We start from the raw sequence: 115,343 nt of genomic DNA, 5'->3' as shown, positions 1-115,343 counted from the left end.
TGTTCGACAGCTTCTTCATACTCCATTTCATACTGCTCTTCTAATTGTGTATGTAATCGATTAATTTCAAACTCAAAACGACTTCGTTTTACTTCGATAGCTCGTAGCGCATCTAAAAATCCTTTATGAATACGTTGCATTTCTTTTAATTGTTCTTCAAGTTCAGTCAATTTTTGATTTAACTCTAAACGCATTTGTCGATTTTTATAGATTTCATTCGTTAACTGTTCTTTTTTCTCAGTCCATGAACGTAGAGTTTCATCGATTTCTGAATCAGACGGTCCATTTGCACCATCATTTTGAAGCCACTGTATTTCTTGGGAAATAGTGTCGACTTGTTGCTTTGCTTTTGTGCGTTTTAATGCAAGGTCTGCTGTAGCAATTTGTAGTTGGCCTACTTGCTCTTGTAAAACAGCTAGTTCAGAACGTTTTTGTGCAGATTGTTCACGTAAAACGTCTTTTTCTGTCTCTCCTTGCAACTTTGCTTGTGATAGTTGTTCGACAGTCTCATTGATTTCTTGAAGTTCAACTTTTAACTGTTCCAAACGACTTAACGCTTCCTCTTTTTGAGTTTGTAAAGATACTTTACGAGATGAAGCTGTTGATTGCTCAGAAGTTGTTGCATTTACTGTATTTTTCAAACTTTTTTCTTGTACTTCAAGTTCAAGGAATTTAGAACGATATTCCATTTCGACTTTTCGCAAGTGTTCACCTTGAATTTTAGAATCTTCAAGTTGTTCACGGAGCTGTACAACCGTATTCTTCTCTGAATTTACAGATTTTTCCGCTTGCCCAATAGAAGCTTCCATTTGTTCTAATTTAATCGTTAACTGATCAAGCTCTGCTTTACGAGTAAATAGAGAGGATTGTTGCTTCGAAGCACCACCTGTTAGAGAACCTCCCGCGTTTACGATGTCTCCTTCAAGTGTTACAACACGATATCGGTACCCACAGCTTCTCGCTATTTCACTAGCCCCTTGCAAATTCTCAGCAACCAAAACATTTCCTAGTAAATTTTCTACAATTGTGCGATTAGATTCATCAAATTTTACTAGTTCATGAGCGAGACTAACAAAGGCAGGATGGTTTACCGCTGTCATAAATTGTGACTCTTGTAGCCTACGAGACTTCATGACAGTTTTAGGTAAAAATGTTGCTCGTCCAGCCCGTTTCAGTTTTAACCAACCGATAGCTTTTTGGGCATCCTGTTCTGTATTCGTTACAATATGTTGAGACGCAGCACCCAAAGCTGTTTCAATGGCTTGTGAGAATTTACCCTCTACCTGAATTAGTTCTGCAACTGCACCAACGATTCCATGAACTTCACCGCGATCACGTGCTAGGAGTACTTCTTTAACACCTTGGAAGAATCCGGAGAAATCTGATTCTAATTCAGCTAGTGTCTCTTTTCTCGCTTTTAATTGTTGATGGTGTTGATAAGCTTGGTATAAAAGCTTTTGTTTTTCATCAAACGAAGCAGTTGCAGCGGTTAATTTTTTTTGTACTTCATTAAATTGTTCAAGTTTTTCATTGACTTCGTTTTGAATGTTTTCTAATTGAATTTCTATTTCTGACTTTGCTGTTGAAACTTCTTCAAGTCTTTTCACCATTTCTGATGATCGATCTGACATACGTTCAGCAGTTTCTTCATGTTGCGTAAGCTGCTGTTCAATATGTTTCAATTCATTTTTAACTGTCGCTTCTTCATTTAGTAAATCTATATATTGATCTTTAAATTGATCAATTTCTTTTTCAATTTGAGAAACAGTTACATTTAAAGACAATTCTAATTGCTTAATGTCTGACTTTAATTTTTGAACTTCTTTTTGTTTTTCAGCAAATTGCAGTTTTTTCTCTTCTTCATCTTGCAACAGGTCTTTTTCTTCAGCTTTTGCATTTTGTAGAGAGAGCTTTAATTGCGCTAATTGATTTTCAGCATTTTGACGCTTCTCTTGCATTAACAATTTGCGGCCTTCCCAGCGCTCAGACTCAGAACTTGCCTCAACTAATTGTTCTTGAGCGGTATCAATCACCGCATCTAAAGATTTTAGTTTATGACGGATTTCATCAACTTGTGCTTCAAAACTTGAAATTTCATTTGCATGCTGTTGTTCAGATTGCTGTAGTTCTTGGTGTTCTTTGTTAATGGTTTGCAAATCCTGTCCGAAATTGATTAAATCCGATACGATTAACGAAATATCGGATTCTTTTAATTCAGCCGTCATCCGAACATAATCTTTTGCTGCTGAAGCTTGCATTTGTAGAGGTTCAAGACGACTATCCAGCTCATGTAAAATATCTAATACACGATGGAGGTTTTCATCAGTTTCTACTAATTTATGCTCTGCTTTTTTCTTTCTTAGTTTGTACTTAAGTACGCCAGCAGCTTCTTCGAAAATTGTTCGTCTGTCGTCAGGACGACTGTTTAAAATCTCATCAACACGACCTTGAGAGATGATGGAGAATGCTTCTTTTCCTAATCCAGAATCCATAAACAAGTCCGTAATATCCTTCAGGCGGCATTGCTTATTATTAAGCAAATATTCACTGTCACCTGAACGATACACACGTCTTGTCACACTAATTTCTGTAAAAGGTATTCCGATTTGTTCATCTTCATTATTTAAAATTAACGAAACTTCTGCAAAGTTTAAAGGTTTTCGGGAGTCACTCCCTGCAAAAATGACATCTTCCATTTTTGCTCCACGGAGTGACTTCGCTGATTGCTCCCCTAAAACCCAACGAATTGCATCGGTTACATTACTTTTCCCACTTCCATTTGGGCCAACTACAGCTGTTACACCCGGAACGAAATCAATACCAATTCGATCTGCAAACGATTTAAAGCCAATCACTTCAAGTCGTTTCAGGAACATGTTATTCCTCCTCTTGCATAGACTGATTTAACGTAACCATCGCATTTTGCGCAGCTTGTTGCTCAGCCTCTTTCTTCGATTTCCCCCTGCCGACACCTAATTCTTGATCATTTAATAGAACGCGTGAAACGAATGTACGATTATGTGCAGGACCTTTTTCATCAACAATTTCATAATGTAATAGCCCATTATTTGATTGTTGAATCATTTCTTGTAATTGACTCTTGAAATCCATCACATGCGAAAAAGCACCAACTTCTACTTTCGGGTAAACAACACGGTTTAAAAACGCAACAACTGTATCTAATCCTTGATCTAAATATAGTGCACCTACAAATGATTCAAAAACGTCTGCTAATAATGCTGGACGTTCTCTACCGCCAGTAAGTTCTTCACCTTTTCCTAAAAGAACAAACTTGCCAAAGCTTAATTCATTTGCAAATATCACTAGAGAAGGTTCACATACAATGGCTGCACGCAATTTCGTTAATTCGCCTTCACTCATATTTGGATATTTTTCAAATAAATATTTTGATACAGATAGTTCTAATACTGCATCACCTAAAAATTCTAAGCGTTCGTTATCCGTAAATAGTTTTCGACGATGCTCATTCACATACGATGAATGAGTAAATGCTTGGTATAAAAGATGTTTGTTTTGGAAGAAAATATTTAATTCCTTTTGTAAAACCTCAAATTGACTTTTTACTTTATCAGGCAATACACCTGAACGCTCTTTATTTCCTTTTTTTCTAATTGTCATGAACAATCTGCCTTCCTCATAGTTTCTAACGATAGTTTACAATGTAACATAATTCTTGTATAGATAATCAAGCAAATTTTGGTTATTTTTACATGATAAAAAAGCATTACAAAAAGCAAAATTGGTAAGTTCCATCGTTATATCTTTGGTCAATTGTATAAAAACCTATATCCCCTATCATTTCCAATTATTATAGGTACTAAGCGGAATAACGCAAAAAGATAAAGAGGCACTGATTTTGCAAAAATACAAAATGTGCCTCCAATTAAATTATGCGTTAACTTTGGCTTCGATATAGCTGATTGCATCACCAACAGTTGCAATTTTTTCTGCATCTTCGTCAGAGATTTCCATATCAAACTCATCTTCAAGTTCCATTACTAATTCAACAACGTCTAATGAATCAGCACCTAAATCTTCACGGAATGAAGCTTCTGGTTTTACTTCGCTTTCGTCAACACCTAAACGGTCAACGACAACTTTTGTTACGCGTTCTAATACTGCAGACATACAGTCACCTCCCCTCAAGTGGATTTGAAATATAGTAAATTTTATTCCATAACATGATTTGGTTGGAAAAGTATTCGGGCGTTTTCTTCAGTAGCTTAAGGCTACATGACCATTCCGCCATCAATGTGCAATACTTGTCCTGTCATATAACTAGAGTCTTCAGAAGCTAAAAATACAACTGCTTTAGCGATGTGCTCTGGATGACCTAGTTGTGCAAGCGGAATTTGAGCTAACATAGCAGCTTTAATATCTTCCGGTAGAGCATCTGTCATTTCTGTTTCAATAAACCCTGGAGCAATAGCATTGACTAAAATATTGCGAGAAGCTAATTCTCTAGCAGTTGTTTTTGTTAAACCAATAACTCCTGCTTTAGCAGCAACATAGTTTGCTTGTCCAGCATTACCCATTACACCTACGATAGAAGAGATATTAATAATACGACCAGCGCGTTGTTTCATCATTTGACGAGTGACTGCCTTTGTACAAAGGAATACGCCTTTTAAGTTCGTGCTAATAACATCGTCCCACTCATCTTCTTTCATTCGCATAATTAAATTATCGCGAGTGATCCCAGCATTATTAATTAATACATCAATGGAACCAAAAGCTTCAAGAGCTTGGCTCATTAAATTTTGTACTGATTCATTATCCGATACATTTGCTTTTACTGCAATAGCATTTCTACCGATATTTTTAATTTCTTCTACAACTTGCAGCGCCTTATCTTCACTACCGCTATAGTTAACAACAACATTTGCACCTTCTTTGGCAAGTTGCAAAGCAATAGCACGTCCGATTCCACGTGATGCGCCAGTAACAACAGCTGTTTTACCTTCTAGTTTACCCAATCTATTCACCTCTCACTGCTTCAATTACTTCTTTTAATGAAGCTTCATCATATACACAATATGTTTTTACAGAACGATCTATTTTCTTCACAAGACCAGAAAGAACTTTTCCAGGACCACATTCAATAAATGTTGTCACACCTAGTTCAATCATTTTACGAACATCATCTTCCCATAGAACTGGGCTAAATACTTGTTCTACCATCTCGTTTTTAATTGTATCTGCATCTTGCAGGATGTCTGCATGAACGTTACTGATGACTGGTATTTTTGGAGCAGTAATTTCAATTGATTCAATTTCTTCTTTTAATTTTACTGCAGCTTCACGCATTAGTTCAGAGTGGAATGGTCCACTAACAACTAACGGAATTGCACGTTTTGCTCCTGCTTCTTTTGCGGCAACACAAGCTTGCTCAACACCAGCTTTTGTTCCTGAAATAACGATTTGACCAGGGCAGTTTAAGTTTGCTAGTTGGACAACTTCACCTTCAGCAGATACTTTTTCACAAACTTCACGTAATGGTCCTGCTTCCATACCTAAAATAGCTGCCATTGCGCCTTGGCCTGCTGGTACTGCATCATTCATAAATAATCCGCGTTTATGAACAACTCTTACAGCATCTTCGAAAGATAGAACACCTGACGTTACAAATGCACTGTATTCACCTAATGAATGACCAGCTGTATAATCTGGCTCTATTCCAGCTTCTTGTAAGGCGTGAGCTACCATAACACCCGTTGTTAATAACGCAGGTTGTGCGTGGTATGTTAACGTTAACTCTTCAATTGGTCCTTCAATCATTAATTTAGATAATGAGAAACCTAGAGCACTGTCTGCTTGGTCATAGAAAGATTTACTTGTTTCGTTAACTGCAATTAATTCTGCACCCATTCCTACTGATTGTGAACCTTGACCTGGAAAAATAAATGCTATTTTTGACATAATGTATCCCCTTTACAAATGATGATCCGTTTACTTGCTTTGGCTGTCAGCGATCGTTGTTGTCATAATTTTTGTCACATCATGTTCGACCATAATTGATGCCTGACGAATAGCGTTATAAATAGCTCGAGCATTTGATGAGCCATGCGCTTTCACAACTGGTGCTTGTAAACCAAATAAAGCTGCACCACCGTGCTCAGAGTAATCAAGTTTAGTTTTTAACCCTTTTAATTCACTTTTCACTAGTAAAGCACCGATTTTTGTCTTACCAGAAGCCATAAACACTTCTTTAAGCATAGACATCATTGCGCCTGCTGTTCCTTCTATTGATTTCAAGACCATATTCCCAGTGAAACCATCTGTTACTACAACATCTGCAACATTTTGTAAAAGATCACGAGCTTCAACATTACCAACGAAATTCAAATTAGAATCTGATAATAATTGATATACGCTCTTTGTTAGCTCATTTCCTTTTTTTTCTTCTGTTCCAATGTTTAATAATCCAATACGAGGATTGTCTATTCCACGAACTTTTTTCGCGTAAATATCACCCATGATGGCATATTGCAATAAGTTTTCCGGTTTTGCTTCTGAATTTGCCCCTAAATCAAGCATAAGAAAACCTTTGCCATCTATTGTTGGCAAAGTAGTTGATAAGGCTGGACGGAACACGCCTTCAATTCTGCCTACTTTAAATAATCCACCTGCCATCAGTGCACCTGTATTCCCAGCAGATAAACAAGCATTTGCTCTACCTTCCGAAACCGCTTCAAGCATGCGTGTCATAGAAGAGTCTTTTTTACGACGAACAGCACGTGCAGGATCGTCTTCTCCTTCTACCACTTCTTCACAATGTACAATCTCAAGTCGCTCATGACTTGAAGGAATATATTTTTTTAATTCTTGTTCTTTTCCATATAATTGGATTTCTACATTAGGAAAATCATTTAAAGCAAGTAATACACCTTCAACAACCGATTGTGGCGCATGATCTCCACCCATACCATCAATTGCTAGTTTCATTTTCTTCACCTACACCTTTCGTGCGATACATCTCAAATTCACCTTTAAAAACGGTGCTATTATTTACGGTTGATACGACATCTATATATGTTCTATTTTTTTCATTATGTTGTCCACGTACCAACGCTTTCGTGACCACACGATCTCCTAATTTAACAGGTTTTAAAAATACAACATTTGATTTTACAGTTAATGCAAGTTCATCATTAATAACAGCAACTGCTAATGAATTTGCTTGTGCAAACAAATGATGTCCGCGTGCAATACCATTCCGCTGAAAAACATGTTCTGTCCTCACATCGAAAATTGAAATTGCTCTTTGATCAAGTTCAATATCTATAATCTCACCAATGACTTCATCTAATGGTAAGGATTTTACTTCGTTTTCATAATTTCTTGAAGCTACGTCTTTTATACGCTCACGCAACTCAGGAATTGAAAGTTCCATGCGATCGAGACGAATTGTTTGGACACTTACTCCAAACTGCGAAGCTAACTGTTCATCCGTTACGAAAGGATTTTGTTCAATCGTATCGCAAAGCAGTTGTTGACGTTCTTTTTTAGTACGCTTCATATTCATCCGTCACCCACTTTCCACTGTATTTAGCACTTGGTACTAATACTAGTATACAATTACAAAAAAAAGAACGCAACAATATCTAATAGAAACTTGTTACGTTCTTCGATTAATTTGTTAGATTTAATAGATTCTACCAATAGATCAAAAATAGCTTAGTCAATACGCTCGCCATTTAAAACACCTGATTCTTCGAGCATTTCTCGTAAACTCTTATATTCATCGTTTTCCCAAAAGGCATCATCATAAATGATTTTTGCAGCATCTTGACGCGCTACATCTAATGTTCGGTAATCATGGACTAAATCTGCCATTTTAAACTCAGGTAACCCACTTTGTTTTTTCCCAAAGAAGTCTCCTGGTCCACGTAATTCTAAATCTTTTTCAGCTAAACGGAAGCCATCATTCGTCTCTGTCATTGACATCATTCTTTCTTTACCTTCATCCGTTTTAGGATTTGCTAATAGGACGCACATCGACTGGAATTCACCACGTCCAACACGCCCCCGTAGCTGATGTAGCTGAGAGAGACCAAATCGATCGGCATCGTAAATTAACATAAATGATGCATTCGGTACGTTTACCCCTACCTCAACAACAGTTGTTGACACAAGGACATCAATTTTACCTTCTGTAAATGCTCGCATTACATCATCTTTTTCATCAGGATGTAAGCGACCATGCATTAACCCAATTTTATAGCGACCTTTAAAAATTGAAGTTAGTTGTTCATATACTTCTACCGCATTTTGTACATCAAGTTTTTCTGACTCCTCAATTAAAGGACAAATTACATAAGCTTGTCTTCCAGCACTTAGCTCCTTATCCATTTGTGAGAAAACAGAATTCAATTGCTCTTTTTTCAACCAATGCGTCTTAATTTCTTTTCGTCCTGCAGGAAGCTCATTAATAACGGAGACATCCATTTCTCCAAATGCTGTAATGGCTAACGTTCTTGGAATAGGTGTAGCCGTCATAAATAATACATCTGGATTTTCACCTTTATCTCTCAAGATTCTTCTTTGCTCAACCCCAAAACGGTGCTGTTCATCCGTTATTACGAATCCTAATTTTTTGAAAATGACATCTGGTTGAATTAATGCATGTGTACCAATTAAAATATCAATTTCACCATTATGTAACTGTTCTAAAATCATTTTTCTATCTTTTGTTTTCGTAGATCCAGACAGTAATGAAACTTTTACCCCAATCGGATCAAACCACGCAGATAGAGACTGGGCATGTTGTTCAGCTAGAATCTCAGTTGGTGCCATTAACGCCCCTTGATACCCAGCTGTAACTGCAGCATAAAGACCAATTGCTGCGACAATCGTTTTCCCTGACCCTACATCCCCTTGAAGCAATCGGTTCATACGACTAGGTTCTTTTAAATCTTTACAAATTTCATTGACCACTCGTTTTTGAGCATTTGTCAGTTCAAATGGAATCGTATTGATAAAGGCGCGAATCTTTTGTAAATCATATTGAATGGCAATTCCCTTTTCAGTTTCCTTTCGCGCTTTACGTAGCGCCTGGATTCTTAATTGGAATTGTAAAAGTTCTTCATATACAAAACGTCTTCTTGCTTGTTTCGCATGATTGGCGTCTTTAGGGAAATGTACACCTTCCAATGCTTCCGTTAGGGGAAGGAGCTTATATTCCTCAAGGAGATGTAATGGGAGAGTTTCCATCGTCTCTTCTCCCATCACATCTAGTGCTTGGCGTATATATTTACGAAATTTATTTTGATGAATATTCCCTTTTAAACTGTAAACCGGTTCAAAATCTGTATCATCTGTTTTTGGTCCAAATTTAATGGATGACCCATTAATTACTTGTCTTCCACGGTCCCATTTCCCCGTTACTGTTACGATCGTTCCAGGGGTTAATTTTGTCCGTAAATAATTTTGATTAAAGAAGACAACCTTGACTAAATGACGACCAGCCAAAACCGTTACTTGCAGGCGAGATTTGTTTTTACCTAGAAACAACACATTCGGCATACTTTCTACTCGTGCCTCTATAGTTACCCGTTCATTATGAGGTGTTTCAGCTAAGTCCTTTAATCGAAAATCCTCATGACGATATGGAAATGTCCATACTAAATCATGGATTGTAAAAATCCCTAATTCAGCTAAATGTTCGGCTGTTTCTTTCCCAATCCCCTTTAAGGTTGTAATCGGTTCAATTCCTATGTTACTCAACTGTTACTGCACTTCCAAAAATTTTCGCAGCAATCGCTTTACCAGTAGGTGTTGCAGCTAGTCCTCCGCGAGCTGTTTCTTTCAAGTTCGGGCTCATAGATTGACCAATTCTAAACATCGCACCAATTACTTCATCACAAGGGATTCGACTTGTTACACCTGCAAGTGCCATATCTGCTGCTACTAATGAATTTGCTGCTCCCATTGCATTTCGTTTTACACACGGCACTTCAACTAAACCTGCAACTGGGTCACATACTAGGCCTAACATGTTCTTTAATGTAATCGCAAATGCTTCAGCTGTTTGTGCTGGCGTACCACCTGCCATTTCGACAATCGCAGCTGCTGCCATACCTGCTGCTGAACCTACTTCTGCTTGACAACCACCAGCTGCCCCTGAAATAAAAGCATTGTTAGCAACAACAAATCCATATGCGCCGGATGTAAATAAAAAGCGAATCATTTGCTCGCGTGTTGGGTTTAATTTGTTCTTCACGGCAAATAAAGTCCCTGGAACGACTCCAGCTGACCCGGCTGTAGGTGTTGCACAAATTGTACCCATTGCAGCATTTACTTCATTTGTTGCAACCGCTTTACTTACAGCATCTAATAAAAGATCACCGGAAAGGGAATTTCCTTTAGCAATATAATTTTGAATTAAAACTGCATCTCCACCAGTTAATCCAGTTACAGACTGAACGCCTTTTAATCCTCTTTCAACTGCTTCTTCCATAACCGTTAAATTTCTATCCATTTGTTCAAAAATTTCTTTTCTTGATCGACCACTCATATTCATTTCTTGCTCGATCATAATTTCAGAGATGAGCTTATTCTCTTTTTCCGCAAGGTCTACTAATTCCCTAACATTATGAAATAAAACGTCCATTATTGCTCACTCCTTAATTATTAATTTTCGATACTTTCGTAACGTTTGGTATGAGAGAGATTTGTTGCATGATTTTATCTTCTATATTTTGGTCAACTTCAATGACCATTAATGCTGTTTGACCACGCTCAATTCGAGATACTTCCATATGGCCGATATTAACGCTGTGCATTGCAAGGCAGTTTGCAACGTTTGCAATACATCCTGCACGGTCATCATGAACAACTAGAAGTGCTGGCATACCACCAGTTAAACGGAGCTTGAATCCATTGACTTCACTAATTTCAATTTTTCCCCCACCAATGGAAATTCCTTCTACAGACATTTCACCATTTTCATCGCCCATAACAATTCGAGCTGTATTCGGATGTTCTTTATTAGCTGTTTCAGGAATGATTTCAAACTCGAAATTTTCCTTCTTTGCATAGTCAAATGAAGTTTTAATTCGTTCATCAAACGTATCAAAATCAAGTAAACCACCAACGATGGCTACATCCGTCCCATGCCCTTGATAGGTTTCTGCAAACGAACCGAATAAGTGGATTTTTGCCCATTTCGGCTGTCGTCCAAATAAATCTCTCGCAACCCGACCAATTCTTGCCGCACCTGCTGTATGAGAAGAAGATGGACCAATCATTACCGGACCGATAATGTCAAAAACAGAAGTAAATTTCACGTAAATCCCTCCTTAAAAATGAACTTACTAAATTCTAAAAAGTTTAATATTGTATGTCTAGTTTAGCACGAACAATCTTCGTTAATCAAAATAATATATTTCCAGTTCAATAGAAAAAGCGAAGAACGCTAGCGTCTATGAAAGCGCCACACGCGCAAGCTTTGCAGACTTGACTCAACAAGCGCTCACCCCAACTACCGGCCTGATAAAAGCATCACATCGCATGACAGTGTCAGCACTAATTGACCAAGCGATTCAGAGGCCTCAGAGAAGAAAGCTTATATGCGTAGAGGTAGTTAAAGTGTCCCAAATAGCAGCTTGCGACATTCGACAACTCAAATTAAAAAGGCGACCACTTGAGGCCACCTAATTATTGTTATTCAATTGAGAAGATAAACGGATATAACGTTTGCTTACCGTCTACAATTTCAACTTCTACATCTGCATTCAGTTCTTCTGCAAATGCAGCTAGTTCATTCGCTTGTTGTTCTGTAGCACCTTCACCGTAAAGAATAGTAATGATTTCAGCATCTTCATCGATCAATTCAGATAGAACTTTTTGTGACGCTTTCATTAAGTCAGGAGTCGACAAGATAATCTTTCCTTCTGATAATGCCATGAAATCGTCTTTATGAATTTCTACACCGTCAATTGACGTATCACGAACAGCGTAAGTGACTTGGCCTGTTTTAACATGTGCATAGGCTTCTGTCATCCCTTGTTTATTGTCTTCAACTGTTGCTTCTGGATTGAAGGATAAAATAGCTGCCATCCCTTGAGGAATTGTTTTTGTTGGTACAACAGCAGCCTCAATATCTAATAATTCTACAGCTTGTTCTGCAGCCATCACGATATTTTTATTGTTCGGTAAAATTAGTACTTTTTCTGCACCAATTTCTTTTACGGCTTTAACGATATCTTCAGTTGAAGGATTCATCGTTTGACCGCCTTCAATAACATAAGAAGCACCGATACTACGAAGTAAATTTGCGATTCCTTCACCCATTGCTACCGTTACGACTGCATAAGGATGTTTTTCCTTTTTCAACGGCGCTGAAGGTTGCTCAGCCTGCCCTTCCTCATTTACTATAGCCGAGTGCTGTTCACGCATATTATCTACTTTAATTTTAATTAAACTTCCGTATTTTTGACCTGCATTGAGTACCGCTCCAGGATTTTCTGTGTGGATATGTACTTTTGCAATTTCATCATCGGAAACGACAAGCAAGGAATCACCCATCACATTTAGTTCTTCACGGAAATCATTTTCAACAAACGGTTCTTTGTCTTCTTCCAAACGAACCATGATTTCAGTACAATATCCAAAAACAATGTCCTCTGTGCTCATAAAATCTTGGGCACGATGGTGTTCCGCATTAATTAGTTCATCAATATTTGTAGCGCTTTTTTGTGGAAGCGCTTCACCTCTTAGACAAGCAAGAAAGCCTTCATATACAAATACAAGCCCTTGCCCACCACTATCTACAACACCAACTTCTTTTAGAACTGGCAGTAAATCAGGTGTACGATTTAAGGAATTTTTCGCTTCTTCCACAATTGCTTCCATTACTTTAATGATGTCCGTTTCATGATCTGCTACTTCGACTGCTTTTGCTGCCGCTTCACGAGCAACTGTCAAAATTGTTCCTTCAACAGGTTTCATCACAGCTTTATACGCCGTATCAACACCAGCTTGGAACGCATCTGCAAATTGCTTCGCTTCAATCGTCGCATCCTTTTCTAGTGCTTTACCGAATCCACGGAATAGTTGGGATAAAATAACCCCAGAGTTCCCGCGGGCCCCCATTAACAATCCCTTTGATAAGCTTTGAGCTGTTTTACCAATATGCTCTCCTGCATTAATTTCTGTTTCTTTTGCACCCGAAGACATGGATAAATTCATATTTGTACCCGTGTCTCCATCTGGAACTGGAAAGACATTTAATGAATCAACATAATTTGCATTTTGAGACAGGTTATGCGCCCCCATCTTAACCATTTCTGCAAACTTAATTCCGTCTAGTGACTTCATCAGTTTCAAATCCTCCTCTTACACATTCATTACGCGAACACCTTGAACAAATATGTTCACCGATTTAACGCTCATTCCTAATGTTTTATTTACTGTATATTTTACTTTTGATTGAACTTGATAAGCCACTTCTGAAATTTTCGTACCATAGCTAACTATAATATACATATCGATATGAAGGTCTTCTCCGTCTTGACGGATAATTACACCTTTTGTGAAATTTTCTTTTCGTAAAATATCTGTTAAACCATCGCGAATTTGATGTCTTGATGCCATGCCTACAATACCGTAACATTCAATTGCTGCTCCACCTGCAATTTGTGCAATTACATCATTTGAAATATCAATTTGACCGAAATCGTTTTTAATTTCTACTGACATGACTTTGCCCCCTTGGCTCACTTTTTGCTACAGTCTATTGTACTACACAAAAGATGATTATAAAAGAAATCCATAGCCCTCGTCTACCTAATATACATGAATTTGTAAAAACCGCAAAAAATAATCCTAAAATAACAATATTTTAGTAACATTATTCATATACATGCAACTAGAATGATGGTTCGTGATGGATTTCGTTTCAACTTGTTATTATTTTAAGATACAATAGAAAGTGGATCACTCATAGCTAAATAATTCTCCCTCAGATTGAAATAATCCTATTTCAGGCTGTCATAAATTTGAATTTTTAGTTTGACCTAAAAAAATCATTCCTCTGTATCGATACGCTAGTTTTAAAAAGGATGGGTTTTACTCTTAAATCGTCGCCATCTTTCAGTCAGTAAATGATTTGTCAGTCACGCGAATCTTGACGGGAGATATACTTTGAAAGTTACCCTATGGTTGCTCCAACTATACTACAATAGCCATCTGAACTACCTGTTGTGCAGTTAAATGCGTAAGTCATAAAGTATTTTTAGTGTAAAGGTTTTTTTCTTGAAAGCATCAGCGAAAACTATTGCATAGAATGTAGGTCTGTGGTAAATTATTATGGTATGTGAAATAACGAACTGAAAAAACAGCTTTCAGATTCATCTGTAAGGAGGGAATATACATGGCAAAACAATGTGTTATTACTGGACGTAAAACTCGCACAGGTAACAACCGTTCACACGCTATGAACGCTAACAAACGTACTTGGGGCGCTAACTTACAAAAAGTTCGTATCTTAGTTAACGGCAAACCAAAGCGTGTATGGGTTTCTGCTCGTGCTCTTAAATCAGGTAAAGTAGAACGCGTATAATAAATATGCTTCTAACATAAACATCAATTTTTACTTTTAGTAAAAGTTGATGTTTTTTTGTGCATTTTTCCTAATTAAGGCCTCTTGGATTAAATTTGAATTTCGTTTATCAATTGATCCAATATAATTAGGGTTGTGAGAAATTTGAAATTTTTTATTACGCAATATGGCCTCAGCTAAATTGCTTGTAAACAACTAATATATTTTTAACAATCTATCCAACAAATTCTTGCTAAAATAGAATTGAAGTTTCAAACAATATTAGGGAAGGATACGAAAAATGATTTTAAAACCTCGAACTGAATCCATTAAATGTCACAAAATATAATGGATTTTCTGATAGCATTCACTTAACTTATTAATCAATAGAAATAAAGTTTCAAAATAATTAGAAAGGATATGCATTATGCTTTTAAAACCTCGAACTGAATCCACCGAGTTACAAATCATGAGCTCATTATACACTCGTATGACTTTGTCCGATAAAGATCAGAAACACTTTTTCAATCTTCAAAAAGGCTTTGAAGGAGAAGTGATGTTTGATCGGCTGACTGAAAAGCTACAGTGTGAGTGCTTGATATTAAACGATTTACTCCTCAAAACAAATAACACCATATTCCAACTCGACACACTTATCCTGCTTCCGGATACTCTTTACCTTTTTGAAGTGAAAAATTTTGAGGGTGATTATTTTTATGAATCTGATCAAATTTACAGTAAGGCTCGGTCAGAAATTACGAATCCACTTTTACAGTTAAGTAGAAGCGAGTCTTTGCTCCGTCAATTACTCACTAGTCTACGTTTTAAACTCCCGATAGTTTCCTCTGTTGTTTTCATAAATCCCGGTTTTACCCTCTACCAAGCACCGATAGACAAGCCATTTATTTTTCCGACTCAAATTAATCGTTATTTAAAGAAATTAGATAGCTATCCTTTAAAATTAAATGAACAGCATAGAAAACTGGCCGACCAACTAATTTCTCTTCATTTACCGACATCTCCCTTTACACAAGTACCTTCATATAACTTCGACCAATTGAAAAAAGGAATCATTTGCGCTGCATGCAGGTCATTTTCTATTGACTTTTTCGGGAAGAATTGCATTTGTAAAGTGTGCGAACATAAGGAAACAGTTGGTGATGCTGTTATGCGGAGTGTTAGGGAATTTCAGCTCTTGTTCCCAGATGAGAAAATAACGACGAATGTTATTTATGAGTGGTGTGGGGGTGTTGGGTCAAAGAGGATAATAAGGAAAATTTTAAAAGAAAATTTTACAATAGTAGGGGTTCATCAGTGGGCGTATTTCATAGATAACTAGGAACAACCTGTATTCATATAGGATTAATAATAGGATCTTTTATGATGCTTATTCGTTCTCGTTATGGTCTTCATTGACCGGATGAAGACCTTCTTTCATGTTCTTTTTTCTCCTTTTGGTCTTCATCGATTGGATGAAGACCTTTATTCGTATTCAGAGATCCCATTTCGGTCTTCATCAACTGAATGAAGAACTTTTTTCATATTCGGTGATCCTATTTTGGTCTTCATCGACTGGATGAAGACCTTTTATCGTATTCGGAGATCCTATTTTGGTCTTCATCGACTGGATGAAGACCTTTTATCATGTTCGGTTTTCTCCTTTTGGTCTTCATCGACTGGATGAAGACCTTTTATCGTATTCGGAGATCCTATTTTGGTCTTCATTGACTGGATGAAGACCTTTTTTCGTATTCGGAGATCCTATTTTGGTCTTCATTGACCGGATGAAGACCTTTTTTCATGTTCTGTTTTCTCCTTTTGGTCTTCATCAGCCAGATGTAGAGAACCCAACCATTTTTATAGTAGATTCCACTCTATATCATTATGCTCTTGTGTAAAACTAGTCACTTCATTACATACTCTAATACTATCTTCAAGTACTCACTCTTTACTTCCCCAAACAAAAAAGCTACTAGTAAATAACTAGTAGCTCCGCTCGATTAGGTGTAATCGGCGTTGTTCTTACAAGAATAAGTTAGTATAAGTTCACGAAGGATTAATCTGAACCTTTTTTCTTTTTGTTACCTTTAAACAACTTAATGCAACTACGCGTAAAACTACTCACAAACTTCGGCAATTGAAATGTATAAACTCTCAACTACGGACCTCCTTATTAGTCACTGCTTCTTATCATTAAACATATGCCTGAGGAAAAGGAGATATAACCAAGCTCTAAAATCAGTTCATTACTAGTAAAACGAGATGTTCCTAGTTCAATTACCTCGTTTGTTGTTTCGTATTTTACACCACGTAAGGTGACGTCTAGAACATCCTTTTCATATGCGAAAAATGAAAGGTATTTATACTTTTCATCTCGTAATATCCTATGTTTGCCAGGAAAGAATATGCATATTTCATTTTGAGCGTTAATAATTTTCATTTGTATCTCTTTATGGTTTGATTGCAAACGATAGATTGAACGAATGGCTGCTTCAAAATGATCAAGTCGTCCTCCGGTAACCCCTGTTATGTAGATTTGTGTTGGTTGATAGTGCAATGCCTTTAATAGAGCCAAGTCCGTATCCGTCTCATCTTTTTCTGCTTTAACTCTTTCTATTTTCATGCCTTTTTCGGAAACAAATGCCCATTCTTCATCTGTTAAGGAATCAAAATCTCCAACAATTTCTGTTGGCACGATTCCCTCTTGTAACAAATATAATGATCCTCGATCTGCTCCTATAAACACAACATCTTCTTGTAATTTAAATGTGTCAAAGGAGCATAACTCATGTTTCGGACCACCTGAACAAATTACAACTGTCGTCATTAGGCTAGTGCAGCCTCTCCTGCAGCTTTAATTCGTTGTAGGGCATTTGCACGATCAGCTTGATTATAAATGGCTGATCCTGCGACAAAAATCGTCGCACCGGCTTTTGCACAAGGAACAATTGTCTCTTCGTTAATGCCACCATCAATTTCAATATCAATGTTTAAACCGCGCTCTTTAATGATATTAGAAAGTGCTTCTACCTTTGGAACTACAGATGAAATGAATTTTTGGCCCCCAAAGCCTGGGTTTACTGTCATAAATAATACTAAATCTACATCCTCTAAAATATGTTGGATGGATTCAATTGGTGTATGTGGATTTAAAACTACCCCTGGTTTTACACCAAACGAGCGAATTAATTGAATTGTACGATGTAAATGTCTACATGCCTCCACATGAACCGTAATATAATCTGCTCCTGCTTTGGCAAATTGTTCAATATAAGCATCTGGATTTTCAATCATTAAATGAACATCTAGTGGTAAAGTTGTAATTGGGCGTAAAGCCTCTACGACTATTGGACCCATCGTAATATTTGGTACGAAATGTCCGTCCATTACGTCAATGTGAATTAGTTCAGCTCCTGCTGCTTCAACTTCTTTCACTTCTTCCCCTAATTTAGCAAAATTTGCTGATAGGATAGATGGTGCAATTTTAATCATGATTAGTACCTCGGCTTTCGATCGATAATTTCTTGTAAAATTTGATGATAATGCTCGAAACGATAAGAACGAATTTCGCCTGACTCTACCGCTTCTTTTACTGCACATTTTGGCTCTTTCAAATGTAAGCACCCTCTGAATTTACAGCTTTCACTGATTCTAGCTAATTCGGGGAAACAAGCAGTTAATTCTTCTTTTTCTATTGTATCAAAATCAAACGAGCTAAATCCTGGTGTATCAGCTAGTAAACCGCCCGCTACTTCAATTAGCTCAACATGACGTGTTGTATGCTTTCCTCGGCCAAGACTTTGAGAAATATCGTTTGTTTTTAGATTTAAATCTGGAATTAATGTATTTAACAAAGTAGATTTTCCAACACCTGATTGTCCAGCAAGCACAGTCGTTTTTTCTTCTAATACTGGCTGAAGTTGTTCAATCAATGACACATCATTTTTAAACGTTTCAATTACCTTATATCCTATTTGTCGATAATCATCGATATAGGTTTGAAGCTTTTCACGGTCTTCACCGTTCAATAAATCTGTTTTTGTTAAACAAATAATTGGATTTACTTGAAAAGATTCCAAAACGACTAAAAATCGGTCTAATAATATGGTATTAAAATCAGGCTCTTTTACAGAAAAAACTAATAGCGCTTGATCGATATTAGCAATCGGAGGTCGAACAAGCTCATTTTTTCTTGGATGAATTTTCATCACATAGCCATCCGATTCGCCTTCTTTTGTGTAATCGACAAAGTCGCCTACAAGAGGTGCTTCCCCTCGATTGCGGAAAACACCTCGTCCTCGACATTGAATTAATTGACCTTCTTGATAAACATAGTAATAACCACTAAGTGCTTTACGAATTTGGCCCTGAGCCATTTTATTCCTCCTTATTCCTTGAGTTCATCGTAGGAAATCGTTGCTTTTGAAATTTCCATCGAATCACGGACAATTCGGTATGCTGCTTTTTGTCCTTCTTCAATTTCTAATTGAATTTTGTACGTATAATCCTCTGTAATTTCAATTGTTTCAACTGGTTCTGACATTCGCCTGTTTTTATCTTCAATATAAATTTCAACAACCTGGGGTACACCTAATTCAATTGGTTCATAAGGGATCACAATGGAATTAACATACATTTTCACTTGTTTTGGTGCTGGCCCTTTAGAGAGAACAACTTTAACAGTTCCCCCTTCTTGAACTTGAGCATTTGCATGGGGATCTTGAGAAATCACACTGCCAGCAGGAACTGTGTCTGAATGTTCTTCACTTGACACTTCGATATTTAGGCCTGTATTCCGCTCATATTCACTAATCGCCGTTTGATTAAATCCATTTAAATCAGGTACTGTCACATATCGGACTCCCTCACTAATTGTTAAGGTCACAGTTGTATCTTCTGCTACAACCTTTTCACCAGCTTCAGGAGATTGGCCAATAATCGTTCCAGCAGGTTGATCGGAATGCTCGTATTCAAGCTCGATATCTTTAAAATCCATGTTATTTAAAACCGTTGTTACCTGATCAATTCCTTGTCCGATATAATCATCCATTTCAATTTCTTCATTGCCAATACTGATGATTAAATTAATTTTTGTCCCTTCAACACGGGTCAAACCAGCTTTTGGATCCGTCTTAATGACCAGCCCCTCTTCTACGTCATCAGAATTCTGCTCTCGTTCTTTTCCAATGACAAAACCTGCCTTTTCTAGGGTTTCTTTTGCCTCTTCTGGTTCCATATTTGCAACATCTGGAATTTCAATTGTTTTCGGACTCAACAAATTAAACAGTAATATCATCAAAAGTATGATAATCGCTATAGTTGCTGTAATAATGGCGGCAATCTTTTTTCGACTTCTTTTCTTGACAGTCTTTTCTGATTTTTCTTTACCTGTTGATGATTTATCTTTAGGTTTCTTACCAGTAGAGGACGCCAATACCTTTGTATTAGCAATTTCATTAACTGGCATACGGTCTTTGATTATTGGTATTGCTTTTGTTGCATCATCGTCAACAGGTGGCATAAATTTATGTTCATTTGAGCGACTTGGTGACAAAACAGTATCTAAATCTTCTTGCATTTCTTCTACAGAGTCATACCGGTGTGCTTCATTTTTAGCAGTCGCTTTTAACACTACATTTTCAAGTGCTTGTGGGATATTGGCATCAAAGGCTCTAACTGATGGCGTCTCAGCTTGTAGATGCTTTAATGCAATCGATACCGCTGACTCCCCCGAAAACGGGAGTTCACCAGTCAATAATTCATATAATACAATACCTAGAGCATAGATATCTGATTTCTTCGTTGCAATTCCACCACGTGCCTGTTCGGGAGATAAGTAATGGACTGTCCCAATCACAGAATTAGTTTTCGTATAGCTTGTTGCACTTGATGTGGTCGCAATCCCAAAGTCGGTAACTTTTAAATTTCCTTCCTGATCAACTAAGACGTTCTGTGGCTTAATATCACGGTGGATAATGTGGTTTTCGTGCGCATGTGCAATGGCAGAAGTAAGTTGTTTCATTATGTGAATACTTCGAGCAGGCGACAAAGGCGAAAACTCATTTATGTATTGCTTCAACGTTTTGCCTTTAACATATTCCATCACGATATAGTGCATATCATCGTCTTCATCGACATCATAGATACTGACAATATTCGGATGTGTTAGGCTTGTTGCAGATAAGGCTTCTCGTTGGAATCTACGGTGAAATTCTTCTTCGTTTGCTGCATCGTAACGTAAAATTTTAATAGCAACTTCACGGTTTAATATCATGTCATATGCTAAATATACATTGGACATTCCACCGCCACCAATGAGTTGCAATATTTTATACCGATCATTAATACGTTTTCCTATTAGCATTGTTACACCTCCTTATCTTTTGTTGATAATAAAATGATCGAAATATTATCTTCTCCTCCGCTATCATTTGCTAATTGAATTAGCTTTTTCCCCTTATCTGAAATAGACATTGGGAGTGTTATGATTGCTGCCATTTCATCTGTTGACAATTTATTACTTAACCCGTCGGAACAAATGAGTAAGTAGGAAGTTTCATTTAGATTTAATTCGTAAAAATCAGGTTCGATTGTTGGCTCTGTCCCAATCGCCTTAACAATGAAGTTTTTCTGCGGATGATTAACAGCTTCTTCTTCACTTATTTCTCCATTTTCAATCAATATATTGACATATGAATGATCTCTCGTAACAAGCTCAATCTTCTCTGTAGTAAAATTGTAAACTCGACTATCACCGATATGGCTTATTAAACAATTTAAGCCATCTATTAATACAGCGATTAATGTTGTCCCCATTCCTTCACAGTTTTTGTTTGTTAGAGAATGTTGATATATTTTTTCATTTAAGTCGGTGATGACATCAAACATCCAATCTTTCTTTTCACGCAAAGAATGAAAATTTTCAGGATCTGCTTTTAAAAAATGATTTTTCATTTCTTCAATGGCCATTTCACTTGCAACATCTCCTGCATTATGGCCACCCATGCCATCTGCTAAAATGGCAAGTTTATAACGATCGGGTCGCTCTATAAAGGCAACCCGATCTTCATTTACCGCACGTTTTTTCCCGATATCACTTTCAATTGTATACTTCACAGTGATCACCTCGTTTCTTGTGCTCTCTCTTTCGCTCGTAATTGACCACAAGCCGCATCAATATCTGACCCGTGTTCGCGTCGAATGGTTACATTAATTCCATTCTTTTTCAATACTTTTTCAAAAGCAAAAATTTGATTACGTGGTGTACGTACATAGTTACGCTCAGGTACATAGTTAACTGGAATTAAATTAACATGACATTTAATTCCTTTAATTAATTTCGATAGTTCTTCTGCATGTTCAACAGAATCATTTTCTCCACCAAATAATCCGTACTCAAAACTTACACGACGACCTGTTTTATCTGTGTAATAACGAATGGCTTCCATTAATTTATCAAGTTTATAAGCTTTTGCAATTGGCATTAACTGTTGACGTAATTCTTGGTTTGGTGCATGTAATGATAAAGCAAAGTTAATTTGTAATTGCTCATCAGCAAATTGATAGATTTTTGGGATAATCCCTGAAGTTGAAACTGTGATATGACGAGCCCCAATGTTTAAACCTTTTTCATGGTTAATCACTTTTAGGAAATTCATCATTGAATCATAGTTATCGAACGGTTCACCAATCCCCATGATTACAACATGGGATACGCGTTGGTCTACTTCATCTAAAGCTTGTTGTACTTTTACTACTTGCTCAACAATTTCACCAGCAAGTAAGTGGCGTTTTAATCCCCCTAGTGTAGATGCACAAAAAGTACATCCAATACGGCAACCAACTTGTGTTGTTACACAAACAGAATTTCCGTAATCATGACGCATTAAAACTGTTTCAATTGAGTACCCATCTTGTAATTGGAATAGGAATTTAATTGTGCCATCTTTCGACTCTTGTGAAATAATTGTTGAAAGAGTTGTAAGTGCAAAATTCTCATTTAATTTTTCACGTAATCCTTTTGAAAGGTTTGACATTTCTTCAAATGTTTTTACTCGTTTTTCATATAACCATTCAAAGATTTGCGCCGCACGGAAAGGTTTTTCACCATTTTCTTTTAACCACTCTTGTAATTCATCTAATCGTAATGAATAAATGGATTCTTTTAAATTTGGCTTTTCCTTCTTCTGACGACGGGGTTCTTTTTCTTCTACATGTTCAACTAAATCTAATATACGTTCTAATTTTTTATCCTCCATGATTGGTTGGATTCTCCTTTTTCGATGTCTATTTAAGCGAGGTCTCTCTTAGGAGAGGTTAGACGCTTTTTTTGCAAAATGCCGCTACAAAGAAGCCATCACTTCCAAAGTCTTGGGGAAAAACTTGTAACATTCCATTTTGTTGTTTTTCAATTAACTGTGTTGGTAAATGTTCAATTGGAACAAGTTCCATTTCTGGATGGGTTGTTAAAAAATCATTAACTGTTCCTTCATTTTCCACTTTATCAACCGTACATGTACTATATACGAGACGACCACCTGGTTTTAATACTTTCACTGCATTTTCCAGTAGTTCTAGTTGTATTGAATGAAGACTTTCTAAATCTTCTTCTCGTTTTGTGTATTTTATATCTGGTTTACGACGCATAACGCCTAACCCTGAACACGGTGCATCCACAAGTACGGCATCAAAAGATTCTTCCTGTAAAAAAGATGCGGCTTTTCGTCCGTCAATTGGTGCTGTTTGAATGATTTCAAGACCTAGACGCTCCACATTTTCATCAATTAAATCTAATTTATGTGGATGAAGATCTGTTGCTAAAATGGACCCATTATTATTCATTTTTTCTGCCATATGTGTTGTTTTTCCACCTGGTGCCGCGCACATATCTAGAACACGCCAGCCTGGTTGTGGATTTAACACATTAGCAGGTAACATGGAGCTTTCATCTTGAATTGTAATAAAACCCTTTTTAAATGCTTCTGTTCTAGATGCTTGCCCATTCGTTAAATAAATACATTCTGGAATTATGTCGCTTTGCTCAGCCTTAACACCATCTTCTTCAAGCAGAGCTAATACTTCGTCAACAGTTGTTTTCGTTGTATTGACACGCACCGTTTGAACGGGTGGCACATTATTTTCGCGCAACATCTCACTTGTATGGTCAAACCCATAAAACTCTACCCAGCGTGCAACGAGCCATTGTGGATGACTTGTTTCAATGGATAAACGCTCAATTGGGTCTTTGATTTCATCAACTGAACGAACACCTTTTCTTAAAATAGATCGCAACACACCGTTTACCATCGAAGCAATCCCTTGATGTCCACGACGTTTTGCAATTTCAACCGCTTCATTCACCGCTGCATGGGCAGGTATTCTTGATAAGTATTCCATCTGGTATAAAGATAGACGTAAAAGCCATCTTACCCAGAGGTCCACTTTCCCTCTGATAAAAGGTTCTAAAAAATAATCCAATGTGAATTTATGCTGCAACGTACCATACGTAATTTCTGTTAATAATGCGCGATCTTTTGGATCAATTTTGTACTTCTCAATTGTTTGATGCAGAAGTAGGTTACTATACGCTTGGTTTTTATCAACTGCAAGTAAAATGGATAATGCTGCGTCTCGAACGTTACCATTCCATATTTGCACTTTCTTTTTTGTCATTCAAAGAGGTCCCCAATCTGTAATTTTGAACCTGTACCTCGCAGGTAATCCTCGGCTGTCATACGTTTTTTTCCTGATGGTTGAAGGTCAAGAATGGCTAATGTCTTCCCGTCTCCTGTTGCAATTTCAAATCGATCTTTACCGATTTCCACAACAGTTCCAGGCTTCTGTTCTGTCGTAGTTTGTCCAACTTGTGCCCACCAGATTTTTACGTTTTCACCGTTGAGAGTTGTGTAGGCAACTGGCCATGGATGAAGACCGCGCACTTGATTGTAAAGCTTTCTTGCATCGTCTGACCAATTCATCCGTTCTTGCTCTCGTGATATATTATGTGCAAAAGTTGCTTGTTCTTCCTCTTGTTTCGTACGCTCATTTGTACCAGCAATAATAGATGGTACTGTCGCTTTTAATAAATCTCTACCAATGATACTTAATTTTTCGAACATACTACCAGTATGGTCTGTTTCTTCGATTTCAACTTCTTGTTGTGAAATAATATCGCCCGCGTCTAATTTTTCCTCCATATACATAATGGTTACACCAGTTTTCGATTCACCATCCAAAATGGATTGATGAATTGGTGCACCACCGCGATATTTTGGTAAAAGTGAGGCGTGAACATTGATACATCCTAAACGTGGTGCGTCTAATAATACTTTTGGAAGTATTTGACCAAAGGCAGCTGTCACAATTAAATCCGCGCCCAATTCAATAATTTCATCTAATTCAGTTGAATTACGTAGCTTCTCTGGTTGAATAACAGGTAATCCTAAGCGCACAGCTTCTTCTTTAACAGGAGGAGGTGTCATGACTTTTTTTCGTCCCACTGGTCGGTCTGGTTGAGTGACCACAGCTAAAATGTCATATCCTTCTTCGTGTAACATACGCAAAATCGGAACAGAAAAATGTGGTGTTCCCATAAAAACAATACGCGTCATCGTTATTCCTCCTCGCCGTACATCTCTGCTAATTCTTCTTCGGTTACTACTCGGATAATTTTCGAGTCAAATAAAACACCATCTAAATGATCAATTTCATGTAAAATGGCACGAGCATCAAAGTTGCCCGCTTCTAATTCATAAACTCTTCCTTCACGATCACAAGCTTCAATTTTCACGTATGTTGGTCGCTCCACTTCACCGAATAGACCTGGGAAACTTAAACATCCTTCGATATCTACTTCCTTACCGTCTACTATTAAAACAGTGGGGTTGATCATTTCTAGAACATCTCGTTCTTCACCTAGTTCAACTATTGCCACTCGTAATGGTACACCAATTTGAGGAGCTGCAATCCCAACCCCATCATGCTCAACCATTGTGTCATATAAATCATCTAATAATTGAATGATGTCTTCATTAATTTCGGTTACTTCTTCACATTTTTGTGTTAACACCGCTGCAGGGTGCTTTACAACTTCTTTTATTGCCATTGTTTAACCTCTTTCTATATATCTACCTTAGGCGCTCGTCCCTAGATTGTTGAAGGGTCTAAGTCTATTGTTAATATAATGCCTTTTTTAATCCAATCGGAACGGTAAAGCTTGATTAATTGCATTAACGTCGGGATCAATTTTGGTTCTATTTTGTATTTTATCAAACATTGATAACGATATCTATTTTGGAGGCGACTGATTCCAGCAACGGTTGGACCAATAATAGACACATTAAATGATAGATTTGACCGTAAATAATCTACAGACTTTTGTGCGTATTCAGCCGCCATCATTAAATCTTCGTGAGATACTTGAATTAATGCTAAATAATAATAAGGTGGGTACCCTGCTTGATGGCGCATTGTCATTTCAAGTTGATAGAATGGTTCATAGTGTTGCTCTTTTGATAATTCGATTGCATAATGCTCTGGTGTGTAAGATTGAATAACTACTTCGCCTGGTAAAGCACTACGCCCTGCTCTTCCACCTACTTGCGTTAATAATTGGAACGTCTTTTCAGCAGCACGATAATCTGGTAAATGCAATGAAGTGTCTGCACTAAGTACCCCAACAAGTGTGATGTTTGGAAAATCTAAACCTTTCGCAATCATTTGAGTCCCTAGTAAAATATCAGCATGACCTTCCCCAAAGGATTCAAGTAATTTTTCATGAGCTCCCTTTTGTCTAGTCGTATCCACATCCATTCGCAAGACTCTTGCCTCAGGAAATAGCTTTAGAATTTCTTCTTCCACTTTTTGTGTCCCTGTGCCAAAAAAACGTATATGATCGCTTTGACATTGCGGACACTCCCTTGGCACATGTTGTTCATATCCGCAATAATGACACTTTAATTTTTCATTCGAACGATGATATGTAAGGGATATATCACAATTTTCACATTGAACAACCGTACCACAATCGCGACATAATACAAATGAAGAATATCCTCGTCGATTTAAAAATAGGACAATTTGTTCTTTTTTATCTAGTCTAATTCGAATCGATTCAACTAGTTTTTCAGAAAACATGGAACGGTTTCCACTTTTCAGTTCTTCACGCATATCAACAATTTCCACAGTGGGTAATGATTGTTTTAAAGCGCGTTGCTTTAGGGTTAATAAAGTATAGACATTTTTCTGAGCACGGGCATAAGATTCAAGCGATGGAGTTGCACTTCCTAATAGGACCGGACAGTTATGGTATTCACTTCGCCAAATTGCTACGTCTCTTGCATGGTATCTCGGAGAATCTTCCTGCTTATATGTCGATTCGTGTTCTTCATCAAGTATGATTAATCCCACATTATCAAAGGGAGCAAAAATGGCGGAACGCGCACCCACTACAACTTTTACTTTCCCTTCATGTACTTTTCTCCATTCATCATACTTTTCACCGACCGATAAACCACTATGCATGACTGCCACTAGTTCACCGAATCTAGAGCGAAATCGTTCTGTCATTTGAGGTGTAAGTGATATTTCAGGAACAAGGACAATCGCTTCTTTGTCATCATTCAAACATTGCTGTATGGCTTGTAAATAAACCTCAGTTTTTCCACTTCCCGTCACTCCATGGAGTAAAAAGGTTTCCGGCTGCTTATTTTCCATTGAACTTGTTATTTTTTCAAGTGCGACGGTTTGTTCATCGGTTAAATGTAAGGACGTTGTTTTCTTAACTTCTTTTGTGAATGGATCACGATACACTTCTTGGTGGACAAATTTTGCTGCACCTAAATCAATTACTGCTTGTAACACAGCCATCGATGAATTTGTTTCAGTCAAAATGGTTTCAGGGTCCATCACTTTGCCGACATGTTGTATTAGCCATTCAACAAGCAACTTTTGTTTTTTTGCACGGTTAGAAATTTGAGCAGAGATTTCATTTAATTGATTCGCATCATCTGCAATTTTTACTTTACGAATTTCTTTTACATTCCCTTGTTGTTTGACTACATATTCTACCGCAAGGAGTTTATGAGAAATTGCCATCTTTAAAGTCTGCAGGAGATGAAGTTTTTCAAAAACTTTATAATTTACTCTCCCACTTTTTTTAAAATGCTCTTGTAAGTCAATTGGCAAGTTTTCAATATCGGTTTGCAATGTAACCATTTTTTCGTATTTCGCACGCAAAGCAGAAGGTAACATTACTTGTAATGCATCAATCTCAAAGCAAATTGTTTTATTTTTTAACCATTTGGCCAATTGTAGCATTTCAGTTGTTAACACCGGTTCAATATCTATGAGCTTAGTGACTTCTTTTATTTTATCAATTGGAACATCCGTGTCTTCCTTTAATCCAACGACAAAACCTAGTACATTTCGCGGTCCAAAAGGCACTTTCACACGACTTCCACATTCAATTAACGATTGCATTTGTTCAGGAACGAGATAGTCAAATGGCCGATCGACAGGATACGCCGCGACATCTACAATTACTTCAGCAATACGAAACGTCATTGCTTATACTCTTCACTTTCAAAAAACTCTTTCACAAGTTCGGTGATTTTTTCTGGCTCTTCTAATCGGCCTTTTCCAACATAGCCACATGCTAAAAACCCTTCAGATGGTTCGATAAAACGATAGCCATCCTCTGCTAATTGAGCAATATTGCGCTTAACGGCAGGGTGATCATACATATGTACATTCATGGCTGGTGCTAACCAAACTTGACTTGTTGTAGCGAGTAAAGTGGTCGTTACCATGTCATCAGCAATACCATTTGCTAATTTCCCTAAAACATTTGCTGTTGCCGGTGCGACAATCACTAAATCGGCCCAATCTGCTAAATTAATATGTGCAATCACGCTTGAATCTTTTTCGTCAAACGTATCGATATAAACATCATTTTTGGACATCACTTGAAAGCTTAAAGGTGTTACAAATTTTTGAGCTGACTGAGTCATGATGACTTTTACATTCGCACCTGCCTGACTTAGCTTACTGACGAGCGCGACAGCTTTATATACAGCAATACCACCCGAAACACAAAGTAATATCTTTTTGTTATGCATCCTTACTTTCACCCTTTCTAAGAAAAGTGGAGGTGGCTCGTTCAGGCTCGCGTCGTCGACAACGCAATACGCGCGTGCATTGTCGGCACTTGTACGTCCGTGTACTGCGGAGACTCCTCAATAAAGGTTCTTTTGATTCGAAGGAGGAGTCGAAGCCACGCGAGAGCCTAGCCACCACAACTAGACACTGTTCAAATTCCAAAAATTCCACTTTCTTTAATTCAAATGATAAGCTCCCAAAGAAAAATTCTCCGGGAGCTACTTTGTTCAATATTTTCATTCATTACTACTTAACTTATTACGTCAAGCAACAAAAATGGTGGAGCAAGTCAACCTAATTAGATTTCGTCCTCATAAACTGTAGACTCATCTTGTTTTTCTTTCGTAAGTGCACCAGAAGCTACTTCTTCTAATGCTTTCCCTACTGGTTTGTATGAAACATAACGAGATAATTTTTCATTACCTTCTTCTTGCATTTGACGAGCACGTTTTGAAGCAAGACTTACTAAAGAATATTTTGAATCAATTTTTTCCTTTAATGCATCGATTGATGGGTATAACATGGATTTATTCTCCTCTCAACATAGACAGATATATTTTTTCTACACGTTCACGACGACAATGCTCTGCAACAATAATTGCGTTAATTTTATCACATGCTTTTTGAATCTCGTCATTTTCTACAACGTAATCATATAAACTCATCATTTCTAGTTCTTCCCTAGCTGTTGCAATCCGCTTTTGAATGATGTCCTCTGTTTCAGTTCCACGTCCGATTAAACGGTTTTGCAATTCTGAGAGACTCGGTGGAGCTAAAAATATGAATAACGCTTCTGGCAACTTTTCTCGAATTTGTGCAGCTCCTTGCACCTCAATTTCTAAGAAAACATCTCGGCCTGCTTCAAGTGTTTCATTCACATAGGCTAGTGGTGTACCATAATAGTTCCCCACAAATTCAGCATGTTCTAGTAAGCCACCTTGTTCAATTAGCTCCTCAAACTCAACACGTGATTTGAAGAAATAATCTACACCATCTACTTCCCCTTCACGAGGTGCGCGAGTTGTCATCGAAATGGAGTATTCATAATTTGTGCCTGCTTGTGAAAATAATTCTTTACGTACTGTTCCTTTACCAACACCTGATGGGCCAGATAGAACAATTAATAATCCTTTTTGTTTTCTCATTGTTCTCACCTTCTCCCTCATTTCATGCAATTTAACCTAAAAATGTAGATTAACACAACATTTAGATCTATTCATCAAAAAATTTTCATTTTTTTAGTAATGATATTTTACTCAATATTTTGTACTTGTTCACGCATTTTTTCTAATACTGTTTTTGCTTGAACAACGGCAACAGATGCTCTAGTAGACTGATTTTTCGATCCAATGGTATTAATTTCACGTAACATCTCTTGCATTAAAAAATCGAGCTTTCGCCCAATTGAATTAGTTTCTTCTAATGTTTCTTCTAATTGTCTAAAATGACTAACTAATCTGTCAAGTTCCTCTGAAATATCAATTCTTTCAGCAAAAATGGCTACTTCGGTTAGAATACGGTCATCTATATCAGGTGAATTTGTTATTTCAGAAAGTCGCTCAATTAATTTCTCTCGATGTTTTTGAACGGATTCTGATGAAAATTCACGAATAAGCTGTATTTGTGTTTTTAGCTCCGAGTTAAATTGTAAGAATACATTTTTCAACTCTTGCCCTTCACGCTCACGCATTTCTCCTAAATGTTTTGCTGCCTCTCTAACTGCCTGATCTACAGCATTTAATAATTCTTCAGGAGATAATTCTTGCTTTTCATGAATGAGTGCTTGATCTAATAAAAACACTTCATGCATCGTCCATTTTTCATCAATTGGTACTGCTTTACATAGCTCATTTCTCGCTTCTTTATAAGCTTCTATTAGAGGCCAATTGACTTTAAAACTTTCTACCTCTTGCCCCATCGATTTTAGATTCACGACAACGTCTAATTTGCCTCTTTTAAACAATTTGGACAATATTTTTTTTGCGTGTATTTCAGCTTCAAGCCACTCTTTTGGAAACTTCGTATGTATTTCTAAAAATCGATGGTTCACAGAACGAACTTCAACCGTTAGTTGATAGTCATTCGTAGTTGTGACACCCCTGCCAAAACCCGTCATACTACGTACCAAGGTTCGTCACACCTTTCTTAACATACTATTCCAATTATATCACATGTTTAGAATTTTTAACGGTTATATATAGAAAAAAGTAGGATGAGATGCAATATATTTTAAAAAAATGATACTATATAAGAAATGCGGAGGTGGCTCGCCTAGGCTTACGTCGTCGAGAACGCAACATCGTGTTGCATCGTCGACATGACTCACATCGTGTAAGCCTCACGCACTGGCCGCAAAAAACGCCACGTCCTGTGGCATTTGCGGCACTTGTACATCCTTGTACTGCGGAGCTTCTGACTAGAGGGCGCTTTTTGCCCTCGCCGGAAGAAGTGAAGTGCGCGAGAGCCTAGCCACCGAAGCTAGACACAATAAACGAAGGAGCACGTTCATTGTGAGCTGCGACCTTGAATGTAAGTAGATGTAACTAGACAATGTTTAGTCGAAATAAAGAGTTTTTGAAAGAGTGGGGAAAATCAATGGCATTTGATGGATTATTTACCGTGGCAATGTGTAATGAGCTTAGTGGGCTCAAAACAGGCCGCATCACAAAAATTCACCAACCAAATGCGCTTGAAGTTGTATTACACATTCGAGCAAACGGTTCAAATCATAAATTATTATTTTCAATTCATCCTTCCTATGCACGTGTTCATTTAACGGAACAAGCAATTGAAAATCCTGCAGAACCACCTATGTTTTGTATGCTTTTACGGAAGCATTTAGAAGGTGGTTTTATTAGTGAAATTTCACATGATGGATTTGAACGTATGATTACATTCATCATTGAAAGTAAAAATGAAATTGGGGATCCTGTCGTTCGAAAATTGATCATTGAAGTCATGGGACGTCACAGTAATCTACTTTTAATTGATCAAGCAAATAATCGTATCATTGATAGTTTGAAGCACTTGCCACCATCTGTGAATAGTTACCGTACAGTGTTACCCGGGCAAGAGTATATCGCACCTCCTGCACAAAATAAACAGGAACCAACAACTGTTACAGATGGTGAAATAATCGACTTTTTTAAAGAGGAAAGAACGGCTAAAGAAGTTGTCTCTTATTTTAGTGGTTTTTCACCGATGCATGCAACAGAGCTTTTACATCGTTTAGGGAAAGAGCAAGACCCGATTTCTGTATTCAGAACTTTTGTTCAGGAAATCGTCTCAAGTAGCCACCCAACTTATATAGAAGTAGATGGTAAGAGTTACTTTTCACCTACTAAAATTACGCATTTAACAGGTCACGAAACTGCATTCAAAGACTTAAGCAACTTACTTGATCGAACATTTTTTGCTAAGGCAGAACGTGACCGTGTGAAACAACAAGCAGGTGATTTAGAACGCTGGTTACAAAATGAAATTAATAAACTTCATCTAAAAATGAAGAAACTCCAGAAAGATTTAGATCGCGCTTCCAAATTAGATAAGTTACAACTTTACGGTGAACTACTAATGTCGAATTTATATTTATTCGAAAAAGGAATGAAAGAAGTAACCGTTACAAACTATTACAGTGAAGATGGTGAACAAATTACGATTCCTATTAGCGAACGTAAAACACCCGTAGAAAATGCACAAAGCTACTATACAAAATATAATAAAGCCAAAAATGCACTTGTTATGGTGAAAGAGCAAATCGAGAAAACAGAACAGGAAATTCACTATTTTGAAATGCTATCTAACCAAGTTCAACAAGCATCACCGGCTGATATTGAAGAAATCCGTGAAGAATTAGCAGAACAAGGTTATCTGCGTATGCGAGCATCTAAGCGTAAGAAAAAGCCAACAAAACCAACACCTGAACAATATACTTCTTCAACAGGCATCTTAATTTCTGTTGGTAAGAACAATAAGCAAAATGATTATTTAACTTTCAAAATTGCTAAAAAATCAGATACTTGGTTACATACAAAGGACATTCCAGGGTCTCATGTAGTGATTCATTCGGATGATCCTGATGAAACAACGCTTTTCGAAGCAGCTACATTAAGTGCCTACTTCAGTAAAGCGCGAGATTCTTCTTCCGTTCCCGTTGATTATACGGAAATTAGGCAAGTGAAAAAGCCAAATGGATCAAAACCAGGTTTCGTTATTTACTTCGAACAAAAAACCCTTTACGTAACCCCTGATGAAGAACTGATATTAAAACTTAAAAAAGGTGCATCTTAACCATTTATAACTTCTATTCAAAGTGTAGATTAGTCACTATTGACGAAATCTACACTTTTTTTCTATGATCGCTCCCTCCCCTTTTCTTACTCCTCGTAAAAAATTATCAAAACATTTACGAATTAAATGAATCTATTATTATCCCAAAATGGTAATATATTAACATATCCAATTAATAGGAGGAATGATTTATAAATTCTATTTATATAGTACTTTTTTATCAATAATTTCAATTACATAATAATTAGAATTTGTTTAAAGAAGGAGGATTCATATGCGTAAATTAAGGTATATTATGCTCTTAACGCTCATATTTGTCTTATCATTTAGCACGACTGCTTTAGGGCAGAACTTTTCACCCACTAATAGCGATGAAATCACTACAGTTCAAGGTGAACAATCAAAAATAAGAGTTTCAGAAAAATTGGACAAATACAAAAATCCAAAGAAAAAGGTTCGAATAGTTGTTGAATTACAAGGGCCGACAACAGTTGAACAAGCAAAGAAAAAAGGTGTCAAATATAAAAAGATGCATCCCTCGGAAAGAAAAAAACTAGAAGCATCTGTTATTGTCGAACAGAAAAATGTTCAGGCTTCCATTAAATCTTCGTCCCCTTCTATTCATTATTTAGAAAACTTTACGACGATTTTTAATGGATTTTCAGCTGAAGTTGCAACAGAAGAGGTTGCAAAAATTGCTGCTACTTCCGGTGTTAAAACAATCTATGAATCTACTGAATACGAACGCCCAGAAGTAAAACCAGACATGAAGTATTCTAAAGAGCTAGTACAATCACAACGCGCATGGAATGAATATAATTTCCGCGGTGAAGGAATGGTCGTAGCAGTTATTGATACGGGGATTGACCCGACTCATCAAGATATGATTTTATCAGATGAGACGCCTGCTAAATTAACGAACACAGAAGTAAATGAACTTTTAACGAATGGAACAATCCAAAATGGACAATATTTTACTGCTAAAATTCCTTTTGGGTACAACTATATGGATGGGAATTATGATGTAATAGATTCAGGTACTATGCATGGGATGCACGTTAGTGGAATTGTTGCAGCAAACGGTGCTGAAGAAAACGGAGGCATTAAAGGGGTTGCTCCAGAGGCACAGCTATTAGCCTTAAAAGTTTTCGGAAATGATCTGACTAACACTTCTTCCTATAGTGACGTTTATGTAAAAGCAATCGACGACGCCATTAAACTTGATGCAGATGTCATTAATATGTCTCTAGGTACTCCTGCAGGTTTTGTAGATGACAACAGTCCAGAGCAACTTGCAGTCCAAAGAGCGATAGATGATGGTGTAATGGTTGTCACATCTTCAGGTAATTCAGACATGTATGGCTCAGGCTATCGTTATCCATATGCAGAAAATCAAGACTACGGAGTAACAGGTACACCTAACGTATCAAAAAATTCGATGGGTGTTGCATCATTTGAAAATAGTACGGTGACATCTTACGGTTTTTCTATTCATATTGATGATGTACCTTCTGGAGAGGCACTTTATTTATTAGCAAATGAAGCAAATCCAATGGACCTTTATTCTGGGGAAGTGGAAGTATTAGATGCGGAATATGGGGCAATTGATGAGTTTAGTGGTAAAGACTTCAATGGTAAAATTGCTTTAGCCTCTCGGGGTAAAGTTTCATTAGTGGAAATCGCGCTAAATGCACAAGCAGCAGGAGCAATTGGTGTCATTATTTATAATAATACACCTGGAATTATTAATATGCTTTCGGATCCTGCAATCAAAATCCCATATATGGCCATTCTTCAATCAGATGGTTTAGCAATAAAAGCAGCTCTTAAAGAACAGAAACCTGTCACAATTTCATTTGATGGTGCAATCTTACATACACCTAGCTTAACAGCAGGGAAAATGAGTGCTTTTACTTCATGGGGTCCAACACCAAATCTAGATTTCAAACCTGAAATCACAGCACCAGGAGGTAACATTTTCTCTACATTAAATAATAATCAATACGGCATTATGAGTGGGACTTCCATGGCTGCTCCTCATGTGGCTGGCGGCAGTACATTGATTTTACAAAGAATAAGTGAAGAATTTAATGTGAGCGGTGCTGAAGCTGTTTTACTTACGAAAAATCTATTAATGAATACAGCTTCACCAATTGAGTTTCAGCAAGGTCAATATGTTTCTCCACGTCGTCAAGGCGCGGGATTAATGCAATTAGCAAATGCACTTGTTACAGATGTTATCGTTACAAATAAAGAAACAAATGAAGCGAAGGTTGCTTTAAAAGAAATAGCAAACAATCAATTTACCTTTACGTTAGTAGCGAAGAACTTTTCAAATGAAGAAAAAACATTCGTGGTTAATACACAGATTCAGGTAGATACACCACTTAATGCACAGAATGGTATTTTTGTGAATGCACCTAATCTTTATGGTCAAATTGTCTTAACAAAAGAAGATATTGCGATTAATTCACCAGAAAAAATCACAATTCCAGCAAACGGAACAGTAAACATTCCTGTATCTGTTGATTTGTCTAGCATTGCTGAACAGCTTACAGCTTTTTACCCGAATGGTTTCTTCGTTGATGGTTATGTCACATTAACTGATCCGAATGAAGACATCACAGGAAATGTTCCGTTAAGCGTACCGTTTTTCGGCTTTAACGGGGAATGGGATCGTGCTCCAATTTTCGATTACTTCGCATGGGAGCCAAAAACATTTTGGGGATATACTGCCTTAGCTGACGAACAAGGGAACTTTATTACGGGTGGGGGTACCTTTGACTCAACTCGCTTTGGATTCTCGCCAAATAATGATGGTGTACGGGATTACGCAATACCTGTATTCTCCTTATTCCGAAATGCAAAAGAGTTAAAAGTTGAAGTGTTAGATTCTAAAGGTGAAGTGATACAAACAGTTAGAAATACGAATAATGTAGCAAAGAATTATAGTTTAGCAACTCCATACACATTTATTCCTGAAAACGGCTGGGATGGAAGAGTAAATAACAAAGTAGCAAAAGATGGAGATTACTTCCTCCAAGTAAGTGGTGTAATCGATTATGCAGGAGCAGATTGGCAATCCATTCGCTTCCCTGTCAAAGTGGATACAACTGCACCAAAGGCTACTGTTGAATTAAATGATAATAAAACAATTTTACTTTCGAATATTGACGATGGTGATGTAGGTACTGGTATTGAATATTGGCAAGTGTATGTAAATAACGTAGCTGTATCGGATCAACTTAGTAAAGAGACGGTTTCCTTTACTTTACCAAATTCATTGACGAAAAAAGATGTAGTAAATGTTCGATTAATAGACGCCGCAATGAATCAGTCAGAATATATTCTAAAAACTTCAAAACCAAACAATGGCAATGGCAATGGCAGTGGTAATGGGAATGGCAATGGGAAAGGCAGCAGCAATGGTAACGGCAATGGTAATGGACCTGTGAAAAATAACAGTAAATAATTCACTAGCGTTTTCTTACTCTCCCAATCCAGAGTTGATTTATATTTTTTTAGGATGAAGACCTTGAAGAGTGTAATTATACTCTTTAGGGTCTTCTTTATTCAGGCATTGGTGTTCAAGTTCCGTAAAGAATACTCATGAGAAATGAACTTCATTAGCATTAGGTATATGAATAACAAATCTTCGTCAGCGGGCTTATGAAGAGGAAAACTCTTTGTAAACTCATCCGCAATCCGCTTCATCAAGTCTATGAAACCTCCATGATGCAATCTACAATGTTCCCCCCTCTTTAAACCACAAAATTTGTCTTTGTTCACATTAAAAAAGCTATGGAATTAAGTAATTCCATAGCTTTTAATTCTAAGAGATTTCTCGTTGTAGCTCCTTCTCGAAAGAAGTAACTACCATGCCTCCCTAATTTATGTTCTCAGGATTTAAAGTTTCCCCACTATAAGATTCACAGTGTTCCTACGCGCTCCTCTTGTCGTAGCTCTCACGGTTTTTCATCTTCTTGTGATTATTTTAACTCTCCGCATTCAACTTCGCGGTGTGGCTGACGCTCCGCTTTCGCCACAGCTCTAAATTGGGATAGAGTGACTACAACGTTATATTAATTTCCTAGTGACTTACAATTCCCCAGCCTTAAGCTTCGCATGCCAGTCCTTCAGGAACGGAATGTTTTCTTCTGTGATTGCGCCTGTTTCTGTTGCTGCTTCAATTAAGTAATCAAAGTTTGTTAAGCTTACATATTTAACTCCAGCATCATCAAATGCTTGTTCTGCGCGTGGTAGGTTATATGTATAAACGCAAACGACACCTACTACTTCACAGCCTGCAGCACGTAATGCTTCAACTGCAGTGATTGATGAGCCACCTGTTGAAACGATGTCCTCCACAACAACTACTTTTTGGCCAGTGCTAATTTTACCTTCGATTTGATTACCACGGCCGTGTTCTTTTGCTTTTGAGCGTACATAAACCATTGGTAATTCTAAAAGATCAGCTACCCAAGCTGCATGTGGGATTCCAGCAGTTGCTGTTCCAGCTACTACTTCTGTATCAGGGAAGAATTCTTTTATGTTTTGAGCTAACCCATTTGCAAGTTGTTTACGAATGATTGGATCTGAAATAGTCAAGCGAGTATCACAGTAAATTGGTGATTTTATTCCTGACGCCCAAGTGAATAAGTCAGTAGGATTTAATTCAACCGCTCCAACTTGTAACATTGCTTTTGCGATTTCTTTTTGTAATGTCATGATGTTATTCCCCCCATAATTTGCTAACATTTCGATATGCTGAAACTGGATCTTGCGCACCTGTAATCGCTCTTCCTACGACAATTAATGAAGAGCCATCTTTTTTGGCACCATCTGGCGTTGCAATCCGTTTTTGATCGTGCGCTTCCCCACCAGCTAAACGAATCCCTGGTGTCACACGTAAGAAAGACTCACCACATAAATCACGAATGGCTGCTGCTTCATGTACTGAGCAGACAACACCATCTAATCCTGCGTGTTTCGTAAGTTCTGCGTAATGTAAGACTGATCCTAATAGTGATAAATTAATTTTTTGTTCTAATTGCATTTGTTCTTCTGTTGTTGATGTAAGTTGTGTGACTGCAATTAATGAAGGGCGCGTTTTACCTGCTGGTGTACCTGCCTCAAGACCTTCAAGTGCCCCTTCCATCATTGCTCGTCCACCAGCTGCATGAACGTTTACTAAGTCAACACCTAAACCTGCTAGGCGTTTCATTGCAGACTTTACTGTGTTTGGAATATCATGCAACTTTAAGTCTAAGAAAATTTCGTGACCCGCCTCTTTCACTTTTTCGATGATTGTCGGGCCTTCTTGATAATAAAGCTCCATCCCGATTTTTACGAATAGTGGTTCATCGAAATGATTCAAAAAAGTAAATACTTCTTTTTCACCTGGAAAGTCTAGGGCAATGATTGGCTTGTTACTCATTAGCGGTGGCTCCTTCCGATGATTTCTTTAATATGCTTCACACCTAGCTCCTCTAATTTTGCAGGAAGAGCTTCAATAATATTTGGACATACGAAAGGATCTACAAAATTTGCTGTTCCAACTGCCACAGCCGATGCACCTGCAGACATGAAATCAATCACGTCTTGCGCATTTGTCACGCCACCCATCCCGATAATCGGAATATTGACTGCTTTATATACTTCATAAACCATGCGAATGGCAACAGGTTTTACGGCTGGACCTGAAAGACCGCCTGTTCCATTGGCAATAACCGGTTTCCCTGTGCGCTCATCTAAACGCATACCAACTAATGTATTGATCATGGTAATTCCGTCTGCACCGCCTGCTTCAACCGCTTTTGCAATTTCAACGATATCCGTTACATTTGGTGATAACTTCACATAAACTGGCACTTTCGAAACAGCCTTAACTGCTTCGACTAATTCGCGAGCAATGACAGGATCTGTACCGAAAGTGATTCCCCCGTGTTTTACATTCGGACATGAAATATTAAGTTCTAATGCTTTTACGTTCGGAGCTGTTGAAATGCTTTCAGCCACTTGTACGTAATCTTCAGTTAAAGTACCTGCTACGTTAGCAATAATCGGAACATCATATTTTTCAAGGAACGGAAGCTCTTGCTTCATTACTTTTTCAAGTCCTGGATTTTGTAAACCGATTGCATTTAACATACCTGCTGGAGTTTCTGCCACACGTGGAGTTGGATTTCCCAAACGTGTTTCAACTGTTGTCGCTTTAATCATGATTGACCCAAGCACTGATAAATCATAAAGCTGCGCATATTCTCGGCCAAAGCCAAAGCAGCCTGATGCTGGCATAATTGGGTTTTTTAAATCTAATCCTGGAAGCTCGACATTGATTCGACTCATAATTCCACCACTCCTTTCGGGAATACTGGACCATCAGAGCAAACTTTTACGTAATCCTTTTCAGTGTTCTCTGTTGTTTTGCAAATACATGCGAAACATGCACCTATGCCACAGCCCATACGTTCTTCAAACGACAGAAATCCAGGTTTTTCAGGATAAAATTGTTCAAGCGCTCTTAACATCGGTAGTGGTCCACATGAATAGAACACGTCGAACTCTGGTTGTAACTCTTCAAGTAAATCTGTTACAAAACCTTTCGTTCCCTTTGTTCCATCAACTGTTACAAAATGTGTTTCGCCTAATGCAGAAAATTGTTCTTCATAGAATGTTACATTTTCTGTTGCAAATCCAAATACATGGATTGTACGAACGCCACGTGCATTTAATTGCTTTGATAACTCATAAAGTGGTGGTACTCCGATTCCTCCACCCACGAGAAGTGCTGTTCCGCCTTCAGTAGCTGCTTCTGCAGAGAACCCATTGCCTAGAGGACCAAGCACATCAACCTCATCGCCAACTTGTTTTTGAGATAAAATTTGCGTTCCACGACCTTCAGCACGATAAATAATCGTACACTCACTCGCTTCACAATCTATTGATGCAATACTTATAGGACGTCTTAATAACGGTTCAAACGAATCAGATACGCGAACATGAACAAATTGTCCAGGATTCATATCCTGAACAATTTCTCCTTGCAATACTAGTTCATATATATGATGTGCAATTTCCACTTGTCGAACGACCGTCATTCGTTCTTGTCGAATCATTAATGAACTACCTCCGCTTTTGGCATTTCTTCTGCTGTAAATGTCATCGATTCAATTACGCTGATCAGTGCGGCAGCCGTATCTAGTGATGTTAAACATGGCACGCCATTTTCTACTGATTCACGACGGATTCGGAATCCATCACGTGCAGGTTGTTTACCTTTTGTTAGTGTATTCACAACTACTTGCGCTTCGCCATTTTGGATTGTATCGATTAGTGTTGTACCTTTAGCACCGATTTTACCCACTACATCTGTACGAATACCTGCTTGTTCAAAGGCTTTTGCTGTACCTTCTGTTGCCATAATTCGGTAGCCGACAGTTGAGAAGCGTTTTGCTAAGCTAATTGCTTCTTCTTTATCTTTATCTGATACTGTAAATAATACTGTACCGTGTGTTTTTATTTCCATTCCTGCAGCAACTAAGCCTTTGTATAAAGCTTTTTCAAGTGTTGCATCTTTACCCATTACTTCACCAGTTGATTTCATTTCAGGTCCTAATGTAATGTCGACACGACGTAGTTTTGCAAAGCTGAATACTGGTACTTTTACGAATACGCCTTTTTGTTCTTGTGCAAGACCAGTTGGATAACCTTGTTCCACAATAGATTGACCTAAAATTGCTTTTGTTGCAATGTTTGCCATAGGGATGTTTGTAATTTTACTTAAGAATGGTACTGTTCTAGAAGAACGTGGGTTTACTTCAATTACGTACACTTCACCATTAGAGATTACATATTGGATATTCATTAATCCAACGATCTTTAACCCTTTTGCAAGTCTTGTTGTATAGTCGACAATTGTATCAATTTGTGTTTGCGTTAATGTTTGTGGTGGATATACAGAAATCGAGTCACCAGAGTGTACTCCTGCACGTTCAATATGTTCCATAATACCTGGGATTAATACATTTTCACCATCACAAATTGCATCAACTTCAATTTCTTGACCAGTTAGGTAACGGTCAACAAGTACTGGATGATCTGGAGATGCTTCTACAGCATTTTCCATGTAATGTTTCAACTCATCTTCGTTATAAACGATTTCCATTGCACGACCGCCAAGTACGTATGAAGGGCGAACTAGAACTGGGAACCCAAGTTTACGTCCGATTTCTAATGCTTCATCTGTTGATACGGCTGTATCACCTTGTGGTTGTGGAATGTCAATCTCATGTAAAGCTCGTTCGAATTTATCACGGTTTTCTGCACGGTCAATATCTTCTAAGCTTGTTCCTAGAATTTTCACACCGTTTGCTGCTAATTTATCAGCTAAGTTGATCGCTGTTTGGCCTCCAAACTGAACTACTACGCCAACTGGTTTTTCTAAATCGATGATGCTCATTACATCTTCAATTGTTAATGGCTCAAAATATAGTTTATCTGAAATTGAGAAGTCTGTTGAAACTGTCTCTGGGTTTGAGTTAATGATAATTGCTTCATAACCTGCTTCTTGAATCGCCCATACTGAGTGAACTGTTGCATAGTCGAACTCAACACCTTGACCGATTCGAATTGGTCCAGAACCTAGTACTACAACTGATGGTTTGTCAGTTACAACTGATTCGTTTTCTTCTTCATACGTACTATAGAAGTATGGTGTTTCAGATTCGAATTCTGCAGCACAAGTATCAACCATTTTATAAACTGGCACGATACCTTGTTCTTTACGTAGTGCGTAAATTTCTTCAGGTTTAGTCCCCCAAAGTTCTGCGATTTTTTGATCTGCAAAGCCCATGCGTTTTGCTTTATATAATACATCTGTATCATTTTTGTTTTCAGCAAGTGTTGTTTCCATATTCACGATATTTTGTAGTTTGTTTAAGAACCATAAATCAATTTGTGACCATTCATGGATTTTTTCTACCGTTACACCACGACGAAGTGCTTCACCGATGAAGAATAAACGCTCGTCCCCTGCTTTACGGATACGTTTTTCAATCCAGTTATCAGAGTTTTCTTCTGCATTTTTAAGATCGATATGAATATGACCAGTTTCTAATGAACGTACCGCTTTTAAAATTGACTCCTCAAATGTACGTCCAAGTGCCATTACTTCACCTGTCGCTTTCATTTGAGTACCTAAATTTCGTTTTGCTGATTCGAATTTATCGAATGGCCAACGTGGAATTTTAGCCACAATGTAGTCAAGAGCTGGCTCGAAATCTGCATAAGTTGAACCAGTTACTGGGTTTTTAATTTCATCTAATGTAAGTCCTACTGCAATTTTGGCTGCAAGTTTTGCAATTGGGTAACCAGTTGCTTTTGAAGCTAATGCAGATGAACGTGATACACGCGGGTTAACTTCGATTACATAATAGTTAAAGCTGTATGGATCAAGCGCTAATTGTACGTTACATCCACCTTCAATTTTAAGTGCACGGATAATATCTAATGAGATATTACGTAGCATTTGATATTCGCGGTCTGAAAGTGTTTGAGATGGTGCTACTACGATTGAATCCCCTGTATGAATACCAACTGGGTCGAAGTTTTCCATGTTACATACAACGATGGCATTGTCTTTTGAGTCGCGCATTACTTCATATTCAATCTCTTTGTATCCCGCGATAGATTTCTCAAGTAAGCATTGTGTTACAGGACTATATTTTAAACCGCTTGTTACGATTTCCTCTAACTCTTGGTCGTTGTTACAGATCCCGCCACCAGTACCACCTAGTGTGAAGGCAGGGCGAACGATTACTGGGTATCCAATTCTTTGTACAAAAGCTTTTGCTTCGTCTAAATTATGGATGATATCAGATTCAGGAACTGGTGCTCCTAGTTCATACATTAAATTACGGAATAAATCACGGTCTTCTGCTTTATTGATTGCATCTAATTTTGTACCTAAGATTTCGATTCCTAACTCGTCTAGAATTCCTGAGTTATCTAATTCAATTGCCATGTTTAATCCTGTTTGACCACCTAATGTAGGTAGGATGGCATCTGGGCGTTCTTTACGAAGAATACGAGAAACGAATTCTAAAGAAATTGGTTCAAGATAAACTTTGTCTGCAATTTCTGTGTCTGTCATGATTGTTGCAGGGTTAGAGTTAATTAAGATTACTCGGTAGCCTTCCTCTTTTAAAGATAGACATGCTTGTGTTCCTGCGTAGTCAAATTCTGCTGCTTGTCCGATGACGATTGGTCCTGATCCGATTACTAAAATAGTTTCTATATCTGTACGTTTAGGCATGTTGTTTCCCTTCCTTTGCGTGTGCTTCCATCAATTCAATAAATTCATCAAATAAGTGATTTGAGTCTTCTGGCCCTGGTGACGCTTCTGGGTGATATTGAACTGTGAAAACTGGGTGTTTTGTATGTCTTAAACCTTCTACTGTGCCATCATTTAATGCAACATGTGTTACTTCTAAATCTGTGCCTTCTAATGACGATTCATCTACAGCATAACCATGGTTTTGAGAAGTTAATTCTGTTCTTCCAGTGCGTAAGTCTTTTACCGGATGGTTTGCACCTCGGTGTCCAAATGGTAGTTTAAACGTTTTAGCACCACTCGCTAAAGCAAATAATTGATGACCTAGGCAAATACCGAAGATTGGCACTTTTCCAATTAGATTGGCAATTGTTTCGATTCCTACCGTTACATCTGCAGGGTCCCCAGGTCCATTTGAAAGCATAATGCCATCTGGATGCCATGCTAGAATTTGATCGGCAGGTGTATTATAAGGAACAACTAATACATCACAATCACGCTTATTAAGTTCACGTAAAATTCCGTGTTTCATTCCAAAGTCTAATAATACAACACGTTTTCCGCGTCCTGGGCTTGGGTATGCAGCTTTTGTTGAAACGTCTGCTACATGGCTTCTCAATAATGGCGTTGCTTTTAATGTTGCTACGATTTCCTCAACATTCACTTCTTCGCAAGCCGCTGTTAACATCGCACGAACTGCACCTTTTGAACGGATGATTCGAGTTAATTTACGAGTATCGATCCCTTGAATACCAGGAATGTTTTGTGATACTAAATAATCATTTAATGAAAGGTCACAACGGAAATTTGATGGTTCTTGAGCTAATTCTCTACAAACCAAGCCACGAACAGCTGGCGTAATTGATTCGAAATCATCGCGGTTAATTCCGTAGTTTCCGATTAATGGGTATGTGAATGTGACAATTTGTCCGTAGAAAGAAGGGTCAGATAATGTTTCTTGGTAGCCTGTCATCCCTGTTGTAAATACAACTTCACCTTGGGAAGCTTGTTCGCTACCGAACGCTTCACCTGTAAATACTGTACCGTCTTCTAAAATTAATAGTCGTTTTTTCATTATTTTGCCTCCTCATAGACGATGTTGCCTTCAAAAATAGTCATTACTGGCCAACCTTTTGCAACCCAACCGTTAAATGGTGTATTGCGCCCTTTAGATACAAACTCTTCCGTCTGTACTCTATGTTCTTTATTTAAATCAATAAGAACTAAATCTGCCGAAGCTCCTACTTCAATTTTCCCATAAGGTAAGTCAAAGATTTGAGCTGGCTTGATTGACATCCAATCAATTAATTGCTTTAACGTCCATTTCCCAGTTTCGACGAATTGTGTATATAGCAATGGGAATGCTGTTTCAAATCCGACGATACCGAATGGTGCACCTACCATACCACAACATTTTTCTTCCTCCGTGTGAGGTGCATGATCCGTTGCAATACAGTCTATTGTTCCATCAAGTAGTGCAGCGTGTAATGAATCTTTATCATCTGCTGCACGCAGTGGCGGATTCATTTTCCAGTTTGCATCATCACTTGGAATGTCCATTTCTTCAAGTAATAAGTGATGCGGACAAACTTCTGCAGTGACGCGGATTCCAGCAGCCTTTGCATCACGTACAGCACGTACAGATTCTTTTGTTGATACGTGACAAACATGATATCGAGCACCTGCTGCTTCTGCTAATAAAACGTCTCGTGCAATTTGTACGGACTCACAAATGGATGGGATACCTGGTAGTCCCAGTTCTTTATTACGTTTTCCTTCATGCATTACACCATCGTAAATTAATGAGTTATCTTCACAGTGTGCCACGACAACCGCATCAACTTTTGCTGCATCTTTCATTTGCTCATACATTGTTGATGCTAATTGTATTCCTACTCCATCATCTGAAAATGCAACTGCACCTAGCTCTTTTAATTCTTTAATGTTTGTACGTTTTTCCCCAGCTTCAGCAACAGTTAGTGATCCATAAGGTAACACACGAACAACTGCGCTTTTTTCGATTAAACTATTTATTAATTGCAAGTTTTCAACCGAATCAGGTACTGGTTTTGTATTTGGCATTGCACAAATCGTTGTAAATCCACCTTTTGCTGCTGAACGAGAGCCTGTTTCAATTGTTTCTTTATGTTCAAATCCAGGTTCACGTAAATGTACGTGAAGATCGACAAATCCTGGAGAAACTAATAATCCGTTACCTTCGATTACTTCCGCCCCTTGAGGAAGGTCGCTTCCAATGTCAGAGATTTTTCCATTCTGTATTGTAATACTTGTTAATACTTGTTCACCTTGCTCGTTTACCATTTGTACATTTTGAATATATTTCAACATCTTATTCTCTTCCCTTCAGAATCGTTTCGAGGATGGCCATTCGAACAAACACACCATTACGAACTTGATCAAAAATTCTTGAACGTTTACATTCAACTAGCTCTGAAACGATTTCTACATCTCTGTTTACAGGAGCCGGATGCATGATGATGGCATTAGGTTTCATTCTTTTCTCACGTTCAAATGTTAGTCCATATTGTTCATGATAACTTTCTTTTGAAAAGCTCTTATTTACGTGATGACGTTCATGTTGAATGCGAAGTAACATAATAACGTCACTATCTTCAATTAATTCATCCCATGAATGATGCGCTTCGAATTCACCCGCCCATTCTGGAGGACATAAGAACCGGACATTTACACCTAAACGTTTTAAAGCCGTTGCATTTGATTTTGCTACTCGACTGTGTGAGATATCACCAACAATCGTTACATTTAGTCCTTCGAATTTTCCAAATTCCTTATGAATTGTATATAAATCAAGTAAACTTTGAGATGGATGTTGACCCGCGCCATCCCCAGCATTAATGACTGAAACGTTGATGCCTTCGAGAAGTTCGTTGTAATATTCATCTTCTTTTGCTCGAACTATGACGGCATCCAACCCGATCATTTCTAATGTTTTTACTGTGTCATACATTGTCTCACCCTTTAATGCGCTCGAAAATCCTGCATCAAATGGGATCACTGTACAACCAATTTTCCTTTCAGCCATTTCAAAACTTGTTTTTGTCCGGGTACTAGGTTCGAAAAACAGATTGGCTACGTTGTATGATTTAGATAATTTGCTTTGTTCTCCATTCTCAAAATCAGATGCGAGTTTAAGTATCTGATATACTTCTTCATTCGTTAAATGTTCCATTGAAAGTAAATTTCTCACTATTGATTCCTCCTGAAAAACTTTTTGATACAGTAAATGCCTCGCTAACTAGTTGCGAGGCATTGGAGGAGGTATAACGAAATTAGCAGGTTATAAACCCACTTACGTCATATTTCCCCTTTTTTGCCTCTCTGGACAATTCTTAAAAGGTTATTATTATAGTTATTTAATTTAAATCTTTCACTTCTTTATTTCGACCTGGTAGAACCAGATTTAGGATGACACCGACAATCGCAGCTAACGCCATTCCTTCGATTGAGAAAGATTCGCTAAATCGTAATGCTGCACCGCCAATTCCTACAACTAATATTACTGAGGCAATGACCATGTTGCGGTTATTCCCAAAATCAATATTGTTTTCTACTAACATTCGTAAACCACTTGAAGCAATGATTCCGAAAAGTAAGATGGAAATTCCACCAAGTACAGCAGTTGGAATGGTTTGTACTAAAGCCATTGCCTTTCCTGCAAACGAGAAGATAATCGCTAATACTGCTGCACCTAAAATCACATAAACTGAGAATACTCTTGTGATGGCCAGTACCCCAATGTTTTCACCATACGTTGTTTTTGGCGGACCACCGATAATTGCACTTACAAAAGTTCCTAACCCGTCACCTAATAATGAACGATGTAAACCTGGGTCTTTAATATAGTTTCGATTGACAACTTTTCCTAACACTAATTGATGACCAATATGTTCTGAAATTGTTACAATCACGATCGGTACCATGGCAAGAAGGATTTTTGATGTTACATTAAATTCATAATCAACACCTGGGATTAAAAAGTCAGGTAATGCAAACCATTTCGCTTCTTTTACGGCTGAAAAATCTACTATTCCTACTATAGCGGAGTATATGTAACCAATAATTAATCCCATTAAAATTGGCATTGTACTTAATATATTTTTAAAGTACACATTGAAGATTATGGCTGAAAACAGTGTCACTAATGCTGCTGTAAAGTGAAGGAAATTATATTCTCCATTCACATTCATCGCCATATTAACTGCCGTTCCAGACAAACCTAATCCGATTACGATAATGACAGGTGCTACAACGATTGGTGGTAACAGACGCATTAGCCATTTGTAACCCGATTTCCAAATCACTAATGATACAATTCCGTATACGACACCTACTGCCATTGCCCCAATCATTGCATTTCCGGGATTTACATTTGCGCCATTTCCATCTAACCCACCCGTTGCAATTAAAATTGGCGTAATAAATGCGAAGGACGATCCTAAATAAGCAGGTACTTTAAATTGTGTAATAAGTAGAAAGATGATCGTTGCAATTCCACTTGTTAATAATGCTATCGCTGGACTCAATCCGACTAATTGTGGTACTAAGATGGTTGAACCAAACATTGCAAACATATGTTGAAAACTTAATGTAATCAGTTGTCCACCAGTTGGTTTTTCATTTATATCTAAAACCGCATGCTTTGACATGGTACTTCCTCACGATCTTGTTAATTTGTTTTATGAAGCGATACGTTATCTACTCCATCTACTTCTGTCAGCTTTACGACGATTCTTTCAGAGCCTGATGTCGGAATATTTTTTCCCACATAATCTGCTCGAATCGGTAATTCTCGGTGTCCTCGATCTACTAAAACGGCTAGTTGAATTTGTGATGGCCTTCCTAAATCCATTACCGCATCTAATGCAGCGCGTACAGTTCGTCCTGTATATAACACATCATCTACGAGCACAATTTTTTGATCTTTAACGCTGTAATCAATATCCACTTGTTTAACTAGAGCTTCACCACTATCATTTTTTACTGATAGGTCATCACGATAAAGTGTGATATCTAGTTCTCCTGTTCGAATTGGTTTTCCTTCGATCTTTTCAATTCTTTCAGATATTCTTCTTGCTAAAAATGCTCCTCTTGTTTTAATGCCAACAATAATACATTCGTCAATCCCTTTATTTCGTTCGATGATTTCATGTGCGATTCTCGTCAACGCTCTGTTCATCGAAGGACTGTCTAGTAGTTCAGTAATTTGTGACATGTCCCATCCTCCTTCCGTTTGTTGAAATACTTATTTTACATTTGCGTACAGTCGTGAGAGTTTTTATTATCTTGCTTATGCCTCTTCAAAAGTATTCTGAAAGCTTTTTCTGTTCTTAAGCAAAATAAAAACCTCCTAAGCATCAGCTTAAGAGGTTGGATATACGTGTCGAAATTTCATACGAGCTTCCACTTGCATAATTATACATAGATATGATTATCCTATGCATCAATACTTATGCATTACTATCGTTTCACTATCTCGTAGTGCTTACAATAGTACGAAAATACTCGTTCCACATGTACCTTATCAGCCTCTCTGGACTGCCATTAAAGGTGAATATTTAGTTTTTAATGTTTATTTATTCATTCACTGTAGTCAGTATAGACCTTAATTTTGTCGAAGTCAACATCATTTGTAAAATTGATTGTCGAATTTAATTTTCTTTTCGTAATTGTTCAAGTAACTCTTTAAAATCATCTGGTAATGGGGCTTCAAACTCTAAATATTCCTTTGTTATCGGATGAATAAAGCCAAGAATTCCCGCATGAAGTACCTGTCCACCAAAATCGATCGTTTTCTTCGGTCCGTATTTTGGATCACCTACTAACGGGTACCCGATATAATTCATGTGGATCCGAATTTGATGTGTACGACCAGTTTCTAATTTACACTCCACTAATGTATACTTCCCACCAAATCGTTCTAGAACATGAAAATGTGTTACAGCATGTTTCCCATTATCTACAATTGCTTGTTTTTGACGGTCTTTTGGGTCTCGTCCAATCGGCGCATCGATCGTCCCTTTATCATGTGCAATATGACCATGAACAAGCGCAGTATATTTTCGTGTTACTGTTTTATTTACTAATTGTTCTACTAGTGAATTGTGAGCTACGTCATTTTTCGCTACCATAAGTAAACCAGACGTATCTTTATCAATACGGTGTACAATACCTGGTCTTAAAATGCCGTTAATTCCTGAAAGGTCTTTACAATGATGCATTAAGCCATTCACTAATGTACCAGTTAAATGACCAGGTGCTGGATGTACGACCATACCTTTTGGTTTATTAACTACAAGTACGTCCGAGTCTTCATATACAATCTCTAAATCCATTTCCTCTGGGATTACTTCAAGAGGCTCAGGTTCAGGAATGTCTATTTCGATAACGTCCCCTTCTCTTACTTTATATTTCGCTTTAACGTCTTCACCATTTACTTTTAAGATACCATCTGAAATCCAACCTGCAATTTGATTGCGGGACCATTCTGCCTCAAACGTTGATACGGCTTTATCAATACGCTCTCCTGCAATTTCAGATTCAATTGTATATTTTACTACTGTCATTGTTTCACCTTTTTCTTTTCTTCTCGCTCTTCTTTTAGTAATACAAAAATTAACATGATAACGGAAATTGTTAATGCAGCATCTGCAATATTAAATATTGGGAAGTCATAATTAATAATTGGAATTAATACATCAGCAAAGTCTACTACTTCTCCACGGAATAGTCGATCAATAAAGTTCCCAAGGGCTCCTCCTAAGAGAACCATTAGGGAAATTTGAAATAGTGGCTTGCCTTTTGCTTCCTTATGGTAGTAATAAATAATTCCAGCAATGACAACTAATGTGACGATAACAAAGATCCATAATTTCCCTTGTAACATACCCCAAGCAGCACCACGATTGCGGTGCGATAAGATTCCAAACCAGGGATCCCAAATTGCGATTCGTTCACCGAGTTCCATATTTTTAACAACTAGCCATTTAGTCCATTGATCTAAAAGGACAACTAAAGCAGCTAAACCATAATATTTATACATATATTATTTCCCCCGTTTACCTATATATCCTCACCATTCTACCATAAATTTATATATCACCTATATACATTGGCATTATGGTACCAAATGTATTCGTTAGAAGAATTGGTTTCTACGAATGTCGGGATTTTAATCTCGCTCTTTTTAGAGGCGTTCTCCGCTTTTCTTATTGTCTAGCTTCGCGCGTTAGCCGCTCGAAGTCGCTTCGATCCCTCGGTCGAAAACTGAAAAGACGTTTTCGATTCGGGCTCTCCAGCGCTGGTCGCGGCTGTACGAACGCGCTCCGCTTTTCTTTTTGTCTAGCTTCGAACGCCAGCTCCTCGACAACTTCTGAACCGCCTTCAAGGGCAAAAAGCGCCCTTTTGTCGGTTCTTCCAGTTGTTGTCGGAGCTAAACAGGCGTTCTCCGCTTTTCTTTTTGTCTAGCTTCGAACGCCAGCTCCTCGACAACTTCTGAACCGCCTTCAAGGGCAAAAAGCGCCCTTTTGTCGGTTCTTCCAGTTGTTGTCGGAGCTAAACAGGCGTTCTCCGCTTTTCTTAAAAAAAGGTTGCCCATAAGAGTCAGATTAAACCGACTTAAGGGCAACCCGGATTAGGCGTCTTAATGCTTATACGTATTGTTTTTCAACAACATCTGCACAACGAGAACATAATGTTGGGTGTGCTTCTACTTGACCAACTGTATCTGCGTAAGACCAGCAGCGTTCACATTTTTCTCCATCAGCTTTTTCCACAACGATTGCGGCAAGTTCTAGCACTAGCGCATTTTCAGGCGCTTGCGCTTTTTCACCAGCTACAACAAATTGTGAAACAATGTTTAATTGTGCAAAGTTAATTGATTCATCTTGAAGTAAAGCAACAACATCGTCATTTGCATAAATTGTTACTTTCGCTTCTAATGATTTACCGATTGTTTTCGCATTACGAGCTTCTTCAAGTGCTTTTAATACTTCATCACGTAAATCAATAACTTTTTCCCACTTCGTACGTAACTCACCAAAGTTTTCGTATTCATCAACTTCAGGGAAATCCGTTAATTGAACAGAAGCCTCTTCTGCATTTAAGTAAGACCATAATTCATCCGTAGTGTGAGGGATGATTGGTGTAAGTACTTTTAGAAGTGTTAATAAAGTATCATACATTACTGTTTGCATTGAACGGCGATCTTTATTATCAGTACCTTCGATGTACACAACATCTTTTGCAATATCTAAGTAGAATGCAGATAATTCAACCGCTACAAAGTTATTGATTGTGTGGTACACAGATGCAAAATCATAACGGTCATATGCTGTACGAACATGTTTTAATACATCTTGTAAACGCATATATACATATTGGTCTACTTCACGTAATTCTTCATAGGCAACACGATTTGTATTTGCATCGAAATCATGAAGATTACCATGTAAGAAACGTAAAGTATTACGGATTTTACGATAAACTTCTGAAATTTGTTTTAACATATCCATTGAGATACGAACGTCACCTGTATAGTCAACAGATGCTACCCATAGACGAAGAATATCTGCACCATATTGGTTCATTACTTTTTCAGGAATAATTACGTTTCCTAGTGATTTACTCATTTTACGTCCATCACCATCTAAAACGAAGCCATGTGTTAATAAGCCTTTGTATGGTGCATAGCCATTAATTGCCACAGAAGTAATTAATGATGAGTTAAACCAACCACGGTGTTGGTCAGAACCTTCAAGATAAAGATCTGCTGGATATTTCATACCGCGCTCAACAAGTACACCTTGGTGAGATGAACCTGAATCGAACCAAACGTCCATAATATCGTTTTCTTTTGAGAATTTACCATTTGGACTACCTGGGTGTGTAAAGCCTTCTGGTAATAATTCTTTTGCTTCACGTTGGAACCAAATGTTTGAGCCATGTTCACGGAATAATTGTGAAACATGTGCAATTGTTTCAGGCGTAATAATCTCTTCGCCGTTTTCAGCATAAAACACTGGAATTGGTACACCCCATGCACGTTGACGAGAAATACACCAGTCACCACGATCACGAATCATGTTGTAAAGACGTGTTTCACCCCATGCAGGTGTGAATGCAGTACTTTGAACTGCTTCTAATAGCTCTCCACGGAATGCTTCTACTGAACAGAACCATTGTGGTGTAGCACGATAAATAACTGGTTTTTTCGTACGCCAGTCATGTGGATATGAGTGAGTAAAGAATGATAATTTCTCTAAAGCGCCCACTTCTTTTAATTTTTCAGTAATTACTTTATTGGCATCATCGTAGAATAGACCTTCAAACCCTGGAGCCTCACTAGTATAGCAACCTTGGTCATTAACAGGACTTAGGACAGGTAGACCATATTTTTTACTTACATTAAAGTCATCTTCCCCGTGACCTGGTGCTGTATGAACACAACCAGTACCAGCATCCGTTGTAACGTGCTCTCCCACCATGATTAAAGAATCACGGTCATAAATTGGATGTTTTGCCACTACATATTCAAGCTCTTGACCTTTTACTTCTTGAACTACTTTTGCATTTTCCCATTCAAGTGCTTGTGAAACAGTTTCTAGTAAATCTTTTGCGATAATAAATTTATTATCATTTACTGCAACAACTACATAAGTAATATCAGCATTTAGAGTGATCCCTAAGTTTGCTGGAATCGTCCAAGGTGTTGTCGTCCAAATAATGAATTTCGCATCTTCTGGAACAACGCCTTTTGCATCTTTAATAGCGAAACTTACATAAATAGATGGCGATTTAACATCTTTATATTCTATTTCAGCTTCCGCTAAAGCTGATTCTGATGATGGTGACCAATAAACAGGTTTTAACCCTTTATAGATATACCCTTTTTCAGCCATTTTACCGAATACTTCAATTTGGCGTGATTCAAATTCTGGTTTTAATGTGATATAAGGATTTTCCCAGTCACCACGAACTCCAAGACGTCTAAATTGTGTTTTTTGGTTTTCAATTTGTTCATAAGCGTATTTTTCACAAAGTTCACGAAATTCGGCAATCGTTAACTCTTTACGTTTAACACCTTTATTTGTTAAAGCTTGTTCGATTGGTAATCCATGTGTATCCCATCCTGGAACATATGGTACATGGTAACCTGTCATTGAACGATGACGGTTAATCATATCTTTGATTACTTTGTTAAGTGCGTGACCAATGTGGATATCCCCATTTGCATATGGAGGTCCATCATGTAATACAAATACTGGGCGATCTTTTGTACGCTCGTTAACTAGCGCATTAATATCCATTTCATTCCATTTTTCTTGAATTTTTGGTTCGTTTGCTGGTAGATTCCCGCGCATTGGGAAATCTGTTTTTGGCATCGATAATGTATCTTTATACTCTACCATTTAGAAGCCTCCTAATAGTTTTTTCTTAAATTTTTACTTCTTTACCTAAATCAGTATTCTTGTTTAACTAACAATTAAACAAATAAAAGAGTTTATTCCAATAAATGACCTATACAAATCAGATTTGTGAGAAATGTTAAGTCGAGTTTTTGGTGATGTCTAGCTCCGAACGCCAGCTCCTCGCGCAACTAGAACCGCCTTCAAGAGCAAAAATTATGTGATTTCCGTTGAAACACATAATTTTCTGCGCCGAAAGTGAAACGACAGGCGCAAAAACCCTTTTGTCGGTTCCTCCAGTTGTTGAGGCTCACACGATGTGAGTCATGACGGCAATGCACGCGCGTGTCGCGTTTTTGCCGTAACGGGCGTTCTCTGCTTTTCAAATAAAAAAAGCACCTCATCCCTAACAAGGGACGAGATGCGAAACTCGTGGTACCACCCTAATTTGCATGCCAAATTGGCCGCCTCTTAGACACAATAACGTTGTGTAATACGAAATCACTTACTAACTTTCAGTGATTTAGCTCAGGAGTGATTTTCCTCTATTGATTGCTTCGTTCGAGCTTTCACCATCCTCGAATCGCTAGTGTCCACGCACAATAAGTACTGTCTCCGTTATCACTTATACATATATAAATCATTTTACCTTGACTAAGTCTTGCGTTTTGGATTTTTTCTTGTACTCATACAAGAACTCCTCTACAAAATCTCATAACTCGCCAAAAGTTTTATAAAAAAGAAGGGGTTTTGTCCCTAGTTTTGGATAATATACTCGTGTATCAGTATATGGAAATGAAGGAATTACGTCAAGTATTATTGACCTATAATAAATTTTTTAATTCTTCTTCAGTCAATTCTTGTTCATCATCACGTCTTGCGTGTTCTTGTATTTCTGTTAACCCTATATCATATTCCATTAATTGATCCCAATCATTTGTATTTAATAAATCCAATTGGGCTTCTACTAACATTTTAAAACGATTACGGAAAACTTTCGATTGTTTTTTTAACTCATCAATTTCAATAGCAATTTTACGAGCTTTGCTGAGTGCTTCATTAACGATACGGTCAGCATTTTTTTCTGCTTCTTTCATAATCAATTTCGCTTCTTTTTGAGAATTACGTTTTACGTCTTCAGCAGCCTCTTGTGCAACCATAATTGATTTTTCAAGTGTATCTCGTAATGAGTCATAGTGGCTCATTTGCTCTGTCATTGTTTTAAGTTTTTCTTCTAACTCTTTCTTTTCTCGGAGAATAATCTCGTAATCTTTAATAATTTGAACTAAAAATTCATTTACCTCATCTTCAGCATATCCGCGGAATCCACGAGTAAACTCTTTATTATGTATATCGAGAGGGGATAGTGGCATACGACATAACACTCCTTAATTTCGATTATATTTACCTCTATTATACAGCTCTAGCAAGTTATTGACATCAAATTTTCGCAAATTTTCGTTAACAAATGTTATTTTTGCTCTAAATGACCTACTTGAAGTCGAATCTTATCTTTCTTTGTTCTCCCCTCAATCATCATGACTTTCATTCTACCAAAACCTCTCGCAGATATAATGTCACCTTCTTGTAACTCAAAGGAAGTTGATTCACGAACTGTCCAATTCACCTTAACTTTGCCAGCCTTTATAAGAGCTTGGGACTTTTGACGAGACATATTTAACACAGTTCCCAATATAACGTCTAACCTCATAGATGAGGCTGTATAATTTTTATCATTCCATATGTCAGCTGTTTGGATGAGTTTTTCCGGGCGATCAGCTTGCTCTAATCTAACTTTTGCTTTACCAATGCTTGTTAAATTTGTCTGTATATAATCTGCAACTTCTGTAGCGACCGCAAATTGAATTAACTCATCTTCAATTCGAATATCACCAAATTTCGTTCGATCCATTCCGATTGATAGTAATGCACCCAGTACGTCGGGATGCTTTATTTGCACAAACTTTGATGGATATTGAATTTCAAAAATGGTAATTTGAAAGTCTTCTTTTTGGGGTTCAAAATAAGATGGGCAAATTAAAATTCGCTCTCTTTCAGCTTCTCCAAAAATACCTTCACTATGTATAACTAAATCTTCATTTTGACCAATAACTGAGTTTACGATAAATCTTTGTCTGGGGTCTAAAAAGTCTGTTAACTTCGGAGCATAACGATTCTCTACTTCTCGAAGCCATCCAATTACTTTTTCAATAAATGTTTGTTCATCTTTACGAAAATGCTGTATTAAATGCTCCATCTATTTCAACTCACTTTTAAACTTATATTTATTATTCTTATACCCATTTTTTGCTATAAAAATATCTTATTATAAAAAAAATTTGGCCCATAAGTATTGGATTCATACTTATAGACCAACTATATTTGTTATTTTAGTTATTGGCTCTTATAGAAATTAATTAATTTAAGAAAGTCTTTGTTTAAATGAGCACATTATAAATGTTAGAAATGACAATCATAACTCCGCGCTCGATAAAACTTAGAAGTAAAATTGCAATAATTGGCGATAAATCAATCATCCCAATTGGAGGTATAAACTTTCGGAAAAAGCCTAAATATGGTTCACACGCTTTTGCCAGAATTTGTCCAAACTTTGAACCTTGAGCAGATGGAACCCAGGACATTAAAATATAAATGATTAGCATAAACGAATAAATCGAAAATGCTATTGAAATAATAGATGTTATTGTAAATATACCCATGTAATAAACTACCTCACTAATTATAAAATTCACCATAACGTAAATTTAAGAATTATTGTTTTCTATACAATGCAAGCAACCTTCTACTGCGCACAGTTATGTACTTGCTTATATTTTTCATATGATTCACAATTTACGCAGGTAAGTTCATTCGATTTTTCCGCTACTGTTACAACATCCTTAAAATGTGCGTCTCGCGTCGAATGTTATTGAAATTGGTCATTCATAAAGTTTGAAATTTCTCCAGTGACTTCAACATTTTCAGGTGTACATAAAAAGATATCGTTTCCAATTCTTTGGATATCTCCACCTAATGCATAGACAGTACCACTTAAAAAGTCGATGATGCGAACACCTTGTTCGCGATCGATCCGTTGTAGATTTACAATAATCGCTCTTTTATTTTTTAAATGCTCTGAAATATCTTGTGCTTCAGCATAAACACGAGGTTCAACAATGACTACTTTTGAATTTTTCATCGAACTAGCAGCTTGTAAACTAACAACGTTAAGCGGCGGTTGTTCCGTACTATTAAATTTTCGTTCCTTTTTAGCACGTGGTGTCTTTACAACTGTATACTCATGTTGTTGCTTAGGAACTTGTTGGATTTGTGGCTGTGATTCAATTTCTTCCTCTTCTTCTAAATAAAAGAAATTTTTAATCTTATTTTTCATGCTCATTTGCTTCCCTCTTTTCTATCCAACAAGAGCTGTACCTATTCTTACAAATGTTGCGCCTTCTTCTACAGCAATTACATAGTCATTAGACATTCCCATCGATAATTCATTACAAGGTGCATATGGTAATTCTAATGCCACAACTTCTTGTTGTAATTGTTTTAAATCACGAAATACTTTTCTAATCGTTGCTTCATCTTCAGTATTCGGTGCCATCGTCATTAAGCCAACAATACGAATTTTTTTGAATTCATGTAATGATTGAATAAATGGAATTACTTGTTCTTTAGAAAGACCATGTTTGGATTCTTCTCCAGATACATTTGCTTGTACAAAACAATTAACTGTTTGCTCAGCACGTTTTTCAATTTCTTCTGCTAAACTCATTCTATCTAAGGAGTGTAAGTAGTCTAATTCATTGATGACTTGTTTTACTTTTCTAGTTTGAAGTGATCCAATATAATGCCATTTAGCTTTCGTTTGAATGACTTCTTTTTTTGACAATAATCCTTCTGGACGGTTTTCCCCCAAATGAACTAGTCCTGTTTCAAGTGCTTCGATTGTTCTTTCAGTAGAAACTTGTTTAGTTACTGCAATAATCTTAACATCTTGAGTTACATTCGCTTTTTGTTTTGCATTTTCAATTTTTTTATTTATTTCTTCTAAATTATTACTAATCTTAGTCAATTTATTCCCAACTTTACTATTAGAATTTATGCCGCTAAAACGGTTAGGTCGACAAAAACTACCAATATTCATTTTAATGCCCGTCAATACTCTCGTCCTAACACTCAAAAAACAATCTTATTTTGATGATTTTATGAGAAAAACTCTAGGTTTGAATATACAGGTTGAACTTTTTCCATAGGTGGGGAAGAAAAATCCCCCACAGATGGAAGTCTTCACTACTTCATTGTAACAATGAACTAACTAATTTTCAATGAATAGCGAATTTAATCGTAAATTGCTTTAACTAATATGACATCTTTCCCAACTACAAGTATATCGTTAATACTTACTTTCCTTACAGATTCCTCACTGTTCATAAATGAAAGAAACTTTTTTGGTTCAGACACTAAAAATGCTACAATTCTACCTGTACTCTCATCTACCTCCGCATCAATTACATAACCAACGAAACGCCCGCTCTCCGCCTCGATAATTTCTTTTTGTTGGACTGTTGAAAAACGCAAAAGAATTCTCCTTTCTCAAAAATCCCTTAATTATCCTATGAAATTCAGACGTAAATAAGCATTCTTTTTGTTTCATTTATTTAAAACACTTACTTTTTTACTATTTCGATAAAATAAAAATAAAAACGCACTTATAAATAAGTGCGTTGGATGTTAATTCGTTTTATAGTCTTTTTGCATTGTCTCAATAGCATTTTTCTCTAATCTTGAAATTTGTGCTTGAGAAATACCTAGTGATTTGGCGATTTCAGTCTGTGTTTCACCATAATAGAATCGTTTTGATAAAATCATTTGTTGTCTTTCATCTAATTTTTGCATACTTTCTTTTACACTTACATACGCAACCCATTGATCTTCTGATACATCGTCATCGCGTAATTGATCCATAATATATACGGCATCTCCACCATCTGAATAGATAGGTTCTTGTAATGATAGTGGATCTTGAATAGCATCTAAAGCATATAATACATCTTCTTTTTTCATCTCTATTGCTTCTGCAAGTTGTTCAATTGTTGGTTCATATAAATTTTCTGATATGAACTTTTCTTTTGCTTGCATCGCCTTATAGGCAATATCTCTTAGTGAACGAGAGACTCTAAGTGCATGATGATCACGTAGATGTCTTCTAATCTCACCAATAATCATTGGTACAGCATATGTTGAAAATCTAACATTATGCTTTAAATCAAAATGATCAATTGCTTTTAATAAACCAATACACCCTACTTGGAATAGGTCGTCAGCCTGTTCTCCGCGATAAGAAAATCTTCCGACAATACTTAAAACTAGACGCAGATTACAGAATACAAGTTCATCTCTTACCCATGTTTCGCCTGATTGCAAGCGAACAAACAGCTCTCTCATCTCTTCGTGCTTTAAAACCGGTAAAGAAGCTGTATCAACACCACAAAGCTCTACTTTTGTACGTACCATCTTCTTTTCCTCCGAACTTTTTTTATGTCTCTGAACTGTTTTTTAAGTTTGTCCGAAACAGAAAAGAATATGCACATTTTGACTCGTCCAATTATATCCAACAAAATCAATAACACTTTTACTAACCTGATTCTTTTTTTATTTAATCCTCCTACATTTCTACCTTTAACAAAATTAAGAATTCCTAAGAGCAATAAAATCTATGTGCAGTAGCGTCTTACGCACGCCTACTACACATAGATTAGATTATTAGGATATTGGCTGATTTAGGTGCTCTCTTAAATCTAAAATTATTTTCTTTTCTAAACGTGAAATGTACGATTGTGAGATTCCTAAATGGTCAGCAACTTCTTTTTGAGTCATTTCTTGCTTTCCATTTAAACCAAATCGGCATTCCATAATATAACGTTCGCGTTCACTTAATCCATTAATAGCATTAAACATTGTTGCACGTTCAATTTTCTTTTCTACGTCATTCATTATGATTTGTTCTTCTGTTCCTAGAATATCTGATAGTAATAGTTCATTCCCATCAGGATCTGAATTTAATGGCTCATCTAACGATACTTCACCTTTCATACGGCTTGTTTTACGTAGATGCATCAAAATTTCATTTTCAATACAACGTGAAGCGTATGTGGCAAGTTTGATATTTTTTTCTGTATTAAATGTTTCAATTGCTTTAATTAGTCCAATGGATCCGATACTAATTAAATCCTCAATTGGAGTTCCTGTGTTGTCAAAACGTCTAGCAATATATACAACTAGACGTAAATTTCTTTCAATCAATGTATCTCTAGCTCTTAAATCACCATTCATAAAGGCTTCAATAACTGTTGTTTCTTCTTCTCTAGTTAATGGTACTGGCAAGGAATCATGGCCTCCTATATAGTAGGTTCCTCTAGTGCGAAATCTACTCCAAATTTTTCTAAAAAAAGATATTATATTTTTAAACAATCATTTTCCCCCTTTATGCTTATGATTAAATTTGCTTTGGCGTCATGCAACATGTTGCTCAAAGCCCTGTTCAATTAACATAGTGACATTCGCTGGAGGCCTTAACTACTTTCAGCTAATGCTGAGTTACCAGCTGAAAAAAGTTAAAGTGCTAAAACATGTAGTATGATTTGTGCGTCTTGTGGATATTTCGCATCATTTTTTGTAAACACAACATATTGTTCAACAATTTCCTTATTAGTTGTCCCACTTATTTTTAATTGGTCAAATCGAAATGCTAAGACAGTCGAACGTTCTTGCTGAACAGTTGAAAGCGTTAACACTCTAATTTTCGGGTAGACGTATGCAGGAAACATGGTTAGTTGATATGGATTTTTTTCATCCCATTCGAGCAATGCCTTATGAAAATCTTCAGGTAGGGTTTTGGCTACAGCATTGTAGGATAGAAAGTGAACTGGTTTACCACTCATTGGTTCAATACACTCATTACCAGTATCAATAAAACCTCTCAAAGAGAAGGATTGTTCAAATAATAGAAGTTCACAATCTACAACAAATGAAGACTGGATTTTCGTTTGCATTATGCTTCGCCATTTGGAATGTATCGCTGTTAAACTTAAAAACGCAATTGAGGTACATAGAATAAAGAATGTAATCCCTGATCTTGCTAATAAAAAAGGTAGTAAACTTGTTAATACCCCACCTAGGAAAAAGGTTGAGATTAAAAGTACTGTACCCTGCCTTAACAACGATTGAATTCTAAATGAAAATGCGAATCCTATTAAAACAACGAAACTCAATAATGCTCCAAAATAGGAATGATGTAAGATGGCTGCGATTAGTCCGCTACAAAATGCACTCAGGAGTAACCTACTCCTCTTTACATACAATCCCGTTATTTCTTGTGCAAATTTTAATAAAAAATAGTTGAACAACGTATTGTATAGTACGAGTAATTCTCCAATCATTTTAGCGTCCTCCTATTGATAGATTAACACTCGTTCCTTGAAGAAAATGTCAAACCATCGTACAAAAAACTAAAATCTTTTAGACAAAATACTTCCTTAAAATAGAAGAAAAGGGTAAATTATCGCCAGTATGCGACAAAACCACCATTTCTATTTGCAGGTCTACTTAAAGATTTTTGCTTCAATCCGCCAAAAAAACCGACCAATCCCTTAAACCCTGGATTTAGTCGATTTCATTCGAATTTCATAATATTCAAGTATACTGTTCTACAGTTTTGAATTTACTTTTTCCTAAATAAATAAAAGTGCTGTTCAGAAATACTACTTTCTGAACAGCACTTTTTAACATATTATTAGTGACGATTTCTATTACGATTTCTTAAGAATGTTGGAATATCTAACATATCATCTTGCTGATAGTTATTATTTTGAGTTTGACGTACTGGTTCTTGTTGTACTGGTTGTTCTTGTACACGTTCTCTAATTGTTGGTTGCGGAGCTTGAGTTTGTGCAACTCTGTTACCCATCGCAGGACGTGAATTTTGGACACGTTGGTTAATAATATCATCAGAGAAACCAGTAGCTATAACAGTTACGATAATTTCGTCATTAAGATTTTCATTAATGACAGAACCGAAGATCATATTTACTTCTTCATCAGAAGCAGATGCTACGATGTCTGCAGCTTCCTGAACTTCAAATAAGCTTAAATTAGATCCACCAGTAATGTTCATAATAACACCTTTTGCACCATCAATAGATGTTTCTAATAATGGACTTGAGATTGCCTTTTTAGCAGCTTCCGTCGCACGGTTTTCACCAGTTGCAATCCCGATTCCCATTAAAGCAGAACCTTTATCAGACATAATTGTTTTTACGTCAGCAAAGTCTAAGTTAATTAAACCTGGTGTAGCAATTAAGTCAGAAATACCTTGTACCCCTTGACGTAATACATTATCAGCCTCGCGGAACGCTTCAAGCATTGGAGTGCTTTTATCAACGATTTGTAATAATTTATCGTTTGGAATAACAATTAATGTATCTACAGCTTCTTTCATTGCTGCGATCCCTGAAATAGCTTGTGTTTGACGTTTACGGCCTTCAAACGAGAATGGACGTGTAACAACACCAACTGTTAAAGCACCTAAATCACGTGCAATGGATGCGATTACCGGAGCCGCACCTGTACCAGTTCCACCACCCATACCGGCAGTTACGAAGACCATATCGGCCCCTCTAAGTACTTCTTCAATTTGCTCGCGGCTTTCTTCAGCGGCTTTTTTACCTACTTCAGGATTAGCACCAGCACCTAATCCACGAGTAAGCTTTCCCCCAATTTGTAGCTTGTACTCAGCTTTTGATAGATTTAAAGCTTGTGCATCAGTATTTACCGCAATAAAATCTACACCTTGTACGCCATGTTCAATCATTCTGTTTACTGCATTATTACCGCCACCGCCAACACCAATTACTTTGATATTAGCTAGTTGGTCGATACTAGTATCAAATTCCAACATAGTATTCTCCTCCTACTACTCTAAAACTTAGTTAATATGAATCTATCAAGTTATTCGAAAAATTTATCAAATAGTCTTTTCGCTTTGTCAATCACGCTTGTCTTATTCGTTTGTTCGGCTTTTTCTGATGCATTTGATTGTTTTTTAGGAGGAGTATTCCCTGCCCCTGCTGTAGCGTAAACTGGCGCTTCACTCGGGCTTCTACCATAAAATTCATCCTCATCATGTGCATATTGTATTAGTCCGACTGCTGTCGTATAAGATGGTTCCCGTACGCCGATATAATCAGGGGTATATATTCTTACACGAGTTTGCATTACTTGTCTAGCCAATGGTGCAATTCCTTCTAATTGTGCTACACCGCCTGTAATAACTACGCCACCCGGAAGGTCACGAACGCCCATATCAGCCAACTTGTCCAAAATCATTTCAAATAGTTCTTCTAAACGTGCTCCTATAACATTTGAAATAAATCTTTGACTAAACTGATCAGTAGTATCGGTTCCAACAACAGGAACTTCAAATAGTTCTTCATCTGATGCATCATCGTAAAAGGCATGTCCAAATTGTTTCTTAATTTGTTCGGCTTGTTCAGTTGGAGTTTTTAGCACAATCGATAAATCCTTAGTTATATGTTCGCCGCCGATTGGCACAACTCCTGTATGTTTTAATAATCCGTCTTCAAATACTGCGATAGTTGTTGAGCCACCACCTAAATCAATAAAAGCAGTACCTTGATTTTTTTCGTCTTCAGATAATGCTAGATGACCAGCTGCTAGCGGTTGCAAATAAATTTCTCTTATTTGTAAACCTGCTCGCTCAACACATCTTAATACATTATGCACGATTGTTTTAGAAGTGGTAATCATCGTTGCATCCATTTCTAAACGGATTCCAATCATCCCACGGGGGTCTTTGATTTCATCCAAATTATCAACAATAAATTGACGCGGTATGATGTTTACCAAAACACTTTCAGGTGGCACAGACATTGCTTGTGCCGAATCAATCACTCGTTCTAAATCATCATCTGTAATTTCACGATTTTCACTATTAACGGCGACTACACCTTTAACGGATTTTAGTGAAGTTTGAATTGCGGGTATACCTAATATTACTTCTTCAACTGCTAGTCCAGTCATACGTTCAGCTTGTTCTACGGCTTTTCTAATTGATTGGACCGTTGCATCTATATCAACAATAGTACCTTTTCGAATTCCGTTTGATTTTACATTGCCGACGCCTATAACATGAATGTTGTTGTCACTCACTTCACCTATTAAAACTTTAATAGACGACGATCCAATATCAAGTGAGATATAAATATTTTCATGATTCAAACTACCGCACCTCCTTCGAATACTCCTACTTTTCATTGTATTGTAGTTTTATATCAATGTCTAAATAAAATAATATATACTATTCAATTTTACCGCTATTTTACTGATTTTTCATCCCATTTTTATGTCTGTCTTCCCATTTTGTTATCAAAATTCGTCGAATGACAGCTATATTCTGGAATAACCGCACTCCAAAGGCAAAAATCGCAGCTAAATATAGGTCAACTCCTAGGTGTACTCCTAAAAATGCAAGGCCTGCTGCTAACGCGATATTAAAGAAAAATCCAGATACAAAAACCTTATCATCATAGACTTGTTGTAAATGAGCCCGTATTCCCCCAAATAATGTATCAAGTGCAGCTAATACTGCAATAGATAAATAGTTTTCATAAACTGCAGGAATTTGAATATCGGTTAAGAGACCTAAGGCTAGTCCTAATATTAATCCTAATAATGGTAACCACATACTCTAATCCCCTTTATTTTCTTCCACTAAATATGAGTTTACAAGTTCACCGTCAAATTTTGTAATGGTAATTTTATCCTGTGCCTTATTAATGACTAAATCAAGATTATCGATATAAAAATCATCTTGAAATCCTGAGGCATATAAGTAACTATAAAGTTTCTCAGCCATTTCAAAGCTTTCTGTAATTACTTTTATTTCTACCTCTGTATCATTAATAGGTATGCTATTAACCGTTGTATCTCCATTGATATCACGAATTGCAGTAGTATGAACAATTCTTTGGCCATTGATTTCCATATATAAACCATTAAAACGGAAGATTTCATTCACTAAACGGATAAGTAATTCAGGAGTAATAGGTTCTACTTGATACCCAAATTCGATTAATTCCATAGAGGGACGAATATTTAGGGTCAAGCCCGGGCCGGATACAGGGGAAAGACCAGCTTCACGTTTTAACTCTTCAAGTGTATTTTGTAAAACTTGTCCTTGATTTTTGGAGTTCGAACTTTCGTATTCCTTAACGTCCTCGCTGAGAGTCAATATTTCTGAAAGTAATTCAGATTGTCTCTTTTTCTCTTCTGATAACTCTTGCCTTACTTCCCAAATATCGCGGGTATCTCGTTCAGTCGGTTTTTGAACGGTATTATATTGAATTGCAATCATTAAGCCAATAATAAATGACACAATTGTTATTCTAGCGATTATTTTCTTATTCACTTTATTTCCTCCAAAATCCCCCCATATCACCTAACTTCTATGATATCGGTAGGAGGTTAGATAACTATATTTGTGCACGTTTGAAATTCTGCAAATAGCATTTCATTTTAATATATATATCGTTTTAAAGATTGAAGCCATCAAATATGTAAAGTGTTGAAGAGTAGAGGGTAGGATCTATTTAACTTTCTTCATTTACAGAAGGCATCGAAATCTTACCACTCTCTTCAAGTGTTACTACAATTTGGTCATTTAATAGTTGATCAAAAACTCCACCAACCATTTGCAAAGAGTCAATTAATGTATCAGAATTTCCAACCGCTGCAATTTCAAAAGGTGCGGGATATTGTTTTCCATCCACTGTAATAACTGGTCCATTACAGCGTATATATGAATTAGCCTTTAATCTTTGACCATTGACAGAAATAGCCTCTGCACCAGAAATTCTCAATTCATTAATGACCATAAATATATGACTTTCATGAACGATATAATCATTGGGATTGGTTGTATTTGGATTGTATTCTCCATCTTTTAATGTTACTTTAATCCCCTCCCCTACTGCTGGAATTTGACCCAATAGTAGGCGGATTTGTTCAGCTTTATCTACCATTTGCTCATACTCATTTTGGTTGGAAGCAAAAGATTTTTCATAATCACGAATTTGTTCTTGTAAATGATTTACCTCATCCATTAATTCTTTATTTCGTTCTTTTTGATCAATCAATTCTTCTCGATAGGATTCATCTTGTTGTAAAAAATTATTTGTAATTTTCACTTCATCTTTTGACAAGTTATACGAGTAGCCGATTATAAATCCAGTAGTGATGAGGACAATTAATAGAATGAACTGTTTTCTTGTGAATTTAGGTGACTTTCTATTCGGGAATCGATTCTTCATCTGTAATCACTTCCTGTTCTCCCTCTTCCAAATCCTCTTCTTCTAAATCATCGATGTTAAAGTCAACTTCTGAATATTCATCAGAATAGGAGCGATAGTAAGAACCAACTTCGATATCAATAATCCCTTTTTCAAATTCACCAGTACTCTCAATTTGTGCAACAATTGAAGGATAATAGTTTAGCTTGTCCGAAAGAGATGTAATTTCTGCTCGCACCTCATAGCCATCATTCATAAAAAGGGTAATGGCGTATGGATCTGAACTTGTTGGGGTTGCATTAATTTGAGATATTAACGCTAAAACTGTTGGCTTTAGCTGTCCAAGTTCTTTTAACAATCGCTTTCTTAATTTTTCATCATCAAATGCTAAAAATACTGGTGCATCAATTGGTTCAACAGTACTCATTTTTTTGAAGACATATCCGTTTTCTAACATCGGATAAAAGACTTGATCCTCCGAAATATAAGCTACTTTATCCCATTCTTGTAAGTTGATTTCTACAGTTGTTAACCATTGGCGTTTCACTTCAGCGTTTTTAATCCATTTTTGTTGTAGTAAATCTTTCTCTACTTCTTTAGAACGAAATCCCCACATGGAGTTTCCCACTTTTAAGTCCGATAATTCCAAGTATTCCTCATTTTGAACAAGTTCAGAACCGGTAATTTTTATTGTTTTAATCTCACTATATGGAGATTGAAAATAAAGGAGTAAAAATAATGTGAGAAAAAATAAGGAGACTAATACAATAAATTTTCTATTCGTTCTTTTTTTTCTTTTTTCTCGTAATGTTGGTATACGGTCTTCGATATCTATAATCTTCTCCATATTTTTACTCCTCTCTCAATTACTTTAATAAAATTAACCTATTTAATTGACAAAAATTACGGATCAAGATCGTTCGGTTCGACTTGCAAAGGAAACGATAATGGCTACAACAAACCAAATAATCATTAACGATGTTCCACCATAACTGATAAATGGCAATGTAACACCTGTTACTGGAATTAGGCCAATTACTACACCAATATTTAAACATGCTTGGAACCCTACCATACTTACAAGAGCAGCCATCGCATAAAAGTCAGAACTTTTAACGGAATTGATTGCTAGTCCAACTCCTGAGTATATAAATAACCCAAACAATGCAAGTACAACGCAACCACCTAAAAAACCGATTTCCTCTAAAATAATCGAATAAATAAAATCGTTTTGTGGCTCGGGTAAATATAAAAACTTTTGCCTACTTTCTTGGAAGCCGTGTCCTAATAACCCCGCAGGACCAATTGCTAATAAAGATTGTACTGCCTGGAATCCACTACCTAATGGATCGGCCCACGGATTGATAAATGCCTCTATTCGTTTTAATCGATATGGAGCAGAAGCAATTAATCCAACCAAACCAACAACTCCAACTGCAATAAACCCAATATATAATTTGATTGGATATCTTGCGATAAAAAGTAATACGAATGAAGAAACGACCAAAATAAATACGGATCCAAAATCAGGTTGCAACATCATTAACGCACATGGAATGATGATAATTAAGAAATGTTTAATTTGTACAACTCGTTCATCATTTCTAACTTTACTTAACAAGAAACTTAAATACATTAATGTTGTAATCTTAACGATTTCAGCTGGCTGTACTGTCAGTGGTCCGACACCAATCCAACCACGAGATCCATTTCGGACAATACCTATTCCTGGAATGAGTACTAGTACTAAAAGAACTAAAGATAGGATGTAAAATGTAACCCAAGTTTTTTCTTCTGTGATTATGTTCATTCTCGTAACGATGAAGAAAACCGTTAATGCCAATCCTAAATAGATGGATTGTTTAATATAAAACGGTACTTCACCTTCATAGTGAACGGAGCTCCAGTAAGTACCAGCAGAGTAGATAAAAATAATCCCTATTACTGATAACAATACTGCTGAAATAATGAAGAGCCTCTTATAATAAAACTTCAGCTAAGGCATCCTTTCTGCTTTAGTACTTTTTACACAATGAAAAAGATGTATATATGGTCATTAACTAACTTAACAGTAAAATATAACAAACGCATTGCAATTTATGAATCATTTCAATTACAATTTCATTACATGTTCAATAAATAAATCTCCACGGAATTCAAAGTTAGGGTATTGGTCCCAACTTGCACATGCAGGTGATAATAGTACAACATCTCCAATTTCAGAAATGTCTGCTGCCTTACTAACTGCATCTTCTACATTGTCTGCATTCACTGTATTTTCAATACCACATGACTTCGCAAACTCTATGAAACGTTCTCCCGTCTGCCCAAAGGCTACAACAGCTTTAACATTCTTCATAGAATCTCGCAATTCTTCAAAGGAATGTCCGCGATCAAGCCCCCCTGCTAATAAAACAATCGGTTGTTTGAAAGCATCTAGTGCAACTTTTGTTGCTAAACAATTGGTTGCTTTTGAATCGTTATAGAATTTTCTTCCATCCCACTCACGCACAAATTGTGTACGATGACGGACGCCTGAAAAAGTTGATAAAACTTCAATCATTTTTGATTGATCACAGCCATAAATGATACATGCTGCAACAGCTGCCAGTACATTTTCTAGATTATGTTTCCCGGGCAATGCTATGTTATTTCTTTCAAAAATCGGTTCGCCTAGCCAATACACAGTTGTTTCATCTGCGCTAATCCCTTCTTCAGTTCGTCCTTCTGAACTAAATGGTACTTTTTTTGCTTTTGATTGTTGAGCAAACTGTTGTACCACTTCTTGACCGGCATTGTAAATCAACCAATCATTCTCATCTTGATTTTTAGTAATGGCAAACTTGGCTTTTACGTATTCTTCAAATGTTCCGTGATAATCTAGATGCGCATCATATAAATTTGTTAGAATGGCAATTTTCGGCTTAAACTCGATCGTACCCATTAACTGAAAGGATGATAATTCAGTGACAATAACATTTTCTGTTGTTGCTGTCGCTGCAACTCCACATGCAACAGTACCAATATTTCCAGCGATTAAAGGCTGTCTTTCACCATTCTTTAACATTTCATACACTAACGTTGTCGTAGTTGTTTTACCATTCGTACCTGTAATCCCGATAATTGGCGCCTCACTCACTAAATAAGCAAGTTCTACCTCTGTAATTACAGGTAGTTGACGACTAATAGCATCAGCAATAATTGGGTTACTATATGGAATACCCGGATTTTTTACGATTAATTCGAAGCCCTCGTCTAATAAGTCTTCTGGATGTCGACCACAAATAACTGTGATTCCCATTTCAAGTAAGCCCTGAGCACTTGGATTTTCATCGAACGGTTTCGAATCGTTAACAGTTACAAAAGCTCCTAACTCATGTAGGAGCTCTGCCGCCTTAACACCACTTTTGGCAAGACCTAGTACTAATACTTTTTTATGTTGTAATTTTGAATACTCTATCATAGTAATGCCTCCAATACGACTGCTAATAATGCAAGAACTAGTCCTGTTGACCAAAAGACAGCTACCACTGTTTTTTCATCCCATCCTGATAATTCAAAATGGTGATGAATTGGTGCCATTTTAAAAATACGTTTTCCACCACGTAATTTGTAACTACCAACTTGTAAAATAACCGATAATGTCTCAATTACGAAAACGAGACCAATTAATAATAGTAACAATTCTTCTTTGACTAATACAGAGACCATCGCTAACGCTCCACCTAAAGCAAGAGAACCTGTATCACCCATAAATACTTTCGCTGGATTTGCATTAAAAATTAGGAAACCTAATAATGCGCCCGTTACAGAAAAAGTAAATAGAGCAACGTCAGATTGTTGGTTAAACAATGCGATTACCCCAAATGCTGCAAAAGCAACTGATGCTGTTCCAGCAACTAACCCATCTAGTCCGTCTGTTAAGTTGACTGCATTTGAAAATCCTACTAACCAAAAAATTAAGAATGCTGCATATAAAATACCTAAGTCGATTGATAAATCGGTATATGGAATAGTAATTGAAGTATCGAAAGTACCTAATCGCAAAAGTAAAAACGCTGCAATGGAGATCACGATTTGACCTACTAATTTTTGTATTGATGTTAAACCTAAATTACGTTTAAATACGACTTTTATTCCGTCATCTAACAACCCGATTAATCCAAAACCGATTAATACAAGAAGTAAAACAACTGTTTGAGTCGTAAATATACTAAATACATTTCCAACAATCACCGTTGTAGCAATAATCGAAATTAAGAAAATTATACCGCCCATTGTTGGAGTGCCAGCCTTCTTCATATGTGACTGTGGCCCAACTTCTCGTATGCTTTGCCCGAACTTCAAACGGCGAAGTATCGGTATTGTAATTGGTGCTAATGCCACAGAAACTATGAAAGATATGGCTAAAATGGTTATTGTTGTTGCGATTGTCATGTTAGATCTCCTTTAAAACTTCTTTATATCATTTATTGAATCCTTCATTATAATAGTTGTTTTTTGTCCACTTTAAAAGTCCTAATTCGTTTCATCTGTTTCTTCACCTAAATAAAGATGGACAGTGCCGTCAACTTCAATTACATTGTTTGGTTCTGGTAACTGACCTGTCACAATTTTTCCGTCTCCATGCACTTCAATTTTATATGGGTATTGTAATTTCATAATTTCGTCTGATGAAAGTCCTATAAAATTAGGAAGACGTTCTGTAATAGGATCTCCCCAACGATAATCCTTTTCAAGTTGCCCTTCTTTATCTTCCTTGATGCCAAGCTTTGGCGCAATGTCTTCAATGATTTGTCCTACAATTGGTGCAGCAATTGTACTACCAAAGACAACTGAACTTTTTGGACTATCAACTGCAACATAAACTACAACTTCAGGATTGTTTGCAGGTGCAAAACCGATAAATGAAACAATATAATCTCCATCTTTATATCGTCCATTTTCAACTTTTTGCGCTGTACCCGTTTTCCCACCAATTCGTAGACCATCACGATATGCTTGGCGGCCTGAACCTATTGCTACTACTGATTCTAGTGCATTTCTAACCTTCTCTGATGTATCCTCGCTTATTACAGTTCGTTTCAACTCTGGTTTATTTTCAACAACTAACTTTCCACTTTCTGGATCATAAACTTTTGAAACAACATAAGGTGTATATAATTTACCCCCATTTATGGCCGCTGAAACAGCTTGCACTTGTTGGATAGGTGTTACTGCAATACCTTGACCAAATGATGTGGTTGCATGTTCAACAGGACCAAAGGCTTCTTTTGAAAATAAAATACCAGATGCTTCACCTGCAATGTTAGAACCTGTTGTTTCACCAAAGCCAAATTTTTTAATGTATTCCATTAATTTATCAGAACCAACACGTTGCCCCATTTCAATAAACCCAGGGTTACAAGAATTTTGTACAACTTGTAAAAAGGTTTCATCTCCATGTCCTTCACGCTTCCAACATCGTAGTCTTGCACCTTCAACCATTGTATAGCCTCTGTCATAAAACTTTTCTTTTTCTAAGTTAACTACCCCTTCTTCAAGAGCAGCACTTAATGTGATAATTTTAAAGGTTGACCCAGGCTCGTACGTCATCCAAACCGGTAAATTTCGATTATAAATCGATGAATCAACTTTTTCAAAATTTGACGGATCATAAGTTGGATAAGAAGATAAAGCTAAAATTTCACCAGTATTAGGATTCATCGCAATTGCTAATGCCTGATCCGCATTGTATTTAGTCATAGCTTGTGCTAATTCTCTTTCAACTACTTGTTGAATTTCTAAATCAATGGTTAATTCTACAGTTGCGCCTTGATCACCTTCACGCCATTCGTCATCCACATGAGGTAACGCATTACCTTTTGCATCTGTAAACAGGCGAATCGCTGCAGATTTTGAAGTTAAAAGCTTGTCATATTGAAATTCAATTCCAGCTAGACCTTGAGTATCATACCCGGTAAAACCAATAAATCGAGACAATAAGTTACCATATGGATAGTGGCGTACATAGTCAACACCACTATAAAGTCCATCTATTTTTAGTCCCTGTATTTGTACTGCCTGTTCATATGTAATATTTTTGGCCTCAGGTGCAAGTTTTACTAAATAATCTTTCGAATTCATTTTTTCGTATAATTTTTTTTCATCAAGTTTTAATACTTGTGCAATTTGCTTGGCAGCTTGTTCGATATTATCGTTTTGTGCGGGCATAAAATAAAGTGTTGGAGCCAGCTTGTTTGTAACGAGAACTTCCCCGTTACGATCGGTAATTTCCCCTCGCTCGGATGCAAAGGGAATTTCTCGATCCCAGTTGGCCTTTGCAAGTTCGGTCAGCTTATCATGCTGTATAATTTGCACATAAAACAGTCGAAGGACAACCGCGATACCAAATAATATAAATCCAAAAACTACTAATCTTAATCTCTTCTTTGAAATGGCCGAAATCCACTTCATTAGACACATCACCCCGTTGTTATCAAGGTATGAAATGAAGTGGACTTGTATTCAAAAAATGCCTTAGTTAACATCAGTTTTGATTCGTTTAGTTTAATCTTGAGGAATTACTTCTTCATCGGCTTCGGGTTCTTCTTCAACTGGTACTGAATATATCTCTTCCGGTGTTTTTAAATTAACAACAATTGGCGAAGAATCAACGATCGTTGTATTAGGAGAAACACTTTGACTTTCAACAAATCCTTCCCCTACAATTTCAATCGATAATCCGGACATCGCTTTATAGATTAAGAGATTTCTTAATGACCATTTTTCGAAAGAAGGAATAGTAACAGACCCTTTCGTCTTTAAAAATACAAGACTTCCTTTAGTCATTTGCAAGTTTTGTTTAGGATATTGTTCTACAATTTCTCCACCCTCTCCAATCACGATAGGTGTTAATCCCTCATTTTCGATTTCCACTTGCATTGACTCAGAGCTTTTCCCGACATAGTTCCCCACTTTCGCAGTTTGGACCTGTGCTGCATCTTCAGGTTTAATGTTTAGATATTTCAAGCTATTTTGGACAACAGATGTGAACACTTTTGCTACTGGTTCTGAACCATATTCAGTCAGTTTAAGCATTGGTTTTTTCACTGCCACATACACAATTAATTGTGGATCTTCTGCTGGAGCCATACCTAAAAATGAATACAGATAATTATTTTTTCCATCTAAATAGCCTGCCCCATTCGAACGAGAAATTTGAGCTGTACCTGTTTTTCCTGCTACTTCGTATCCTTCTACTTTAAAGTTTTTTGCTGTCCCTGCCTCAGAGGTTACTGTAGAAGCAAGGATTTCTCTTACTTGTTTTGCTGTTTCAGCAGATACAGGTTCGCCCTTAACTACTGGCTCATTATCTTTTATTACTTCACCTGTATTCGAATCTACTATTTTATCAATTAAAAATGGCTGCATCATTTTACCGTCATTAGCAATCGCTGTCATTCCTTGTACCAATTGAATGGGAGTTACGGTAGAACCTTGACCATATGCTGTTGTTACTCGGTTAATTGGATAAGTCGTTAATATTGTTCCGGTAACTTCACCTGGTAAATCGATACCTGTCTTTTGACCAAAGCCAAATCGATCTAAGTATTTGATAAGTGTCTTATCACCCATTTGTTCTAACATATACGCGATTGCCGTATTTGAGGAACGTTGAAATCCTTCTAAATACGTAATGGGACCCCATCCAACATAGTTGTGGTCACGAATTGTACTATCTAATATTGTATATTGACCAGATTGATATATCGCATTCGGATGCCAATTTCCTGTTTCGATAGCTGCACTAAGTGTAAAGACTTTCATTGTAGACCCTGGTTCAATTACCATTTGAGTCACTTCATTTAACCAGTTGTTGTCTAATCCAACTCGAGTATCTGGATCAAATGTTGGACGTTGTGTCATTGCCAGAATTTCACCAGTTTTTGGGTCAGCTACAACAGCTACCATTGATTCAGGATCGTACTCTTCATAGACACCAGTCATAGCATCTTCTAAAAAGCTTTGAATTGTTTTATCGATTGTTAAATGAATATTGTCCCCATTTTCCGCTGGTTTTACCATTTTTTCACTATTAGGTAGTAGAAAACCGAAAATGTCACTTTCATATTGCATGTTGCCATCTTTCCCGGTTAATTCCTTATTAAAAATGGATTCCAATCCCATTTTCCCAACTGTTTTAAAAGTGCCATCTTTCTGCTCTTCTTTTTGAGCAAAACCAATTAGATGTGAGGCAAAGATACCGTTTGGATAATAACGTTTTGTATCGCTTGCAAAAACTATCCCTGGTAATTCTTCTTTCTCTATTTTCCTCATAACATCATGACTAATTCCTCGTCCTGCAGTTCCAAATTCAACTTGCCATCTCTCTTTTTCTGCTCCATTAGAAAGAATTTCATAGATTTTAGATTCTTCCATGTCAATATATTTCGCTAAGATTTCTGCTGTTTTTTTATAATCTGATACATGTTGAGGTTTTTCTGAATTAGTCGTTGCCTTTGGACTAACAACTGCAATGAGACGATAACTCAATGTGTCCTCAGCGATGATATTACCGCCTCGGTCATATATTTTTCCTCTTTCAGCTGTTAGAACGGCCTCTTTTCCATACAATGCAGCCGCTTTTGCCTCTAATACTTGTCCTTCTACTTCACCTGTTGATTGGATATAAAAAATCCTACCGAATAATAGAAAAAAGAGCCCTCCATAAAGTAATAACATTAGAAAGGCTCCCCATTGGAAACGAAATTTTTTCTTTTTCATTCGCCCGGCACTACCTTTACATTCTTCTCATTAAGAGTTAAACCGAGTTCTTTTGCTTTTTCCCAAATTCTTTCATATGTCGATAGTTCACTTACTTGAACTTTTAAATCGACATTTTGATTTTTTACTTCTGCAATTTCTGTTTCAACTTGCTGTATTTCAATTGTTGTTTGTTGAATAGAACTCTGTTTGTGTAAAATCGTTACTGCAAAAAGGGCTACAACAACTACAAAAGCAATATACAGAAATTTTTCTTTAGCTGTTATTATTTTTTTCTTTTTTTTCGGTTTAAGAGAGGGCTGCTGATGCTTTATTACTTCTGATTGTTCAATATATGATTGTTGTCTTACACGTACTGCCATTTACCCACGTCCTTTTTCACTAATTTTTTCTGCAATTCTTAGTTTTGCTGATCTTGAACGATTATTCGCTTCTAACTCCTCTTCAGAAGGTAGAATTGGTTTTCTCGTTATAAGTTTTAGTGTTGGTTTGACATTTTCTGGGATGACTGGTAATCCGGGTGGTAAATCTGGTAAGGAAGAAGCCTCTTTAAAAATTGTTTTCGTAAGGCGATCCTCTAATGAATGGAAAGTAATTACACTAATCCGTCCATTAATATTCAGTAAGTCAATTGCATCAGTGAGTGAATCTTCTGCTGCGCCTAATTCATCGTTTACCGCAATGCGAATTGCTTGGAAAATTCGTTTTGCAGGATGTCCGCCTTTTCTACGAGCAGCCGCCGGAATTCCATCTTTGATTAGTTCCACTAATTGCCCCGTTGTTTCAATCGGTGCATTTTTTCTTGCCTCTTCAATTTTACGGGCAACTTGTTTTGAAAACTTTTCTTCTCCATAACGGAAGAAAATTCGCACTAAATCTTCATATGGCCACTCATTTACAACATGGAAGGCAGTAAGTTCGGCAGTTTGGTCCATTCGCATATCAAGTGGTGCGTCGTGGTGGTAACTAAATCCACGTTCTGGTGTGTCAAGCTGAGGTGAGGATACACCTAAATCGTATAGAACTCCATCTACTTTCGGGATATCTAGATTAGCTAGTTCTTCTTTAAGATATCGGAAGTTTGAATGAACAAATGTAACACGATCGAGATAGTTTTCTAAACGTTTTTTTGCATTTTCGATAGCTATCATATCTTGGTCAAAACATATTAAACGACCTTTTGATGATAGTTGTTGTACTAAATATTCACTATGTCCTGCACCTCCTAAAGTACAGTCCACATAAATTCCATCAGGATTGATGTTCAATCCATCAACAGTTTCCTTTAATAATACGGTTGTATGATCGAACATAAATTAGCCCCTTTTCTAGTTTTTCTTAGAAGTCAAATCCAATTAAGTTTTCTGCTATTTCATTAAACGATTCTTCAGCATCGTTAAAGTAAGCTTCCCAAGCATCTTTTGCCCATATTTCTATTTTGCTTGAAACCCCTACAACAACACATTCCTTTTCAATTTTTGCATAAGTAGAGAGTGTAGATGGGATATTAATACGTCCCTGTTTATCTATTTCCACTTCTGTTGCACCTGAAAAGAAAAATCTAGCAAATGCTCGAGCATCTTTTTTTGTCATTGGTAATTCTTTTAATTTTTCTTCGAGTTTTCGCCATTCATCCATAGGATATCCAAAGAGACAGTTATCAAGTCCGCGAGTAATAACAAATGTATTACCTAATTGCTCACGAAATTTTGATGGCACAATTAGTCGTCCTTTAGTATCAACAGAGTGTTGATATTCCCCCATGAACATGCTACTCACCCCACTTTAGTTAATAATGTACCACATCCCCCCACTTTCCTCCACAATTTTCATTGTAATGTTCATAACTTTTTTCAAAATATGTAAATTGCACTTTTGGTTGCATATCAGCTTATGAAAAATGGCATAAAAAAAGCAGACACTTAGGTTAAAGTGCCCGCTTTTTGCATTACTAAAGTTATAGTGATTCATTCAAAGCTAGTTTTAGTATAAAATTTATATCCCCATTATAAATGAACAATATAATGTGAGTTTGTAATTTCTAATGGTAATTGTAATATGTCTGTAATCAAAGAAACACCATATTCATTTAAATATTGATACGGATTAAATACACGCTCTTGATAATTTTCACTAGGGAAAAGCTCATCATGAATCGTATTGAATTGACGAAGGGTTTTATCATGTTGGATTAAGACATATTGTTCAATTTTTTTACTTAAGTAATCAAATTGCATTTCATGATATTTTTTATTTTTTCCCACTAAATCATCTAAATGAATTTGTTGGTTCGTTAAGTGTAATTGTAATTCATCGTATTGTGTATGAATCAAATGTTGTAATTGTTCAATCTGCTTTTTCGCTTTTTCATCTTGTACACTTTCAATAAATTTATTTTTCAACTCTTCCACTTGACCATTCCATACTTGATCAATTGATAGCTGGTATTCATTTAATAATTGTTCAACTTTGTTTGTCACTAATGTAATATTCAACCTCGGTGCGAAAATAGGCATTTGTAAATCTAATAACTCAAATGCGTCTTTCAACGTAGCCCAATATGCTAATTCCCCAGGGCCACCAACGAACGCAAGAACTGGGATTGTCATCTCTTGCATTAAAGGACGAGTGACAACATTATTACTTAAACTTGTCGGATTATTTTTCGCAATATCCAGAAGTTCTTCTTTTGTCATTTTTACATTTGCACTTGCATTCTCGTACATCTGTTCATTTCTTTCAAGTAAGAAACGTTCGCCTTCCTGTACAAAGAATAAATTCGCATTGTTTTCTGTTGCCCCAATTGGCATTCCATAGCCTATTTCGTTAAATAAACGTTCTTTTGCCACTACTAAATCGGCAATTTCTTCATTGCGATCAATAATTTTTTGGAAGAACGATGATTCGAATTGACGGAACGGTCCATAGGCTGCATCGATTAATAATAGACCTTCTTGCTGAAATAATGAGTTCATTATGCGTGCAAAGAATTGCGTAAACGTTGTACTTTGATCCATTTGTTCTAACACAGAATGGTAAAGCTTGAGAGAGTGTTCTGTCTCCCCAAAATCCCTGAAAATAATTGAAAGTAAATCTTTCATCTCTTTATGGTCAATTGGCGTTGTTGAAGCCATTGTTTTTTTATTGGAACGCTTACTATACGTACGCTTTTTCACTTCACCATTATGAATAGTGAAAGTATGGTTAATTTCCTCTAAATCGTGATCTTCTCCTGCAATCCAAAAAATCGGTACTACGTTGATACCGAGTTTTTCACTCTGTTGTTTTGCAAGTAAAATAACTGAAATTGCTTTATGAACAGAATATAATGGACCAGTTAATATTCCAGCTTGTTGCCCACCAACGACAGCCAGTGCACCATTTTCTAAATTCGATAAATTCTCTTCAACTTTTTCTGAAAGTCCTAATGGCTCCATAAACGAACGAATAATATTGCTTAATTCGTATACATCATAAAATTTGCCTTTTAAATACTTTGCACGATTTTTAAATGAGTGGTCGTTGTACTCATATTGAAAAAATGGTTGTAGCTTCTCGCTAGCAACCCAATAATCAGACAGTAACTGATTGTTAACTGGTGATATGACCTGTTCCAGTTTCATTAAAATAATCTCCTCTACTACTAACTCTATCGAAACTAACAACTATATTAATAATACATATATAACAATTATGCCTAGGCATAATTACTTTTGGATTCCGAATTGCGCTTGTGCATACAAAATCCATTTTTACGACGATCGGCAATTTTAAGCTAACTACCACTAATAATCCTCACGAAACCGCTGACTCGCCATAGACTTAGGCCGCGCGCGTTTGTTCATATGGCTGTGATATGTCAAACGTGGTGTTAACAGCAATATGTGGCGCTCTTAGTCCAAGTTAATTTTAACTTAATCGGGGATTTTGGGCCCAGACTAAATGAAGTGAAATTAATCTACCTACTCATTATATTGTATACGCTAAAGGGTGCACTTCAAAAGAAAATGCTTATACAAGCTCAACATATTCAATAATATTTAGTGATAGTCCTACAATCCAAACGAACAAATAAGCAACAGTTAATATAATAAAATAAGTTCTCCAAATCCTTTTAAATAAAGCAAGTAATTCAATTTCCTTTTTCGAACGCCAATCTATGTAAGTAATAATAATTGCAATCAAAAGCGCTATCATAAAAATGAACAGACTATAATTCACTCCCCATAAACTAGAAACGGAAAGTGTTACAGAAAAGAATAGAATAAACGTTGTAAGGTCTGCTGCCAATCCAAACGCTTTTGTATGGTTTTTCTTTCGTTTACGATAAATAATATATGTTAAGAAAAAAAGAAGGATTGGAAACAGTATAATTACACTTATCACCGTTTGAATGACTATTTTCACATCTTCTCACCGCTTTTCTCTAATACTTTTAATAGATGATATAAAGTACTTAAAGTTGGTAGATTACTTCCCCTACGAGATGCTCTTTCAATCACCGCCCCTACTATTGTATCCATTTCTGTAGGACGATGTTGTAAAAAATCTGTCAACATGGAAGAAGTATTTGTAGACGTTTTTCGACATAAGTCTAGAACATCTTCCAATGATAAAGTTCCTTTCACTTCAGGAAATGCCAATATTATTTCATTATACATCGACTCTACTATATTGAAAGTATGAGAAGACTCGAGTAATTGGCCATTTTTTACTTTTAGGATGGCAGTTAATGGGTTGATGAAACAATTTAGTAATGCCTTGTGAAATAGCATATACTCCGCATTTTCTTCAATTTGAATTGGCAAAAGGTCCAATTGTAATTGTTGTAGGAAATCAAAAGCTTCATGATTTCCTCTTTCGAATGCTAACTTCATCGATCCTTTACCGCGATGAGCGACTGTATAATCATTAAGCTTTTGAGCACCAAATTGACACGAACAAAAGAAAATAGTTTTTTGTGGTAGAGTTAAGGCTTCCTCGTAATGAGCTAATCCATTTTGTATAAACAATAATGGCACATCTGGTAATGTTGAAATAGAAGCATACAAATCTTTCAATTGAGCATATTTCACCGCAACGATTATAACCGAATCCTTTGAAATATTCGACAGTTCAGTCATTACTTCTACCTCATTAATCCGAATTGTTTGATTTAAATTTTTTCGAACTATACCATTTGCCTTTAATAGGTTGGCTTGCTCTTCACGCTTTGAAATAACGGTTACCTTGTAACTTGATTCTGCTATAAAACTTGCGACTAGCATTCCAATTGCCCCTGCACCAACTACAACTACGTTCATACTCATGTAACCTCACTTACTTAAAAATTATATATTAAAAGGCCTACCTTTGACCGGGTAGACCTTGTTTACGCTTATATTATTATACTGGAAATACAGGGTGTTTTCGAGAAGGTAATGAAATTTCTTTACTCGCATAATAACAGAAACGTTTTGAGAGTGTATCACGTAAATTAGTTGGGGCAACAATTTCATCAATGACTTGCTCAGAAGCAAGTTTATATAAATCAATTTCTTTTTTATATTCTTCAATTTTTTCTTTAACAAATTTGATTCGTTCTTTTGGATTTTCGATTTGTTCAATCTTATTTGAATAAACGGCATTTACAGCCGCTTCTGGCCCCATTACCGCGATTTGAGCAGTAGGTAGGGCAATACAAACATCTGGCTCAAATGCAGGTCCACACATCGCATAAAGGCCTGCACCATAAGCTTTCCGTACTATTACTGATATTTTTGGTACAGTGGCACTACTCATTGCAGAAATAAATTTGGCACCATGTCGAATAATTCCGGCTCTTTCCACCTTTGTACCAATCATAAATCCTGGAACGTCAGCAAGGAATAAAAGTGGAATCGAGTAGGCATCACATAATTGGATAAACTTCGCCGCCTTATCTGCAGAATCTACAAATAATACACCACCTTTAACTTTCGGCTGATTTGCAATGATTCCTATGACCTGACCATCAATGCGCGCTAAACCTGTAATCAGTTCTGGTGCGAATAATTTTTTAATTTCAAAAAAGCTATTTTCATCAATTAGTTGGTCAATGAGTTCATACATATCGAAGGGGGTATTTTGATTTTCAGGAATAATTTCTACTATTGAACGCCCTTGGATTGGCGGTTTTCTTTCTAACAATTTTGGTTTCTCTTTATAATTAGCACCAAAATAACTTAAATACGTTTTTGCATATTTAATTGCTTGTTGTTCAGATGTGGCTAATATGTCTCCACATCCACTTATTGTACAGTGCATTTTTGCGCCGCCCATTTCTTCTAAGGACACTTTCTCGCCAATTACTTTCTCAGCCATTCTCGGCGACCCTAAATACATCGATGCATTCCCTTCAACCATAATCACCACGTCACAAAAGGCCGGAATATAGGCCCCACCCGCAGCAGAAGGTCCAAATAAAATACAAATTTGTGGAACACTACCGCTTAGGTTAACTTGATTATGGAATATTCGCCCTGCACCACGTCTCCCCGGAAACATTTCTAGCTGATCTGTAATGCGTGCACCTGCTGAATCGACTAAGTACAATAAAGGAACTTGCAACTTTTGTGCTGTCTCTTGAATACGAATAATTTTTTCTACCGTTCGATATCCCCATGATCCAGCCTTAACAGTTGAATCATTTGCCATGACACAAACGTTCTGTCCACCAATTTTCCCTATGGCTGTAACAACACCATCTGCTGGTAAGTCTTCAGCTTCGCAATTGGCAAACTTTCCGTCTTCTTCATAAGTGCCATCATCGAATAGTAAAGAAAGGCGGTCACGAACAAATAATTTATTGGATTGTATTAATTTATCGTGGTACTTTTGATGACCACCCGATATAATTTTATCTATTCGATTGTTCAATTCATCATTATAGGATTTCGTTGCCAAACACATTTCTCTCCTTTTAATGGCTAGATTTATGCAAGAACAACTAGTACATCTTCTTCGTCTACAAAATCACCTTCTGCAACATTAATTTTTGCAACTGTACCATCTGCTTCTGCCTCAATTGGAATTTCCATCTTCATCGACTCTAAAATAAGAACAGTTTGACCACTTGACACTGCATCCCCTTCTTTAACACACACCTCAAAAATTGTACCCGCCATTTGTGCTTTTATTTCAAACATAAATGACCCCTCTCCTCGATTTAGAAACAATGTCAATCAAATTACATCAGCTTTCTATTCTCTAATTAATAATTACCTTAAAGTTCCACTTATAGTAGCTTATTTTTGATGCTCAATAAAATTTGCACCTTGCTGTAGCCATTTCACGATTTTGTCATGCTCTGTTTGTAATTCTCTATATCTCACTTCCAGATCATTGTAAGCTTCAGTTAATTCATCAAAACTATTAAGTGCTAATTTTAAATGACTGCGCATTAATTGTTTCGGTCGTTTTCTAACACTGTTTAACATTTGGCCATATTGTTGTCTTAACGTCTTGTTCCAACGAAAACCACAGGCTTGTTTTGTTCGATTTAGAATTTGTGCAGCTTCTGCAAAAGCTTCTAGTTGTGTTTTCCCATTTTGAACTGCTTGAATGACGATTTCAGCTAATTTATCGTCATCATCAGCCGTCCATTGGTCTTTACGTCGTTTCCCTTCCATATCTATCACCTCACATTTTTTACTACTATATGCAAAACGAGATTAAATAGAATAGAAGAATATAGAAAAAGTGAACAACTCAACATTTTTTGAGATGCTCACTTTCATTGATAAATTATTCATACTATATATCTTTATTTAACGTTCTATTAAGAGTGCGTAGACCGCTCGTTCACACCCACGACGCCATAACTCTTTCTGTTTGCCTAAAGTGTAAGAGGAATAACTCATAATACACTTATATACAAAAGCACTTTCTGATCAATCTGAAGGTGTACTCGCCGTAGCTATAAAAAGGAAAAACCACAAAAATCGATTCTCACTTATTTTGTTAAGAAACTGTTTACTGCTTCATTATGCGCATCACTTTCCCACAGTTTTGCACATTCATGTATTTCATCCATTACACGTTGATATACATTGCTTTCATTCCATTTTCTCAACTCAATTTCTTTGTAAGCATGATGTACTGAAGGATGGATTTTACGCATACTTTCAATAAACTCTTCTAATGCTTGCTCTTTTGACCCCTCAAATACTCTTGTTGCCCAACCAATGTCATAGAGTAGCTGTGCATCATAAGTACGTGCGTCCACTAGCATTTTAAGCGCATGGTCATGACGAATACCACGTTCAAATAAATAAGTTCCGCCTCCCCATCCTGTAGTTATAGAGAGTGTACCTTGGATGAACCCGCATTTTGCATGACTTGCAACTAAGCGGAAATCACAAGCCGTCGCAATTTCACAGCCTCCCCCCACCGCTGCACCATTGATTAGGGCAATAGTTGGAACTTTTAATGTCGCTAATTCATAAAGAGCCTTACCCATTTTACTTAGCATACCAAACGCTTCTTGTTCTGTTTTTAAGTTATGAAATTCTGACAGATCCCCACCTGAACAGAATGCTTTGTCCCCCGCGCCTGTAATCACTAAAAAACGGACTTCCGGTTGTTCTTTCACATATGCGACTACTTCATTGAATCCATCTATTACTTCAAAATTGATTGCATTTCTCTTTTCTAAACGTTCAATTGTAAAGATAACAACTCCATCAACTTTTTCGATTTTATATGCCACGTCTCCATCCATCCCCTTTAATTTCGATTTCAACAATATAGTTAGATATATTTCCCATATTAAATGACCTATTTTATTTTGACAAGTTAAGAATAGAAATCTATATAGAGAATCATTTAAATATTCACACTTTACAAATCAATTTCTCTAAAAAATAAAAAGAGACTCTTAGAGAGCCATGGCCTCTCTAAGAGTCTCTATAAGTAAGTAAATACTGAATTATTTACCTACTACTTCTTTACCTTTGTAGTGTCCGCAAGCTTTGCACACGTGGTGAGATAAAGTTGCTTCACCACAGTTCGGGCAAGCTACCATACCAGGTACAGATAATTTGAAATGCGTACGACGCTTTCTTTTTGCAGTTTTAGAAGTTCTTCTAAATGGTACAGCCATTATTGGCACCTCCTTACAGATTATCTATTCATCTGTTTGATCAAAAAACTTAGCTAAATCAGCCAGTCTTGGATCTACTTTTGGTTCGTCAGTTTGCTGCTGACGCGCTTCATCTTCGTCAGTTGAATAACTCCAGTTTTTGCCACCTTTTACTTGTCCCTCAGAATCTTCTTTGAAGACTTGCATTGGTACCTCAAGGAGTACTAGCTCCTCTAAAACCGGTTTTAAGTCGATGACATCTCCATCAATATAATGGATATCGTCATCGTCATCCCCACGAAGTTCTGGATCAATCCAGCTGAATAATTCAACTGCATCCACTTCAATAGGGTATTCAACATCTTCCCATGTGCGGGCACAAGGAAGCGTTAATGTCGCGGTCATCGTAAATTGACAAGTCATTTGTGATGCACCGAATGTACATAGTCCTTTAACATGAACAGGTGAAATATGACGGATATCGTTATTTCGTTCCTTCACTTCATCCAATTGTACTTCTGCATCTATCGGCATCCCATTTTGGCGATACTTCGATAATTGATGAATTGACCATTTCATTCATTAATCACCTCGAGACAACAATGTTGATTATATAATGTGTAATTTTAGATGTCAAGATATTTTCTTGTCACCACCGCAATTGAATCGTTTTTTCAATGAAGAAAAAATGAAATATATTGATTTACATGATAAATTAGTAATTGGATCCATCCATAAATATGGTTAGACCCTAGTTTGGACATTAATTTGTTAATTCATGCCCACTTACTTTTTATTTACCAATTATAAACCAAAAAGATTGCTTTTGTTCTTTAGAAAGTGATCAACATGACTGATACCATTAGGAGTGTACAAAATGAAAGCTGTTGGGGTTGTTGTTGAATATAATCCATTTCACAATGGTCATTACCATCATATAGAACAAGCCAAAAAAGTCACAAATGCAGATGTTGTCATTGCTGTTATGAGTGGACATTTTTTACAAAGAGGTGAACCTGCTTTAATTGATAAATGGCATCGAGCAAAAATGGCACTTCAAAATGGGGTCGATCTTGTTATTGAACTACCATATATTTTTAGTACAGGTCAAGCAACCCACTTTGCAAAAGGAGCAATTGAGCTTCTTGCAGCTGTTCATTGTGAAAGTTTCGCTTTTGGTAGTGAGCAAGGAAACATTGAGCCATTTTTAAATACTCAATCTTTACTCAATGATTATCGTGATGAATATAACAACCTTATCAAGTATTTTGTGTCAACTGGCATAAGTTATCCTCAAGCGCTTCACGCAGCATATGAACAACTTAAACTAAAAAGACCGCAAAATTACATAGACCTTGGAATGCCAAACAATATTTTAGGGTTTCACTATATTGAAGCGGCTTATCGATTAAAACATAAAATAATGCCTGTAACGATTAAACGGATTCAAGCCGGGTTCCACGATGACATTAATTCACAACTCACCATTGCAAGTGCAACTGGCATTAGAAAAGAATTATTTGACCGTGAATCGTTACATCATATTTCACAATATGTGCCCGCTTCTTCATATGCACAATTAGAGGCATGGATCCTAAATTATCAATGCTTTATACAATGGGAGACATTTTGGCCATTATTACAATTTTCTATTATTCGAAATACTCCTGAAGAATTGACGCGATTTGCAGATGTTTCAGAAGGAATTGAATTTGCATTGGTGAAACATGGTAAAAATAGTGACTCATTTGCACAATTTATGTCTCTAATAAAATCAAAGCGCTATACATGGACTAGGTTACAACGTATGCTCACACATATTTATACGGGCATTACAAAAGAACAATTACACGCATTTACGTCTCCCACGTATATTCGTTTACTAGGGATGTCGTCAAACGGACAAGCTTATTTATCTGCAAATAAGAAGAATTTTGAGTTACCATTAATCAGTCGTGTCGCCTCAACAAAAGACCCTATGTTAGCATTAGACATACATGCATCAGATATGTATAGTTTAGGTGTACAACTTGCATCAAATAAAAAAATAGAGGGAGATTATAATACTCCGCCTATTCGTATTTAATCTTATGCCATTTTATTTTATGTTCTTACTTGAAGGCTAGGACATAAGCTTAATTTCTAAGAAGAATTACAATATTTATAATAAGTTTTCGACACTCAACAAATTAAAAAATGAGAAACGCCCATTAAATTAAGGACAAGTCGCAATGAAAAAGTTCCAACACTTTGCGACTTGTATAGGGAACGAAAATGACAACTGCAGCACTCGCGCACCCACATCCAAACACACAAGCCCCCAATTAAACCTCTCAATACAATAATTAGAATATTTTCTACTTATTAAGTTAAGTTCAATATCAAAAAAACACCATTTTCTCATTGAGAAAATGGTGTTTGGTTTATCCCAGTCTAAAAGCTGATGCAGAACATTCCCCTCATTAACCTTTCTCAGGTAATTGCTCTATATATTCGAGGGCATCATCAATCGTCTTAACCGGTATGATTTTCATTTTTGTACCAATTTTTTTTGCAGTTTTGACTGCTGCTTCATAGTTTGACTGAATTGAAGGATTATGAACACGCATCTCTTCAGTTATTTCGTCATCTGGAGCAAAGAAAATTTCCATTCCATCTTCATTAGCGGCTACAACCTTTTTCTCAATTCCACCAATCCGTCCAATTGAACCATCCTCGTTCATTTCACCAGTACCTGCTATTGTATATCCTTTTGTAATGTCCTTATCAACTATTTGGTTTAATATTTCTAATGTAAGCATTAATCCAGCTGAAGGACCACCTATATCTTCTGTATTCGCATTTACACGTGGTTCTGTTTGAATTGTCTTTTTTTCTGAATAAGTAATGCCAATTCCAACACGATCAGTACCCGGTATGGTTTTCATTGACAGTGATTGATCGATTAATTGATCTTCACGACTAATGACAAAGTGAACTTCCTCATTTTCCTTTTTTAAACCAAGAACTTTAGTTAAATCATCTGCTCTGTTGATTACTTTTCCATCAACTTCAACGATTTCATCCCCTGGCTCGAGTTTTCCATCAGCAGCACCACCTGATAATATATTCAACACTGTAATACCATGGTAATTTACTGTATATGGTAACTTTGCTTTCTTGAATGCAACATACATTGCATTAAATTGGGAATCACTCATCAATGTTAATTGACGTACACTATATTCTTTTTCGTCTTCTTCCTCCTGACGAACTTGGTTCATTTCCATAATTTCCTCAAACTCTTTAAAGTAGGCAATTGCATATGTAATAGGAGTTGCAGTAGCCATTGAAACAGTCATTAAACTGAAAGATCCTTCATCATTTTGATCTCCGTTTTGAACTGATACAAATCGGCTAACATCATAGGCGTTTCCTGGTTTCATAATATAATAGTCTAGTTTGTAAAAGCTTAAGATAAATACTACGACAATTAAAATAAACATCCATATTAACTTTTTCAACGAGTCGAACCTCCTGAAGTTACCGATTTTCTAGACTAAATTTTTTCATTACCGCATATATTAGTTTAGCATTTGAGTAAATGTTAAACAAAAAATTGAAGAGAGATGATCCCTATTCTACTACTCTATTTATTCGCATGTATTTCACTAATTTGTTTACTACTACTTTTCCCTGGTGTTGCACACGAAGGTACAGATTTAGGCGTATCATTATTTATGGATGCCTTATTTCCATATTTATTAGCATACCTAATTCTTACGCAGTGGTTTATTCGACTAACACCTACAAAAGTAGATTCACTATCTAAATTTAAACTTTACGCTAAAACATATGGAATTAGTGCACTTGGCGGTTTTCCAACTGGTGCAGCAACGATTACGTATTTAAAAAAGAGTAAACAAATTTCTTCACATGAGGCTAATACTTTATTAGGCATTTGTCATAGCCCAAGCCCTCTTTTTGTAATCGGCTTTGTTGGACATGACCTTTTAAATGACTCACAATTTAGTTGGCAGTTTTTAAGTATATACCATGCCGTATCTATCATTTTACTAATCTTTTGTTATTATTACTATCGGAAAGATTCTCAAAATAGTATAAACCTTACCATACAAGAACAACCGAAAAAACATGAGAATCCTTTTACAAGTAGTGTGAAAGACAGTATTCCTACTGTTTTAATAGTCGGTACTACGATCATCTTTTTTACAACCATCTATACAGTTTTATTACATTCGGTAAAAATTATTTTTCCAGACATACATAACAATTTAACACTTTTGATTGCAGCAATGCTTGAAATGACAAATGGACTAAAAATAGCTACGCAATTATTTCCAAGTGAGACAACCCTTCTTTTATTATTACTAGTGACTTTTTTAACAACTCAAAGTTTAAGTATTCATATGCAAGTTGCAGTAATTGCAAAAAGCGAACGTTTGTCATTAAGACCTTATATATTGATGAGAATTTTATACACTATTTTAATTCCTGTTCTTTTTTATCTTTTCTTTTTAATATAAAATTTTTACAATACTTTTTTGTTTCAAGAATACACATGATATATTTAACTTTTGATGTTTAATGAGACAAGCATACCTAATTTAAAACGCTACAAGACTTAGCAAAGTTCACATTTCTCAAAAAATTCTAGTAAAAAAACGACAAAATCACTTTCGATCTTGTCGTTTTTTGCTTTTCGGTGGGCACATCACAATGTCACCGTGCACAAAGTGGCCGTCCCAAAAAGACTTTTCAAATGTCCACTTCCATATGATTATCGATTATTGTACTTTAAATTTAAGGCATGTTCGATTTCTTTTGGAACAAGACCTTCTACGTTCCCACCGTACCGCGCAACTTCTTTTACAATACTAGAGCTTAAAAATGAATATTGATTTTTTGTCATTATGAAGAATGTTTCTATAGATTCATCTAAGAAACGGTTCATAGATGTTATTTGCATTTCATACTCAAAATCAGAAATAGCTCTTAAGCCACGCACAATAGCTTTGGCCTTTTTCTCTCGTGCATAATCAATTAATAATCCCGAAGAGCTTTCAATTCGAATATTCGGAAGCTTATCAGTTACTTTGGCAATTAATTTCATTCTTTCATCAATTGAAAACAACGGATTCTTTGATGAATTATTTAGTACAGCAACATACACGATATCAAATACATCAGCCGCACGTTTAATAATATCTAGATGTCCATTTGTTATTGGATCAAAACTCCCAGGCACTACAGCAATTTTTTCTGTCACTACGTTCTCCCTCTTCTCTAAATGAGTTTACGATATATTGAAATGATTGTGCCTCCATATGCTTCTTGACGTGACAATGAAAACGAACCGTAGCTTTCCAGTAATTTAAACTCATCAGAAGATTCACAAACAATGATGGCATCTTCAGCAAGTTTCCCAGCTTCCGCAAGAGTTAATACTAAGTTATAGTATTCTGTTTTTCGATATGGAGGATCAACAAACAAATAGTCAATTTGAATCTCTCTTTTTAAAAGTCCTTTAACTGCACGCGTTGCATCTGTTTTGAAAAGCTCTGTAACTTCCTCATAACGACACTTTTTAATATTTTCTTGTAACGTTTGATAAGCCCGCCCATCTTTTTCAACAAAAATGGCCTTTTCAGCACCACGGCTGAGACATTCTATTCCTAAACCACCACTACCTGCAAATAAATCCAATGCAATTCCTCCATCAAAGAATGGACCGATGATATTAAAAATAGATTCTTTTACCTTATCTGTTGTTGGTCTAGTTGTTGTCCCTGTAACTGCTTTTAAAGGCATTCCTTTTCGTTCACCTGCCACAACTCTCATGTGATCACCAAACTTTCGTTATTGTTGTGTAGTCGATGTAGCAATAATATTAATTGCATCATTAGTTTTTTGTACTTTAACTAAAAATAATCTTTTCAACCAATTTTCCTCAATATAGTATTCACCCGCAATGGTAATAAGCGGTTGAGAGACGATATTATATCTTCTTTGATTATAAACATAGAAGTCGTACTCCATTGGGAATCGGAAATGTCGAGTTGCATTATTAACATAATAACCGTTGTTCCCTTCTGACGCTTCATAACTTAAATGGGATAATAATGTATCCGCAGAGTAGTATATAAATCCATCTTTAAAGATAACTGAAACATCTTTCATAGGTTGTGAATCTAAGTATACCTTACGCGAATCATTATATAAAAATGGGAATAACACTTCTGTATGCTCATTTAGAGTCAAAAACTGAGTGTATTTTCCAAGTACCTCATACAGGGCTTCATCTAAAACTTTAGTTGAAATTTCTTCACCCTTCAATTCATTTAATTTGTGAACCCATCTTTGCAATTGCTCATCAGTCATTTGATCTGTTAAGGATGCTACTATTTCATTCGTTTTACTTCCACCAATTATAGATCCTGATAAATATGAAGCAACTAATTCACTCACCCACTCTGGACTATTACCAAAATGATATTGTGTTCTAACTTGTGCTAAGATGATATTTTGTTTAATCGATTCAATCGATAAATCCTTTATAAACAAGATTCTTTTCCCTTGTTCACCTGTTAGATTTTCACCTTGTACTAGATCAATATGATGTTCATTTAATAGTTTGAGTCCAGTTAATTGCTTTTTAAAGCTATCCGTAACGGGTTGCTTAGAATAAATCGCAACATGATTTAACATTTCTTGAAGTTTAAAATCTCCAGCCTGCCAATACAATTCTGATATAGGTCCTGTTCCACTAAACATCGAATAATTAACAAGGGATAATGATTGTTGACCTACTAAAGGTAAACCAGTAACCCATTGACCTTTGACTCCACTATCCGTTGTAATATGTACTGTTGAATGAGTAACCTCACCATTTTGTAAAGTAACAAAAACTTCTTTCAGTAACTGTCTAGATTTTAATCCTCCATCTAATGGAATTATGTATGATAATGATTGTGATCGAATGTCTCCCTGTTCAAATTTAGTTTTCTCATCATTCAACCGTTTACAACTATTTTCAGACTCGATAAAACAATCAGCACTAACTGCTAAATTGGGCCACTTTATTTCTATCGTTTGATTTGGTAAATTACTTAAATGTTGGCGAATATCTAGGCTTTCACCACGATAAACAATTTCGACTTCTTGGGAGTATGAGAAATTACCTTCCCCTGTCTCAAGCTTGTCCGAAAACACTTGATATTGGAAGAAAAGCAATCCACTGACCATTAATAAAAGTACTCCAAAAAAACTAATTGCAATTTTCATGTGCCTATCCTCCCGTATCATGATAATATTGGAAAGTAGAAAGGATGTGCGAATAAATGATTCAACAATTTATAGAACTTGGACAAGGTTATGGCGATGTTTATGAACTTTGTGAACTTATAAAAACAAATGAAAAAAGATTCCATTATGCATACATTTTCACTTCAAATAAAAATGGAAAACAAGTAGCCTCCATTGCCGTAGCATTTAAACCAGTGGGAGATAGTAAATTTATGCCGATATATATATGTCGTGAAGGAATACCGTTTGATACTGAGAAACCATCAAAAAGAATTCAGCTATTTGAAGAGGCTGTAAAAGAAATCGGGAAGAAAGTAGTTCCACCATTTGATATAAAGCACTCTTCCATCTTTGCTGAAACTACAATGTTCTATCAGCATTTAATTGGTATCTTAAGAATGAACAATTTACTTCCACCATTGCGTTAAAATTACTGTGCTTCAATCAAGTGCGCTCTGGTGTAAAGCCGACGATTGTCGTTAGTTTCCTGGCGCAGCTGTATGAAGTTAAAGTCCTACTTTATAGTCATAATCATATTCTTTCGCCTTGTCAGGTTTGGCATTTTCAAACTCTGTCTTTAAATAAGGGCGAAAAGATTCTACTACGTCTTTCACAAACGGAAGACGTTTTATTTTATTCATTGTAAATTCAATCTCATCACGGTTGCAATAAATGACTACATACTTTAGTTTTCGAGATATATAATGAACATTTCCGTATTTCCTTAAACTCTTTGCATTTTTCAATTGATGTACATAGACAATTAAACCTTGTCGTTCTCTCATTTCATTTCCCCTTTTCATATATAAAAAGCATACCATACAGACAATTTTTATAGCAACAGAGTTTAGCTGACAGTCGATAAGATTTTCCGTTATAATTAATACTATACATTTAATATGAAAGCAAAATTTCATTGACTTTATTTTAATTTGAATATTACAAGAAACTTCTACAAGATTAAGTGATTAATCAATTCGAAAAAGACGTATGTATTTATTAATAATGTCTTAAATGTCTTAATAAAATAAAAACAACTCGTGCAATTAGGAGGACAAACATGGGAAAGAAAACAAAAGTAGCACTTGCGATTGCAGCAGCGAGTGCAGCCGCATGGGCAGGCAGTAAGGCCATCTCTAAACCACAAAAACGACAAGGAAAAGATATATTACAATTTGAGCGTCCAATAGTACTTGCCCATCGTGGTGGTCTTCAACTAGCACCGGAACATACCATGATTGCATTTGAAAAAGCCCACGAACTTGGTGTCGATGGATTTGAAATAGATATTCGTTTAACAAAAGATGAAGAAATTATTGTATTCCATGATGATACAGTAAACCGTACAACAAATGGTTTTGGTTATGTAAAAGACTTTACACTAAAAGAATTAAAAGAATTAAATGCTGGTTTCTACTTTGAAGATTTAGAAGGTAACACACCTTACAAAGATGAGCAAATAAGCATAGTAACCTTAAGGGAACTATTAGTAGCCTTCCCAGACACATATGTAAATATTGATATGAAAGATGATCCAGATACTTATGAAGGAAGCCTAATCCCATCGAAATTGTGGAGGCTTATAGAGGAATTGGGTGTTGAGGATCGTGTCGTCGTCACAAGTTTTTATAGTGAACAAATTGACCGCTTTAACTTGTATGCTCAAAATCACGTAGCTTTAGGTGCCGGTGAAAACGATGTTCGAAAAGCATTTACTGCATTTTCAAGTCAATTCCGCCACCTATATCACCCGAAAGTAGATGTGTTTCAAATTCCTACGAAGTCAGGAGTCTTTTCATTAGATTCATCAAAGTTCATTGCATTCTTAAATAACTTAAATATCCCTGTTCATTATTGGGTCATCAATGATGAAGAAACTATGAGACGATTAATTGAAAATGGTGCACAAGGGATAATCACAGACCGTCCAGATTTAGCTGTGCAGCTATTAAAAGAATTACACGAACAAAACACGATAGAAGAATAATAAAGAGGCTGGGACAGATCCAAAAAACATCATTTTCTCAAAATGAGAAAATGATGTTTTTTTGCTGTTAATTCTATTGATGAATCCTATTAAAGATCCGGTGAGAGCGGACTAAGCAAACAAGTCATAAAGCCACGTTGTACGTGTCTTTACGACTTGTCTTTGTGCATTGTGTAAGGTCCGCTCACATAAGATTTGTCCTTCTAAACTTTCCGGAAATTGGCGCGGCTTACAGTGGTAGGCCGCGGTTTTTCGGAGAATGGCTAACACTTATTGCTCTCAAACTATAAAATATCAATATTTTATTAAAGATAATAGTGGCTTTCCTAAAAAATTCTACTTATGTCCCAGCTTCTTTTTATTTTTCAATTTATAATGCACCTGTCGCTTCCCTTTCGGTGCAGAAAAGTAGGAGTCCCCTAAAGGGACTCCTACTTTACGCTGAACAAGAACATCCGCCACCAGTACCGCAGCCACTTCCACAAGAAGACCCTGTTGAATAAAACGGATTGCTTACTGGCACCTTAACAGCTTCAGAAACTGATTTTCCTATTAAAAGACTCACTTCGTCTAGTAGATCTTGAAACTCGTTTTCTGCTATCTTTAAATTCGCTATTCGATCATCTAAATCTAGTTGTCGTTTTTGCTCACGAATTTTCTTCATAATTGTATTGTAATCAGGATGATACTTACCGAAACGCTGCACATCCTCATATTGTTCTTTCATTCGATTAAATGTAGCAATTTGTTGCACCAGTGCTTTATCACTGTAAACATCGAGATGTGCACCTCTTAAATTTTGCGCTTGTTCAGAGGAAAGAATCATTGAACTTAATTCATCAACTGTATCTAAAATGAATACCCATTCGGTAGTCATCATCATTTTATTATTCCCCCTATCTCTACTTATAATAGCAGAAATTTTATCTTGTTGGTATTTCTAATACTTATACGGATTTGATTTATTTAGCATAAGTAGAAAATAAGGAGAAAACGGTGTGTGGATAGTTACTCTTTCTGATCGGATAAACTTTTTTCTAATACAGATTTAACACACTCAAAATCAGAGAATCTTATTTGCTTTGCTCCAATGATTTGTGTTGTTTCATGACCTTTCCCTGCGATTAGAATTGTATCTCCTTCTTTTGCATTGCGTATTGCTGTTTCTATTGCTTCTCCACGGTCTAGGACCATTTCATATTTTTGGTTTGCTAAAAACCCTGCTGCAATTTGAGCATTGATGACTTCTGGATCCTCACTTCTTGGGTTATCCATCGTCAAATATATATAATCTGCATATTTAGAAGCAACTGCCCCCATTTTTATGCGTTTATGTTTATCACGATCTCCACCGCAGCTAAAAACAACGATTAAATTACGTTCCGTTGTTTTCTTTAAAGTCTTTAATACTGCTCGTAATGCTGCTTCTGTATGAGCATAATCAATAAAGATTGATAGATTTAAATCGTTTTCTATCGATTCGAGCCTACCTTTTGGTAAATGTAATTTTTCAGCTGCTTGACATACCTTTTCAATCTCAAATCCTAATTCAGTTGTCGTTGTAATTGCAGCTATTGCATTTTGTAAATGATGTTCCCCGACGAACGGTATAGTAAATACTTTCTGCCCCTTATTGCTTTGTAGACAAACAGTAGAGCAATGTAAGCCTTCAGCTAATAACTGTAGTTGAAAATCTACTCGATTGCCTAAACCAAAGTAAACTTTTGGCTTCTTTGCTTGTAACCCAACTGTTCTGCAAAAAGAATCGTCACCATTTAACACTAGTTTACTCGCTAAAGTGGCAAGGATTTGTTTTGAAGCTTTATATTTTTCATACGAGCCATGATCTTCTATATGATCTTCCGCTAAATTTAAAAACACCCCATAGTCAATTGAACAGTCATCCAAACGATGTTTTGCAAGTCCCATTGACGAAGCTTCTAAAACTACATACTGTACTCCCCGTTGCACCGCAATTTTAAGTATTCTGTGTAAATGTTTTGGTTGTAATGTTGTCAAATGTTCATAGTTTAACTTTACTTCTTCACCATTGATAAAAAGACCGTTTGTTCCGATAACAATTACATTTTTATGTAGTGCATGTAGTAGCTGTCCGATGAAATGACTTACTGTTGTTTTTCCGTTTGTCCCTGTAATTGCAATAACCTGCATTGCATCTGCTGGGAAACGATTTAACTTTGCTGCACAATAGGACATGAATTTTAAACTATTTGGTACCCAAATTAATGGTACAGATAATTTTAAGCTATCTAGTAATTTTTCATCCTCAATAACAACTCCAACTGCTCCATTATCAATTGCAATATCTACATATTTTAGTCCATCTTCTTTATTGCCTTTACGTACTACGAATAAATCGCCTTCTTTAACCTGTTGTGCATAGTCTTCTAATCCGAGTACTTCTACTCGAATAGAACCTCCTTTAACCGTACAAGGCCAATCTTTCAATAGTTCTGCAAGTTGCAAGTTGTCACTCCTTTTCACATATTCTATGCCCAGAATTTATACATGACACAAAAAACAGCCCATCTATTAAAAAAGTTGGGCTGTTTTTTCTAGTTAATTATTCTAATGACAACTTTAAAATAAGGTATGCTTTTTGAACTAACAATAAAACGCCAAGTTCGACTTTTTTCACGAACTTGGCGTAAATCATATGAGTTCTTAAGATTTTTAATAAAGAAACTTGTGTAAAGAATGAAGTTTAAATTAAATTAGAATAGGTTTATTCTTCAAGATCTTTTAGTTCGGACTGCTTATCTCCCATTCTTTCTTTTTCATTAATTAAAATTTGAGTATAGTAATTCATAAATACTCCTGACCCAACGTGAGTGTATTTTTCATCCAGCATTACTTCACGGTGATCTTTGGAGTTAAGCCAACCATGAACAGCTTCAATTGAATCAAAGTAAGCAGATGCTAAATTTTCACCTACTTCATCATAAGAGATGCCTTGTGCGTCTAAACGTTCTTTTAGGCTTCCATTTGAAGGTGAATCATGGGACAAGTAATTTTTAGTGTACATTTCCTCACTATGAGATCTGGCCGAATTCGTTAACTCTTCATTTGAGATTAATTCGGGTACACCATGTTGAATACGAAAGCTATTAATTAAATCAAATAGTTGGTTCGCACTTCCTAAATTGCTTTCTTCTAATAAATATGAAGTTGGACTAGGTGCAGTTATTAATTCACCAGCAAAAGTCATTTCATATGGTTTATGTACTACTAAAGTTTTACTGTTCATAAAACGGATTCCATTTAATGTTTCGTTTTCAGAGTCCATATAGAGTTGCGCAAAAAGTCCATCAAATTTAGTTAGAATTCGTGTACGCATGTCCTCTTCATTCATAGAAAAGGTATATATATTTTCATCAATTGTTGCACTTACTTCAGTATCTACGATGGTCATACGATAAATTTCATCTAAATTTTGACCAATATGATAAGGACTCGCATCTAATTCCTGTCCACTTATGTAAACCTGACTTACGATGCCATCCTCAACACCAAACATAACAAATTTACTACGTTTCGCATTATAAACCCACCATTCATATCCGAAGGCTGTTTGATCGATTCGATCAGGTTCCCCATACTGTTTTTCTAACTCACTACTCTTTTTATCAATCCAAATTGATAAACCTTTTTCTGGCCTAGGTAAACCTTGTTCAAAGTTTTGTAATTGTTCACCAGTTTTTGGGATTAAAGGTGACGAAGAATTCGGTCCCTCTAAAGGTTCGTACTCATCAATAGAATCAGAGGAATAATAATATATAATGGCTAAAGCAGAGATTACAATCAAAATTCTAAATAATGTTTTCATTTTATACCATGCCTTTTTCTAATATCTAATTTACCAGAAAATAAAATGCATCTAGTTAAAAATTTATTTACACATGTGTATTGACTTGATCAATTAAATTAAATGACTACCTTTAGAAAGTTACCAATGACCTTAAGGTATTTTTGGACCTTTCTATTAATGGAAATAGGATAGCATATAATACTAATTATACCTTGCCTGACACAATGTTGCCATTGCAACAAAAGTTAATTTGCTCTATTATAAATATGAGCTTAAAACTAATGTACGAATGCTAAAGGAGGATTATTGTATGTATTTTGAAAACAAAACTCTTGAAAATATAACAGTAGACCAAGAGCTTCTAGTAAGCGTTATGAAAAAACAAGGTTTAGAATGCCATGGTGGTTGGGACTATGACCGCATGACTTTTGATCGTCGTTTTGACATTAAAGAAGGCCGCTTCTACTTACGTGTATTCTGTAGTGCTGTTTCAGGGGATGTTGGTGCTAAAGATGCAGTACTTAAAATCCAAAAGCCTGCACTTGGTAAATACTACTATCCACATGGTGTTGAATACGGCGAAGACGAAGTGTTTCCAAATCATTTAGTTAAAAAATGCGAAGAACTTTTAGCAAACATTAAAAAAGATTTTGCTGAACATGGAATCGATAACGATACAAAAACATATTCTGCAGAAACAGTAGAAGTTTAATTCTATTACTCTGTCTAACTGATTAATAACTACTCAAACACTTTTGGGTAGTTTTTTATTTTCATAGGTTAACTATATAAAAAACTGTATGATGAATGTTGTACCTATTTCATCATACAGTTTGTTTTGTATTATATTCCTAATATTGCCTTTATAACAGATGTTGTTTCGCCGCCCTTGTAGATTACGTAAAGTAATAGGTAAACCATAACACCCGTTATTGCAACAAAGAACCAAATAATACTTGTAATTGGTCCAATTTTTCTATGGAGTGTGTATTTTGTTTTAAGACCTGTTACAATACTTACAATTCCAAATACTGCTCCAACCGTTGCTAAAATTATGTGGAATACTAAGAAGAAAGTATAATAAATTTTTATTTCATCTGGCCCGCCAAAAGAAGTATTACCAATGAAGACCGTTCTCGAAGCATAAATAATAAAGAATAATAATGCTGAAATTCCAGCAGCTAGCATAACTTTTTTATGTGCTTCAACTTTCCCCTTAAAAATTTGTACCCAGCCAATCGCAACTAAAATTGCACTAAGTACAATAAAGAAAGTACTAATTGTTGGTAGAATAGGTAAACCCATAAGAAACATTCTCCCTATCATTTTTATGTATTTTCCAAATTAGATGTATTCGGCCCCAGTATTTTTGGACCGAACACACGTTTAGAATTGTTGAGTTTGATTTTTGGAAGCTTGGAAATCCCTTAATGCTTTTTCTGTAATTTCATCGTCATTCTTACGTTCTTCTCTCCACCAAACACGGAACACTCTAAATAAAACAACCGCAAAGATGATTTCTTGAAGAATTTTCATAAGAACCCCGCCTAATTGCTGATCACCAACTGGGCTCATGTTATTAAACAATTCAGGGCCAGATAATGTTAATCCAGATAACGTTGAAGCTGGTACACATAGCTCCATTGCTTTTAACCAAGTTTCCCCGTCAGTATAAGTTGCATACATTGCTTCTGGCGCAAAGATAATGAGTGCACAAGCAGGCGTAATTAAAACTGCGTTTCCGATAATATAGCCGATTTTATACAGGCTTTTCATTTTGTACTGACCATCTACATTGTTGATTAGAGGCCAATTCATGAAGAATGCAGATAAAAATAAGAAAAATGTAAAAATACCATGAAACGTCTCATCGAGTTTAATTGTATCGAAAACTAGAGGAATATGATAAACCGAGAACATCAGGGCAAATACAAATAATGCCACAACTGGTTGCGCAAAGATTTTAAATATTCCCTTTACTACTGGTGCATCCACAACTATTTTCCAAATCCACCATGGAATCCCTTTTATAATTAGCATCGGAATTAATAAAAGTAGGAGAGCCATCTGAACCATATGATATGTGAACATAATATGAGACAGTAAATCAATAGGAGAACCTTTTACGATATAAAGTAAGATCATAGCTATAACAAAATATATTGCCTCACTTCTTTTTAAAGGTTCACTTACTTTAAAATCTTTTCTCCAAACAACCGTAACCAAAAAATATACAACAGTTAGGAATATGATTACCCCAATTAAATAAGGGCTCCATAACGCTTGAAAACCAAATATACTTAAGGGCATTTGCTTTTCGCTCCTTTAATCCTTCAATAGTAATATTATAGAACGCTTACATCGTAACATCAATGAACGAACTTTGACAATTATAAGTATTATTCTACAATTAGACTTATTAAATAAGATTAATTTATACATAAAAAAGAGCTCGACTAATTTTAGTCGAGCTCTTGTTAACAATCCTTACCACCAAATAATAGTTAAGAAAGTAACAAAAATTGGGAAGATGATTAATACACCACTCCAAACAAAAGTTTGAATTATTCCCATATGATGAGTTTTTTTGTCATCCATGTGCATGAATGAATAAAGTTGTAGTACGACTTGAACAGCAGCTAGAAGTAAAATAACAGGTACAACAAAGTATTTTGAGAAACCAGCAGCAACTGATGCGAATGCGACAAATGTTAAGAAAATCATAATCGCAAAGTTTACAACTTGTTTACGCATATGCACTGCATTGTGATGACGCTCATATTCAAATTCAGCTTTGGTCTTAATTTGAACCTGTGTATTATGTGCCATATTATCCTAACACCCCCATCAAGTATACAACAGTAAAGATGAATACCCAAACAACATCAATAAAATGCCAGAAAATAGATGCAGCATAATATTTTGGAGCATTATATAAGTTTAAACCTCGTTTAGCGTTTCTTACAATTAAACAAACAATCCACACTAAACCAATCACAACGTGTAATCCGTGTGTTCCAACTAGTGTAAAGAAGGCAGAGGAGAACGCGGATTGTGTATAACCAAATCCAATGTGTACATAGTGATTGAACTCATAAATTTCAAGTGCTAAGAATCCAAGTCCTAAAAGAACAGTAATAGACATCCAAAGTTGAACACCCTTAAAATTATGGTTTTTCATATGATACATAGCGTAAACAGATGTTAATGAAGATGTTAAGAGTAACATCGTCATAACAAAGGCAAGTGGAAGTTCAAATAAATTTTGAGTTGAGAACTCCATTCCAGCAGGACCTTTGTTTCTTAATGAAAGGTAAGTAGCAAATACACTGGCAAATAGTGTAATATCACTACAGATAAAAATCCAAATACCAACTAGCTTGTTTTTTCCTTCCTGTGTAGCTTGTTCTGCTCGGTCAGGCCAAGTTTGAGGGGTGAATTTTGTCTCTTCCATTATTTGTTACCCCCTTTTCCATAAAGTTGTTCTTCTGTTGCAATTACTTCTTCAACATGAACATGGAAACCTAGATCGTCTTTTACTGAACGAGTAATCATTGAAGCTACTGTAATACCTAATCCAATAATGATTACCGGAATTGACCATGATACTCCATCTGGATGGTAAAGAGCACCAAATGCTGCGATAAACATACCGATTGACATAATTAAAGGTAAAATAGAATTATTAGGCATATGAATATCACTTAAAGGCTCTGCATATGTCATTCCTTCTTTGTTACCTTCATGTTTTTCAAGCCAGTATGGATCAAATCCACGAACAAGTGGAGTTTGTTTAAAGTTGTAGAAAGGTACTGGAGTTTTAATTGCCCACTCAAGTGAACGTCCATCTTCCCAGTAGTCACGACAATTTAATGGTTTAGATTTAATTGATATTAAAATGTTTAGAACTAATAAAATAACACCGATTGCCATCAAAATTGCACCGATTGATGAAATAAAGTTGAATAAATCCCAACCTTGATTTGCTTGGTACGTGAACACACGACGTGGCATACCCATTAAACCTAAGAAATGTTGAAGGAAGAATGTTAAATGGAATCCAATAAAGAATGTCCAGAAAGTCAATACTCCCAATTTTTCACCTAATGCACGGTTAAACATAATTGGCCAATAAAAATGCATTGAACCAAAAATAGCTGTTACAATCCCACCAACGATTACGTAGTGGAAGTGAGCTACGATGAAATAAGAATCATGTAATTGGTAATCTAATGGTGCAGTTGCCTGCATAACCCCTGTTACCCCACCAGCTACGAATGATGGAATGAATCCTAAAGCCCATAACATTGGAACAGTAACTTTAATTGAACCGCCCCAAATAGTTAGAATCCAGTTAAATACTTTCATACCAGTTGGAACAGCAATTGCCATTGTTGCTACAGCGAAAATTGCGTTAGCAGTTGGCCCAAGACCTGTTGTAAACATGTGGTGAGCCCAAACCATGAATCCTAAGAATCCAATTAAAATTGTAGCGAATACCATTGAAGAATATCCAAATAAACGCTTACGTGCAAATACCGGAATAATTTCAGAGAATAAACCGAATGCAGGTAATACTAAGATATATACTTCAGGGTGACCAAAAATCCAGAATAAATGCTCCCAAATTATTGTATTACCACCCATTGTATGATCAAAGAAATTTGCTTCGAACATACGGTCCACTAACATAAAGAATAAACCAACTGTAAGTGGAGGGAATGCGAACATAATTAATGCACTTGTAATTAAAGTAGTCCAAGTAAACAAAGGCATACGCATGAACGTCATACCAGGTGCACGCATTGTAATAATTGTAACAATGAAGTTAATACCAGAAATTAACGTACCCGCACCAGAAATTTGTAACCCTAATACATAGAAATCAATACCATGTCCAGGTGAATATAAAGATAATGATGCATAAGAAGTCCACCCAGCATCAGGAGCTCCACCTAAGAAGAATGATAAATGTAAAAATACAGCTCCTAGGAAGAATAACCAAAATCCTAATGAGTTTAAGAATGGAAACGCAACGTCACGTGCACCAATTTGTAAAGGTACAACAGCGTTCATAAATCCAAATAGCAATGGTGTAGCAGCTAAGAATAGCATTGTAGTACCATGCATTGTTAATAATTGATTAAAAAGACCAGCTGAAACAAAATCGTTGTTTGGAACCATCAACTGAATACGCATTAAAAGCGCTTCGAAACCAGCAATAGCAAAGAACAATGTTCCAGCTAATAAATACATAACACCTAGTTTCTTATGGTCTACAGTTGTTAAATAGTCCCAAAATACTGCTCCAAAGCCCTTTTTATTAGAGACTGCGACAGAGCTCACAACTTTAACCTCCCTCAAAGATTCTATCTAGTTAGTTCAAAATTAATCTTCTACAGATAAACTCATAATATAGTCAGCAACTGCGCTAACTTCTTCGTCAGATAATTTTCCATAAGCACCAGTCATTAAGTTACCTGGTTTAATGCTTTCAGGATTTTTTACCCAAGTTTCTATGCTATCTTTAGAATGTTCTAATACACCCGCAACGCGATTACGGTCACCAAACGCAGTTAAGTTTGGACCCATCGCACCACTAGCACCAGCACCAGAAACTGCGTGACATCCTAAACAATTTGCAGCAAATGTTGCTTCACCTAAATCTGTTGAATCTTTTGAAGCAGTTTGACCTTCAGTTGCTTGCATTGCAGCAACCCATGTATCAAAAGCATCGCGATCTAAAGTTTTAACCTTAAAGTCCATTAAAGCGTGAGATGGACCACATAACTCAGCACACTTACCGTAGAAAACACCATCTTTTAGCCCTTGAGATTCCTCATCGAATTCTAAATAGAATTTGTTAACGTTTTCAACGTTAGTATCCATTTTACCACCGATTGATGGAATCCAGAATGAGTGCTTAACATCTGCAGCTTTCAAGTTAAAGTAAACCTTTTCATCAGTAGGAACAACAAGTTCTTGAGCAGTTACGATCCCTTGTTCTGGATATTCAAATTCCCACCAGTATAACTTTGCAGTAACATTAACTGTTAATGCTGTTTTGTTACCATCTTCGTCTACATGTTCCATTGCAGCAACGTCACCTAATTTATAAGTAGTTACAAGCGTTGGCACAGATAAAATTAAAAGTAAAATAATCGGAATTACTGTCCAAATAACTTCAAGTGTATGACTTCCTTCTACTTGTTTTGGAATATAGTTCTCATCTTGTTTTTTACGACGGAACTTCACAAATGCAAGTAAATATAGAACTGAAACTACTACTACTACTAATGCCATAATTGAAGTAGAGAATATTAGTAAGTTCAACTGTTGTTTTCCAACTGCACCAGCTGGCTTAAGTGTTGAAATATAATTTTCGCCACAAGCTGAAAGAAAAACAGTCATCACTGCTAATAGCGAGAAAAGACGCCATTTTTTAAGCCCTTTCATCATAGCTTAATTAAACCCCTCTTTCTTTTTTGTATTTCATGTGTAACTTGGACTTGGTTTTGCGTTATATTTGAATTCTATATTAAGAAAGAATCCCATAAACTATTGTGCCTTCCTACTTAACAAGGTTTGTACCATACTATTGAAGTTAAACAAAAACGGACAAAGATGATCATGGATACAAACAAAATGGTCATGTGAATAATTGAACATTTTTTTGTCCATTTCAGATAATAATCTTTGTGTAAAGTCATTAATAGCTAATATTAACGCCCCTACATTCAATAGTGTTACTAAAATTATAAAGCCAATACCTAACTTGGCCAAAAGGAGTGGTAAAGGAAACAAAGGAAAACTCCATAATATCATGGAATTACGTTCTTTTAAATCCTTTTAATACCAGTAACATTGGCATTTTTGCTGCTCGTTATTCAATAAGTTCGTTGCACGGCTAGCCATAAAAATGATGTGGTTGCCAACTTAACATTATTAATAGTACAATTGCAGCTATTCCAAGAGAATACTCTACGTATTTCATCCGATTAATAGTGAATCACCTCTGAAATACTCTCCTTTAGTGTTACCCACAAACTTCCTTTTAGACCACATAGAATATAGAACAATATACGCTATAATTCCAACAAGTCCCCACATGCCAGCAGCAAGTGCTACTATAAATAACAAAATTTCACCTACAATTAAATGAAAGAGATATTGCCAATACGTGTCTTTGCTTTAATGTGCTAGTTTCTATAGGTCTTGACTTTGTTCTTTTCAATATCAAATCAATGTAGTGATTCATGCCCAGATCAATCAATAATCATTGCTGCAATGTGCAACGTACATATCAGTTTATCTGGATGTTGTAAAAGCTTTGATTCGTAAAATTGAAAAGCTAACCACATACCTTGAAAATATTCACTAAATCGAATTTACAATTCCAATTTTTATAAGTGCAAGAAAATCTTTTAGTACTGTAATCGTTTTAGGATTATTCTCTCTAACAGATCCAAGCATAGGACTATTTGGCAATATTAACCTCCTTTCACTTTTGTAAGCTATTCCGCTAACATTTACTATATCGAAAATTGTTGTTGATTTCTAGACATTAAGTGAAATTTCGATTAAGTTTAATAAAAAAGTAAATGTTTGCAATATTTCCAGTAAACAACAATTATATAGTAATGTATTTTAGTAATACATTTGTGAAAGATAAAGTACGAATTTATGAACAATTTGTGAAATGGTAAGGTTGTATTGGGACTGAAATCCTTTTCAAGTTGTCATTTATTGAATTATTCGCTATTATCTAGAAGCAGAGACGCTTTTTAGAGCGATGTTGATAGACAAAGTAGGTGGCTCAAGTAAAAATGCAACAGAAACAAAATAAACTATTAAAATGGATTGCTGTAGCTACAACAATCGGTATGTTGTTAATTTTATTAGGTGGAGCTCTCGTTACAAAAACCGGTAGTGGTTTAGGTTGCGGAAGAAACTGGCCAGATTGTAATGGTTCTCTCATACCAAAGGAAATAACAACGGAAGTATTAATTGAATTTTCCCATAGATTTGTAACGGGATCTGTTTCAATACTTGTTTTAGCATTAGTTATTTGGACTTGGCGCTCTCTTGGTCATGTTCGAGAAGTGAAGTTTTTAGGGTTCTTAGCAATCTTTTTCCTAGTTGCACAAGCTTTAATCGGTGCAGCACAAGTTTTATGGGGACAAGGTGATTTCATCCTAGCTCTTCATTTCGGCATTTCATTAATTTCTTTCGCGGCCGTATTGCTATTATCAATGATTGTATTCGAGGTCGATAAGAAATTTGATGCTGATAAAGTTTTTATTGATAAAAGATTAAAGTTTCATACAATTGGTGTCACACTTTATTCATATATTGTTGTTTATACTGGTGCACTTGTTCGACATACAGATTCTAGTTTGGTTTGTTTAGACTGGCCATTATGTCGAAATGATCAACCATTCTCTTTACCGAACAATATGTATGAATGGGTTCAAATGGGACATCGACTAGCTGTTTTATTAATATTTATTTGGATTACATATATTACTGTTTACGCCATCAAGAATTATCAAAATCAACAAGTACTTTATTGGGGTTGGATTACGGCATTTATTCTCGTTATACTTCAAGTAACAGCAGGAATGTTAATTATCTTTACTAGATTAAACCTAATCGTATCATTAATGCATTCCTTATTTATCTCATTATTATTTGGCTTGTTCTGCTACTTTATACTCCTAATAGCGCGTAGTAATCTTAATGAAAAGAATCGTAACTAAACTATTAATATTTATTTAGAAACTCGAAAAGGAAATTTTTACTCCCTTTTGAGTTTTTTTCTATTTTCTAGTTCATAGAATTTAAGAGAATTAAAAGTAAGTCATTTGTTGTATTCGACACCTTCTCAAATACTAGTAACCGCAAGAATAAAAACAATAAAATTTATAAGTATCAAAAAGGGCTATCCATTTCTGGACAGCCCTTTTAATTATAGTATTATTATTTTACTCAATTTCAATTAGTAGGTCGCCTGTAGAAATTGCGTCTCCTGCAGAAGCATAAACTTCTTTGACAACACCATCTTTTGGCGCTTGTACGGTTGTTTCCATTTTCATTGCTTCAGTAATTAGGAGATGATCTCCACGTTTTACTGAACTACCTTTTGAAACAACTACTTTAAGTACAGTACCAGGCATCGTTGCTCCAATTTGGTTTGGATTGCTTGGATCAGCTTTTAGTGCGATCGTTCCATCGACTTCAACAGTTAAATCTTGAATCACTAATTCACGTGATTGACCGTTTAACTCAAAGTATATAATACGAGTTCCGTCGTGCTGAGGCTCACCAATTTCAATCAATTTTATGATTAATGTTTTTCCTTTTTCAATTTCAACTTCTATTTCTTCGCCGAGTTTTAATCCATAGAAGAACGTTGGTGTATCTAATACAGAAATATCTCCGAATTGATTTACAGCTGAAACATATTGTTCAAACACCTTTGGATATAGAGCATAGGCTAATACATCTTGTTTAGTTGCTGAACGACCAAACTTCTGTTCAATTGTTTGTTCAAGCTCTTTAAAATCAACTGGTTCTAGTAATTCACCTGGACGAACCGTTATTGCTTCACGGTCTTTAAGAATAACTTTTTGTAATTCTTCTGGGAATCCACCATGAGGTTGCCCTAAATAGCCTTGGAAGAATTCTACAACTGAATCTGGGAAGTCAATCGTTATACCTCTTGTATAAATATTCTCCTCATTTAAGTCGTTCTGAACCATAAATAAAGCCATATCACCTACAACTTTTGAAGATGGTGTTACTTTAACAATATCTCCAAACAATAGGTTCACACGAGAATACATCTTTTTCACTTCATCCCAGCGATCACCCAATCCTACTGCTTTCGCTTGTTGTTGTAGGTTACTATATTGTCCACCTGGCATTTCGTGCACATAAATCTCAGAATGCGGACTATTCATACCACTTTCAAAGTCGTTATAGTACTTACGAACATCATCCCAATAGTAAGAAAGCTGTTCCAATGATTCAATATCCGCGCGAAGTTCGCGTTTATTGCCTTTCATCGCATAATATAATGAGTTTGCGCTTGGTTGTGAAGTCAAACCAGACATTGAACCTAAAGCAGTATCAATAATATCGACACCTGCTTCAATTGCTCTAGCATAAGTGTAAATACCATTTCCACTAGTATCATGTGTATGAAGATGAATTGGTAAATTTGTTGCCTCTTTTAACTCTGAAACTAAACGATAAGCAGCTTCTGGTTTTAGTAAACCTGCCATATCTTTAATGGCTAAAATATGAGCTCCTGTTTCCTCTAAGGCTTTTGCCATATCTTTATAATATTGAACAGAGTATTTCGAACGGCTATCATCTAAAATATCTCCTGTATAACAAATTGTAGCTTCAGCAATTTTCCCAGATTGACGTACTTCATCAATTGCCACTTCCATACCTTTGATCCAGTTCAAACTGTCGAAGATTCGGAATACATCAATACCTGACCCTGCAGATTCTTTTATAAATTCACGAATTAGGTTGTCTGGATAGTTTTGGTAACCAACTGCATTGGCACCTCGGAATAACATTTGGAACAAGACATTCGGAATTTGTTTGCGAAGCGTTTCTAGACGTGCCCAAGGGTCTTCTTTTAAGAAACGATAAGATACATCAAATGTTGCCCCTCCCCACATTTCAAATGAGAAGAAATTATGCAACATACGAGCGTTATAATCTGCTATTTGGAACATATCCTGTGAACGAACACGTGTCGCAAGTAATGATTGATGTGCATCACGGAAAGTTGTATCAGTTAATAAAACTTCATTTTGTTGCTTAATCCACTCTACTAAACCTTCAGGGCCACATTCGTCTAAGATTTGCTTTGTTCCATTTGGCACTTCAGTTGGAAGAGTAATTTTAGGCTTATTAGGTTGAACCAATATAGGTTTCTTTTTCTTTTCAATACCTGGGAAACCATTTAAAGTTACATTACCGATATAGTTTAATAGTTTTGTTCCACGGTCTTTTCTTTCTGGGAATTCAAATAATTCTGGCGTTGAGTCGATAAAGCTCGTATCAAATTCCCCAGTTATAAATTTCTCATGTAAAACTACATTACCTAAAAACGGAATATTCGTTTTTACACCACGAATACGGAACTCGCGGAGATTACGGTCCATTTTTGCAGCTGCTTCACGGAATGTCATACCCCAAGTTGAAATTTTTACTAATAAAGAATCATAGTAAGGTGTAACAACAGCACCTTGGAAACCGTTACCCGCATCTAAACGAACACCAAATCCTCCACTTGAGCGGTATACCATTAACTTCCCTGTATCCGGCATAAAGTTGTTTGTTGGATCTTCAGTTGTTACACGAGATTGAATCGCATAACCGAATAATGGAATTTTATCTTGCTCAGGTATTCCAATATAATCGGAGAATAAAGACTGTCCCTCTGCTATTTTAATTTGAGCATGGACAATATCAATACCAGTAATCATTTCTGTAATTGTATGTTCCACTTGAATACGTGGATTTACTTCAATGAAGTAGAAATCATCACCAGAAACTAAAAATTCTACTGTTCCGGCATTTACGTAATTAACGTTTTTCATTAATTTAACGGCTGCATCACAAATACGATTTCGTAAATCTTGTGATATTGAATTGGAAGGTGCTATTTCAACAACCTTTTGATGACGTCTTTGAATAGAACAGTCACGTTCATATAGATGAACAATATTTCCTTCATCATCACCTAAAATTTGAACTTCGATATGCTTCGGTTTAATAATTGCCTTCTCTACATAAACTTCATCAGACCCGAAAGCTGCTTTTGCTTCTGATTTTGCACGTTCATAAGCAGATGCTAACTCTTCTTTTGTTTGTACTAGACGCATTCCACGTCCTCCGCCACCTAGCGCAGCTTTAATCATTAATGGATAGCCATATTGTTCACCAAATGCTGCCACTTCTTCAAGAGAGTTAACTGGACCATCACTGCCAGGTATTACAGGAATATTTGCCTGAATTGCTTGTTCTCTTGCTTTTACTTTGTCACCAAACATATGTAGATGTGTTGAAGTTGGGCCTATAAATATAATTCCTTCCTCTTCGCAACGTCTAGCAAACTCGACATTTTCAGATAAAAAGCCATAACCAGGGTGAATCGCATCTACATTTGAGTGCTTAGCGATTTCAATGATTCCTTCAATATCTAAGTATGCATCAATTGGTTTTTTCCCTTTACCCACTAAGTAAGATTCATCAGACTTGTAACGATGATATGATCCACTATCTTCACGAGAATAAATTGCTACTGTTTTCAGATTTAACTCATTGCATGCACGAAAAATTCGAATTGCAATTTCGCCACGATTGGCAACTAATATCTTATTAATTTTACCCATCCACCAAAACTCCCCTTTTACAATTTTCTCTTTTCTAACTTCACATACATAGAAACATTTATTAGTATCCCCATGGCTAGTGAAAGTAATATTATAGATGTTCCACCATAGCTAATAAAAGGTAGTGTAACACCGGTTAACGGGATAAGTCCCGATAGTCCCCCTAAGTTAATAAATGTTTGAATTGCAATCCAACTTGCGATCCCCGCGGCAATCATACGCGCTAATGGGTCTTTCGTGTTAATTGCAATGAGAAGCGCTTTCAAAATAATAAAACCAAGTCCTCCAAGAACTATAATTACCCCCAAAATCCCCAATTCTTCCGCAATGATTGCCATAATAAAATCGGTTTGCGGTTCAGGTAAGTAACCAAGTTTTTGAATCGATTGCCCCAAACCAACGCCATCTAATCCACCAGAACCAATTGCAATATATCCGTTTATAACTTGATGGCCAGACCCACTTTCATATTCAAATGGGTTTAGAAATGCTTTAAATCGTCCAAGGCGGTTTGGAGTTAATATTTCATCACCTTTAACAAGCATTAAAAATCCTATAATTGCTGCACCAAATCCACCTAAAACAGCAAAAAATTTCATAAATATTCTAAAACGAATTCCACTAGCGGCTACTACAGCGAATGCAATGCCAGAGATAATGCCAACAGCCCCTAAATCGGTTTCGTTTGCAACACAAAAAATCACGCCAATCCAAACAATAATCGGATAAATAATATTATTTGGTTGTAATTCTTCAATTGAATTATTGCGGCTCTTATTATAAAAAGCACCTGCAAAATATAATATAATAAATAGTTTAGCAAATTCCGAAGGCTGAAAGGTTGTTATATTAAAAACATTAATCCAACTTTGCGAACCAGTTGAATCTTCCCCTACTCCAAAATTCCATACCCAGAAAAGTAAAACTAACATGATCCCCAATAAGACAACCATTAATTTTTTATTACTATAGTGTTTATAGGGAAAAAAAGCACCAACTAAAAATGCTAATCCCGCCACAACTAAATTAAATAATTGTTTTTTATAGAAATAATCTGGTGATGCGTCTTCGTAAACAATTGCAACCATCATACTTGCGCTATAAATCATGACTAGTCCAAATAAACACATAAATACATATGTGAAAAATAAAGGGTAATCAAAATTCCTTACATACGTAGCTAAATATTTTCTCATTTTTCAAAACCTCATTTTAGAAAAAAAACTCAAATCGCGAAATTGCGTTTGAGTTTTTCTATTATCTGTTTGTGTACGCTTCATGTAACAGGGATAGCTCTTTTTCTAACGTATCGAGAATGCTTTTCCCTTGTTCACGCTCAATTAAGCCTAACTTAACAGCAAAATCTATTTCACGTGATAAGCCAAACATTTGTGTATCTAAGACTTCTTCATATAAAGGACATTGTGGCATCGTTAAATGATCCATCTGTACTCTTATCAAACGTGCTATTTTATCTGCATCTGATAGAAGTAATTCCACTGCTTTTTCCTGGAAGGAAGCTGGTGATTTCGTATCCATGAGGACGCCCCCATCTATGATATATAATATTCTTCTAATCTATCTTAGTAAATTTTATCTTTTAGCTGATAAAATTGCAAGTGTATACAACATTAATCGATTATAATTCTTTGTGAAACATCATTTCTAGCGGTATACTGTACATGATAGATAAATTAGGGGGTTTATTTAGTATGGAAAATATTATTCCAATTAAAGGTGCCGTTACATATAAAATAACAATTGATCCAACTGTTTGGATTTTCGACGATCGTCGTATTGATTTAAAAACTTATTTTACTGAACCAGATGAACAAGAATCAGAAGACCTAAAATATTTATTATCTATGGGTAAGCATTGGTCTCGCGAAATTATGGAGGGAGCTACATTTCCTCCAACACTGAAAACAGAGAGAAAATTCGATCGCCAAGGTATGAAAACAGGTACATTTGGTATGCCAATTAAATATTTCTTAGACAATGCAAAACTAGAAGAAAATGCAACAAAAGTTATTTTTGAATGCAAAGATGGTTCGGAACATGCATTTTCAGTGGATGAAGCCTATAAGTTAATTTTTAAATTTAGTCAGGATGGTAAACCACTATTAGAAGATGGACCTGTTCATCTTTTATATGCAGATGGGTCAAATGTTGACAATCCGATTAGAAATATTGCAGCAATTCGCGTCGAATAGGAGGTAAAACTATGCGCGTTAAATGTGTCATTTGCGATACGATCACGAACCTTGATGATGACTCACCGTTATCAAAAAAATTGCGCAACCGTCCAATTCATACGTATATGTGCGATGATTGTCACGAGCGTATTGCTACTAAAACGGAAGCTCGTGTAGCAACAGGGAAATTCCGTTTTTTCCGCACCTCTTCAAAATTAGATGAGGATTTCTAATTCTAATGAGCACGTTCGTCCAACAATAAAAAGGTTAGCCTCCATAATGCAAGAGGCTAACCTTTTATTAATCTTTAATAAGTTTTCGCTCTAATAATTCAACTAGTTGATACATAATTGTTGCAAAAATAGCTATGATTAATAATGACATTAATACAAGATTGAAATTAAATACTTGGAATCCGTAGATAATGAGATAACCGAGACCTTTTGAAGAAACAAGGAATTCTCCAACAATTACCCCAACCCACGAAAGACCTACGTTCACTTTTAATGTTGAAATGATTGTCGGGAATGAAGCTGGTAAAATTGCTTCTTTAAACATTTGAAAACGGGTTGCATTAAAAGTCTGTAATACCTTTAAGTAATTTGCATCCACATTTTTAAATGAAGTATAGATGACGATTGTTGAGATAATTACAGATATAATCGCACCCATTGTTATAATAGAAGTCATCCCCGGACCAAGCGCCACAATTAAGATTGGACCTAACGCCACTTTAGGCATCGCATTTAGAATAACTAAATATGGGTCTAAAATTTTAGATAAAAATGGTGACCACCACAAAATTGCAGCTAAAATTGTTCCTAGTAATGTACCAATAACGAACCCTAACACAGTTTCAAATAAAGTATAACTAATATGAACGGCTAAAGTGCCGTCCCTTACATTATCTAAAAACAATATCCAAATTTTTGATGGTGAACTAAAAATTAGTTGGTCAATCCACCTTAAATTAGAAGCAACTTCCCATAAAGTAAAGAAAGCAAGTAAAATTAATAATTGATAAAATCGAACCCAGCGTTTTTCTTTTGCAATGTTTTCTTTAAATTGTTCATGAAGATTGTTGATGTTCAAGACCCTCCATCTCCTTCCAAATAATTTGGAAAAGCGAGGAATAACTTGAATGTGCCCGCGCTTCAAATGGTGTTAATGTTCTAATTTCCTCAGGAACTTCAAAAGTCTTATGCAAGCGGCCAGGTCGAGCGGAAAATAGAAAGATACGGTCACTCATAGCAATTGCCTCCCCAATATCATGGGTTACAAGCACTGCCGTTTTTCCATATTGCTTTAACATTTCAAAAACTAAATCTTCTAATTTTAACTTTGATTGATAATCAAGTGCTGAAAACGGCTCATCAAGTAATAAAATTTTCGGATCAACCGCTAATGTCCTTGCTAACGCAACTCGTTGCCTCATACCTCCTGATAACTCTCTAGGGTACTTTTTCTCAACTGGAGGCAATCCAACGTCTTGTAATAAAGTTGATGCAATTCTCGACTTATCTTCATCACTTTTTTGCAACGTTAACCCAAGCGTCACATTTTCTTCAATCGTTTTCCAGGGGAATAAATAATCTTGCTGAAGCATATACCCTATTGAAAGCTCTTTGTTTCCGAATATTTTTTGATTTTCGATTAAAACCGAACCTACTGTTGGAGAAAACAAACCAGCAATAATTGATAATAAAGTCGTTTTCCCACATCCACTTGGTCCGATAAAAGAAACAAATTCACCCTTTTGTATCGTTAAATTAATATCTCGTAATGCTTCAGTAGCTTCTTTAATTGAAAAATATGTGTGATGAACGTTGCTAACTGTTAAAAAGGTCATTTTACTCCGTTACCTTTTCTGCAAACGAAGTATCTACAAGCTCATTATAATCCATACGTTTTGGAAGTTCCCCTGCTTCTTCCATAATGTCTTGTAAGTTATTCCATTCCTCTTCATCTAAAATTGGATCTTTTGCGTAAGATTCTTGAGATTTATATCTTTCAACAACTGTCGCAATTAATTCAACTTCAGTATCTTCGAAGAATGGTTGAATTACTTCTGCTACTTCTTCAGATGACGATGCGTATACCCAATCTTGAGCTTTTTTTATTGCTCTTGTAAATTTCTCAACCACTTCAGAATTTTCATTAATAAAGCTATCTTTTGTCATGAACACTGTATATGGTAAATGACCTGACTCTTCACCAAATGACGCAACAATATGGCCAACACCTTCTTGTTCAAATACACTTGCAGTCGGTTCGAATAATTGAACGAAATCACCAGTGCCAGAAGCAAAAGCTGTTGAAACATTCGCAAAGTCAATGTTTTGAATTAATTCTAGGTCAGCTTGTGGGTTAATATCATGTTTCTTTAATACAAATTCACCTGCCATTTGAGGCATGCCACCCTTACGTTGTCCAAGGAAAGTTGAACCTTTTAGCATATCCCATGAGAAATTTTCAATTTTTTCTCGAGAAACTAAGAATGTCCCATCAGTTTGTGTTAATTGGGCAAAGTTTTTTATTGGGTCGTTTGCTCCTTGAGCAGTTACATAAATTGAGGTCTCAGAACCAACTAAAGCAACATCAATACCACCTGACAAAAGGGCTGTCATCGTTTTATCTCCACCTGCAATTGTAGATAATTCAACTTTTAAGCCTTCTTCTTCAAAGAAGCCTTTTTCAATCGCTACATATTGAGGTGCGTAGAATATTGAACGTGTTACCTCCCCAACCTTCACTTCTTGCAGATCTTGCTTACCGCATGCAGAGAGAAGGAACATCATCATGCATGAAATAATCACAAAAATACTTGGCTTCAACCACTTTCTCACCGCTATAACCTCCTCTAAAATTCGTACTTTTTTACCTAGAGTAGGTTATGCACCAATAAAAAAATGTGTGAATGCCTAGTGAGATGCAGAGGTATGTTTTATAAGCCTAACATTTTTGGGGAGCTATCGACATACGAGTTGAGATGAGTATAAGTTTAAAAAAGAAGAAATTGGCGTATTATCTAATGCCGAAGTTACGACTTTTTTGAATAGGGGACTTTGACCGCTTTCCCAAATTATTTTCCTTTACATTTGTTTGATGAAGGGGATTCTGATCATACTTTCACCTAATTCCCCTTTTCATTCCCCCGATGAAGAGGATTTTGGTTACTTTTCATTCCAACCAGATTTCCCTTTCACTCCCTTGATGAAAGGGTCTTTGGTCATGCTACCACTCGATTTCCCTCTTTATTCTTTTGATGAAGAGGATTTTTTATTAGTTTAATCCCCCCTATAACAATGGACCCCCTTCTTTCCCCATTATTAACATCAAAAAAGCTAGCTCCAAATGGAACTAGCGTTATTTAAATTATTTGCTCTGAGTCAAAAAGTGGGCGGCCTACAGACCCTTGAAACAGTTTTTGCAACTGCCGCTACGCTTTCGTTGCAGAAAAGTGGGCGGCCTACAGGCCGCCCACTTCAGACTGTAGACAAACTCGAAATTTCGAGTTTGCCTACAGTCTTTTTTCTTTTAAAATAAAAGTAATAGTTTTTGAAATAGAGTTAGTTGA

103 protein-coding genes, 1 pseudogene and 1 other annotated feature (1 of these 105 running past the window's edge) are annotated in these 115,343 nt (G+C 36.2%); of the genes and pseudogenes, 12 read left to right on the top strand and 92 right to left on the bottom strand.

The window, feature by feature from the left end; translation table 11 throughout:
* The 12 genes from smc to JOD29_RS07730 all read right to left on the bottom strand — a co-directional run.
* Nucleotides 1-2,876, bottom strand: the 5' portion of a protein-coding gene (gene smc, locus JOD29_RS07785; RefSeq protein ID WP_124764039.1) for a chromosome segregation protein SMC. It extends 682 nt beyond the left edge of the window; only the first 2,876 of its 3,558 coding nucleotides appear in the window; the start codon lies at nucleotides 2,874-2,876; its stop codon lies off the left edge, out of view.
* Nucleotide 2,877: 1 nt separating this feature from the next.
* Nucleotides 2,878-3,633: a ribonuclease III gene (gene rnc, locus JOD29_RS07780; RefSeq protein WP_420844550.1), complete on the bottom strand. Its 756-nt coding sequence runs from the start codon at nucleotides 3,631-3,633 to the stop codon at nucleotides 2,878-2,880.
* A 276-nt stretch (nucleotides 3,634-3,909) separates the two neighbouring features.
* Entirely contained in the window at nucleotides 3,910-4,149 is a 240-nt protein-coding gene (gene acpP / locus JOD29_RS07775) for an acyl carrier protein (protein ID WP_124764041.1), read from the bottom strand.
* 101 nt (nucleotides 4,150-4,250) lie between these two features.
* The gene (fabG, locus tag JOD29_RS07770) at nucleotides 4,251-4,997 is read right to left on the bottom strand and encodes a 3-oxoacyl-[acyl-carrier-protein] reductase (RefSeq protein WP_124764042.1); all 747 of its coding nucleotides are present in this window, start codon (nucleotides 4,995-4,997) and stop codon (nucleotides 4,251-4,253) included.
* 1 nt (nucleotide 4,998) lies between these two features.
* Nucleotides 4,999-5,940 carry an ACP S-malonyltransferase gene (fabD, locus tag JOD29_RS07765; protein WP_124764043.1) on the bottom strand — a complete coding sequence of 314 codons (942 nt, stop codon included), beginning with the start codon at nucleotides 5,938-5,940 and terminating at the stop codon, nucleotides 4,999-5,001.
* A 30-nt stretch (nucleotides 5,941-5,970) separates the two neighbouring features.
* A complete protein-coding gene (gene plsX, locus JOD29_RS07760; RefSeq protein ID WP_124764044.1) occupies nucleotides 5,971-6,966 on the bottom strand; it encodes a phosphate acyltransferase PlsX in 996 nt (331 codons plus the stop codon).
* Entirely contained in the window at nucleotides 6,950-7,540 is a 591-nt protein-coding gene (gene fapR, locus JOD29_RS07755; RefSeq protein ID WP_124764045.1) for a transcription factor FapR, read from the bottom strand. The genes plsX and fapR overlap by 17 nt, the downstream gene beginning before the upstream one ends.
* Nucleotides 7,541-7,698: 158 nt before the next feature.
* Nucleotides 7,699-9,747, bottom strand: coding sequence for an ATP-dependent DNA helicase RecG (recG, locus tag JOD29_RS07750; RefSeq protein ID WP_239585620.1), 2,049 nt, complete (start codon nucleotides 9,745-9,747; stop codon nucleotides 7,699-7,701).
* On the bottom strand, nucleotides 9,740-10,633 hold the full coding sequence (gene sdaAA / locus JOD29_RS07745) for an L-serine ammonia-lyase, iron-sulfur-dependent, subunit alpha (protein WP_124764046.1): 894 nt from the start codon (nucleotides 10,631-10,633) through the stop codon (nucleotides 9,740-9,742). Before sdaAA ends, recG begins: the two co-directional genes overlap by 8 nt.
* A gap of 13 nt (nucleotides 10,634-10,646) precedes the next feature.
* Nucleotides 10,647-11,309 (bottom strand): L-serine ammonia-lyase, iron-sulfur-dependent subunit beta, encoded by a 663-nt coding sequence (gene sdaAB, locus JOD29_RS07740; protein WP_124764047.1) that lies wholly within the window; start codon nucleotides 11,307-11,309, stop codon nucleotides 10,647-10,649.
* Nucleotides 11,310-11,685: 376 nt separating this feature from the next.
* The gene (locus JOD29_RS07735) at nucleotides 11,686-13,341 is read right to left on the bottom strand and encodes a DAK2 domain-containing protein (protein WP_124764048.1); all 1,656 of its coding nucleotides are present in this window, start codon (nucleotides 13,339-13,341) and stop codon (nucleotides 11,686-11,688) included.
* An 18-nt stretch (nucleotides 13,342-13,359) separates the two neighbouring features.
* Nucleotides 13,360-13,722, bottom strand: coding sequence for an Asp23/Gls24 family envelope stress response protein (locus JOD29_RS07730; protein ID WP_124764049.1), 363 nt, complete (start codon nucleotides 13,720-13,722; stop codon nucleotides 13,360-13,362).
* Between the two features lie 673 nt (nucleotides 13,723-14,395).
* On the opposite strand from JOD29_RS07730, the gene rpmB reads away from it, so the two are divergent.
* Together rpmB and JOD29_RS07720 are read left to right on the top strand one after the other, a co-directional pair.
* Nucleotides 14,396-14,584, top strand: coding sequence for a 50S ribosomal protein L28 (gene rpmB / locus JOD29_RS07725; protein ID WP_124764050.1), 189 nt, complete (start codon nucleotides 14,396-14,398; stop codon nucleotides 14,582-14,584).
* A gap of 469 nt (nucleotides 14,585-15,053) precedes the next feature.
* On the top strand, nucleotides 15,054-15,902 hold the full coding sequence (locus JOD29_RS07720; RefSeq protein ID WP_338088293.1) for a nuclease-related domain-containing protein: 849 nt from the start codon (nucleotides 15,054-15,056) through the stop codon (nucleotides 15,900-15,902).
* A 717-nt stretch (nucleotides 15,903-16,619) separates the two neighbouring features.
* On the opposite strand, the gene spoVM is transcribed toward JOD29_RS07720, so the two are convergent.
* The 15 genes and pseudogenes from spoVM to JOD29_RS07645 form a co-directional block, all read right to left on the bottom strand.
* Entirely contained in the window at nucleotides 16,620-16,721 is a 102-nt protein-coding gene (gene spoVM, locus JOD29_RS07715; protein WP_124764052.1) for a stage V sporulation protein SpoVM, read from the bottom strand.
* A gap of 15 nt (nucleotides 16,722-16,736) precedes the next feature.
* On the bottom strand, nucleotides 16,737-17,390 hold the full coding sequence (locus tag JOD29_RS07710; RefSeq protein ID WP_124764053.1) for a thiamine diphosphokinase: 654 nt from the start codon (nucleotides 17,388-17,390) through the stop codon (nucleotides 16,737-16,739).
* Nucleotides 17,390-18,055 carry a ribulose-phosphate 3-epimerase gene (rpe, locus tag JOD29_RS07705; RefSeq protein ID WP_124764054.1) on the bottom strand — a complete coding sequence of 222 codons (666 nt, stop codon included), beginning with the start codon at nucleotides 18,053-18,055 and terminating at the stop codon, nucleotides 17,390-17,392. The genes JOD29_RS07710 and rpe overlap by 1 nt, the downstream gene beginning before the upstream one ends.
* Nucleotides 18,056-18,057: 2 nt before the next feature.
* Nucleotides 18,058-18,939: a ribosome small subunit-dependent GTPase A gene (rsgA, locus tag JOD29_RS07700; RefSeq protein WP_124764055.1), complete on the bottom strand. Its 882-nt coding sequence runs from the start codon at nucleotides 18,937-18,939 to the stop codon at nucleotides 18,058-18,060.
* A gap of 11 nt (nucleotides 18,940-18,950) precedes the next feature.
* Nucleotides 18,951-20,927, bottom strand: a complete 1,977-nt coding sequence (gene pknB / locus JOD29_RS07695; protein ID WP_124764056.1) for a Stk1 family PASTA domain-containing Ser/Thr kinase — start codon at nucleotides 20,925-20,927, stop codon at nucleotides 18,951-18,953.
* Between the two features lie 2 nt (nucleotides 20,928-20,929).
* Entirely contained in the window at nucleotides 20,930-21,679 is a 750-nt protein-coding gene (locus tag JOD29_RS07690; protein ID WP_124764057.1) for a Stp1/IreP family PP2C-type Ser/Thr phosphatase, read from the bottom strand.
* Nucleotides 21,680-21,684: 5 nt separating this feature from the next.
* The gene (gene rlmN, locus JOD29_RS07685; protein WP_124764058.1) at nucleotides 21,685-22,821 is read right to left on the bottom strand and encodes a dual-specificity RNA methyltransferase RlmN; all 1,137 of its coding nucleotides are present in this window, start codon (nucleotides 22,819-22,821) and stop codon (nucleotides 21,685-21,687) included.
* Between the two features lie 58 nt (nucleotides 22,822-22,879).
* Nucleotides 22,880-24,235, bottom strand: coding sequence for a 16S rRNA (cytosine(967)-C(5))-methyltransferase RsmB (gene rsmB / locus JOD29_RS07680; RefSeq protein WP_124764059.1), 1,356 nt, complete (start codon nucleotides 24,233-24,235; stop codon nucleotides 22,880-22,882).
* Nucleotides 24,232-25,173, bottom strand: coding sequence for a methionyl-tRNA formyltransferase (gene fmt / locus JOD29_RS07675; protein WP_124764060.1), 942 nt, complete (start codon nucleotides 25,171-25,173; stop codon nucleotides 24,232-24,234). The genes rsmB and fmt overlap by 4 nt, the downstream gene beginning before the upstream one ends.
* Nucleotides 25,174-25,175: 2 nt before the next feature.
* Nucleotides 25,176-25,667: a peptide deformylase gene (gene def, locus JOD29_RS07670; protein WP_124764061.1), complete on the bottom strand. Its 492-nt coding sequence runs from the start codon at nucleotides 25,665-25,667 to the stop codon at nucleotides 25,176-25,178.
* Between the two features lie 41 nt (nucleotides 25,668-25,708).
* Nucleotides 25,709-28,126: a primosomal protein N' gene (gene priA / locus JOD29_RS07665; RefSeq protein ID WP_124764062.1), complete on the bottom strand. Its 2,418-nt coding sequence runs from the start codon at nucleotides 28,124-28,126 to the stop codon at nucleotides 25,709-25,711.
* An 11-nt stretch (nucleotides 28,127-28,137) separates the two neighbouring features.
* A pseudogene (coaBC, locus tag JOD29_RS07660) lies at nucleotides 28,138-28,680 on the bottom strand (bifunctional phosphopantothenoylcysteine decarboxylase/phosphopantothenate--cysteine ligase CoaBC); the annotation flags it as partial.
* A gap of 338 nt (nucleotides 28,681-29,018) precedes the next feature.
* Entirely contained in the window at nucleotides 29,019-29,243 is a 225-nt protein-coding gene (gene rpoZ, locus JOD29_RS07655; protein WP_124764064.1) for a DNA-directed RNA polymerase subunit omega, read from the bottom strand.
* Nucleotides 29,244-29,247: 4 nt separating this feature from the next.
* The gene (gene gmk / locus JOD29_RS07650) at nucleotides 29,248-29,865 is read right to left on the bottom strand and encodes a guanylate kinase (RefSeq protein WP_124764065.1); all 618 of its coding nucleotides are present in this window, start codon (nucleotides 29,863-29,865) and stop codon (nucleotides 29,248-29,250) included.
* Between the two features lie 107 nt (nucleotides 29,866-29,972).
* Nucleotides 29,973-30,848, bottom strand: coding sequence for a YicC/YloC family endoribonuclease (locus JOD29_RS07645; RefSeq protein WP_124764066.1), 876 nt, complete (start codon nucleotides 30,846-30,848; stop codon nucleotides 29,973-29,975).
* Nucleotides 30,849-31,315: 467 nt separating this feature from the next.
* Between JOD29_RS07645 and JOD29_RS07640 the strand changes: the two genes are divergently transcribed.
* Together JOD29_RS07640 and JOD29_RS07635 are read left to right on the top strand one after the other, a co-directional pair.
* On the top strand, nucleotides 31,316-33,010 hold the full coding sequence (locus JOD29_RS07640; RefSeq protein WP_124764067.1) for an Rqc2 family fibronectin-binding protein: 1,695 nt from the start codon (nucleotides 31,316-31,318) through the stop codon (nucleotides 33,008-33,010).
* A 274-nt stretch (nucleotides 33,011-33,284) separates the two neighbouring features.
* Nucleotides 33,285-36,482, top strand: a complete 3,198-nt coding sequence (locus JOD29_RS07635) for a S8 family serine peptidase (protein WP_124764068.1) — start codon at nucleotides 33,285-33,287, stop codon at nucleotides 36,480-36,482.
* 626 nt (nucleotides 36,483-37,108) lie between these two features.
* Here the strand turns inward: JOD29_RS07635 and pyrE are convergent.
* The 45 genes from pyrE to JOD29_RS07410 form a co-directional block, all read right to left on the bottom strand.
* Complete coding sequence (gene pyrE, locus JOD29_RS07630) at nucleotides 37,109-37,738, bottom strand: orotate phosphoribosyltransferase (protein ID WP_124764069.1); 630 nt, start codon at nucleotides 37,736-37,738, stop codon at nucleotides 37,109-37,111.
* A 4-nt stretch (nucleotides 37,739-37,742) separates the two neighbouring features.
* Nucleotides 37,743-38,447: an orotidine-5'-phosphate decarboxylase gene (gene pyrF, locus JOD29_RS07625; protein WP_124764070.1), complete on the bottom strand. Its 705-nt coding sequence runs from the start codon at nucleotides 38,445-38,447 to the stop codon at nucleotides 37,743-37,745.
* On the bottom strand, nucleotides 38,447-39,358 hold the full coding sequence (locus tag JOD29_RS07620) for a dihydroorotate dehydrogenase (protein ID WP_124764071.1): 912 nt from the start codon (nucleotides 39,356-39,358) through the stop codon (nucleotides 38,447-38,449). The genes pyrF and JOD29_RS07620 overlap by 1 nt, the downstream gene beginning before the upstream one ends.
* Nucleotides 39,355-40,128: a dihydroorotate dehydrogenase electron transfer subunit gene (locus tag JOD29_RS07615; protein ID WP_124764072.1), complete on the bottom strand. Its 774-nt coding sequence runs from the start codon at nucleotides 40,126-40,128 to the stop codon at nucleotides 39,355-39,357. Before JOD29_RS07615 ends, JOD29_RS07620 begins: the two co-directional genes overlap by 4 nt.
* Complete coding sequence (gene carB / locus JOD29_RS07610) at nucleotides 40,128-43,325, bottom strand: carbamoyl-phosphate synthase large subunit (protein ID WP_124764073.1); 3,198 nt, start codon at nucleotides 43,323-43,325, stop codon at nucleotides 40,128-40,130. The genes JOD29_RS07615 and carB overlap by 1 nt, the downstream gene beginning before the upstream one ends.
* Entirely contained in the window at nucleotides 43,318-44,418 is a 1,101-nt protein-coding gene (locus JOD29_RS07605; RefSeq protein WP_124764074.1) for a carbamoyl phosphate synthase small subunit, read from the bottom strand. Before JOD29_RS07605 ends, carB begins: the two co-directional genes overlap by 8 nt.
* Nucleotides 44,418-45,692, bottom strand: coding sequence for a dihydroorotase (locus tag JOD29_RS07600; protein ID WP_124764075.1), 1,275 nt, complete (start codon nucleotides 45,690-45,692; stop codon nucleotides 44,418-44,420). The genes JOD29_RS07605 and JOD29_RS07600 overlap by 1 nt, the downstream gene beginning before the upstream one ends.
* A gap of 1 nt (nucleotide 45,693) precedes the next feature.
* Nucleotides 45,694-46,572 carry an aspartate carbamoyltransferase catalytic subunit gene (locus JOD29_RS07595; protein WP_124764076.1) on the bottom strand — a complete coding sequence of 293 codons (879 nt, stop codon included), beginning with the start codon at nucleotides 46,570-46,572 and terminating at the stop codon, nucleotides 45,694-45,696.
* A 166-nt stretch (nucleotides 46,573-46,738) separates the two neighbouring features.
* A complete protein-coding gene (locus tag JOD29_RS07590) occupies nucleotides 46,739-48,031 on the bottom strand; it encodes a uracil-xanthine permease family protein (RefSeq protein ID WP_124764077.1) in 1,293 nt (430 codons plus the stop codon).
* A gap of 20 nt (nucleotides 48,032-48,051) precedes the next feature.
* Nucleotides 48,052-48,597 carry a bifunctional pyr operon transcriptional regulator/uracil phosphoribosyltransferase PyrR gene (gene pyrR, locus JOD29_RS07585; RefSeq protein ID WP_124764078.1) on the bottom strand — a complete coding sequence of 182 codons (546 nt, stop codon included), beginning with the start codon at nucleotides 48,595-48,597 and terminating at the stop codon, nucleotides 48,052-48,054.
* A gap of 436 nt (nucleotides 48,598-49,033) precedes the next feature.
* Entirely contained in the window at nucleotides 49,034-49,948 is a 915-nt protein-coding gene (locus tag JOD29_RS07580) for an RluA family pseudouridine synthase (protein WP_124764079.1), read from the bottom strand.
* Nucleotides 49,945-50,424, bottom strand: a complete 480-nt coding sequence (gene lspA, locus JOD29_RS07575) for a signal peptidase II (protein WP_124764080.1) — start codon at nucleotides 50,422-50,424, stop codon at nucleotides 49,945-49,947. The genes JOD29_RS07580 and lspA overlap by 4 nt, the downstream gene beginning before the upstream one ends.
* 607 nt (nucleotides 50,425-51,031) lie before the next feature.
* Nucleotides 51,032-53,791, bottom strand: a complete 2,760-nt coding sequence (gene ileS, locus JOD29_RS07570; RefSeq protein ID WP_124764081.1) for an isoleucine--tRNA ligase — start codon at nucleotides 53,789-53,791, stop codon at nucleotides 51,032-51,034.
* Between the two features lie 406 nt (nucleotides 53,792-54,197).
* Nucleotides 54,198-54,419 (bottom strand) — a binding site (T-box leader).
* A 193-nt stretch (nucleotides 54,420-54,612) separates the two neighbouring features.
* Nucleotides 54,613-55,161 (bottom strand): DivIVA domain-containing protein, encoded by a 549-nt coding sequence (locus JOD29_RS07565; RefSeq protein ID WP_124764082.1) that lies wholly within the window; start codon nucleotides 55,159-55,161, stop codon nucleotides 54,613-54,615.
* 98 nt (nucleotides 55,162-55,259) lie between these two features.
* On the bottom strand, nucleotides 55,260-56,045 hold the full coding sequence (locus JOD29_RS07560) for a YlmH family RNA-binding protein (protein ID WP_124764083.1): 786 nt from the start codon (nucleotides 56,043-56,045) through the stop codon (nucleotides 55,260-55,262).
* A gap of 181 nt (nucleotides 56,046-56,226) precedes the next feature.
* Nucleotides 56,227-56,508 (bottom strand): YggT family protein, encoded by a 282-nt coding sequence (locus tag JOD29_RS07555; RefSeq protein ID WP_124764084.1) that lies wholly within the window; start codon nucleotides 56,506-56,508, stop codon nucleotides 56,227-56,229.
* A gap of 206 nt (nucleotides 56,509-56,714) precedes the next feature.
* Nucleotides 56,715-57,188 carry a cell division protein SepF gene (locus tag JOD29_RS07550; RefSeq protein ID WP_124764085.1) on the bottom strand — a complete coding sequence of 158 codons (474 nt, stop codon included), beginning with the start codon at nucleotides 57,186-57,188 and terminating at the stop codon, nucleotides 56,715-56,717.
* Between the two features lie 15 nt (nucleotides 57,189-57,203).
* Nucleotides 57,204-57,872, bottom strand: a complete 669-nt coding sequence (locus tag JOD29_RS07545) for a YggS family pyridoxal phosphate-dependent enzyme (protein WP_124764141.1) — start codon at nucleotides 57,870-57,872, stop codon at nucleotides 57,204-57,206.
* Nucleotides 57,873-58,138: 266 nt separating this feature from the next.
* A complete protein-coding gene (locus JOD29_RS07540) occupies nucleotides 58,139-58,378 on the bottom strand; it encodes a PRC-barrel domain-containing protein (RefSeq protein WP_124764086.1) in 240 nt (79 codons plus the stop codon).
* Nucleotides 58,379-58,531: 153 nt separating this feature from the next.
* On the bottom strand, nucleotides 58,532-59,314 hold the full coding sequence (sigG, locus tag JOD29_RS07535; protein WP_124764087.1) for an RNA polymerase sporulation sigma factor SigG: 783 nt from the start codon (nucleotides 59,312-59,314) through the stop codon (nucleotides 58,532-58,534).
* Nucleotides 59,315-59,563: 249 nt separating this feature from the next.
* Nucleotides 59,564-60,271, bottom strand: coding sequence for an RNA polymerase sporulation sigma factor SigE (gene sigE, locus JOD29_RS07530; protein WP_124764088.1), 708 nt, complete (start codon nucleotides 60,269-60,271; stop codon nucleotides 59,564-59,566).
* A 143-nt stretch (nucleotides 60,272-60,414) separates the two neighbouring features.
* Nucleotides 60,415-61,239 (bottom strand): sigma-E processing peptidase SpoIIGA, encoded by an 825-nt coding sequence (locus JOD29_RS07525; RefSeq protein ID WP_124764089.1) that lies wholly within the window; start codon nucleotides 61,237-61,239, stop codon nucleotides 60,415-60,417.
* Nucleotides 61,240-61,592: 353 nt separating this feature from the next.
* Nucleotides 61,593-62,756 (bottom strand): cell division protein FtsZ, encoded by a 1,164-nt coding sequence (ftsZ, locus tag JOD29_RS07520; RefSeq protein WP_124764090.1) that lies wholly within the window; start codon nucleotides 62,754-62,756, stop codon nucleotides 61,593-61,595.
* Nucleotides 62,757-62,806: 50 nt separating this feature from the next.
* On the bottom strand, nucleotides 62,807-64,096 hold the full coding sequence (gene ftsA, locus JOD29_RS07515; protein ID WP_124764091.1) for a cell division protein FtsA: 1,290 nt from the start codon (nucleotides 64,094-64,096) through the stop codon (nucleotides 62,807-62,809).
* Between the two features lie 100 nt (nucleotides 64,097-64,196).
* Nucleotides 64,197-64,562, bottom strand: a complete 366-nt coding sequence (locus JOD29_RS07510) for a small basic family protein (RefSeq protein ID WP_124764092.1) — start codon at nucleotides 64,560-64,562, stop codon at nucleotides 64,197-64,199.
* Between the two features lie 3 nt (nucleotides 64,563-64,565).
* Entirely contained in the window at nucleotides 64,566-65,285 is a 720-nt protein-coding gene (locus JOD29_RS07505; protein WP_240033596.1) for a DUF881 domain-containing protein, read from the bottom strand.
* Between the two features lie 181 nt (nucleotides 65,286-65,466).
* Entirely contained in the window at nucleotides 65,467-66,186 is a 720-nt protein-coding gene (locus JOD29_RS07500; RefSeq protein ID WP_124764093.1) for a DUF881 domain-containing protein, read from the bottom strand.
* The gene (locus JOD29_RS07495; protein ID WP_124764094.1) at nucleotides 66,164-67,012 is read right to left on the bottom strand and encodes a cell division protein FtsQ/DivIB; all 849 of its coding nucleotides are present in this window, start codon (nucleotides 67,010-67,012) and stop codon (nucleotides 66,164-66,166) included. Before JOD29_RS07495 ends, JOD29_RS07500 begins: the two co-directional genes overlap by 23 nt.
* A gap of 63 nt (nucleotides 67,013-67,075) precedes the next feature.
* Nucleotides 67,076-68,161: an FtsW/RodA/SpoVE family cell cycle protein gene (locus JOD29_RS07490; RefSeq protein WP_239585625.1), complete on the bottom strand. Its 1,086-nt coding sequence runs from the start codon at nucleotides 68,159-68,161 to the stop codon at nucleotides 67,076-67,078.
* A gap of 117 nt (nucleotides 68,162-68,278) precedes the next feature.
* Nucleotides 68,279-69,628: a UDP-N-acetylmuramoyl-L-alanine--D-glutamate ligase gene (gene murD, locus JOD29_RS07485; protein WP_124764096.1), complete on the bottom strand. Its 1,350-nt coding sequence runs from the start codon at nucleotides 69,626-69,628 to the stop codon at nucleotides 68,279-68,281.
* Complete coding sequence (mraY, locus tag JOD29_RS07480) at nucleotides 69,625-70,602, bottom strand: phospho-N-acetylmuramoyl-pentapeptide-transferase (RefSeq protein ID WP_124764097.1); 978 nt, start codon at nucleotides 70,600-70,602, stop codon at nucleotides 69,625-69,627. Before mraY ends, murD begins: the two co-directional genes overlap by 4 nt.
* A gap of 81 nt (nucleotides 70,603-70,683) precedes the next feature.
* Nucleotides 70,684-72,621, bottom strand: coding sequence for a stage V sporulation protein D (locus JOD29_RS07475; protein ID WP_124764098.1), 1,938 nt, complete (start codon nucleotides 72,619-72,621; stop codon nucleotides 70,684-70,686).
* 93 nt (nucleotides 72,622-72,714) lie between these two features.
* Entirely contained in the window at nucleotides 72,715-74,931 is a 2,217-nt protein-coding gene (locus tag JOD29_RS07470) for a penicillin-binding protein (protein ID WP_192894207.1), read from the bottom strand.
* Nucleotides 74,928-75,293, bottom strand: coding sequence for a cell division protein FtsL (gene ftsL / locus JOD29_RS07465; RefSeq protein ID WP_124764100.1), 366 nt, complete (start codon nucleotides 75,291-75,293; stop codon nucleotides 74,928-74,930). Before ftsL ends, JOD29_RS07470 begins: the two co-directional genes overlap by 4 nt.
* Nucleotides 75,294-76,244: a 16S rRNA (cytosine(1402)-N(4))-methyltransferase RsmH gene (gene rsmH, locus JOD29_RS07460; RefSeq protein WP_124764101.1), complete on the bottom strand. Its 951-nt coding sequence runs from the start codon at nucleotides 76,242-76,244 to the stop codon at nucleotides 75,294-75,296.
* A gap of 25 nt (nucleotides 76,245-76,269) precedes the next feature.
* Nucleotides 76,270-76,701, bottom strand: a complete 432-nt coding sequence (mraZ, locus tag JOD29_RS07455; RefSeq protein ID WP_124764102.1) for a division/cell wall cluster transcriptional repressor MraZ — start codon at nucleotides 76,699-76,701, stop codon at nucleotides 76,270-76,272.
* A gap of 236 nt (nucleotides 76,702-76,937) precedes the next feature.
* Complete coding sequence (bshC, locus tag JOD29_RS07450; protein ID WP_124764103.1) at nucleotides 76,938-78,554, bottom strand: bacillithiol biosynthesis cysteine-adding enzyme BshC; 1,617 nt, start codon at nucleotides 78,552-78,554, stop codon at nucleotides 76,938-76,940.
* Between the two features lie 388 nt (nucleotides 78,555-78,942).
* Nucleotides 78,943-79,338 (bottom strand): DUF3397 domain-containing protein, encoded by a 396-nt coding sequence (locus JOD29_RS07445; RefSeq protein ID WP_124764104.1) that lies wholly within the window; start codon nucleotides 79,336-79,338, stop codon nucleotides 78,943-78,945.
* Entirely contained in the window at nucleotides 79,335-80,234 is a 900-nt protein-coding gene (locus tag JOD29_RS07440; RefSeq protein WP_124764105.1) for a ketopantoate reductase family protein, read from the bottom strand. Before JOD29_RS07440 ends, JOD29_RS07445 begins: the two co-directional genes overlap by 4 nt.
* A gap of 82 nt (nucleotides 80,235-80,316) precedes the next feature.
* Nucleotides 80,317-81,855 (bottom strand): acyl-CoA carboxylase subunit beta, encoded by a 1,539-nt coding sequence (locus tag JOD29_RS07435; protein WP_420844548.1) that lies wholly within the window; start codon nucleotides 81,853-81,855, stop codon nucleotides 80,317-80,319.
* A 29-nt stretch (nucleotides 81,856-81,884) separates the two neighbouring features.
* Nucleotides 81,885-82,097, bottom strand: coding sequence for an acetyl-CoA carboxylase biotin carboxyl carrier protein subunit (locus tag JOD29_RS07430; protein ID WP_124764107.1), 213 nt, complete (start codon nucleotides 82,095-82,097; stop codon nucleotides 81,885-81,887).
* 99 nt (nucleotides 82,098-82,196) lie between these two features.
* Nucleotides 82,197-82,580, bottom strand: a complete 384-nt coding sequence (locus JOD29_RS07425) for a transcriptional regulator (protein ID WP_124764108.1) — start codon at nucleotides 82,578-82,580, stop codon at nucleotides 82,197-82,199.
* Between the two features lie 323 nt (nucleotides 82,581-82,903).
* Complete coding sequence (locus JOD29_RS07420) at nucleotides 82,904-83,671, bottom strand: enoyl-CoA hydratase/isomerase family protein (RefSeq protein WP_239585623.1); 768 nt, start codon at nucleotides 83,669-83,671, stop codon at nucleotides 82,904-82,906.
* Between the two features lie 207 nt (nucleotides 83,672-83,878).
* Nucleotides 83,879-84,052, bottom strand: coding sequence for a 50S ribosomal protein L32 (gene rpmF / locus JOD29_RS07415; protein ID WP_124764110.1), 174 nt, complete (start codon nucleotides 84,050-84,052; stop codon nucleotides 83,879-83,881).
* 24 nt (nucleotides 84,053-84,076) lie between these two features.
* Entirely contained in the window at nucleotides 84,077-84,610 is a 534-nt protein-coding gene (locus JOD29_RS07410; RefSeq protein WP_124764111.1) for a YceD family protein, read from the bottom strand.
* Nucleotides 84,611-84,908: 298 nt separating this feature from the next.
* On the opposite strand from JOD29_RS07410, the gene JOD29_RS07405 reads away from it, so the two are divergent.
* On the top strand, nucleotides 84,909-86,117 hold the full coding sequence (locus JOD29_RS07405) for a nucleotidyltransferase (RefSeq protein ID WP_124764112.1): 1,209 nt from the start codon (nucleotides 84,909-84,911) through the stop codon (nucleotides 86,115-86,117).
* A gap of 376 nt (nucleotides 86,118-86,493) precedes the next feature.
* Here the strand turns inward: JOD29_RS07405 and JOD29_RS07400 are convergent, their stop codons facing one another.
* Nucleotides 86,494-87,516 carry a SepM family pheromone-processing serine protease gene (locus JOD29_RS07400; protein WP_239585622.1) on the bottom strand — a complete coding sequence of 341 codons (1,023 nt, stop codon included), beginning with the start codon at nucleotides 87,514-87,516 and terminating at the stop codon, nucleotides 86,494-86,496.
* Nucleotides 87,517-87,639: 123 nt separating this feature from the next.
* Here JOD29_RS07400 and JOD29_RS07395 point away from each other — a divergent pair, with 123 nt between their 5' ends.
* The gene (locus JOD29_RS07395; RefSeq protein WP_239585618.1) at nucleotides 87,640-88,557 is read left to right on the top strand and encodes a hypothetical protein; all 918 of its coding nucleotides are present in this window, start codon (nucleotides 87,640-87,642) and stop codon (nucleotides 88,555-88,557) included.
* 254 nt (nucleotides 88,558-88,811) lie between these two features.
* Here the strand turns inward: JOD29_RS07395 and coaD are convergent, their stop codons facing one another.
* From coaD to JOD29_RS07380, 3 genes are read right to left on the bottom strand one after another with little or no spacing between them, the layout of a single operon-like run.
* Nucleotides 88,812-89,300 (bottom strand): pantetheine-phosphate adenylyltransferase, encoded by a 489-nt coding sequence (gene coaD / locus JOD29_RS07390; protein WP_124764113.1) that lies wholly within the window; start codon nucleotides 89,298-89,300, stop codon nucleotides 88,812-88,814.
* 17 nt (nucleotides 89,301-89,317) lie between these two features.
* On the bottom strand, nucleotides 89,318-89,872 hold the full coding sequence (gene rsmD / locus JOD29_RS07385) for a 16S rRNA (guanine(966)-N(2))-methyltransferase RsmD (protein WP_124764114.1): 555 nt from the start codon (nucleotides 89,870-89,872) through the stop codon (nucleotides 89,318-89,320).
* A gap of 18 nt (nucleotides 89,873-89,890) precedes the next feature.
* Nucleotides 89,891-91,315, bottom strand: coding sequence for an RNA polymerase II (locus tag JOD29_RS07380; RefSeq protein WP_124764115.1), 1,425 nt, complete (start codon nucleotides 91,313-91,315; stop codon nucleotides 89,891-89,893).
* A 56-nt stretch (nucleotides 91,316-91,371) separates the two neighbouring features.
* Between JOD29_RS07380 and JOD29_RS07375 the strand changes: the two genes are divergently transcribed.
* The gene (locus JOD29_RS07375) at nucleotides 91,372-91,764 is read left to right on the top strand and encodes a DUF7147 family protein (RefSeq protein ID WP_124764116.1); all 393 of its coding nucleotides are present in this window, start codon (nucleotides 91,372-91,374) and stop codon (nucleotides 91,762-91,764) included.
* Between the two features lie 78 nt (nucleotides 91,765-91,842).
* Here JOD29_RS07375 and JOD29_RS07370 read toward each other — a convergent pair whose 3' ends face one another.
* A complete protein-coding gene (locus JOD29_RS07370) occupies nucleotides 91,843-92,121 on the bottom strand; it encodes a YlbG family protein (protein WP_124764117.1) in 279 nt (92 codons plus the stop codon).
* A gap of 275 nt (nucleotides 92,122-92,396) precedes the next feature.
* Here JOD29_RS07370 and JOD29_RS07365 point away from each other — a divergent pair, with 275 nt between their 5' ends.
* Nucleotides 92,397-93,323, top strand: a complete 927-nt coding sequence (locus tag JOD29_RS07365; protein WP_124764118.1) for a glycerophosphodiester phosphodiesterase family protein — start codon at nucleotides 92,397-92,399, stop codon at nucleotides 93,321-93,323.
* 436 nt (nucleotides 93,324-93,759) lie between these two features.
* Here JOD29_RS07365 and JOD29_RS07360 read toward each other — a convergent pair whose 3' ends face one another.
* The 3 genes from JOD29_RS07360 to JOD29_RS07350 form a co-directional block, all read right to left on the bottom strand.
* Nucleotides 93,760-94,206, bottom strand: a complete 447-nt coding sequence (locus JOD29_RS07360) for a YlbF/YmcA family competence regulator (RefSeq protein ID WP_124764119.1) — start codon at nucleotides 94,204-94,206, stop codon at nucleotides 93,760-93,762.
* A gap of 125 nt (nucleotides 94,207-94,331) precedes the next feature.
* Nucleotides 94,332-95,810 carry a UDP-N-acetylmuramoyl-L-alanyl-D-glutamate--2,6-diaminopimelate ligase gene (locus tag JOD29_RS07355; protein WP_124764120.1) on the bottom strand — a complete coding sequence of 493 codons (1,479 nt, stop codon included), beginning with the start codon at nucleotides 95,808-95,810 and terminating at the stop codon, nucleotides 94,332-94,334.
* A gap of 259 nt (nucleotides 95,811-96,069) precedes the next feature.
* The gene (locus JOD29_RS07350) at nucleotides 96,070-97,170 is read right to left on the bottom strand and encodes a CAP domain-containing protein (protein WP_124764121.1); all 1,101 of its coding nucleotides are present in this window, start codon (nucleotides 97,168-97,170) and stop codon (nucleotides 96,070-96,072) included.
* A gap of 292 nt (nucleotides 97,171-97,462) precedes the next feature.
* On the opposite strand from JOD29_RS07350, the gene JOD29_RS07345 reads away from it, so the two are divergent.
* A complete protein-coding gene (locus tag JOD29_RS07345; RefSeq protein WP_124764122.1) occupies nucleotides 97,463-97,864 on the top strand; it encodes a YugN family protein in 402 nt (133 codons plus the stop codon).
* Nucleotides 97,865-97,995: 131 nt separating this feature from the next.
* Here the strand turns inward: JOD29_RS07345 and JOD29_RS07340 are convergent, their stop codons facing one another.
* From JOD29_RS07340 to coxB, 6 genes are all read right to left on the bottom strand, one after another.
* Nucleotides 97,996-98,457 carry a DUF420 domain-containing protein gene (locus tag JOD29_RS07340; RefSeq protein ID WP_124764123.1) on the bottom strand — a complete coding sequence of 154 codons (462 nt, stop codon included), beginning with the start codon at nucleotides 98,455-98,457 and terminating at the stop codon, nucleotides 97,996-97,998.
* Between the two features lie 81 nt (nucleotides 98,458-98,538).
* Nucleotides 98,539-99,462 (bottom strand): cytochrome c oxidase assembly factor CtaG, encoded by a 924-nt coding sequence (gene ctaG, locus JOD29_RS07335; protein WP_124764124.1) that lies wholly within the window; start codon nucleotides 99,460-99,462, stop codon nucleotides 98,539-98,541.
* Nucleotides 99,463-99,639: 177 nt separating this feature from the next.
* Nucleotides 99,640-99,981, bottom strand: a complete 342-nt coding sequence (locus tag JOD29_RS07330; RefSeq protein WP_124764125.1) for a cytochrome C oxidase subunit IV family protein — start codon at nucleotides 99,979-99,981, stop codon at nucleotides 99,640-99,642.
* 1 nt (nucleotide 99,982) lies between these two features.
* Entirely contained in the window at nucleotides 99,983-100,606 is a 624-nt protein-coding gene (locus tag JOD29_RS07325) for a cytochrome (ubi)quinol oxidase subunit III (protein ID WP_124764126.1), read from the bottom strand.
* On the bottom strand, nucleotides 100,606-102,498 hold the full coding sequence (locus tag JOD29_RS07320) for a cytochrome c oxidase subunit I (protein ID WP_124764127.1): 1,893 nt from the start codon (nucleotides 102,496-102,498) through the stop codon (nucleotides 100,606-100,608). Before JOD29_RS07320 ends, JOD29_RS07325 begins: the two co-directional genes overlap by 1 nt.
* 42 nt (nucleotides 102,499-102,540) lie before the next feature.
* A complete protein-coding gene (coxB, locus tag JOD29_RS07315) occupies nucleotides 102,541-103,611 on the bottom strand; it encodes a cytochrome c oxidase subunit II (RefSeq protein WP_124764128.1) in 1,071 nt (356 codons plus the stop codon).
* A 1,367-nt stretch (nucleotides 103,612-104,978) separates the two neighbouring features.
* Between coxB and JOD29_RS07305 the strand changes: the two genes are divergently transcribed.
* The gene (locus JOD29_RS07305; RefSeq protein WP_124764129.1) at nucleotides 104,979-105,911 is read left to right on the top strand and encodes a COX15/CtaA family protein; all 933 of its coding nucleotides are present in this window, start codon (nucleotides 104,979-104,981) and stop codon (nucleotides 105,909-105,911) included.
* 225 nt (nucleotides 105,912-106,136) lie between these two features.
* Here the strand turns inward: JOD29_RS07305 and pyc are convergent, their stop codons facing one another.
* The 3 genes from pyc to JOD29_RS07290 all read right to left on the bottom strand — a co-directional run bounded on the left by pyc (nucleotide 106,137) and on the right by JOD29_RS07290 (nucleotide 111,110).
* Complete coding sequence (pyc, locus tag JOD29_RS07300; protein WP_124764130.1) at nucleotides 106,137-109,571, bottom strand: pyruvate carboxylase; 3,435 nt, start codon at nucleotides 109,569-109,571, stop codon at nucleotides 106,137-106,139.
* A gap of 17 nt (nucleotides 109,572-109,588) precedes the next feature.
* Complete coding sequence (locus JOD29_RS07295) at nucleotides 109,589-110,767, bottom strand: FtsW/RodA/SpoVE family cell cycle protein (RefSeq protein WP_124764131.1); 1,179 nt, start codon at nucleotides 110,765-110,767, stop codon at nucleotides 109,589-109,591.
* Nucleotides 110,768-110,828: 61 nt separating this feature from the next.
* A complete protein-coding gene (locus tag JOD29_RS07290; protein ID WP_124764132.1) occupies nucleotides 110,829-111,110 on the bottom strand; it encodes an Fpa/YlaN family protein in 282 nt (93 codons plus the stop codon).
* 173 nt (nucleotides 111,111-111,283) lie between these two features.
* Between JOD29_RS07290 and JOD29_RS07285 the strand changes: the two genes are divergently transcribed.
* Together JOD29_RS07285 and JOD29_RS07280 are read left to right on the top strand one after the other, a co-directional pair.
* Nucleotides 111,284-111,784 carry a peptidyl-prolyl cis-trans isomerase gene (locus JOD29_RS07285; protein ID WP_124764133.1) on the top strand — a complete coding sequence of 167 codons (501 nt, stop codon included), beginning with the start codon at nucleotides 111,284-111,286 and terminating at the stop codon, nucleotides 111,782-111,784.
* Nucleotides 111,785-111,795: 11 nt separating this feature from the next.
* A complete protein-coding gene (locus tag JOD29_RS07280; protein ID WP_124764134.1) occupies nucleotides 111,796-111,999 on the top strand; it encodes a YlaI family protein in 204 nt (67 codons plus the stop codon).
* Nucleotides 112,000-112,066: 67 nt separating this feature from the next.
* Here the strand turns inward: JOD29_RS07280 and JOD29_RS07275 are convergent, their stop codons facing one another.
* Genes JOD29_RS07275 through JOD29_RS07265 form a run of 3 tightly spaced genes read right to left on the bottom strand, consistent with a single transcriptional unit; the run spans nucleotide 112,067 to nucleotide 114,567 of the window.
* The gene (locus JOD29_RS07275; protein ID WP_124764135.1) at nucleotides 112,067-112,858 is read right to left on the bottom strand and encodes an ABC transporter permease; all 792 of its coding nucleotides are present in this window, start codon (nucleotides 112,856-112,858) and stop codon (nucleotides 112,067-112,069) included.
* The gene (locus tag JOD29_RS07270; protein WP_124764136.1) at nucleotides 112,836-113,615 is read right to left on the bottom strand and encodes an ABC transporter ATP-binding protein; all 780 of its coding nucleotides are present in this window, start codon (nucleotides 113,613-113,615) and stop codon (nucleotides 112,836-112,838) included. The genes JOD29_RS07275 and JOD29_RS07270 overlap by 23 nt, the downstream gene beginning before the upstream one ends.
* Before the next feature lies 1 nt (nucleotide 113,616).
* Nucleotides 113,617-114,567: an ABC transporter substrate-binding protein gene (locus JOD29_RS07265; RefSeq protein WP_124764144.1), complete on the bottom strand. Its 951-nt coding sequence runs from the start codon at nucleotides 114,565-114,567 to the stop codon at nucleotides 113,617-113,619.
* Nucleotides 114,568-115,343: the final 776 nt, after the last annotated feature.

Origin of the sequence: Lysinibacillus composti (genome assembly GCF_016908465.1) — a bacterium.
Taxonomy (GTDB): Bacteria; Bacillota; Bacilli; order Bacillales_A; family Planococcaceae; genus Ureibacillus; species Ureibacillus composti_A.
Note: the sequence above shows the minus strand (reverse complement) of the source record. Positions and strands in the feature narration are given on the sequence as shown.

What these genes read in the sequence shown, in the direction of transcription:
- acpP (WP_124764041.1), bottom strand. Translation starts at nt 4,149, where the DNA reads ATGTCTGCAGTATTAGAACGCGTAACAAAAGTTGTCGTTGACCGTTTA.
- fabD (WP_124764043.1), bottom strand. Translation starts at nt 5,940, where the DNA reads ATGTCAAAAATAGCATTTATTTTTCCAGGTCAAGGTTCACAATCAGTA.
- plsX (WP_124764044.1), bottom strand. Translation starts at nt 6,966, where the DNA reads ATGAAACTAGCAATTGATGGTATGGGTGGAGATCATGCGCCACAATCG.
- fapR (WP_124764045.1), bottom strand. Translation starts at nt 7,540, where the DNA reads ATGAAGCGTACTAAAAAAGAACGTCAACAACTGCTTTGCGATACGATT.
- sdaAA (WP_124764046.1), bottom strand. Translation starts at nt 10,633, where the DNA reads ATGGACGTTTTATTTCATAATGTTAGGGAATTAGTAGACCTTGCGGAA.
- JOD29_RS07735 (WP_124764048.1), bottom strand. Translation starts at nt 13,341, where the DNA reads ATGAAGTCACTAGACGGAATTAAGTTTGCAGAAATGGTTAAGATGGGG.
- JOD29_RS07730 (WP_124764049.1), bottom strand. Translation starts at nt 13,722, where the DNA reads ATGTCAGTAGAAATTAAAAACGATTTCGGTCAAATTGATATTTCAAAT.
- rpmB (WP_124764050.1), top strand. Translation starts at nt 14,396, where the DNA reads ATGGCAAAACAATGTGTTATTACTGGACGTAAAACTCGCACAGGTAAC.
- JOD29_RS07720 (WP_338088293.1), top strand. Translation starts at nt 15,054, where the DNA reads ATGACTTTGTCCGATAAAGATCAGAAACACTTTTTCAATCTTCAAAAA.
- JOD29_RS07710 (WP_124764053.1), bottom strand. Translation starts at nt 17,390, where the DNA reads ATGACGACAGTTGTAATTTGTTCAGGTGGTCCGAAACATGAGTTATGC.
- rpe (WP_124764054.1), bottom strand. Translation starts at nt 18,055, where the DNA reads ATGATTAAAATTGCACCATCTATCCTATCAGCAAATTTTGCTAAATTA.
- rsgA (WP_124764055.1), bottom strand. Translation starts at nt 18,939, where the DNA reads ATGGCTCAGGGCCAAATTCGTAAAGCACTTAGTGGTTATTACTATGTT.
- pknB (WP_124764056.1), bottom strand. Translation starts at nt 20,927, where the DNA reads ATGCTAATAGGAAAACGTATTAATGATCGGTATAAAATATTGCAACTC.
- rlmN (WP_124764058.1), bottom strand. Translation starts at nt 22,821, where the DNA reads ATGGAGGATAAAAAATTAGAACGTATATTAGATTTAGTTGAACATGTA.
- rsmB (WP_124764059.1), bottom strand. Translation starts at nt 24,235, where the DNA reads ATGACAAAAAAGAAAGTGCAAATATGGAATGGTAACGTTCGAGACGCA.
- fmt (WP_124764060.1), bottom strand. Translation starts at nt 25,173, where the DNA reads ATGACGCGTATTGTTTTTATGGGAACACCACATTTTTCTGTTCCGATT.
- def (WP_124764061.1), bottom strand. Translation starts at nt 25,667, where the DNA reads ATGGCAATAAAAGAAGTTGTAAAGCACCCTGCAGCGGTGTTAACACAA.
- priA (WP_124764062.1), bottom strand. Translation starts at nt 28,126, where the DNA reads ATGACGTTTCGTATTGCTGAAGTAATTGTAGATGTCGCGGCGTATCCT.
- rpoZ (WP_124764064.1), bottom strand. Translation starts at nt 29,243, where the DNA reads ATGTTATACCCATCAATCGATGCATTAAAGGAAAAAATTGATTCAAAA.
- gmk (WP_124764065.1), bottom strand. Translation starts at nt 29,865, where the DNA reads ATGAGAAAACAAAAAGGATTATTAATTGTTCTATCTGGCCCATCAGGT.
- JOD29_RS07640 (WP_124764067.1), top strand. Translation starts at nt 31,316, where the DNA reads ATGGCATTTGATGGATTATTTACCGTGGCAATGTGTAATGAGCTTAGT.
- JOD29_RS07635 (WP_124764068.1), top strand. Translation starts at nt 33,285, where the DNA reads ATGCGTAAATTAAGGTATATTATGCTCTTAACGCTCATATTTGTCTTA.
- pyrE (WP_124764069.1), bottom strand. Translation starts at nt 37,738, where the DNA reads ATGACATTACAAAAAGAAATCGCAAAAGCAATGTTACAAGTTGGAGCG.
- pyrF (WP_124764070.1), bottom strand. Translation starts at nt 38,447, where the DNA reads ATGAGTAACAAGCCAATCATTGCCCTAGACTTTCCAGGTGAAAAAGAA.
- JOD29_RS07620 (WP_124764071.1), bottom strand. Translation starts at nt 39,358, where the DNA reads ATGAGTCGAATCAATGTCGAGCTTCCAGGATTAGATTTAAAAAACCCA.
- JOD29_RS07615 (WP_124764072.1), bottom strand. Translation starts at nt 40,128, where the DNA reads ATGATTCGACAAGAACGAATGACGGTCGTTCGACAAGTGGAAATTGCA.
- carB (WP_124764073.1), bottom strand. Translation starts at nt 43,325, where the DNA reads ATGCCTAAACGTACAGATATAGAAACTATTTTAGTAATCGGATCAGGA.
- JOD29_RS07605 (WP_124764074.1), bottom strand. Translation starts at nt 44,418, where the DNA reads ATGAAAAAACGACTATTAATTTTAGAAGACGGTACAGTATTTACAGGT.
- JOD29_RS07600 (WP_124764075.1), bottom strand. Translation starts at nt 45,692, where the DNA reads ATGTTGAAATATATTCAAAATGTACAAATGGTAAACGAGCAAGGTGAA.
- JOD29_RS07590 (WP_124764077.1), bottom strand. Translation starts at nt 48,031, where the DNA reads ATGTCAAAGCATGCGGTTTTAGATATAAATGAAAAACCAACTGGTGGA.
- pyrR (WP_124764078.1), bottom strand. Translation starts at nt 48,597, where the DNA reads ATGTCACAAATTACTGAACTACTAGACAGTCCTTCGATGAACAGAGCG.
- JOD29_RS07580 (WP_124764079.1), bottom strand. Translation starts at nt 49,948, where the DNA reads ATGACAGTAGTAAAATATACAATTGAATCTGAAATTGCAGGAGAGCGT.
- lspA (WP_124764080.1), bottom strand. Translation starts at nt 50,424, where the DNA reads ATGTATAAATATTATGGTTTAGCTGCTTTAGTTGTCCTTTTAGATCAA.
- ileS (WP_124764081.1), bottom strand. Translation starts at nt 53,791, where the DNA reads ATGGTAGAGTATAAAGATACATTATCGATGCCAAAAACAGATTTCCCA.
- JOD29_RS07565 (WP_124764082.1), bottom strand. Translation starts at nt 55,161, where the DNA reads ATGCCACTATCCCCTCTCGATATACATAATAAAGAGTTTACTCGTGGA.
- JOD29_RS07560 (WP_124764083.1), bottom strand. Translation starts at nt 56,045, where the DNA reads ATGGAGCATTTAATACAGCATTTTCGTAAAGATGAACAAACATTTATT.
- JOD29_RS07555 (WP_124764084.1), bottom strand. Translation starts at nt 56,508, where the DNA reads ATGGGTATATTTACAATAACATCTATTATTTCAATAGCATTTTCGATT.
- JOD29_RS07550 (WP_124764085.1), bottom strand. Translation starts at nt 57,188, where the DNA reads ATGAGCATGAAAAATAAGATTAAAAATTTCTTTTATTTAGAAGAAGAG.
- sigG (WP_124764087.1), bottom strand. Translation starts at nt 59,314, where the DNA reads ATGGTACGTACAAAAGTAGAGCTTTGTGGTGTTGATACAGCTTCTTTA.
- JOD29_RS07525 (WP_124764089.1), bottom strand. Translation starts at nt 61,239, where the DNA reads ATGATTGGAGAATTACTCGTACTATACAATACGTTGTTCAACTATTTT.
- ftsZ (WP_124764090.1), bottom strand. Translation starts at nt 62,756, where the DNA reads ATGTTGGAATTTGATACTAGTATCGACCAACTAGCTAATATCAAAGTA.
- JOD29_RS07510 (WP_124764092.1), bottom strand. Translation starts at nt 64,562, where the DNA reads ATGTGGTTACCATTATTAGGATTAATATTAGGACTAGCCTTAGGTCTC.
- JOD29_RS07500 (WP_124764093.1), bottom strand. Translation starts at nt 66,186, where the DNA reads ATGAAGAATCGATTCCCGAATAGAAAGTCACCTAAATTCACAAGAAAA.
- JOD29_RS07495 (WP_124764094.1), bottom strand. Translation starts at nt 67,012, where the DNA reads ATGGAGAAGATTATAGATATCGAAGACCGTATACCAACATTACGAGAA.
- murD (WP_124764096.1), bottom strand. Translation starts at nt 69,628, where the DNA reads ATGATAGAGTATTCAAAATTACAACATAAAAAAGTATTAGTACTAGGT.
- mraY (WP_124764097.1), bottom strand. Translation starts at nt 70,602, where the DNA reads ATGACAATCGCAACAACAATAACCATTTTAGCCATATCTTTCATAGTT.
- JOD29_RS07475 (WP_124764098.1), bottom strand. Translation starts at nt 72,621, where the DNA reads ATGAAGTGGATTTCGGCCATTTCAAAGAAGAGATTAAGATTAGTAGTT.
- JOD29_RS07470 (WP_192894207.1), bottom strand. Translation starts at nt 74,931, where the DNA reads ATGAAAAAGAAAAAATTTCGTTTCCAATGGGGAGCCTTTCTAATGTTA.
- ftsL (WP_124764100.1), bottom strand. Translation starts at nt 75,293, where the DNA reads ATGGCAGTACGTGTAAGACAACAATCATATATTGAACAATCAGAAGTA.
- rsmH (WP_124764101.1), bottom strand. Translation starts at nt 76,244, where the DNA reads ATGTTCGATCATACAACCGTATTATTAAAGGAAACTGTTGATGGATTG.
- mraZ (WP_124764102.1), bottom strand. Translation starts at nt 76,701, where the DNA reads ATGTTCATGGGGGAATATCAACACTCTGTTGATACTAAAGGACGACTA.
- bshC (WP_124764103.1), bottom strand. Translation starts at nt 78,554, where the DNA reads ATGAAACTGGAACAGGTCATATCACCAGTTAACAATCAGTTACTGTCT.
- JOD29_RS07440 (WP_124764105.1), bottom strand. Translation starts at nt 80,234, where the DNA reads ATGAACGTAGTTGTAGTTGGTGCAGGGGCAATTGGAATGCTAGTCGCA.
- JOD29_RS07430 (WP_124764107.1), bottom strand. Translation starts at nt 82,097, where the DNA reads ATGTTTGAAATAAAAGCACAAATGGCGGGTACAATTTTTGAGGTGTGT.
- JOD29_RS07425 (WP_124764108.1), bottom strand. Translation starts at nt 82,580, where the DNA reads ATGGAAGGGAAACGACGTAAAGACCAATGGACGGCTGATGATGACGAT.
- JOD29_RS07420 (WP_239585623.1), bottom strand. Translation starts at nt 83,671, where the DNA reads ATGGATGGAGACGTGGCATATAAAATCGAAAAAGTTGATGGAGTTGTT.
- rpmF (WP_124764110.1), bottom strand. Translation starts at nt 84,052, where the DNA reads ATGGCTGTACCATTTAGAAGAACTTCTAAAACTGCAAAAAGAAAGCGT.
- JOD29_RS07410 (WP_124764111.1), bottom strand. Translation starts at nt 84,610, where the DNA reads ATGAAATGGTCAATTCATCAATTATCGAAGTATCGCCAAAATGGGATG.
- JOD29_RS07405 (WP_124764112.1), top strand. Translation starts at nt 84,909, where the DNA reads ATGAAAGCTGTTGGGGTTGTTGTTGAATATAATCCATTTCACAATGGT.
- JOD29_RS07400 (WP_239585622.1), bottom strand. Translation starts at nt 87,516, where the DNA reads ATGTTTATTTTAATTGTCGTAGTATTTATCTTAAGCTTTTACAAACTA.
- JOD29_RS07395 (WP_239585618.1), top strand. Translation starts at nt 87,640, where the DNA reads ATGATCCCTATTCTACTACTCTATTTATTCGCATGTATTTCACTAATT.
- rsmD (WP_124764114.1), bottom strand. Translation starts at nt 89,872, where the DNA reads ATGAGAGTTGTGGCAGGTGAACGAAAAGGAATGCCTTTAAAAGCAGTT.
- JOD29_RS07380 (WP_124764115.1), bottom strand. Translation starts at nt 91,315, where the DNA reads ATGAAAATTGCAATTAGTTTTTTTGGAGTACTTTTATTAATGGTCAGT.
- JOD29_RS07375 (WP_124764116.1), top strand. Translation starts at nt 91,372, where the DNA reads ATGATTCAACAATTTATAGAACTTGGACAAGGTTATGGCGATGTTTAT.
- JOD29_RS07370 (WP_124764117.1), bottom strand. Translation starts at nt 92,121, where the DNA reads ATGAGAGAACGACAAGGTTTAATTGTCTATGTACATCAATTGAAAAAT.
- JOD29_RS07365 (WP_124764118.1), top strand. Translation starts at nt 92,397, where the DNA reads ATGGGAAAGAAAACAAAAGTAGCACTTGCGATTGCAGCAGCGAGTGCA.
- JOD29_RS07360 (WP_124764119.1), bottom strand. Translation starts at nt 94,206, where the DNA reads ATGATGATGACTACCGAATGGGTATTCATTTTAGATACAGTTGATGAA.
- JOD29_RS07350 (WP_124764121.1), bottom strand. Translation starts at nt 97,170, where the DNA reads ATGAAAACATTATTTAGAATTTTGATTGTAATCTCTGCTTTAGCCATT.
- JOD29_RS07345 (WP_124764122.1), top strand. Translation starts at nt 97,463, where the DNA reads ATGTATTTTGAAAACAAAACTCTTGAAAATATAACAGTAGACCAAGAG.
- JOD29_RS07340 (WP_124764123.1), bottom strand. Translation starts at nt 98,457, where the DNA reads ATGGGTTTACCTATTCTACCAACAATTAGTACTTTCTTTATTGTACTT.
- ctaG (WP_124764124.1), bottom strand. Translation starts at nt 99,462, where the DNA reads ATGCCCTTAAGTATATTTGGTTTTCAAGCGTTATGGAGCCCTTATTTA.
- JOD29_RS07330 (WP_124764125.1), bottom strand. Translation starts at nt 99,981, where the DNA reads ATGGCACATAATACACAGGTTCAAATTAAGACCAAAGCTGAATTTGAA.
- JOD29_RS07325 (WP_124764126.1), bottom strand. Translation starts at nt 100,606, where the DNA reads ATGGAAGAGACAAAATTCACCCCTCAAACTTGGCCTGACCGAGCAGAA.
- coxB (WP_124764128.1), bottom strand. Translation starts at nt 103,611, where the DNA reads ATGATGAAAGGGCTTAAAAAATGGCGTCTTTTCTCGCTATTAGCAGTG.
- JOD29_RS07305 (WP_124764129.1), top strand. Translation starts at nt 104,979, where the DNA reads ATGCAACAGAAACAAAATAAACTATTAAAATGGATTGCTGTAGCTACA.
- pyc (WP_124764130.1), bottom strand. Translation starts at nt 109,571, where the DNA reads ATGGGTAAAATTAATAAGATATTAGTTGCCAATCGTGGCGAAATTGCA.
- JOD29_RS07295 (WP_124764131.1), bottom strand. Translation starts at nt 110,767, where the DNA reads ATGAGAAAATATTTAGCTACGTATGTAAGGAATTTTGATTACCCTTTA.
- JOD29_RS07290 (WP_124764132.1), bottom strand. Translation starts at nt 111,110, where the DNA reads ATGGATACGAAATCACCAGCTTCCTTCCAGGAAAAAGCAGTGGAATTA.
- JOD29_RS07285 (WP_124764133.1), top strand. Translation starts at nt 111,284, where the DNA reads ATGGAAAATATTATTCCAATTAAAGGTGCCGTTACATATAAAATAACA.
- JOD29_RS07280 (WP_124764134.1), top strand. Translation starts at nt 111,796, where the DNA reads ATGCGCGTTAAATGTGTCATTTGCGATACGATCACGAACCTTGATGAT.
- JOD29_RS07270 (WP_124764136.1), bottom strand. Translation starts at nt 113,615, where the DNA reads ATGACCTTTTTAACAGTTAGCAACGTTCATCACACATATTTTTCAATT.
- JOD29_RS07265 (WP_124764144.1), bottom strand. Translation starts at nt 114,567, where the DNA reads ATGATGATGTTCCTTCTCTCTGCATGCGGTAAGCAAGATCTGCAAGAA.